Genomic DNA, 107419 nt, shown 5'->3' on the forward strand with positions numbered 1-107419 from the left:
CCGGTGCCGTTGTCGATCACACCGGAGGTCTGGGTCCAGGCGGTCGCACCGGACTCGAAGCCCGCGTTACCGAGCAGCTGCGCCGGGGTGCAGGTGCTGGTGACGTTGTTGACGGTCCAGGTGAAGCTGGCCGTGCCGGTCTTCGAGGCGCTGTCCGTCGCGGTGACGGTCACGTTCGAGGTGCCGAGCGCGGTCGGGGTACCGGTGATCAGGCCCGTGGAGCTGATCGAGAGACCGGCCGGCAGGCCCGAGGCGGTGAAGGTCCGCGGGGCGGTGCCACCGGTGGCCTGGATCTGCAGGCTGACCGCCGTGTTGATCTTGGTGGTCTGGTTGCCCGGGTTGGTGACGGTCACGGTGCCCGGGTTCGTGGGCACGGTGCCGACACTGACGCCGGCCCACGCGGTGCCGACCGCGAGCAGCTCGGCCGAGCCCGCGCCGTACAGGTCGGTCGCGGCCTTCTCGGTGGCGGTGCGGGCGGCCGCGTAGTTGGTGCTGGAGGTCATGTAGACCGTCAGCGCGCGGTACCAGATCGCCGCGGCCTTGTCCCGGCCGATGCCGGTGACCGCGATGTTGTTGGTGGTCGGGCTGTTGTAGCTGACCCCGTTGATGACCTTCGCGCCGCTGCCCTCGGACAGCAGGTAGAAGAAGTGGTTGGCCGGGCCCGAGGAGTAGTGGACGTCCACGTTGCCGATGCCCGAGTACCAGGCGTCCTTGGAGGAACCGTCCTTGGAGGGCTTGTCCATGTAACGGAGCGGCGTGCCGTCCCCGTTGATGTTGATCTCCTCGCCGATGAGGTAGTCCGGCACGTCGGCGGGGAGGTTGGCGTAGAACTCGACCATGGTGCCGAAGATGTCCGAGGTGGCCTCGTTGAGGCCGCCGGACTCGCCGGAGTAGGTGAGGTTGGCGGTGTTGGAGGTGACGCCGTGCGTCATCTCGTGGCCCGCCACGTCCAGGGCGGTCAGCGGGGCGTTGTTGCCCGAGCCGTCACCGTAGGTCATGCAGAAGCAGCTGTCGTCCCAGAAGGCGTTGACGTAGTTGCTGCCGTAGTGGACCCGGCTGAACGCGCCGACACCGTCGTTGCGGATGCCCGAGCGGTTGAAGGTGTTCTTGTAGAAGTCCCAGGTCGCGCCCGCACCGTAGTGGGCGTCGACGGCGGCCGACTCCTTGTTGCTGGCCAGGCCGTTGCCCCAGGCGTCGGTGGCCTTGGTGAACAGGGTGCCGTTGCCGGAGGTCCCGTTGTTCAGGTTGGTGGTGTACTGCCCGCCGCGGGCGGTGTCCTTCATCTGGTACGTCGAACCCGACAGCGAGGTGCCGATGTTGACGTTGCCGACGAAGACGCCCTGGCCGGTGCCCTTCTGGATACCCTCGAACTTGCTCAGCACCACGCCGGACTGAGCGTCCGTCACGATGTGGGTGCGGGCCGGGGTGCCGTCCGCCTCGACGCCCGAGACCACGGTCTCCCAGGCCAGCTTCGGCGCGTTGTCGGCAGCCCAGAGGACCAGCCGCGGCGCGGTGTCCAGGCTGGAGCCCTGGGCGGCGGCGAGCGCGGCGGCCTGCGCCTTCGGGGCGGCCAGCGCCGGAGTGGTGGAGACGCCGGCCAGCGAGGCCGTGCTGGCCCGGTCCAGACCCTTGGTGACGCCACCCGCGGTCTGGTGGACCACCAGGTCGCCGCCGAGCACCGGGAGACCGCCGTAGGTGCGCTCGTAGCGCAGGTGGCGGGAGCCGTCGGCGTCGACCACGACGTCCTTGGCGATCAGCTTCTCCTGGCTGGTCAGACCGAGCGCCGAGACCAGGCCGGCACCCTTCTGGCCCGCGTCGGACAGCAGCTGAGCCTTGCCGGCAGCCGCCTGGCTGACCGGTGCGGGGGCCTGGGGGGCCGCCTGCGCCATGGTGGGCAGTGCGGTCACCACCAGTGCGGTGGTGGCCGCGAGGGCGGCCAACGTCACCCGGGCATGGGTGTAGCGGGACATGCGGACTCCTTTTCCGACCGGTCGCGGGGTTCACGAACGGTGGAGAGAACCTGGCCGCGGGGTTGCGGCACAGCGGGGGCCCCGGGCCACTGGTGCGCGGCCCAGGTCGGTGCGTACAAAGGAGTGGTGCTTTGGTAGCGCCTTGCCTGCGCTGGAACTGCTGCAGCGGGGGGTATTGGGGCCCGGCTCGTCTGCAGCCGGGGGAATCGTGGCAGCAAACGAGTGATGAATGACAGATGCATGCCACGGTTTGGCCGATATCCGCCCCAGGCACCCGCGACCTGACGAAGTGTCGGACCGGTCGGTCGGTAGGGTCCATCTGGCGATGGTTGTCATGTTGCGGCTCGCGCTTCGCATCCGCCCCATCGGTGCTGAACAGTGCGCCGATCCACCCCCGGCCGGACGGTCGGTCGGCTGTTCGCACCCTCTCCGGACGGCTTCCGGAAACAGCGCCGCCCGGGGCTCCGGTGTCACCACCGGAAGCCGCCGGGCGACTGTTTTCGGCCAACTAGCCCTGTACGAACACCGCCACCGTACGAGCGGGAACCGTGAAGGTACCGGTGGAGGCTGTGAAGGAGGCGTTCTTCACCACCGGATCGGAGCCCTGCGCCTGCACCTGGTGCAGTGACTGACGGGTGTCCTTCAGGCCGGCCAGGATCTGCTGTGCCCGAGAGCGGGAAGGACAGCCGCTGCTGCACCTCCTTCGCGCTGCCCAGCGCGAACAGCGGCGAGGACTGCTTGATCCGCAGGAACTGCCCGAACTGCGCGCCGGTGGCCTGGATCTCGTTGCAGCCCACGGTCAGCCGGGGGTCGGCCAGCAGGGATTTGGCGGTCGGCCACAGCTCCTTGTTGTCGGCCGCCATCGGCAGGCCCCGGCCCCAGCCGTTGCCCTGGGTGCAGTCCCACTGGATCGCGTTGAACCAGTCACCCGAGTCGAACGAGTTGGCGTCCAGCGACTTGGAACGCAGCAGGTCGCTGCCCGCCTGCGCGAAGCCGGGCCCCTGGCTCAACGCGGTCAGCGAGAGCCCGAGCGCCTGCATCCGGGCCCGGTCCGCCGGGGTGGTCGTGGTCGGCAGCTTGTAGGCCAGCGCGTCGAACAGGTCGGCGTTGTCGTGCGCGTCGACGTACTCGACCGCCTCGCCGGGCTCGGCCGCGTAGCCGGTCGGGGCGCCGTTGTAGTCGACTCCCGCGCCGGTGACCGGCTTTCCGCTGCTGTCGGTGAACGCGAAACCGGCCAGGTTGCCGGTCAGGCCGATCTTGATCTGGTCCATCTGGTGCAGCAGCCGGGCCCGCTGCTCGGCCGAGGTGCCGTTCGCAGCCGACCCGTTGGGGTCGGTGTACAGACCCGAGGCGAAGCCCTGCTGGGGCGCCGAGCTCAGCATGAAGTTGCCGCCCCGGGCCGCGTCCCGCACCCGGTCGTTGAAGGTGGCGATGCCGGTACCCGCCATCTCGAGCTGACTCGCCTGCACGAAACGGGAGTTGTTGGCCACCACGCCGAAGTTCCAGCCCTCGCCGTAGAGGAAGACGTCCTTCCCCTCGACCCCGTCCCGCTCCTTGCTGAGCCCGCGCAGCGCCGACCGGACGTCCAGCATGGTCTGCTTCGGGTCCAGGCCCATCAGGTCGAACCGGAAGCCGTCGACCCGGTACTCCTTCGCCCAGGTCAGCACCGAGTCGACCACCAGCTTGTTCATCATCGCGTGCTCCGGCGCGGTGTCCGCGCAGCAGCTGTCGGTGGTCACCGCGCCCGCGTCGCTGAGCCGTTGGTAGTAGCCGGGCACCACCTTGTCGAGCACCGAGTGCTCGGCCTGGCCGGCCGCCGCGGTGTGGTTGTAGACCACGTCCAGCACCACCCGCAGGCCCGCCTCGTGCATCGCCTGCACCATCTCGCGGAACTGCACGGTCCGCGCCGTCCCGTTCGCCTCGGTGGCGTACGAGCCCTCCGGGACGGTGTAGTGCAGCGGGTCGTAGCCCCAGTTGTACGCGTCCTCGGCCTGCACCGCCGCCACGCACTCCTGCTGCTGCTCGCTGTCCGCCGCAAGGGAGTTCAGGTCGCAGGCGGGCAGCTTCTGGTCGGCCCGGTTCTCCCGGACGGTGGCGATGTCGAAGGTCGGCAGCAGGTGGATGGTGGTCACCCCGGCCTTGGCCAGTTCCCGCAGGTGCTGCATGCCGGCCGACTTCGACTCGGTGAACGCCCGGTAGGTGCCCCGCTCGGCGGCCGGCACGGTGGCGTCGGCCGAGGAGAAGTCCCGGACGTGCAGCTCCTGGATCTGCTGCCGGCTCGGCGGCACCGCCTGCGGCGACCGGTGCGCGTCCCAGCCGCGCGGCTTGGTGTCACGGTCGGTCAGATCGGCCACCAGGCTGCGCTTGGAGTCCGCCGAGAGCGCCACCGAGTACGGGTCGGTGACCAGGTTGGTGACGTTCTGCCGGACGCTCGGCGCCCAGACCTTGACCTGGTACAGGTAGTACTTGCCGTCCAGTTCGTCGGCGTCCCTGGTCAGCGACCAGACACCGGTCGCCTCGTCCCGGCGCAGCGGCACCGTCCGCGCCGTGCCCCCGGTCGCCCGGTCGAAGAGCTGCACCGAGACCTCGGTGGCGGTCGGCGCCCAGAGCGAGAGGGTCACCTCGCGGTCACCGTCCCACCAGCCCCAGCCGTCGGACTTCCGGTAGACCGGGCCGAGTTGGGCCTTCGCGGCCCTGGCCGCGTACAGGTCGTCCAGCACCCCGGGTGTCTGCACGCCGGTGGCGGCCAGCGTGGCGCCGCTCGGCAGGTGCTCGGTGAAGATCAGCTGGCTGCGCAGCGCCCTGCCGATCCGCCCGGCGTCCCGGCCGTCCACCGTGAAGGCGCGGTAACCCGCCAGGTGCGGGTACTTGGCCTTCTGGGCAGCCGTTAGGGTGCCCGGGTTGAGCCGGATCCACTGGCCCGGCTTGGTCAGCACACCCTTGTCGACGGTGAGGCCGCCGTCGGCGTCGTAGATCAGCTGGGCGCTGGTGCCGCCCGCCAACGCGCTGTCCCCCGCGCCGTAGTTGGCCGGAACCAGTACCGTCCTCGCGTCGATCCACTGGGCCCGGGCCGAGGAGAGGTCGAGCTGCGCGGAACTGCCCGCCGCCTGCGGCAGCAGGTGGCCCTCCTGGCCGCCGATGATCCAGATCTCCCGGCCGCTGGTCGCGAAGTCCAGCGACTGGTCGTTCGGCAGGTCCTTGTCGTTGCCGTTGTGCAGGATGTAGCTCAGGCTGGTCGCCCCGGCCGCCAGCGGCACCTCGAAGACCGCACCGTAGGAGTCCTTCCGGGCCGGCCGCAGCGGGTTGCCCCAGTCGGTCGGGGTGGCCGCGCCGGTCCAGTCGTGCAGGCCCCAGCCGTCGTACTTGCCGTCCGCCCGGTAGTAGTGGATCACCGCCGTGTCGGCGGGGACCGGGACGGCCGGGTCCGGGTTCTTGGTGTAGACGTTCGGGTCGCCCTCCTTGACCCAGACCTCGCCGGTGGCCCCCAGGTCGATGTGCCGGTCGGCCTCGCCGTCCTTGCTGCCGCCCTTCTCCACCACGAAGCCGACGTCGGCCGCGCCGCTCTTCAACTTCACGTAGGCGAAGGCCCCGTAGGCGTCCCGCCCGGTGAAGCCGTGCCCGTCCGGCCAGGGGGTGGACTCGCCGTCGGCCAGGTCGCCCCAGGCGTACATGTTCCAGCCGTCGTAGTCGGCGTTCTTCCGCTGGTAGTGCACGACCGCGTACGGGCGCGAGGTGGCGCTCGGCACGGGCTTGGGCGCGGGGGTACCGGTGGTGAAACTCCCGGTGGCGGAGCGGAGGTTGCCGCCGGAGTCCTTGACCACCGCCTTGTAGCGGACCACCGTGCCGGGCGCCACCCCGGCCAGGTCCTGGGTGACCTTGTACGTCCCGTTGTCGGCCGAACCGAGCTGCTGCCAGGGGCCGTTGCCGACCTGCGCGGCGAACGAGACCCGGTTGAAGCCGCCGCCCGGCACCTCGGCGCCGATCGTGACGGTGCCGGTCGAGCCGTTGTCCGGTGCATTCAGGGCGAGTTGGGGCGCGGTGGCCGGCTTGGCGAGCCTGCCGGCCGCCTGGTGCACCACCGAGGAGTACCCGGGCACCGTCACGGTGACCTTGCGGTCGGCACCGCTGGTGGCCTTCGCGCCGGCGCTCGGGTAGAGCTGCCGGAACTCCATGCCCGCCGAGAAGGTGTCCAGCGTGACGGTCTTCGGCTCGGCCGAGTTGTTGACCGCGACCAGGTACTCGACCTGCTGCCCGGCGTCGATCCGGGAGAACGCGTACACGCCCGCACCGTCCGCCGCGTACCGCTCGATCTGTGCGCCGTCGGCCAGCGCCGGGTGCGCCTTGCGGAGCGCGGCCAGGGTGCTGATCCCCTGGTACAGCGCGCCGCCCTGGCCGTACCGGTCGGCGGAGCCCTTGCTGCCGCCGATCACGGTGTCCTGGTTGTAGGAGCCGGTCTTCGAGGCGAACATGTCGTGCCGGGCGTCCTTGTCACCCCCCGCGCCGGTGAAGCCCTGCTCGTCGCCGTAGTAGACCACCGGCTGACCCCGGGTCAGGAACATCAGCTCGTTGGCGAACCGGTCCTTCTGCAGCAGCTGCTCGGCCGACGCCCCCGGGTTGTCGCTCTGCAGGAAGCTGCCGAACCGACCCATGTCGTGGTTGCCGAGAAAGGTCGGCAGCTCGTACGCGTTGGTGTCGCCGGTGGTGTAGCGGAAGTCCTGGGCGTACAGCTCGGCCAGCCCCTTGGCCGAGCCGCCCTGCGAGACGTACTTGCGGGCGCTCTCCTGGAACGCGAAGTCCAGGGTGGCCTGCAGCTTGCCCTTGGTCACGTACGGCGCGGTGACCGAGGGGTCGCCGGAGTAGACCTCGCCGAACATGAAGAAGTCCTTGTTGCCCCGCTCGGCGGCGTAGCTCTTGAGCGCGGGGGCCCACTGGGACCAGAAGGCCATGTTGACGTGCTTGACGGTGTCGATCCGGAAGCCGTCGACCCCGCTCTCCTTCACCCAGGTCCGGTAGATCTGCTGCATGCCCTCGACCACCCGGGGGTTCTGGGTGTCCAGGTCGTCCAGCCCGGAGAAGTCGCCCTCGGTGGCGGACTCGCCGACGAAGGTCGAGTTGCCCCGGTTGTGGTAGAGCGCCGGGTCGTTCAGCCAGGACGGGCTCTTGGCCTTCTTGTCCGCGTCGCTGCGGAAGGACGGCGTGTAGGGGAACGAGTCCGCGCCGATCTTCGGCCACTGGGCGGCCGCGTCGGCGACGGCGGTCTCGTCCACCGGGTTCCCGTCGGCGTCCAGCGTCGGGAAGGCACCGGCCGAGCGGTAGTCGTACTTCCCCTCGGTGAAGTCGACCACGTCCGCCGTGTGGTTGGTGATGACGTCGAAGAAGACCTTGATGCCCTTCTTGTGCGCCTTCGCGATCAGCTCCTTGAGCTGCGCGTTGGTGCCGAAGTGCGGGTCGACCTGGGTGAAGTCGGTGATCCAGTAGCCGTGGTAGCCGGCCGAGGCGTCCGCACCGGTGCCCTGCACCGGGCGGTTCTTGAACAGCGGCGCCATCCAGATCGCAGTGGTGCCCAGGCCCTGGACGTAGTCCAGCTTGTCGATCAGGCCCTGTAGGTCGCCGCCGTGATAGAAGCCCTTGTCCGCCGGGTCGAGCCCGGTCTCCAGCCGGGTACCGGTCAGACCGCCGGTGTCGTTCTTCGGGTCACCGTTGGCGAACCGGTCCGGCAGCACGAAGTAGAACTGCTCCCTGGTCAGGTCGTGCCGATCGGCCGACCCGGCCATCGCCTTGTCCGAGGGCGGCCCGGCCGGCGCCGCGGCCGTCGCCAGCGGGGCGGCCCCCAGCCCGGTCGCCAGCAGCGACGCGGCGATCAGTGCGGCCGTCCGGCCGGGACGTCGGTAGGGCGTCGTGCTCCGTGGGCGGCGGGGCTGGGCTTCGGCCACTGCGGGCTCCCTTGAGGCGGCTGGTCGTCGTTGGGTGGCTGGACGCTAGCGGCTGCAAAATGTTTCAGCAAGATGCAGAAAAGATTGCGGGCGTGGTCTTGACCGAACCGTTGCCTGCCGCCGCCGAGCCGGGGGTCGCGTCGACCGGCCGCCCCCGAACGAGTCACAATGGACCCCATGTCAGACCCCGGCACCCAGTCCAGTACCCCGGAAGGGGGACAGGCGGTGAAGAATCCACTACCGCAGGATGAGCAGACGGCCACGAGCCGTCTGGCAGACTTCTCGCCCATGGGGGAATCGACCGAGCAGTCCGCAGCCAGTGCCACCGACGGCCGGGCAGCGGCGCAGGCCGGTTCCGTCCAGGGCGAAGGCCGTACGGGCCGTCGGCCGGACGGAGCCACCCGCGCCGCCCAGTCCACCGGCGCGGCCGTGCGCGGCCGCATCCGCGAGCAGCGCCGCACCCCGGCCCGCCCCCGACTGTGGTTCGAGCTCGCCCTGATCGGGGTCAGTTACTGGCTGTACTCGCTGGTCCGCAACGCGGTGCCCGAGCAGGACGTGATCGCCCAGCGGCACGCGAGCTGGATATGGGACCTCGAACAGCACCTCGGCATCGCGGTCGAGCACGGCATCAACCACGCGGTCGACTCGGTCACCTGGCTGATCGTCGGGATGAACTACTACTACGCCACGCTGCACTTCATCGTGACCATAGGCGTGCTGGTCTGGCTCTACCGCTCCCACCCCGGCCGCTACGCGGCGGCCCGCACCGTGCTCTTCGTCACCACCGGTCTCGCCCTGGTCGGTTTCTACTTCTACCCGCTGGCCCCGCCCCGCCTGATGACCGGCGGCGGTTTCATCGACACCGTCAAGGTGCACGACACCTGGGGCTCGATGGCCTCCGGCGCGGCGGCCAACGTCTCCAACCAGTACGCGGCGATGCCCTCGATGCACATCGGCTGGTCGCTCTGGTGCGGGCTGACCATCTTCTTCCTGGCCCGCGCACCCTGGGTCCGGGTCCTGGGGCTGCTCTACCCCGCCCTCACCCTGCTGGTGATCGTCTCCACCGCCAACCACTTCTGGATGGACGCGGTCGGCGGCGCACTCTGCCTGGCCCTCGGCTTCACGGCGGCCCGCGTGGTCTACCACGTCTGGGTCTACCGGCTTCCCCGCACCCGCACCACCCCCGAACGCGACCTCACCGTCCCCGACGAGTGGTCCCTCACCAAGGTCGACCACTAGCCCTCAGGCAGGCGCTCAGCTTTTTGCGGCTCCGAGGGTGCCCTGCCCAGGGGCTGAGGGCTCTGCTGCTTGCGGCTGCGCCGCGCGGGCGAGGAGATCTGGCGCTCGGGTCACTGCGAAAGTCCCTGACCACCTACGCACGGATCACCTTGCACGAGGCCGGCGTCGCCCACGCGGCGGAGCCGCACAACAGCACAGCCCCGAGCCCCTGACTCCGTAGCGGGCTGAGCACCTGCAAAAAGGCCGGCGTCGCCCACGCGGCGGAGCCGCACAACAGCAGAGCCCCGAGCCCCCGGATGTGCACCACGTGCGCCCACGCGGCGGAGCCGCACAACAGCACAGCCCCCACGTAGGACTGGAGCACCTGCCAGAGGGTTTCAGCCGTAGAAGAGCTCCTCCACCACGGCGCGGGCCCGGCGCGTGGTGCGCCGGTACTCGTCGACCAGTTCGCCGGTGTGGCCCGAGCCGTAGCCGAGGTAGCGGGCCACCCCGGCCAGTTCGCGGGCCTCGGAGGGGAAGCTGTCCCCCGCCCGGCCCCGGACCAGCATCACCGCACTGCGCACCCGCGAGGCCAGCACCCACGCCGCGTCCAGCACCGCCGCGTCCTCCACCTCGACCAGCCCCGCCTCGACCGCCGCCGCGAGGGCGGCCCGGGTCCGGGTGGTCCGCAGGCCGGGCACCCGGTGCCCGTGCTGCAGCTGGAGCAGCTGCACCGTCCACTCCACGTCCGCCAGGCCGCCCCGGCCGATCTTGGTGTGGGTGGTCGGGTCGGCCCCCCGGGGCAGGCGCTCGGCCTCGATCCGGGCCTTGATCCGGCGGATCTCCAGCAGGTCCTGGGTGGGCACCCCGGCCCCGGGGTAGCGCAGCGGGTCGATCAGGGCCCGGAACCGCTCGCCCAGCTCGGGGTCGCCCGCCACCGGTTCGGCCCGCAGCAGCGCCTGGGACTCCCAGACGTGCGACCAGCGCCGGTAGTACGCCTCGTACGAGGCGAGCGTCCGCGCCAGCGGGCCCTGCCGGCCCTCCGGCCGGAGGTCGGCGTCGACCAGGAGCGGGGGTTCGGTGGACGGCGAGGCCAGCAGCGTCCGCAAGCGGTTGCAGACCTCGTACGCGGCTTTGGCGGCGTCGTGGTCCAGCACGCCGAGCAGCGGCTCGTGCACGAAGAGGACGTCGGCGTCCGAGCCGTAGCCCATCTCGTGCCCGCCGAACCGGCCCATCGCGATCACCGCGAGCCGGGTCGGCAGCTCGCCGTTGGCCGCCTCCCACTCGGTCACGCAGGCCAGCAGCGCGCCTTGCAGGGTGGCGGCGTTCAGGGCGGTCAGCGCCTCGGCCGCCGCGTCCACGGCGGCGCCCGGCTCCTCGCCGAACCGGCCCAGCACGTCGGCGGCGGAGGTCCGGAACAGCTCCCGGCGGCGGACCCCTCGGGCGGCCGCGACCCCGGCGGCCGCCGAGCCGGCCCGGCCGACGGCGGACCGGATCTCCTGGGTCAGCGCCACCCGTCCCCGTGGCAGCAGGCCCTGCGGGTCACCGAGCATGGCCACCGCCTCGGGGGCCCGGAGCAGCAGGTCCGGGGCCAGCCGCCCTGCCGAGAGCACCCGGGCCAGCTGTTCGGCGGCCGCGCTCTCGTCCCGCAGCAGCCGCAGGTACCAGGGGGTGCGGCCGAGCGCGTCCGAGACCTGACGGAAGTTCAGCAGGCCGGCGTCCGGGTCGGCCGAGTCGGCGAACCAGCCGAGCAGCACCGGCAGCAGGGTGCGCTGGATCGCGGCCTTCCGGCTCACCCCGGAGGCCAGAGCGGTCAGGTGGCGCAGCGCGGCCGCCGGGTCGGCGTAGCCGAGTGCCTCCAGCCGGGCCTTGGCCGCCTGGGTGGAGAGCCCGATCGCGCCGGTCGGCAGCTCGGCCACGGCGTCCAGCAGCGGGCGGTAGAACAGCTTCTCGTGCAGCCGCCGGACCTCCACGGCGTGCCGCTTCCACTCCCGCTGGAGCGCGGCGACCGGGTCGGCCCGGCCCCCTTGTCCGGACAGGCCGGTGTCGTTGATCTGGGCGCCCAGCGAACGGGCCAGCCGGCGCAGGTCGGCCGGATCGGTGGGCATCAGGTGGGTCCGGCGCAGCCGGTGCAGCTGGATGCGGTGCTCCATCGCGCGCAGGAACCGGTACGCGGCGTCCAGCGAGGCCGCGTCGGCCCGGCCGACGTAGCCGCCGGCGCTGAGCGCCGCCAGGGCGGCCAGGGTGGTGGGGCTGTGCAGCCGGGCGTCGGTCCGGCCGTGCACCAGCTGGAGCAGCTGGACCGCGAACTCGACGTCCCGCAGCCCGCCGGGCCCGAGCTTGAGCTGCCGGTCCAGCTCGGTGACGGGGATCGCGTCCACCACCCGGCGGCGCATCTGCTGGACGTCGGCGACGAAGTTGTCCCGCTCGGCGGCCTGCCAGACCAGTGCGCCGGTGGCCTCGGCGTACGCGGCGCCGAGCTCGGCGTCGCCCGCCACCGGACGGGCCTTCAGCAGGGCCTGGAACTCCCAGGTCTTGGCCCAGCGCTGGTAGTACGCCAGGTGGCTGGCCAGGGTGCGGACCAGCGGCCCGTTCCGGCCCTCCGGGCGCAGGTTGGCGTCCACCGGCCAGATGGTGCCCTCGCCGGTGGTGTCCGAGCAGAGCCGCATCATCCGGGCGGCCAACCGGGTGGCGGCCTGCACCGCCTGGAGCTCCTCGACGCCCTCGCGCGGCTCGGCGACGAAGATCACGTCCACGTCGGAGACGTAGTTGAGCTCGCGGCCGCCGCACTTGCCCATGCCGATCACCGCGAGCCGGCACCGGCCGGCCGCCTCCGGGTCCTCCTCGGCGGCGATCTCCAGCGCGGTCTGCAGGGTGGCGCCGGCCAGGTCGGCCAGTTCGGCGGCGGTCTGCGGCAGGTCGGTGGTGCCGCTCAGGTCGCGGGCGGCGATGGTCAGCAGGCAGCGCCGGTAGGCGATCCGCAGCGCGTCCGCCCGGTCGGTGCCCGCGGTGCCCATCCGACGGTGCAGTTCGCGCCGGAAGTCCTCGGTGCCGGGGTGGATGTCCCGGAGCTCGAAGGTGACCAGGGCGTGCCAGTCCCGGGGGTGCCTGGCCAGGTGGTCGCCGAGCGCGGTGGAGGCGCCGAGCACCGAGAGCAGCCGGTCCCGGAGCGGCTTGGAGCTCGTCAGGGTGTCCCGCAGGGTGTGCCGTTCGGCCGGGTCGAGGGCTTCCAGCAGCCGGCCCAGGCCGAGCAGCGCGAGGTCCGGGTCGGCGGTCGCGCCGAGTGCGTCCAGCAGCACCGGGTCGTCGGCCAGCCCGTGCAACCACGGCTCGTCGAGCAACCCCACGGCGGCCTGCGGGTCGGAGAACCCGCGCCGCACCAGGCGTATCTCCAGCCGACTGCTCCGCTCCGCCACCACGGTCGCCTCTCTGCCGCTGACAGCTGTTCGATACGAGCGTACGTGTGCGGGGGCCGGCTGCCTTGGCCGACGTCCCGTCACCCCACCGCCCGGTCACCCGTTAACCCCGGTGTGCCCACCCGACTCCCCTCCCTCACCGGGCTGCGCTTCTGGGCCGCCCTGCTCGTCGTGCTCTACCACCTGTCCCGCCAGGTGGGTGAGCTGCCGCTGCTCTCCCCCCTGGTCTGGTACGGCCGGAGCGGGGTGACCTTCTTCTTCGTGCTCTCCGGCTTCGTGCTGGCCTGGACGTACGCCGACTCCCCGGTGCCCGCCCTGGTGTTCCACCGTCGGAGGCTGGCCCGGATCTGGCCGCTGCACGTGCTGACCACCGGCCTGTCGCTGGCGGTGTACGCGGCGATCGGCGCCACCGTCCCGGTGGTGGCCGCCCTCTGGTCGTTGCCGCTGCTGCACCCGTGGCTGCACGGGATGGTGATGGGCGGCAACCCGGCCGGCTGGTCGCTCGGCGACGAGGGCTGGTTCTACCTGCTCTTCCCGCTGCTGCTGCCGGTGCTGACCCGCCGTCGGCCGGGGCCGGTGCTGGCGGGCTGCACGCTGCTCGGCGGACTGGTCTGGCTGTCCGGCGCCCTGGTGGCCGAACCCGCGCTGCGCAGCTGGCTGTTGGACTACCTGCCGCTGGGCCGCACCCCGCAGTTCGTGCTCGGCGCGGCGGCCGCGCTGGCCGTCCGGCGCGGTCTGGTCCGCCCGCTGCCGCTGCGGCCCGCCGTGCTGGCGGTGCTCGGCTTCCACGCGGCGCTGGTGCCCTGGCACCGGGCCGTACCGGACAGCCTCTGGTACGGGCCGTACTCCGCCGCCCAGTTGCTCTCCGCACCGCTGTTCGCGCTGCTGATCACCGCCGCCGCGCAGGCCGACCTGCGCGGCGGCAGCAGGTTCGGCCATCGCAGCCAAGTCCGGCTGGGCGACTGGTCGTTCGCCTGGTACCTGGTGCACGAGATCGGTCTCCGGAGCTGGCTGGCGTGCTTCGGCCGCCCGGCCCCGGGGGTCGACACCGCAGCCGTGTGGCTGCTGCTGGCGGGGGGCAGTCTGGTGCTGGCCGGAGCCCTGTTCCGTTGGGTGGAACGGCCGTTGGAGCGCCGCCTGCGCGGCGGGCCGGGCCCGGGAACGCGACTGCCGCGCCCCCGGCAGGCGGCGGAGGGTCAGCCCTCGGCCGACGTGCCGAGGTTCAGCTGGGCGCAGCGGACGCCCGGGTTGGGTCGGCCTCGGCCGGTGTCCGCCAAGTCGCCATCTGCTCCCGGAACTTCGGACACCGGACGATGTCCTCCTCGCCGCACTGGAGGGCGTGGGTGAGCAGTTGGTGGGCGTGCTCGAGGTCGATCCTGCGCTGCTCGATCTCGACCAGCTTGCCGCGGATCATCGCCTGCCGGGTGGACTGCTCCAACTGGAACGTCCGGATCTCGGCCAGCGTCAGCCCCGCCTGCTGGCACTTGCGCAGCAGCACGATCCGGCCGGCCGCCTCCGGCGGGTACCGCCGCTGGCCGCCCTGGCGTTCGGGCTCCGGCAGCAGGCCGTGGCGCTCCCAGTACCGGATCGCCGAGGCGGGCACCGCGGTGGCCCTGGCGAGCTGACCGATCGTCAACCGCATGCCCGCGCCTCCTCTGCCCCGCCCCGGTCCCTCGCTTGACTTGAACCATAGTGCAAGTTGAAGAGTGGGCCCCGCCCGGACGGCGCCGCACCGGCGGCCGCCGCCGGCCGACGTCCCGGAGCTGCCACGATGACCACCGCACCGACCGCCCACGCCCTGGTCGAGGCCGCCGAGAGCCTGTTCGCCGCCGGGGTGATGTCACACTCCGGCCACGCCAACCTGAGCGCCCGGCTCGACGGCGACCGCTTCCTGCTGACCCCGGGCTTCGTCCGTGGTCTGCGGCCCGAACAGCTCGCCACGGTCGGCCTGGACGGGCGGCTCCTCGACGGCGAGCTCCGCTCCGTCAGCACCGAGATCATCGCCATGCACAGCGCCGTCTACCGGGCCCGCCCCGGGGTCGGCACGATCATCCACACCCACTCCCCCGCCGCGACCGCCTTCGCCGTCGCCCACCGGCCGCTGCCCTGCCGCACCGAGCCGATGCTCCGGTTCGGCCAGCCCGAGGAGGTCCCGGTGGTCCCCTGGGGCCCGCGCGGCTCGGACGTGTCGGTGCGCGGAATCGCCTCGGTGCTGGCGGACCGTCCGACCACCTCGGCCGTCCTGCTCGCCAACCACGGCCTGCTGGTCTTCGGCCCCGACCCGGCCGCCACCGCCCACCTGCTGGTCGCCATCGAGGAGAGCGCCGAGGCGGAACTCGCCGCCGTCGCCCTCGGCGGCGCCGTGGACTTCCCGGCCGGCGCCCTGGCAGCCGTCCGCAGCTCGATCGCCCGGGCCGCGTCATGACCGACCCCCGCGCCGACTCCCGCATTGAGGCCGTCCGCGAGCGCTACCGGGCCACCCTCGGCGCCGTCCCGCAGGGCGTCGAGGACCGCCTCCGCTTGGCCCGGCACCTCGACCGCCTCCCCACCGAGGAGGCGCTGGCCGCCCTGCGCCACGTCGTGCTGACCGACAGTCCGCTCGGCCCGCGGGTCCAGCAACTCGTCCACTTCGGGCAGCTGCTGGCCCTCGGCCAGGCCGGCCCGGCCCGGATCCACGCCCTGGGCGCCCTGCACGCCGACGCCACCCTCACCGACCTCGCGGGCGTGGCCGAGACCGCCCTGATCACCGCAGGCGTCCCGGCCTACGCCCTCGGCACCGAGATCATCGCCGAGCTCCTCGCGGACGGCCGGACCTGACACCCGGTCACGGCGACGGCCCGGTCCCCCGTCGGCGTGGAAGCCTCCGGGAGCCGGGCCGTCGCCGACCTGGAGCGGGTCAGACCTGCGTACGGCGCCGCGCGGCGACGACCACGCCGGCACCCAGCACGACGGCCGCGCCACCGAGGCCGGCCAGCTGCGCCAGCGGGGTGGTCGTACCGGTGGAGGCCAGCCGGTCCCCGGCGTCCTGGCCGTCCGTGGTGGTGACGGGGGTGACCGGCGTGCCGGTGCTGTCGGCGGCGGGGACCACGGCGGTGTCCGGCTTGGCGCCACCGGAGCCACCCTGCGCCGCCTCGGCGGCGGCCTTCGCGGCTGCCTCGTCCTTGGCGCGGGCCGTGTACTGGCCCTCCTTCAGGAAGGCGCGGACGTCCTCGATGGTGCCGTTGAGCGCGGCGTTGCCGGCCTTCCGGACCTCGGGTCCGCCGGTATCTGCCAGCCCGGTGGCACGGATCAGGTCGTCGGACACGCGCAGCGACTCCAGCTCCGTCCTGAGGAAGTGCTCGACAGCCACCGCAGTGCCGGCCAGCGCCTTCTCGGCCGCCTCTCGAACGTGCCGTCCGGTGCTCGGGTCGTCGATGATGCGCTGCACCTCGGCGCGGTTCTCGTCCTCCGCCCGGGCGACGTACTGACCGGTCTTCAGGAACTCGAGGACGTCCTCGACGGTGCCGGACATCGCGGTGTTGGCGGCCTGCTGCACCGCCGGGCCACCGGCCGACATGATCTGGCTGAGCTTGATCCGGGCGTCGTGCTCGGCGCCGTTGCTGTAGCCCGTCGCGAGGAAGCGCTCGACGTCGGCGGCGGTACCCGCGAGCGCCTTCTCCGCACGCTCGCGGACCACCGGCCCGCTGCTCGGGTCGTCGAGGATCCGCTGCACCTTGGCTCGGTTCTCGTCCTCGGTGCGGGCCGTGTACTGACCGACGGTCAGGAAGGCGCGGAACTTCTCGATGTCCTTCGCCTCGAACGCGGCCTCAGCTGCCTTCTTGAGCACCGGGCCACCCGCGCTCATGAGCCGTATGATCGCGATCTGCGCGTCGCCCACACGGATCCGGTCCACCTCCGACGCGAGGAACCGCGCCCGGTCCTCCGGAGTACCGGCGAGGGCCGCCGCCGCGTGCTCGCGGAGGTAGTCGCTCGGTGCGGTGAGCAGGTAGTCGTTCGGGTAGACGAGCAGCTTCTCGATCGCCGCCCGGTTCTCCTCGTCCTGCTTCGTCCCGGCCTGGTCGGCCTGCTCCTGCCCCGCCGGAGCACTGTCGGCGAACGCCGGAGTGGCGGCCATGGCAGCGGGTGCGGCCGCCGTGGCCAGGAAAACGGCAGCGGCGAGCGAACGACGGATCTTCAACGGTCCCCCGAGATCAGCATGCGAATGAACCCGATCGCGACACACCAGCGATCGGTCGAACGATCGTACAGCGACGAAACCCCCTCGCCGAACACATATTCGTCACACCCCGGCCACCACAGCCGAACGGCCCGACCCCCGGCAGCGTGAAGCCGCCGGAGACCGGGCCGCACCGGGCCTGGAACGCGGTTACAGCACCTGGAGGTTCTTCCGCAGCTCGAACGGCGTGACCTCGGAGCGGTACTCCTCCCACTCCTGGCGCTTGTTGCGCAGGAACTGACGGCCCATCCGATCGGCCTGCGCCTCTACCCAGCCGCACACCCCTGACCTGGGATCAAGCCGTCGGCAACTGTCGTCGCCGGTCGCCCTCGGTTCGCCTCGCACGGCCCACAGGCGGCCCGGACCGGTTGGACAGCGAGCGCCAGATCACTCGCCCTCCAGGCGCGCAATCAGCTCACTCAGAGGCATCTTCGTGCCGTTCCCTTCTCGGGTACGGCCCTTCATCCACTCGGCCGTCGCCTTGCCAATGCGCAGGTCACCGACATGCTTGCCGCTGTTGTCTGCGATCTTCAACAGAACACCCTTGGTCCCCAGACCGATGGTGACATCATCCATCTTGACCTGGACCTTCATAACTACCTCCGGCCGTGCGGTCCGTCGCAACGTGGGCAGCAACACCAGGATGTGCGCAGAGGGCCAGTTGCGCCACGCGGGTGGTGGAGCGGTTTTGGCCGGTGTCCTGTCTGGTCTGGGTCCGAGCATGATCGGGGGGCCGTAAGCTGCTGCGACTCGGTCAGGGCTTCTGGGCCTGACCGCAATTTGGCCGAGTGGCCCCCCGGTCTTGCTCGGTGCGGGTCCCGGTCCTGACAGGTGGGTAAAACCGCGTAGCCACCCGCCCCGGCCACGGCGGGGTCTGAACCTCCACTCGGCACTTGGCCGCCAGCATGGCGCGGCCGGCGCCGCCGAAGCGGGGCGAAGACAGGAGCGACGGCGAGCGGCGGGCCAGCGCCGCGAGCGCAGCGAGCCTTGATTCAGTAGCGAAACTCATAACCACCCACCCCACACACCCTCTTGATCCCCCAACACCCACACCCAGACCCGACGGTCAGAGCTGGGCATCGGGGCGGCTGAGCTGGTTCAGATGGCCCAAGTAGAGCTTGGCGGGCTCCTCGTCGCCGTACTGCTTGTGAACGATGGTGGCCAGCTCCCGGCTGACCATGAGCAGGGAGGGCAAGGACTGCCGGTCACCGCGAAGCGCGAGTTCGCCGTAGTTGACTGCCTGGCCAAGGTCACCCTCACGTGCGGCTACGACCCCAAGGGTGATGCGGGCCTCGGCGATGCGCATCGGTGAGCGCTCGGTCCCGTCGTAGTCCGTGCTGGAGCTGATGACCTCTTCCGCGAGGGTCTGAGCGAGCCGGTTCTCGCCCAGCATCCGGTAGCAGTCCATGACGTAGAAGTCGAACTTCGCCGGGTCCACCACGAAGTGGTTGTCCAGGTTCTCGGGGTGCTCCATGCCCTCCAGCAGCCTCCGACCCCGGTCAAGAGCTACCTCTGTCTGGCGGCGGTCCCCGAGCCGGGCCCACGCCTTCGCCTCCTGGGCGGCAAGCTGTACGGCCACGCCCCGGTTGCCTGCGATCTCGCTACCGCTCTTGGCGGCTGCCAGCACTCCCCGCTGATCCCCGGTCGTCAGGGCAAACCAGGCGCGCATCTCGTGCGCCCACCCCCGAATCTCGGCATGGTCGGTCTCAAGCCCGATGGACAAGGCCGCCTTGCGGGTCGCCTCTGCTTCGTGACGAAGGCCCATGTCGTACTCGACACACCCGACCAGCAGAGCCAACCAGCCTGCCAGGGTGAGCACTTCACGGTGCTGGCTGAGCGTCAGCCGCTCGGATCGCAGACTCGCCACGCGAGAGAGCCATTCCCGTCCCTCGACGGCGAGTTGGGCGCTCGGCATGAACGCGTACTCGGAGCAGAGGCGGTCGACGGTGATCTGGAGCGCTTCGAGTGTCGCCGCGTCCACGTCGGACGCCTGCATCCGGCCGAGGATGTCCAGGGTCTCCATGCCGCTGACGGTCGCGATTTCGGCGTTCCCGTCGCGTCGGCCAGCCTTCGGGAAGATGGCGTGTGTGACGGTTCCGAAGGTGGCGGCGATGACCGGCTGGTAGAAGTCGCTGGGCTTGATCTCGCCGGACTCCCAGCGCTTCCAGGCCCGGACCAGGTTGGCCTGTTCGGGAAGTTCCTTGGTCGAGTGCGCGCGTAGGGCGTTGACCGCCTGGGCCTGCGACCATCCCCGCGCCTGGCGCTCAGCGGCAATGCGTCGTGCCCATGCGGGCCGGTCGTCGCTCATGTTGCCCCTCCCTCTGGAGTCCATGCCCTGAGTCTGGCACCGGGATGCCCTTGGACAAGGGTGGTGACAGCCGGGTGACACCAGGGCTGTCCCCGGCGTGACACCCCTCGTGTCACTCCCCGGCTGACGCTCCGTCACCCATCGTTGGAGTCCGAAGCAGAACGGGGGGCCTGCTGCTCCAACTTGGCTACCCGTTCGGCAAGTCGTCGTAGCTCTGCCGAGAGGTGGTCGATCTGCTCATGAACGCTCAGCTCCGACTCTGTCGGCTCCGGCTCCTCCAGGGAGCGCACGAAGGAGCCCCGTCCGGCGGTCGAGATGATCACGCCTTCCTCGCGCAGCACTCGGAGCGCGCTCTGAACGGTCATCTCGGCGATGCCAAACCGTTCGGCCAGCTCACGGAGCGAGGGAAGTTTCTGTCCGGGCTGGAGTGCGCGGGTCTCGATCTCGACCCGCAAGGTGTCGGCCACCTGCACGTACTTGGGGCGCTCGTCGTCAACAGAAACCGTCATGGGTCGAGCGTAGTGACCGCTCTCGACCTAGGCCACCCCATAGCGCACTAGGGCTTGCACGCTAGTCCGCACTAGTCCACACTGAACGCAAGCCGCCAAGCGAATGCAGCGGGGACGGCGCGCACATGCCGCCAAGCCGACGCGCCGTCCCCTTCGCCCCTCTTTCAAGGGAACACCATCATGCCTGCTGCCAAGCTGTCCCGTCGTCGCCTGGCCGTCTCGCCGCTGCGGATCACCGGCCACACCGTGTCCGCACCGGTCGAGACGGAACCGGAAGAGACCGTCTGGATGGTGCTCGGCCTGCCGGAGTCCTGCGAGTGCGGCGGTACCGGGTTGATCCCGCTGCCGGACCACATTCGGATGCGCGCCGAGGTGGATTTCGTGAACTGCCCCCGCCATCACCGGGGCCAGCTGGAGATCACCATCAAGCCCCGGCCGCACAGCGGCGAGCCGTTCACCGGCAAGATCGTGTCCTCCTCGGCGGTGTGCCTCCCGTGACCCCAACCACCTTGCCGCTCCGGGAGGTTGACCGGCTGGCTGTCGCCGACTTGGCCCGGCTCGCCTCCCGGGGCGACCTGTCCCGTCTTCAGGATCAGATCCGCCGCACCGGCGGCTGCTCGAACCCCGTCCATCTGACCGGCTTCCGGACCCTGGTGCACGCCCCGACCGGCGCCGTCTGGAACCGCTACTCCACCGTGCACGAGCCCGGTGGGCGGCTCAAGGTGGCGTGCGGGAACCGGCGGGCCTCCCGCTGCCCCTCCTGCGCCCGGACGTACTCCGCCGACACCTTCCACCTGATCCGCGCCGGACTCGCCGGAGACACCACCAAGGGCATCCCTGACACGGTCCGCTCACACCCCCGCGTCTTCGCCACCCTCACGGCCCCGTCGTTCGGCCCGGTCCACAACCGGCCCGGGACCGGACCCTGCCGCTGCGGCACCCAACACCCGTCTACTGACGGCAAGTTGGGGACATCACTCGACCCCGAGCGGTACGACTACGCGCACGCCGTGCTGTGGAACAACCACGCCCCCGAGCTGTGGCGGCGCTTCACCATCTACCTGCGGCGTGAGATCGCCGTCCGCGCCGGTCTCTCCCGCTCGGAGCTGGCAGACCACTGCCGCGTCTCGTACGGGAAGGTGGCGGAGTATCAGCGGCGCGGGGCCGTGCACTTCCACGCCGTCATCCGCCTCGACGGACCGGACGGTCCGGATACCCCGCCCCCGGCTTGGGCCAGCGTCGGCCTGCTCGATGACGCGATCCGGGCCGCTGCCCGATCGGCCGGTGTCCCGCTCGCTGGTGCTGGTGACGTTCCGGCCCGGGTGCTGCGGTGGGGCGAGCAGGTGGACGTGCGCCCGATCGGCGCCTTCGCAGGCGGCCAGATCTCCGAGCAGGGCGTCGCCTCCTACGTCGCCAAGTACGCCACGAAGTCGGCGGAGAGCACCGAGACCGTTGACCGGCGCATCCTGGAGCGTCATGAGCTGGAGCGGCACCAACTGCCGGACCACACCCGGCGCCTGATCGAAGCGTGCTGGGACCTTGACCCGCTGTTCCCCGGGCGGCTGCTGGCCCACTGGTCGCACATGCTCGGCTTCCGGGGCCACTTCTCTTCCAAGTCGCCCAGCTACTCGACCACCCTCGGTGCCCTCCGGCAGGTCCGTGCCGACTTCCGCGCCGAGCAGTCCCGGACCGATCTGCGGGCCAAGCTCCTGGCCGCCGGACTGCCGGACCTGGACGACCTTCCCGAGGCGGAGACCCTCGTCGTCGCCCACTGGTCCTTCGCCGGAGCAGGCAACAGCCCCGGTGAGTCCCTGCTCGCTGCCGGGGTCGCTGCCGAGCTGCACGAACGCCGCACCACCGACCGCCAAGAACTCAAGGCACAGCTCACCCGAGAAGAGGAGGAACTGTCATGGCTGTAAGGGGGGCACTTCCCGACCACTACCTCACCCCGATCGACCTAGCCTCACTGCTGGGCATCCCGGTGGAGACCGTCTACCAGTGGCGCCGCAAGCGCACCGGCCCGCCCGGATTCCGCGTCGGCCGACACCTGCGCTTCGACCCGACCAAGGTGCACGCCTGGATCGAGACCCTGAGCGGGGAGGCGAGCGTCTGATGGCCGGACACATCCAAGACCGCTGGTACAAGACCGAACCCGGCACCGACGGCAAGCCCCACCGGGTCAAGACGGACCGCCACGGCTCCGGCCTGCGCTACCGCGCCCGCTACATCGGTCCCGACGGCACCGAGAAGTCCAAGTCCTTCGCTGACCGCCAGAAGCGCCAGGCTGACCAGTGGCTGGCCCAGATCGAAGCCGACATGACTCGGGGTCAGTACATCGACCCCAAGACCGCCCGGACCACCTTCAAGCAGTACGCGGAGAAGTGGCTCGGCTCCCAAACTACCGACCCGAACACACGGGCCTCGGTCGATGCCCAGATCCGGCGACACGCGATCCCCTATCTCGGCCTGCGTCCCATCGAGTCATTCCAGCCCTCTCACATCCGTGAGTGGCTGAGCGAGTTGGAGAAGGCGGTCCCGGCATCGTCGTACCGGCGCGTCATCTTCGGGAACGTCTCCGGCATCTTCACCGCTGCCGTAGAGGACCGTCTGCGGACCACTAACCCGTGCCGCTCCCGCTCGGTCACAGCTCCAAGTCGGGCGCCTGGCCGCGTCCGGCCGTGGACCACTGAACAGGCTTCCGCCGTACGGGCCGGACTCCCGGACCGCTTCCGGGCGATGGCTGACGCGGCCAGCGGTTGCGGTCTCCGACAGGGTGAGATCTTCGGGCTGCCCATCGATGAAGTCGGCTTCGACACTGGGTGGTTGCACGTCGGCTACCAGGTAAAGGACGTAGGCGGGCACCTGGTGTTTGCTCCTCCGAAGCGTGGCAAGGTCCGGGACGTGCCTCTCCCACAGCGGGTAGCTGGCGCGCTCCAGGCACACATCACGGCCTTCCCGCCGGTCGAGGTGACGTTGCCCTGGTTGACCCCGGACGGCCCGCCGGTCACCAAGCGGCTGCTCTTCTCCCGTGAGGAGTCAGGGGCGGTGCGGCGGAGCGACTTCAACACCTATGCCTGGAAGCCTGCCCTTGTGAGTGCGGGTATCATCCCCGAGCCGGTGAAGGGCCAGCGTCACCAGTCGGCGCGCGAACACGGCATGCACGCGCTTCGGCACTTCTACGCCTCGGTTCTCCTCGACGCGGGCGAGAACGTCAAGGCACTGAGCGGCTACCTGGGGCACTCGGACCCCGGCTTCACCCTCCGCGTCTACACACACCTGATGCCGAGCAGTGACGGCCGAGCACGCCGGGCCGTGGACAAGCTCTACGAGTCGCTGGGCTGGGCCACTGCCCCTCGGCCTGACGGCCCGTAGACGGCCCAGGGGGATCAGAAAGGCCCCGGACCAACGGTAACGATCCGTTGATCCGGGGCCTTCGTCGTCTGCCCTAAGCCGCTGACCTGCGCTTACAGCACCTGGAGGTTCTTCCGCAGCTCGAACGGCGTGACCTCCGAGCGGTACTCCTCCCACTCCTGGCGCTTGTTGCGCAGGAAGAAGTCGAAGACGTGCTCGCCCAGCGTCTCGGCGACGAGTTCGCTGCGCTGCATCAGGTCGATGGCCTCGCCGAGGTTCTGCGGCATGGGCTGGATCCCCATCGCCCGCCGCTCCGCGTCGGAGAGCGCCCAGACGTCGTCGTCGGCGCCGGGCGGGAGCTCGTAGCCCTCCTCGATGCCCTTCAGGCCGGCCGCCAGGGTGACGGCGTAGGCGAGGTAGGGGTTGCAGCCGGTGTCCAGCGAGCGGACCTCGACCCGGGTGGAGCCCTGCTTGCCGGGCTTGTACATCGGGACCCGGATCAGGGCGGAGCGGTTGTTGTGGCCCCAGCAGATGTACGAGGGGGCCTCGCCGCCCGCGCCGGCCGTGCGCTGCGAGCCGCCCCAGATGCGCTTGTAGGAGTTGACCCACTGGTTGGTGACGGCGGCGGTCTCGGCGGCGTGCCGGAGCAGGCCGGCGATGAAGGAGCGGCCGACCTTGGAGAGCTGGTACTCGGCACCGGACTCGTGGAAGGCGTTGCGGTCGCCCTCGAACAGCGAGAGGTGGGTGTGCATGCCCGACCCGGGGTGGTCGGAGAACGGCTTCGGCATGAAGGTGGCGTGCACGCCCTGTTCGAGCGCGACCTCCTTCATGACCAGACGGAACGTCATGATGTTGTCGGCGGTGGAGAGTGCGTCGGCGTAGCGGAGGTCGATCTCCTGCTGGCCGGGGGCGCCCTCGTGGTGGGAGAACTCCACCGAGATGCCCATCGACTCCAGCATGGTGATGGCCTGGCGCCGGAAGTCGTGGCCGACCCCGCGCGGGGTGTGGTCGAAGTAGCCGGACTGGTCGGCGGGGATCGGCGGGGTGCCGTCACCGGGGAGGTTCTTCAGCAGGAAGAACTCGATCTCCGGGTGGGTGTAGAAGGTGAAGCCGAGCGCGGACGCCTTCTCCAGGGTGCGCTTGAGCACGAACCGGGGGTCCGCGTACGAGGGCGAGCCGTCGGGCATCAGGATGTCGCAGAACATCCGGGCGGTGCCGGGGGTCTCCGAACGCCAGGGCAGGATCTGGAACGTGGTCGGGTCCGGCTTGGCGATCATGTCGGACTCGTAGACCCGGGCGAAGCCCTCGATCGCCGAGCCGTCGAACCCGATGCCCTCCTCGAACGCCTGCTCAAGCTCGGCCGGAGCGACGGCGACCGACTTGAGGAACCCGAGCACGTCGGTGAACCACAGCCGGACGAAACGGATGTCACGCTCCTCGAGCGTACGAAGCACGAACTCCTGCTGCTTGCCCATGGGGACAGTCTCACCTCTGCTCTTTACGTTCGTGTTACGTCCCGAAGCCCGCCCGGGGCGGCCTGGCGACAACTGCCCCCATCATGTCGGATCTTCGTCCGGATGGTTAGCTCCGCACGGTGCGAAGCGCTGCGACGGCACCCCGGATCGCCCCGCGGCCGAGACATAGCGTCAGTTTGACGATTACACTGGGCCGCATGCCGAATCTCCGTGTCGCCCTGAGCCAGACCGACCCCTGGGTCGGTGACATCGCGCACAACTGCGACGAGGTGGTGCGCTGGACCGCGCGGGCCGCCGAGGCCGGTGCCCAGCTGGTCGCGTTTCCCGAGATGGCCCTGACCGGGTACCCGGTCGAGGACCTCGCGCTGCGGAGCTCGTTCGTGGAGGCGTCCCGGGCGGCGCTGGTGGAGCTCGCGGCGCGGCTGGCGGCCGAGGGCCTGGGCGAGCTGCCGGTGCTGGTCGGCTACCTGGGACGGTCCGAGCGGCGGACCGCGAACCGGCCGGCCGGCTCGCCGCAGAACTGTGCCGCCGTGCTGCACCGGGGCGCGGTGGTGAACCGTTTCGCCAAGCACTACCTGCCCAACTACGGCGTCTTCGACGAGCACCGCTACTTCGTGCCCGGCGACCAGCTCTCGGTGCTCCGGCTGCACGGCGTGGACGTGGCGCTGGCCGTCTGCGAGGACATCTGGCAGGACGGCGGCCGGGTGAGCGCGGCCCGCGAGGCCGGCGCCGGGCTGCTGCTGGTGATCAACGGTTCGCCGTACGAGCAGGACAAGGACGACGCCCGGCTGGAGCTGGTCCGGCGGCGCGCGGCCGAGGCGGGCTGCCCGCTGGCGTACCTGAACATGGTCGGGGCCCAGGACGAACTGGTCTTCGACGGCGACTCGCTGGTGGTGAGCGCCGAGGGCGAGGTGATCGCGCGGGCGCCGCAGTTCGAGCAGACCCTGCTGGTGGTCGACCTGGAGCTGGCGGCAGCCGACCCCGACCCGGCCGACCGACCACTGGTGAACGGCCTCAAGCTGGTCCGCACCGACCTGGGCGGCGAACCCGAACGGCGCGAGCAGCCCGGGTACCCGGTCGCCCCCCGGCTGGACGACGAGGCGGAGATCTACGGCGCGCTGGTCGAGGGCACCCGGGCGTACGTCCGGAAGAACGGCTTCGGCTCGGTGCTGATCGGCCTGTCCGGCGGCATCGACTCCGCGCTGGTGGCGGCGATCGCGGTGGACGCGCTCGGGGCGGCGAACGTGCACTGCGTGTCGATGCCGAGCCGGTACTCCTCCCAGCACTCCCGGGACGACGCGGCCGACCTGGCGGAACGGACCGGCCTCACCTTCCGTACGGTGTCGATCGCCCCGATGTTCGACGCCTACCAGGACACGCTCGGGCTGACCGGCCTGGCGGAGGAGAACCTGCAGTCCCGGCTGCGCGGCACGCTGCTGATGGCGATCTCCAACCAGGAGGGCCACCTGGTGCTGGCGCCGGGCAACAAGAGCGAGCTGGCGGTGGGGTACTCGACCCTCTACGGCGATTCGGTGGGCGCCTACGGGCCGATCAAGGACGTCTACAAGTCGCTGGTCTTCCGGCTGGCGAGGTGGCGCAACGCGCTGGCCGAGGAGCGCGGCGAGCGGCCGCCGATCCCGGCCAACACCATCGACAAGCCGCCGTCGGCCGAACTGAGGCCGGATCAGGTGGACACCGACTCGCTGCCGGACTACGAGCTGCTGGACGCGGTGCTCGACCTGTACGTCGAGGGCGACCAGGGCCGGGACGCGATCGTGGCGCAGGGCTACGACCCGGCCGTGGTGGACCGGATCGTCCGGCTGGTCGACACCGCCGAGTACAAGCGGCGGCAGTACCCGCCGGGGCCGAAGATCTCCCGCAAGGGCTTCGGCCGGGACCGCCGGCTCCCCGTCACCAACCGCTGGCGGCAGGGCTGACGGCCGCTCGGGCGGTGGCCCGGCTCAGTAGCGGTAGTCCGCCGCGACCGCGAGGTGGTCGCTGCCGTCGGCCGGCAGCGCCCGGGAGTCGGTGGGCTTCAGGCCGCCCTTGCTGAGGATCTGGTCGATCCGGGCCAGCGGGAAGCCGGCCGGCCAGCTGAAGCCGAAGCCGTCCCCGGCCGCGCCCTGGGCGGACCGCATCTGGGCGGTGACCGGCGCCAGCGAGCGGTCGTTCATGGTCCCGTTGAGGTCGCCGAGCAGCAGCACCTTCTTCAGCGGCTCGGCCTCGATCGCGTCGCCGAGCGCCTGCGCGCTGACGTCGCGCTGCCCGGCCGTGAAGCCGCCGTCGAACTTGACCCGGACCGACGGCAGGTGGGCGACGTAGACCGCGAGCGGGCCCTGACCGGTCGTCACGGTGGTCCGGAACGCCCGGGTCCAGCCGATCTTGATGTCCACCACCCGGGTGTCGCCGATCGGGTACTTGGACCAGAGCCCCACGGTGCCCTCCACCACGTGGTACGGGTAACCCGCGGCCAGGCCCTTGCCGTACGTGCTGACGGCGCCGCCCGCCAGCTCCTCCAGCGCGATGATCTGCGCGCCGGAGGCGTTCAGCATCCGCACCGTGCCGGCCGGGTCGGTGTTGGCCGCCGCCACGTTGTGGGTGAGCACGGTGAAGTCGCCCTTGCCGGTGCTCTTGTCGGTCAGCAGGCCGCCGAACAGGTTGAGCCAGACCACGGCGGGGAGCAGCACCGCGACCAGCGCGAGCGCCGAGCGGCGCAGCAGCGCGAGCACCAGCAGCACCGGGACGGCCAGGCCGAGCCAGGGCAGGAAGGTCTCCAGCAGGCTGCCCAGGTTGCCGACGGCGTTGGGCACCGAGGAGTGGAAGGCGAGCAGACCCGCCGTCAGCCCGGCCAGCACGGCCAGGACCCGGCCCCGGCGCCAGGTGCCGCGCCGCCAGCCGCCGGTCCGCCAGAACCGACGAGCCGCGGGCCGCCCACCTTCGGTCGGTGCCGCTGTCTCGTCCGTCTGTGCCATGAACCGATCCTCCGTGCTGTTCCGCTTCGTCGGGCTGCCACCGATTTAGTCGGATTCTCGGCTCAGCCTATGACGGGACAGACGCCACCGGAGCCGCGCCGGGTTGCGGCGCGCCCCCGGTCAGTGAGATTCGCCACCGGACGGCCGCACGCCGGCGCCGGCCAGCACCGCGTCGACCATCTGGGCGGGCAGCCGCTCGTCGTCCAGCGGACCCTCGCCCCAGAGCACGGCCCGCACCAGGATCGGGCCGATCACCATCTCGGTGAGCAGCTCGACGTCGACGTCGTCCCGGAGCACGCCCTCCGCCACCCCGCGCCGGATGATCTCCCGGGCCAGCTCGCGGCGCGGCTTGATGATCCGCTCCTTGTACAGCTGACGCAGCTCGGGCCAGGTGTCGAGCTGGCCGAGGGCGGCCTTGAGCGCCCAGCGGGAGCGCTTGGCCAGGCCCCGGCGCCGGATGTCGTCCACCATCGCGATCAGGCTCTCCCGGACGCCCGCGTCGGTGAGCACCGGCTCCGGCTGCTCCTCCAGCCGGGCCACCACGTCGACCAGCAGGGCCTCCTTGTTGGGCCAGCGCCGGTAGATGGTGGCCTTGCCGACGCCCGCCGCGGCCGCGATCCGTTCGATGGAGAGCTCGGCGAGGCCGGTGCCCTCCTCCATCAGCCGCTCGACGGCGGCCACGATCGCCTGCTCGGCCGCCTCGCTGCGCGGCCGCCCCCGGCGGGGAGCACAGAGCTCCCCGCCGGAGGTGGGCACGGTGGTTTCGGTCTGCATGGGGCCATTCTGCCCGCCCCGGCCGCCACCTTGATCATTCATGACGGCCGCTCAGACCCGCTCGACCTGCTCGGCGCCCTGCTCGGCACCGGGTTCGACGGTCGGCGCCGGGCCCGCGGCCGGGGTGGCGACCCGGCCGGGCAGCAGGAACCAGGCGAGCAGCACGCCCACCGCGGTCACCCCGGCGGAGAGCCCGGCGACCACGTGCATGGCGTGGATGAAGGACTCCTGGGCCTGGCCGACCAGGGCGGTGTCGCCCGCCCGCCCGGCGATCGCCAGGGTCGCCTCCAGCGACTCGCCGGCCTTGTCCCGCAGCGCGGGCGGCAGCTGGCCGAGCGAGTCGGAGACGCCGTCCCGGTACACGGTGGAGAGCACCGCGCCGAGCACGGCCACCCCGAGCGAGCCGCCGACCTGGCGGAAGGTGTTGTTCAGCGCGGAGCCCGCGCCGGCCTTCTCCCGGGGCAGCGAGCCCATGATCGCCACGGTGACCGGCGGCATCACGTGCGCCATGCCGGTGCCCATCAGGAAGCCGAGCACCACCAGCAGCCAGATCGGGGTGGTCTGGCCGAGCAGCAGGTAGCCGAGGAAGGCGACCGCGATCAGGGCCATGCCGGCCGCACAGGTGGCCCGGACGCCGAAGCGGTCCACCACCAGCCGGGCCCGCGGCGCGAACAGCAGCTGGGCGACCGCCAGCGGGAGCATCAGCACACCGGCCTGCAGCGGGCTGTAGCCGCGCACGCTCTGGATGTAGAAGACCCCGAAGAAGGAGACGCCCATCAGCGCGAAGAAGACCAGGCCGATCACCGTGACGGAGGCGCTGAAGACCTTGTTGCGGAACCAGCCGACGTTCATCGCGGGGTGGTCGGTGTGCTTCTCCCACAGCACGAAGCCGGCCAGCACCAGCACACCGCCGAGGGTCGGCACCCAGGCCGCCGCCGCGGTGAAGTCGGCCAGCTCGCCGCCCTTGATGATGCCGTAGATCAGCGCGACCAGGCCGACGATCGAGAGCAGCACGCCGACCGGGTCGAGCCGGCCCGGGTTCGGGTCCTTGGAGTTGGGCACCAGCAGCGCCATCGCGACCAGGGCGATCAGCACGATCGGGACGTTCACCAGGAAGACCGAGCCCCACCAGAAGTGCTCGATCAGCACGCCACCGGTGATCGGGCCGATCGCGATCGCCAGGCCGACCGCGCCGGCCCAGATGCCGATCGCCTTCGGCTGCTCGCTGCGCTCGAAGACGTTCATGATGATGGCCAGCGTGGCGGGCATCACGAAGGCGCCGCCCAGGCCCATCACCGCGCGGTAGCCGATGAGTTCACCGGGCGAGGCGGCCAGTGCGGAGAGCAGCGACCCGAGGCCGAAGACCACCATGCCGCCGAGCAGCGACCACTTGCGGCCGAGCCGGTCGCCGAGCAGCCCGGCGGTGAACAGCAGCCCGGCGAAGACCAGGGTGTACGAGTTGATGGACCATTCCAGATCGCTCTGGCTGGCCCCGAGCCCGGTGGGCGCGGGCGAGGCGATGGTCTTCATCGCCACGTTGAGGATCGAGTTGTCGAGGACGACGACGAGCAGGGCGAGCACCAGCGTGCCCAGGATCGCCCAGCGGCGGCGATGGACGGCCTCGGGAATCCGGGACGGTGCGGCGGTGGTCATGAGTTGGGTCTCCCCCGGTGAGCGGGCATTACGAGTCGGAAGCGTCTCGGAATCAGAGTATCGAGCTTTACGATACGAGACGGTCCCGTATCGTAAATTCTGGGCAAAGAACCCGGGGTGCGCCCGCCCTTTGCCAAGCGGGGCCGGCGTGCAAGCATGGGAGCAGATCCGGGGACGCCGTACGGCGCCACGAGACGACAACCTTCAGGAGCCTGTTCCATGAACGCTTCTCCGCTTCAGCCTGCCCAGGGCAAGGACAAGGGCGAGGGCCACACCCTCTACGGCGGGGTCACCAACCGCCGGGTGACCGTCCGCGACATCGCCGCCGCCAAGCAGCGCGGTGAGAAGTGGGCGATGCTCACCGCCTACGACGCGCTCACCGCCGGGGTCTTCGACGAGGCCGGCATCCCGGTGCTGCTGGTCGGCGACTCGGCCGGCAACTGCCACCTGGGCTACGAGACCACCGTCCCGGTGACGATGGATCAGATGGTGATGCTGTCGGCCGCCGTGGTGCGCGGCACCCGGCGCGCCCTGGTGATCGGCGACATGCCGTTCGGCTCGTACCAGGAGTCGCCCGCGCAGGCCATGCACAACGCGGCCCGCCTGATGAAGGAGGCGGGGGTGGGCGCGGTCAAGCTGGAGGGCGGCGAGCGCAGCGCCCGCTCGATCGAGCTGCTGGTCGAGGCCGGCGTCCCGGTGATGGCCCACATCGGGCTGACCCCGCAGTCGGTGCACGCCTTCGGCGGCTACCCGGTGCAGGGGCGCGGCGACGAGGCCGCGCACCAGCTGCTCCGGGACGCCAAGGCGGTCCAGCAGGCGGGTGCCTTCGCCGTCGTGCTGGAGGCCGTACCGGCCGAGCTGGCCGCGCAGGTCACCGAGCAGCTGGCGGTCCCGACCGTCGGCATCGGCGCGGGGGCGGGCACCGACGCCCAGGTGCTGGTGTGGACCGACATGGCCGGGATGACCGCGGGCCGGGTGCCCAAGTTCGTCAAGCAGTACGCCGACCTGCGGTCGGTGCTCGGCAACGCCGCCCGGGAGTTCGCGGCCGAGGTCGGCGCGGGCACCTTCCCGGCGCCGGAGCACACCTTCAAGTAGTCGGCACAGCAAGGAAGGGCGGTACCGGGGCCCCGGTACCGCCCTTCCGCGTCTCAGGGACGCGTCATCAGCAGGCGATCGGCAGGTCCAGCGTCACCGGGTTCGGGGACCACGGGTAGGACGCCACCGAGAACGAGGCGTGCACGGTCGAGCCGCACGGCACGGTGCCGCCGACACCGCGCACCTGGATGGTGGAGGCGGTGAAGGTGCGGTAGCCCTGCACGGTGCCGAGCGAGGCGCCGCCGACGATCTGGCCGGTCAGGTTGACGGTGAGCTCCTTCGGCTGGAGCACGGTGCCGGGGCTCGGCGGGCCCGCCAGGCCGATCTGCCCGTACAGCTGCACCTGGTCGCCGGTGACCTCGGCGCACACCTTGGTCTGCAGGCCGGACTGCAGGCCCGAGTAGCCACAGGTGACCGTGGTCGTGGTGGTGGCCGAGGCCGGGGTGGCGGCGAGTGCCAGACCGGCCGCACCGGCGGCGACGAGAAGCTTGCGGAACATTGAAGTTCCCTCCCTGTGAGCAGCGCGAGCGGCCCCACGCCGCTCGCTGCTGCAATGTGATATTTCACTATAGTCATGAATCTGAGGCGTCGTCAGGTTGAACAGTCGCAGGGTGACCGAGAACACTCCGGTGACGCCGCGTCAGCGCCCTGACAGCCGCGACAGCCGACTGACAGCGGCGTGACAGCGGCCCCCGGCAGGCTGATGCCATGAACCGAAACGACATCGCCCCGAACGACCGGGGGCTCAGCGGCACGAACGCCGTCGAGGTACGAGGCATCGTCAAGCACTACGGCGAGACCAAGGCCCTGGACGGGGTCGACCTGACCGTCCGCCAGGGCACCGTGCTCGGCGTGCTCGGCCCGAACGGCGCCGGCAAGACCACGCTGGTCCGGGTCCTCTCCACCCTGATCAAGCCGGACGCGGGCACCGCCTTCGTCGGCGGCTACGACGTGCTGCGCCAGCCCAAGCAGCTGCGCCGCACCATCGGCCTGACCGGCCAGTACGCCTCGGTCGACGAGCTGCTCTCCGGGTACGAGAACCTCTACCTGATCGGCCGGCTGCTCGACCTGTCCGCCAAGCAGGCCAAAGCCAGGGCCACCGAGCTGCTGGAGCGGTTCTCGCTCACCGAGGCGGCCGGGCGCCCGGCCAAGACCTACTCCGGCGGCATGCGCCGCCGGCTCGACCTGGCCGCCTCGATGATCGGCAGTCCCAAGGTGCTCTACCTGGACGAGCCGACCACCGGGCTCGACCCGCGCACCCGCAACGAGGTCTGGGACGAGGTGCAGCGGATGGTGACGGAGGGGGCCACCGTGCTGCTCACCACCCAGTACATGGAGGAGGCGGAGCAGCTCGCCGACGAGCTGACCGTGATCGACCGGGGCAGGGTGATCGCCAACGGCGGGGTCGCCGAACTCAAGTCCCAGGTCGGCGGCCGCACCCTGCAGGTCCGCCCGGTGCACCCGGCCGAGCTGTCGGAGATGGCCCGCTGCCTGCAGGAGAGCGGCCTGACCTCGGTCACCTTCTCCACCGACACCGACCTGCTCTCGGTCCAGCTCATCGACGACGACCAGCTCACCACCGTGATCGGCGTGCTCGGCTCGCGCGGCTTCGGCATCGCCGGGATCGACACCAAGCTGCCCAGCCTGGACGAGGTCTTCCTGACCATCACCGGCAAGTCCGCCCCCACCGACGCCGTCCCGACCCTGCAGAAGGAGGCCGTGGCATGAGCGCCGCAACCCTCACCCCCGCCGCACCCGGCCTCGCGCCGCTGACCGCCGACGACGTCCGGATCGGCCCCCGGGCCACCCTCCGGCACGTCGGCGCACTGACCCGCCGCAACCTGATGCGGATCAAGGCCGACCCGGAGTCGATGCTCGACGCCCTGCTGGTGCCGATCATCTTCACCGTGCTGTTCGTCTACGTCTTCGGCGGGGCGCTGTTCCCGACCCGCCAGGAGTACATCCAGTACATGATCCCCGGGCTGCTCGGCACCACCGGGCTGAACCTCGCGATGGCCGTCGGCACCGGACTGAACAGCGACTTCCAGACCGGTGTGATGGACCGGTTCCGCACCCTGCCGATCGGCCGGTCCGCGGTGCTGGTCTCCAAGATCGCCGCCGAGATGCTGCGCGCGCTGGTGTCCTTCACCATCCTGATCGGCTTCGCGATGATCCTCGGGCTGGAGATCAAGACCGGCTTCCTGCACCTGCTCGCCGCCGTCGGCCTGTCGCTGACGTTCGGCATGTCGATCATCTGGATCTCGATGCTGCTGGGCATGTCGCTGCGCAGCGTGCAGGCCGTCCAGGGGGTCTCGATGCTGGTCATCATGCCGCTCCAGTTCGGCAGCTCGATCTTCGCCCCGACCGGCACCATGCCGGGCTGGCTGCAGACCTTCACCACCTACAACCCGCTCTCCGCGCTGGCCGACGCCTGCCGCAGCCTGATCAACGGCGGGGCGCTCACCCACTCGGTGCTGATCGTGCTGATCTGGTCGGTGGGGGTCACCGCAGTCACCGCCCCGCTGGCCGTGGCCCGGTTCCGCAAGCGGACCTGACGCCGGCTCAGAACTGCTCCACCTCGTCCATCAGGGCGGCGGTCCCGGCCAGGTCGAGACCGCCGCCCTCGGCGTACGCGGCCAGGTACTCGGCCTCGCCGAGCAGCTCCCGGGCGGTCCGCTCGGCCTCCAGCAGCTCCCGCCGCTCGATGAAGGTGCCGCGCGGGCCGTGCAGCCGGTCGTGGGCGCCCAGCAGCACCGTGGCGAACCTGGCCATCCGCAGATCGCCCCGGATCTCGGCGACGATCAGCAGGGTGCCGGTGAACCCGGGCAGCAGCAGCACCGTCATGTGCTCGGCGAACACCCCGGCCGAGCCGTCCGCCTGCCGCATCAGCCCCCGGCCCTGCCGGAGCAGCGCCAGGGCCTGCGCCGGCTCGCCCGACCTGGCCACCACCCAGCCGCGGATGCACAGCAGCATCCCGCCGAACACCTCGGGCACCAGCGGGCCGAGCAGCTGCCGCTGCGCCATCAGGAAGTCCAGCCTGGCCAGCGCCTCGGCGTACTCGCCCCGGCGGGTGTGCACCGAGCAGAGCACCAGGTTGCCGAACAGCTGGGCCCCGTCCGCCGACTGGCTGCCCGGCTCCACCTCGGCCAGCGCGGCCCGCACCAGCCGCTCGCCGAGCACCGGATCGCTCTGCAGCACCGCCTCGCCGAGCCGGACCTTGAGCATCGGCACCTCGTGGTGCGCACCGAGCTCCTCGGCCAGCCCGATCGACTGCCGGTACGTCTCGGCGGCCCCCTCGATGTCCCCTTCGTTGCCCATCGCCTCGGCCTGCGCGGCCAGCGCCTCCGAGCGGCCCCACTTGTCGCCGATCCGGGTGAAGATCTCCAGTGCTTCCGCACTGTCCCGGACGGCCTGCGGCAGACCGCCGACCCAGTCGTTCAGCATCCTGGCCCGGATCTGCAGGACGAACGCCAGGTCGCCCGGGCGGCCGTGCACCCTGGCCCCCGCCACCGCACCGTCCAGCAGGTCCTTCATGGTGTCCATCCGGCCGGCCAGGAAGGCGGCGAACACCCGCATCAGCGCCGGGAACCGGAAGGACTGCGGCAGGTCCGGGGTGTAGACGGTCAGCACCCGCTGGGCGAGTGCGACCGCGTCGGTCTCGCGGAGCTGCTCCATGCTTCCGGTGAAGAAGGTGACCAGCTTGAACAGCTGGACCTGCCGCCGGGCCTCGTCCAGCATGTCCGCGGACATCGGCAGCGGTGCGTCCAGCGGCCCTTCGGTGAGCGGGACGGGCGGGCGGGCGTCCTCGGCGAAGGCGTCGGGGCCGAGCGCCGCGATCTCCTGATACCAGCCCTGGGCCTCGCTGCGGTAGTCCCGCAGCTGCCAGAACCAGCTCATCCCGAGCGCCAGGACCAGCGCCTCCTGCTCCTCCCGGCGGTCGATCGAACGGCGCAGCGCGGCCCGGATGTTGTCCTGCTCGCGCTCCAGCACGTCCAGCCAGTGCAGTTGCTCGGGGCCGTGCACCCGCAGCTCGGCGTTGCGCACCAGCTCGCGGTAGTACCGGACGTGACGCAGCGCCACCTCCGGCTCGTCGGCCTCGGCCAGCCGCTCCGTCGCGTACTCCAGGATGGTCTCCAGCATCCGGTAGCGCGGGTGCGCGCCGAGACCGGCCACCAGCAGCGACTTGTCGACCAGCGAGAGCAGCAGGTCGGCGACCTCCTCCCGGGGCACCCCGGCCTCGTCGGCGCAGACCTGCTCGGCGCCCTCCAGGGTGCAGCCGCCCGCGAAGACCGCGAGCCTGCGCAGCACCGCACGCTCGCGCTTGCCCAGCAGGTCCCAGCTCCAGTCCACCACCGCGCGCAGGGTCTGCTGCCGGGGCAGCAGGGTGCGCGAACCCGCCGTCAGCAGGCCGAACCGGCCGTCCAGCCGGTCGGCGATCTGACGCGGGGTCAGACCGCGCAGCCGGGCCGCGGCCAGTTCGACGGCCAGCGGCAGGCCGTCCAGCCGGCGGCAGATCTCGGCACAGGCGGCCGGGTCCTCGGCCGGGTCGAAGCCGGGCCTGGCGGCGGCGCCGCGCTCGGCGAGCAGCCGCAGCGCGACCTCGCCGGGCAGCGGTTCGACCGGCAGCAGCGCCTCGCCGGGGACGCCGAGCGGCTCCCGGCTGGTGGCCAGCACGGTCAGCCCCGGGCACTCGGCGAGCAGGTGGTCGGCCAGCTCGGCGGCGGCCTGGACCAGGTGCTCGCAGTTGTCCAGCACCAGCAGCATCCGGCGCTGCGCGCAGTGCTCGACCAGCCGCCGGACCGGATCGTGCACCCGGGCCGCCTCGCCGACCGCGCCGCCGGTGTGCAGCACGGTCTCCCGCAGGCCGAGGGCGGAGAGCACCGCGCCGGGGGTGGCGGCCGGGTCGTCCAGCGAGGCCAGCTCGACCTGCCAGACGCCGTCCGGCCAGCGGCCGGACGCCTGCTCGGCGAGCGCGGCCTCGACCGAGAGCCGGGTCTTGCCGGAGCCGCCGGGGCCGGTCAGCGTGGTCAGCCGCCCGGCGGTCAGGGCGACCCGGACCGCCGCCAGGTCCTCGCCCCGGCCGACGAAGCTGGTCAGCCTCGGGCGCAGGTTGCCGGCCGCCCTGGCCCGCTCGGGGGCCCGCACCGGGGCGGGCTCGGCGCCGTTCAGCAGGTCCCGGTGCAGGGCCCGGAGCGGCTCGCCCGGGTCGGTGCCGAGCTGGTCGGCCAGCGCCCGCCGGGTGCGCTCGTACTGCTGGAGCGCCTCGGCCGTCCGGCCGCCGTCGCGCAGCGCGCGGATCAGCAGGACGGCCAGCGGCTCGTCCAGCGGCCGCAGCTCGCAGAGCTCGGCCAGCTCGGCGGTCACCCCGGCGGCCCGGCCGAGCGCGAGCTCGGCGGTGATCCGGTCCCGGCGGACCTCGTCCCGGTCGGCCTCCAGCCGGGTGGCGGAGCCGCCCCGGTCCGGCAGGTCGGCCAGCGCAGGGCCGCGCCAGAGCGCGAGCGCGGCGGTCAGCCGCTCGGCGGCCGACGCGTGGTCGCCCTGCTCGGCGGCCCGGCGGCCGTCGGCGGCGAGCCGCTGAAAGCCGGTCAGGTCGCTGGCCGGGTCGGTCAGCCAGTACCCGGCCGGCCCGGAGCCGACCTGCTCGCGGCCGACCGTCCGGCGCAGCCGGCCGACCAGGGTCTGCAGCGCGGCGGCCGAGTCCTGCGGCGGGTCGGCGCCCCAGACCTCGTCCACCAGCAGGTCGGCCGGGACGGGCCGGCCCTGGCGCAGCACCAGCGCGGTGAGCAGCGCGCGCAGCCGGGCACCGCCGAGCGGGACCGGGGTGCCGTCGTCGTGGTGGGCGGTGGTGGTTCCGAGGATGCCGTAGTGCACCCGCCCATTCTGGGTGACGCCGGGCCCGCCCACGGACGGAACCCCGGCCCCGGACGGTCCGTTCACCTGACACGCCTTGTCCGGGGCACCGCCGACCCGGCATGATCGACCGTCGGTCCTTCCCACGCATCGGAGCCAACCCGCCATGACCTTCGCCGAAACCCAGCGCTCGCGCAGCGAGGACCGCCGGATCAGTCCGGTGTTCTGGGTACTGCTCGCGACCCTCGGCACGGCGGGCTGGGCGCTGGCCACCGGCTACGGCAGCGCCCGGTTCGGCGTCTTCCTGTTCGTGGTGGCCGGCTGGGTGGTCTCGCTCTGCCTGCACGAGTACGCGCACGCCCGCACCGCGCTGCACGGCGGCGACATCTCGATCGGCGCCAAGGGCTACCTGACCCTCAACCCGTTCAAGTACACCCACGCCCTGCTGAGCTTCGTGCTCCCGGTGATCTTCGTGATCCTGGGCGGCATCGGCCTGCCCGGCGGCGCGGTCTACATCGAGCGGCACCGCATCCAGGGCCGCTGGAAGCACAGCCTGGTCTCGGCGGCGGGCCCGCTGGTGAACCTGCTCTGCGCGGCCGTCCTGCTGATCCCGATCGGGGCCGGCTGGCTGGACGACCCCTCGGTCTTCGCCGAGATCGACGGCCACCGGCTGACGGTCTCCCCGCTGGCCGCCGCGTTCGCCTTCCTCGGCCTGCTCCAGATCAGCGCGGCCCTGCTGAACCTGCTGCCCGTCCCGGGCCTGGACGGCTACGGCATCATCGAGCCCTGGCTCTCGCTCAGGACCCGCCGCGCGGTCGAGCCGTTCGCCCCGTACGGGCTGCTCGCGGTCTTCGCGCTGCTCTGGCAGCCCGAGGTGAACCGGTGGTTCTTCGACCTGGTCTACTCGGCGGTCGAGCTCTTCGGCGTCGACCCCCGGCTCAGCGCGCTCGGCGACTTCCTGTTCCGCTTCTGGAAGAACTAGGGCCTGTCCGGCGGATCTTGGCGGATCAGCGCGCGGCGTCGGGCGCCCGTCTGGGCGTGCGCCCGAGTCGGCCTCGTACTGGACGTACTTGGGCGATTCGGGCGTGCGTCCAGGCGGGATGATCCGGCGTCGCGCGCCCGGCAAGATCCGCCGGACAGGCCCTAGCCGAGCGGGACGGCCGCCGGCCGCTCGCAGGTGCTGGGCACCTCGACCTGGCGGCCCTCGGTGGTGGCGGTGAGCAGGCACTCCATGACGTCGAGCACGTGGTGGGCCAGCTCGGCGCCCGCCCGGTGCGGGGTGCCGGTGACGAGAGAGCGGGCCAGGTCGGCCACGCCCTGGCCCCGGGCCGCGTCCCGGTAGCCCGCGCTCGGTGCCAGCGTCGACCAGCCGGCCTCGTCGGCGCCGTGCAGCCGGACCGGGCCGTCGAAGTGGTTCGGGTCGGGGACGGAGAGCGAGCCGGCCGTGCCGTACACCTCGATGTCCGGCAGCCGGGCGGCCCAGACGTCGAAGCTCATCAGCAGGGTGGTCAGCGCGCCGCCGACGTGCTCCAGGACGCCGGTGACGTGGGTGGCCACCTCGGCCTCGATCCTGGTGCCGGCCCGGGGGCCGTTGGCGACCGTGCGGACCGGGCGCGGGGTGGCGGCCAGGCCGGTCACCCGGCGGACCGGACCGAGCAGGGTGACCAGCGCGCTCAGGTGGTACGGGCCCATGTCGAACAGCGGGCCACCACCGGGGCGGTAGTAGAAGTCCGGGTCGGGGTGCCAGAGTTCGTGCCCCGGCGTGGTCATGAAGGCGGTGGCGGCCAGCGGGGTGCCGATCCGGCCCGCGTCGAGCACCGCGCGGGCGGTCTGCAGACCGGTGCCGAGCACGGTGTCGGGCGCGCAGCCGATCCGGACCCCGGCCGAGGCGGCGGCGGTCAGCAGCTCGCGGGCCTCGCCGGTGGTGGCGGCCAGCGGCTTCTCCCCGTACACGTGCTTGCCGGCGGCGATCGCGCGGTGGGCGACCTCGGCGTGCGCGGCCGGGACGGTCAGGTTGAGCACCAGGTCGACGTCGGCGGCGGTGCAGAGCTCGTCGAGCCCGGTGGCCCGGGCGTCCGGCACGGTCCGGGCGGCGGCCTCGGCCCGGCCCGGGTCCAGGTCGGCGACCGCCGTCACCCTGGTGCCGGGCAGGCGGGTGAGGGTGTCCAGGTAGACCGCGCTGATCCGCCCCGCGCCGACCACGCCGACCCGGAGCTCCGTCACCTGCTCGCCCATGTCATCCCCTGCCCGATCATCAGTTCCACCTCGGGGACGGCCAGGTCGGCCGGGGTGTGGCCGATGGTGCTGACGAACACCCGGCCCGCGCCCCACCGCCTGGTCCAGGTCACCGGCATGACGGTGCCCGCGAGTTCGGGGTGGTCCGGGTCCTCGGCGAACACGGTGCTCGCGAGCACCTCCACCGCCGGGTCGACGTGCAGGTAGTACTGCTCGGTGGTCACCTCGAACGGGCCGACCCCGGCCATCGCCGGGTGCCCGGCGGCCACCGGGTCGACCCGGTAGCGGACGAACTCGCGCGGGTGGTGGACGAACTGACCACCCGTCATCAGCTGGTAGTCCGTGCAGTCCCGGAACGCGTCGACGATCCCGCCGTGCCAGCCCGCGAGCCCGGTCCCGGCCCGGACCGCCCGGGACAGCCCGGCGGCCTGGTCGTCGGCGATCCGGCCCATCGTCCAGCACTGCACCACCAGGTCGGTGGCGGCCAGCAGCCCGTCGTCCAGGTAGCTGTCCAGGGTGTCGGAGACCAGCACCCGGAAACCGTCCCGTTCCAGCAGCCGCACACACCACTCGGCGGCCTCGACTGGCGCGTGTCCCGCCCAGCCGCCGCGCACCACCAGAGCCGTACCTGACATCGCGTCATCCCCCCATCGACCGACAGTGAAATGTTACATGGTACGGCCGGTCCGGCTAGCCCTGCGGCGGAACCGCCTTCGCCTGGCGGGCCCGGCGCAGGTGGTACCAGGCGATGTTGCTGAAGACGCCGGCCATCAGGATCCAGATCAGCCCCAGCCAGCGGCCCTGGACCAGCGAGACCACGGCGGCGACCAGTGCGAGGACACAGATGATCGAGGCGAAGAGGGCGTTGCGGGGCATGGCGCGGGACTCCTAGGGCCGGGAACGGTCGGCCCCCATTCTCGCCGACCGCTCCGCCCGCTCCCGACGGGGTCAGACGTCGGTGATCCGCAGGCCCGCGTGCGCCTTGTACCGGCGGTTCACCGAGATCAGGTTGGCGACCAGCGACTCGACCTGGTGGGCGTTCCGCAGCCGGCCCGCGAAGATGCCGCGCATGCCCGGGATCCGGTCGGCCAGCGCCTGGACCAGGTCGGTGGCCTCCCGGTCCTCGCCGAGCACCAGCACGTCGGTGTCGATCCGGTCGATCGACGCGTCCTGCAGCAGCACCGCCGAGAGGTGGTGGAAGGCGGCGGTCACCCGGGAGTCCGGCAGCAGGGCGGCGGCCTGCTGGGCGGCGCTGCCCTCCTCCGGCTTGAGCGCGTAGGCGCCCTGCTTGTCGAAGCCGAGCGGGTTGACGCAGTCCACCACGATCTTCCCGGCCAGCTCCTCGCGCAGCCCGGACAGCGTGGCGGCGTGGCCGTCCCACGGCACCGCGACGATCACCAGGTCGCTCTGCCGGGCACACTCCGCGTTGTCGGCGCCCCGCACGCCGAAGCCGATCTCGGCCGCCGCGGCCGCCGCGCGCTCGGCGGTCCGGGAGCCGATCACCACCTGCTGGCCGGCCTGGGCCAGCCGGAAGGCCAGCCCACGCCCCTGGTCGCCGGTGCCGCCGAGGACACCGACCACCAGACCGGAGACGTCGGGGAGGTCGGGGGTGGTCACTGAATCGTGGGTAGTCATGCCGAAGATCCTGCCAAAGCCCCCGGGCCTGCTCCATCCTCTTGCTCCATGGACCCGGTGAGAGTTTCAGCACTACGCGAACGGCTGGCCGGTACCGGCTGGCCCGAGTCCGCCCTGCTCCTCGGCGGGGCGCTGCGCCGCTCGGTGGGCCGCCGCACCGCCCGTGGCCTGCTGCTGGTCGGCACCGAGGCGTACGAACCCTGGCACCTGGCCGCCCATCTGGACGAGGAGGCCACCCGCTCGGGGGTCACCCGGCTGGCCCCGGTCCTGTTGCGCCACCGGGTCGAGTCCGGCGCGCCGGCCCATCTCTCGTACGGGCTGCGCGGTCTGACGGAGGCTCGGCGCGGCGCGACCGTACTGCTGGTGGCACCCGCCGCGGCGGAGGCCGGGCTGCTGGAGCGGGTGCGGGACGCCCGGCGCGGCGGGGCGACGGTGCTCGCGGTGGACACCGGCGACCCGGAGCTGGCCGGTCTGGTGCACGAGCGGCTGACCGTGCCGGATGCCGGGCCCGAGCCGTTCGACCTGGTCCAACACCTGGTCAGCTCGGCCGCCGGGGCCCCCGCGTCCCGGCTGGCCAGGCTCGCCGAGCGGCTCACCGGCTCGCCCGTCGCGCACTGGTAATTCGGTTGCGGCCGTCCGACCGGCCGCCGCAGGATGGCTCCCCGTGACCACCCCACCCTCCCGCTGGCAGCGGATCCGGCCCGACCTCACCCCGTGGCGGTCCTCCCGGGACTTCCGGCTGCTCTGGAGCTCGGGCTGCGTCTCCTCCTTCGGCAGCTTCCTGACGTACGTCGCGGTGCCGCTGCAGATCAAGCACCTGACCAACTCCTCCTTCGCGGTCGGCCTGATCGGCGCGGTCGAACTCGTCCCGCTGATCGTCTTCGGCCTCTGGGGCGGCGCGCTCGCCGACGCGCTGGACCGGCGCAAGCTGGTGCTCTGCGCCGAGGCCGGGCTGCTGCTGCTCTCCTCGCTGCTGCTGCTGAACGCGCTGCTGCCGAACCCGGTGCTCTGGCCGATCTACCTGGTGGCCGGGCTGGTCGCCGCGGTGGACGGGCTCCAGCGCCCGGCGCTGGACTCGCTCACCCCGCGGATCGTCGCGCACGACCAGCTGACCGCCGCCTTCGCGCTCAACTCGCTCTACCGGAACGCCGCTTCGGTGGCGGGCCCGGCCGTGGCCGGCGTGATCGTCGCGGTGGCGGGGGTGCAGACCGCGTACGCGATGGACGTGCTCACCTTCGGGGTCTCGCTGCTGCTGCTGGCCCGGATGCGGGCCGTCCCGCCGTCGACCGGCGCCGACAAGCCCTCGCTGGGCGCGATCGTCACCGGCGTCAAGTACGCCTGGGGCCGCCGCGACCTGCTGAGCACGTACGTCATCGACACCTGCGCGATGCTGTTCGCCTACCCGGTGGCGATCTACGCCTTCTGGGCCTCCGACCTGCGCGCCGACTGGGCGCTCGGCCTGATGTACGGCGCCACCGCCGCCGGTGCGCTGGTGGTCTCGGCGACCAGCGGGTGGACCTCGGGGATCCACCGGCACGGCCGGATGCTGGTGCTGGCCGCGCTCGGCTGGGGCGTCTCGATCACGCTGGCCGGGCTGGTCGGCGACATCTGGCTGGTGCTGCTCTGCCTGGCCGCCGCCGGTGGCGCGGACCAGATCAGCGGGGTGGCCAGGTCGACCGTCTGGAACCAGTCCATCCCCGACCAACTGCGCGGGCGGCTGGCCGGGGTGGAGCTGCTCAGCTACTCGGTCGGCCCGCAGCTCGGCCAGGTCAGGGCCGGTGGGATGGCCGGACTGGTCGGCGTCCGCGGCTCGGTCTGGGCCGGCGGCCTGGCCTGTGTGGTCGGCGTGCTCGGGCTGGTCGCGGCGGTGCCGCAGCTGCTGCGCTACGACGACCGGACGGACCCGAACGTCGCGCTGGTCCGGGCCCGGCACGAGGCCGAGGCGGCCACCCGGGAGGCGGCCGCCGCCTGACCCCCGGTCAGCTCTCCGGCCTGCCCCCGTCGCCGTCGTTCCAGCGCGGGTCCTGGCGCCACTCCTGGTTGCGCTCGGCGGCGGTCTCCAGCGCGTGGGCCGCCTCCTCCCGGCTGGCGTACGGACCGAGCCGGTCCTTGGCCGGGCACTCCGGGCCCTCCTCGACCTTGGCGTGCTTGATGCACCAGAACCACTCGCCGGGCTTGCCGGTCGGCTTGCTCCTGCCGAACACCATCGACTGCTCCCTCCGTCGTCCTGTGACGATCATGCCCCGCCCCGGGCTTCGCACGCACGGCCGGGTGCTCCGCGACCCGGCCGATAGACTCGCGACCATGGCTCTCGTACCCGGCATCCAGTCCCCCATCCGCAAGGTCCCCGCGCACATCCCGCGCCCGGAGTACGTCGGCAAGCCCAAGCCGACCCCGTACACCGGCCCCGAGGTGCAGACCGCGGAGACGGTCGAGAAGATGCGGATCGCCGGCCGGATCGCGGCCCGGGCGATGGCGGAGGCCGCCAAGCTGATCGCCCCCGGGGTGACCACGGACGAGCTCGACGCGGTCGCCCACGAGTACATGTGCGACCACGACGCCTACCCGTCCGACCTCGGTTACCGGGGCTTCCCCAAGTCGGTCTGCACCTCGATCAACGAGGTGATCTGCCACGGCATCCCGGACTCGACCGTGCTGCAGGACGGCGACATCGTCAACATCGACGCCACCGCCTACATCCACGGCGTGCACGGCGACCTGAACGCCACCTACCTCTGCGGCGAGGTGGACGAGGAGTCCCGGCTGCTGGTCGAGCGCACCCGGGAGTCCCTGGACCGGGCGATCAAGGCGGTCAGGCCGGGCCGGCAGATCAACGTGATCGGCCGGGTGATCGAGTCCTACGCCAAGCGCTTCGACTACGGCGTGGTCCGCGACTTCACCGGCCACGGGATCAACACCTCGTTCCACTCCGGCCTGATCATCCCGCACTACGACAGCGAGCGGGCCACCGAGGTGATCAAGCCCGGGATGACCTTCACCATCGAGCCGATGCTCACCCTGGGCACGTACGACTACGAGATCTGGGCCGACGGCTGGACGGTGGTCACCAAGGACCGCAAGCGCACCGCCCAGTTCGAGCACACCCTGCTGGTCACCGCCGACGGCGCCGAGATCCTGACGCTCCCTTAGGCCGGGCGGGCCCGGGGCGCGGTCAGCCGATCAGCCACTGCTCCTCGGCGACCGCGCCCACCTCGGTGCAGGCGTCGGTCAGCACGTCGAGCACCCGGAGCGCGTCCGGCAGGGCGTACTCCGGGCCGCGCAGCCAGCGCACCTCGGAGCCGTCCGGCAGCGAGGCCGGCGGCAGCAGCGTGTAGGAGCCCCGGCAGTGCCAGCGCAGGCCGGGGTGCTCGGACATGGTGTCGGGCGTGCTGTCCAGCACGCTCGGCCACCACTCGTCCTCGTCCACCGGGGTGCCCCGGGTGGCGGTGAAGAACAGGTAGCGGTCCTCGCCGACCGCGGCCACCGGGCCGTGCACGCCGAGCGCGTCGAGCCGCTCCAGCGCCAGCCGCCCGGCCTCGGCCGGGACGTCCAGCACGTCGTGGGCGCGGCCGGTGGCGGTGATGAAGTTGGCCTGCGGGTCACGGGACAGCCAGCGGGCCAGCTGCTCGGGATCGACGGTGGCCTGGGACTGCCAGGCGAACGAGACGGGGTGCTGGGCCGGCGCCGGACAGCCGACCCGGTCGCACGAACAACGGTGCCCCGCCGGGTGCGCGGCCGGCGCCAGCGGGAAGCCCGCCCGCACCGCACCGAGCAGCAGATCCAGTCGACCTGCCGCGTCCACCCCGGTCGCGGCGGTGGCACGCTCGCGCTCTCGTCGCTGCCACCAACTGGTCCACCTGCTGCTGCTGGCTTCCATCGGGCCCCTTCCGCACCTGCTGTAGTTGCCGTGCCTGGTGTGACACAGCGACCGACGCAACATCCGACGCAACGCCGGAGCCCGCCCCGTTACTCCCGGGGACGCGGTTGATCCGGCAGCTTCGCCGAAGGCCGGAGCCGGGGTTGCCGGACGGCCGAACGCCCGGGGGCACGGTACGGACACGAGAGTTGAGGCTCGGCGGGCGGGCGCGCCGTGCGCACCTCACCCGGCCCGTACGAGGGCCCGCCGACCCGGGAAACCCCGGGGGCGTACAGAGCAGGATAAGGGTGCCGGGGGGGCCGTTCCGACCGGGGGCGGTGCTGCGCCGGTCACACCGGCTCCCGATCTCCTTCACACCGCCGCCCCGGCGCCCCCGTAGGGTGGAACCGTGAGAAGCACGGACACCGAATTCCACGGCGGCCCGCTGGACGGGCGGGTTCTCCCCATCGCGCTGACCCCGTTCAACAACGTCCCGAAGACCTACCGCGTCCCGGTCCCGGCCCACGGTGAGACCCCCGCCACCACGCTGGTCTACCACCGGGCCAAGGAGCACGACCCCAAGGGACGCTGGCGCTGGCGCTACGAGTACGACCCCGAAGGCTGACGTCCCCTCAGCCCCGGGCGGCCCGGAGAAGTTTTTTCCCGGTCCGGTCACACTCGCCTCCCCCACCGGGTCAATGCGGTGAGGCGTACCGGAGCGGACCCGCTCCGGGCGCCGCCCACCGAGGAGACCGCCATGCAGATCGCCCACCTCGTCGTCACCGTCCTGGCCGCCGCCATGTCGGGCTTCTCCGCCTACTCGCTGCTGTCCCGGGCCGACTGGGTGGTCCAGGCGATGGTCGAGTACCGGGTGCCGCGGACCTGGTGGACCCCGCTCGGCCTGGCCAAGGCCGCGGGTGCGCTCGGTCTGCTGGCCGGTCTCGTCCTCCCGGTGGTCGGCCTCGCCGCCACCGTCGGACTGGCCCTCTACTACCTCGGCGCCGTCGTCACCGTGATCCGGGCCCGCTCGTACGCCCACGTCCCGTTCCCGCTGGTGTACCTGGCCCCGGCGGTGGTCGCCTACGGCCTGGGCCTCGCGGCCTGACCCGGGGCGACGGGTACCGTACGAGGCAACCGAGCCGAGCGGAGCACCCTCCATGCAGCAGTCCCTGACCTTCGCCGACGTCGAGCAGGCCGAGCGGCGGATCGCCGGCCGGACCAGGCCGGTGGCGGTGGCGCCGTACGACTCCGGCGAGGTCTGGGTCGCGACCGAGTTCATGCAGCACACCGGCTCGTTCAAGGCCCGGGGAGCCGTCAACTTCCTGGCCGCGCACCGCGAGGCGGGCACCCTGCCGACGGCCGGGGTCACCATCGCCTCCGGTGGCAACGCCGGTCTGGCCTGTGCCTGGGCCGCCCGGGAGCAGGGGGTGCGGGCCACCGTCTTCGTCCCGGCCACCGCGCCCCGCTTCAAGGTCGACAAGCTGCGCGGCCTGGACGCGGACGTCCGCCTGGTCGGCACCGAGTACGCCGAGGCGCTGGCCGCCTGCGAGGACTTCGCCCGCTCCGCCGGCGCGCTGGCCTCGCACGCGTACGACCACCCGCTGATCGCCGCCGGCGCCGGCACCCTGGTGGCGGAACTCCTGGCCCTGCTGCCCGGGTTGGACACCGTTGTGGTCGCCGTCGGCGGCGGCGGGCTGTTCGCCGGGGTGGCCACCGCCGCCCGGCGGCACGGCCTGCGCACGGTGGCGGTCGAGCCGTCGGACTGCCGGGCGCTGAACGCCGCGCTGGCGGCGGGCCGGGTGGTGGACGTCCCGGTCTCCTCCGTCGCGGCCGACTCGCTCGGCGCCCGCCGCGCCTCCGAGATGGCCCTGCACGCCGCCCGCCAGGACGGCGTGGTCTCGGTCACCGTGCCGGACGGCGAGATCGTGAAGGCCCGTCAACTCCTCTGGGACCAGCGCCGGGTGGTGGTCGAGCACGGCGCGGCCACCGCGCTGGCCGCGCTCACCGCACCGGGCGGCTACCGCCCCGACCCGGGCGAGCGGGTCGCCGTCGTGCTCTGCGGTGCCAACACCGACCCCTCGGACCTGGTCGGCTGATCGGCGGTGCGCGCGGCGTCGTAGCCCGGGTCGACGGTGCCGAACAGCCGGTCCCAGGCCGTGGTGTAGAAGCCCAGGTTGACGCCGGGGTCGGCGTGGTGCCCGGCGTGGAACGTCGGCAGCGCCACCCAGCGGAACAGCCGCCACCGCCGGACCCGGGCCGGGAACGGCTCCACCCCGAGGTGGCCGAGGAGCCCGAAGACCAGGTTGACGACGACGTACCCGCCGACGGCGGTGACCGACATCCCCCACAGGCAGAGCACCGCCAGCCACGTCCCGCCGAAGCCCAGCGCCTCCAACGGGTGCAGCACGAACAGCGTGGCGGGCCCCGGCTCCGGGAACCGGTGGTGCGTCTCGTGCACCAACCGGTACAGCCGGCGCCGGTGCGCCAGCCAGTGCCCGCCGTACATCAGCGCGTCCATCAGCAGGGTGAGCAGCAGCAGTTCGGCCAGCGCCCAGGGCCCGGAGTCGGTCGACAGCCGGATCCACCCGGCCCGCCAGAGCAGCCAACCGGCCACCCCGACACCGGCGTTCAGGACCACGGCGGTCGCCATCAGCACCCGCTCCAGCGGACTGACCGGACCGGGCGGCGGCGTCACCCGCCGCTGCCCGAACCGGCGCACCAGCCACCCGCCCACCAGCACCGAGACCAGGAACAGCCCCACGTTCACCGCCAGCGCCCCGGCCGCCACTTCGGCCACCGACCGCCGGGCACCCCACTCCGACAACCAGTCCACGTCGCCCCCGCCCCTGTCCGTACCGGCCGGGGCAGCGTACCGGCGCGGACCCACCGGGGCCGATCGGGCCTGACCGGGTCGCACGGGGCCGGTCGCCGGACTGACGGGGAGTCACCTCGGCGTGCCAGGCTGTCGCCCGCAGGGGGAGCTTCGGAAGGGGTGGCCGGATGGGAACGGCAGCGCTGATCAGGGAGGCCGGGGAGGCCGGGACGACCACCGCCCGGCTGCGTGAACTGGCAGCCGGGGAGCCGGAGGTGGCCCGGGCGGTGGCGGCCAGGACCGGGCTGACCAGCGCGCTGGCCGAGGAGCTCGCGGTGCGCTGGGCCGGGGACGTGGCGGGGGTCGGGGTGCTGCGCGCGCTGGCCGCCCAGCCCGCCACCGGCCCGGAGTGGCTGGCGCTGCTGGCGGTGCACCCCGACGAGTTGGTCCGGCGGGCCGTCGCCGCGCACCGGTCGACCCCCAGGCCGACCGTCCGGGCCCTCGCGGCGGACAGTGCGCCGGGCGTCCGCCGCGCCGTCGCGGCCAGGGAGCCGGACGGGGCGGGCTGATCCGTGTCGCCCGCCGCACGGCCCACCCGCACCGGCTACCGTGGCAGCCATGGCCGGTGAGAGTGATCTGCGGAAGCTGCTGAGCGGGATGCGCCCCGAGCTCAACCCCGGGCGGTACGTGTACTGCACGCTGTCGGCCCGGGTGCCGGTCGGACTCCAGCCGATCGTCACGGTGGCCGAACCCGAGGGCCCCACCGTGGTGGTGGCCCAGGAGGAGGCGGACGCACTCGGGCTGCCGTACGAGTACGTGGCCGCCTGGATCACGCTCCGGATCCACTCCGCCCTGGAGGCCGTCGGCCTCACCGCGGCGGTGGCCACCCGACTGGCCGAGGAGAACATCAGCTGCAACGTGGTGGCGGGCTTCCACCACGACCACCTGTTCGTGGCCGCCGCCGACGCCGAACGCGCCGTCGCCACCCTGGAACGGCTGGCCGCCTCGCAGTCCCGAGACGAGGGAGCTCCCGCGCGCTGACCGGGTGTCGGTGGCAGGTCCCGGTGCCCTCGTCCGTGGAGGTCTGCCCGCCTCGGGCACGGACACCCGGTCGTGCGTGCGTAGGCTGACGGACCGTCAGTCCTGCTGCCGGTGGCACGGTCCAATCGCCCGGCCGCTCTTGACAGGTGTAGACCACTGCGGTTGAGTCCCCTCACACAGTCCCGTACCGGCCCCGCTTCCCGGCGGGCCCCCCACACCGGACGCATCTGTAGTCGATCGTGCGGCCCCCACCGCACGTAGGGGTGATGAAGTGTCGATAAAACGACTCCTGGCCCTGCTCACCGCGATGGCCGTCGCGGTCGGCCTGGCCCTCCTGATGCCCGCCGCCGCCTCGGCCGCGAGCTGTACCACCGCCTGGAACTCCTCCGCCGTCTACGTGGGCGGCACCACCGCCTCGTACAACGGGCACAACTGGTCCGCCAAGTGGTGGACCCAGGGCGAGGCCCCGAGCACCGGCGGCTCGGGCGTCTGGGCCGACCAGGGTGCCTGCGGCGGAGGCGGCGGCACGCCGACCCCGACGCCGACCGGCGGCACCTGCAACTACCCCGCCTGGGTGGCCGGTCAGACCTACACCACCGGCACCGTGGTCCGGTACACCGACGGCAAGTACTACGTCGCCGAGCACGACAACCCGGGCTACGACCCGGTGATCAGCACCTGGTACTGGGACCCGTACACCTGCGGCGGCGGCTCGACCCCCACCCCGACGCCCACCGCCAACCCCGGCGGATTCCCGGTCAGCGAGGCCCAGTTCAACCAGATGTTCCCGAGCCGGAACTCCTTCTACACCTACAGCGGGCTGACCGCCGCACTCAGCGCCTACCCGGGCTTCGCCGCCACCGGGAGCGACACCGTCCGCAGGCAGGAGGCCGCCGCCTTCCTGGCCAACGTCAACCACGAGACCGGCGGACTGGTCTACGTGGTCGAGCAGAACACCGCCAACTACCCGCACTACTGCGACACTTCGCAGTCGTACGGCTGCCCGGCCGGACAGGCCGCGTACTACGGGCGCGGTCCGATCCAGCTCAGCTGGAACTTCAACTACAAGGCGGCCGGGGACGCGCTCGGCATCAACCTGCTGAACAACCCCAACCTGGTGCAGACCGACGCGGCCGTGGCCTGGAAGACCGCGCTCTGGTACTGGAACACCCAGAGCGGCCCCGGCACCATGACCCCGCACAACGCGATGGTCAACGGCTACGGCTTCGGTGAGACGATCCGCAGCATCAACGGCTCGCTGGAGTGCAACGGCGGCAACCCCGCCCAGGTGCAGAGCCGGATCAACGCGTACCAGAACTTCGTCCAGATCCTCGGCACGGTGGCCGGCTCGAACCTGAGCTGCTGACCCGGTGGGGCGGGTGCGCACCCCCGTCGGACGCACCCGCCCCAGTCCTCAGCCGAGCTTCACGCCCGGAGCGGCCGCTGCGGCCGGGGTGCCCGGACCGCAGGCCATCGTCGCGGTCAGCGCCCCGACGACCCGTCCGGTCTCCGCCGTGCCGTCCAGCGGGTTGACCGAGGAGCTGATCTGCCGGCGGCCGGTCGCATCACCCATCAGCAGGGTGGAGTACCCGGGGATGCCGCCGTCGTGCCCCCAGAAGTCACCGCACGGCAGGGTGGACCGGTAGAGCCCGAGACCGTACGCCAGCCCGGCCGCCAGCGCCTGCGGCGAAGGCGTCTTCATCTCCGTCAGCTCGGCCGGGCGGAGCAGCCGGCCGCCGAGCAGCGCCGCGTTGAACCTGGCCAGGTCGGCGGTGGTGGAGATCCCCGCGCCCGCCGCGCCCGCCATCGACGGGTTCAACCGGGTCACGTCGGCCCGGGTGTCGCCGAGCCTGAGGTAGCCCTTGGCGTGCGGCCCGGGGACCGCCGTCGAGGTCTCCGGCATCGTGGTGTCCCGCAGGCCCAGCGGCCGGATGACCCGCCGCTCCACCTCCTGCTGCCAGCTGCGGCCGGTGATCTTCTCGATCAGCAGCCCGACCACGATGTAGTTGGTGTTCGAGTAGGACCAGGCGGTGCCCGGCGGGAACTCCGGCGGGTGCTCGTTGGCGATCGTCAGCAGCTCCTGCGGGCGGTAGCTGGTCCACCGCCCGGTGGCCACCCACTGCGGCAGTGCCTCCTCGCTCAGGCCGAGCCTCGGGTCACCGGTGTAGTTGTACAGGCCACTGGTGTGGTTGAGGAGCTGACGCACCGTGATGTTGCCGCCGTTCGGCACCGCACCCGGCAGGTAGCGCTCGATCGGCGCGTCCAGCTGCACCCTCCGCTCGGCGACCAGTTGCAGCGCCACCGTGGCGACGAAGGTCTTGGTGGTGCTGCCGATCCGGAACCGGCCGTCCGCCCGGGCCGCCGCACCGCTGTCCAGATCGGCCTTCCCGGCCCCGCCCTGCCAGACCGTCCGGCCGTCCTGCACCACCCGGCCGAGCGCGGCACTGGCTCCGCCGACGGCGACCACGTCGCCCAGCGCCCGGTCGAGCGCCGCGCGGTCGGTCCGCGCGGTCGCCACCGCCCCGGCCGGCGCCGCCCCGTCGGCGCCGGCCGCCCCCGCGACCGGCGCCGGCACGCCCACCACCGTGGCGGCGGCCAGCGCCACCGCCGCCGCCCGAAGACCCGTCCGGGTCCGTCCGTTGAGCATCACTCAGTTCCCCTCGGTAGCACGCCCGGAGTCCCTTCCGGCTGCTCCACTCTCACAGCCGGGCCCCTCGTGCGCGTCCGCCCCAGGTCCACCCGCTCTCCTCCCGGAGACCGAACCGCCTCTCCCCCTGCCGGGGGGCGGCACCCCTACCCCGTCTTGGGGTGGTGGCCGAAAACCGCTCAGGGACGCCGACGGCCCGCACCCCGGGGAGGGAGTGCGGGCCGCGGCCGATCGGGGTCAGTTCAGGCTGGTGGACATCGCGTTCAGCAGGCTGCCCGCGTTGTCGTCGTTCTCCAGGGCGAAGGCGAACATTCCGGCCAGCCCCTTGGACTTGGCGTACGCGCCGCGGGCCTGGACGGCCTGCGGGGTGTCACCGGTCCAGAAGTTGGTGCCGTCGTAGATCCAGGAGCTCTCGGTCACCGGGTCCCAGTGCGTGGTGGCCGCGGTCGGAGTGAGCTCCCGCCAGGCGGCCAGACCGGCCTCCTGGCTGAGCGGCTTGGCCGGGGTCGGGCCGGTCGCGGTCTGGTAGAGACCGAAGTCGGCACCGGCCGGCACACCGGTCCAGCCCCGCCAGTAGAACGGGATGCCGAGCACCAGCTTGCCGGCCGGGAAGCCGCCCGGGATGCCGTACTCCGGCAGGCCGGTGGTGTAGGCGGTGAGCGCGGTGTCCACGTTGTACTTGCGGCTGCCCGGGGTGATCGGCGTGGCCGGGTCGGCCGGGCTGTCGTGCAGCGGGTCCTGGTGGTTGGTCGGGCCCTTGGCGTCCCAGGCGCCGTGCATGTCGTAGGTCATCACGTCGGCGTAGTCCAGGTAGGCGCCGATCTTGTCGGTCTCCAGGTACTGGATCTTGTCCTGCCCGGCCGGCAGCGCGGCGGTGAGCAGGAAGCGCTTGCCGAGCGGGGCGCCGTACGCGTCCAGCTGCTCGCGGAACTCCTTGAGCAGCAGGGTGAAGTTCTGCTTGTCGGCGGCCGAGGTGTGGTTGCCCGTGTGGCCGCCGGCCGAGGCCGGGTACTCCCAGTCCAGGTCGACCCCGTCGAACAGACCGGCCACCGCCGCCACGCCGCCGGACGGGTCGCCCGCGACGTTCTTCGGCAGGTCGCCCTTGAGGAACATGGTCAGACAGGAGGAGACGAAGGCCTTCCGCTTGGCGTCCGTGGAGGCCGCGTCGGAGAAGTACTTCGAGTAGGTCCAGCCGCCGATCGAGATGGTCAGCCGCAGGTTCGGGTACTTGGCCTTGAGCTGGCGGAGCTGGTTGAAGTTGCCCTTGACCGGCTGCTCGTAGACGTCGGTGGTGCCGTCCACGCTGGTCGCCGAGGTGTAGTCCATCTGGTAGTCGGCGTACGCGTCGCCCGCGCCGTCACCCGCGTTGGGGTTGTCCTCGTGGCCCGCGTCGGACGCCTTGACGGCCTCGAAGCAGGTGTGCGAGGTGGGGTGGATGTTGGCGAACGCGTAGGTGATCACGTCCAGCTTGGCGGCCGAGCCGGTGGTGTCGACGTTCTTCGCGAAATAGGTGTTCTCGTACACGCCCCACTGGTCGAAGTAGGCCGAGCGGTAGGGGCCAGCCGCCGGGGCCGCCGCCGTGGTCGCGGTGACCGGCACGGACTGGCCGGAGGCGTGGCCCGCCGCGTCGTAGCCCTGCACGCTGAAGCTCGCGGTGGTGCCGGGCAGCAGCGAGCTGACGGTGACCCTGGTGCCCATCGAGGTGGCCACCAACTGTCCCTGGCGGTAGACCTTGTAGGCCGGGACGTTGTCGGTCTGGTCGGTGGACGGCTGCCAGGACAGCACCACCGCGTTGTGCGTGGTCCGCTCCACCTTGAGGCCGGTGGGCGTGCTCACCTTGCCGTCGCCGACCGGGCCGGTCGGGCTGCTCGACGGGCTGGGGCTGCCGCTCGGGCTCGAACTCGGACTGGCACTGCCGCTCGGGCTGCCGCTCGGGCTCGAACTCGGACTGGGGCTGGTGCTGTTGGACGGCGAGACGCTGACGCTCGGCGACGGGCTGGCGCCACCCGGGCCGGTCAGCGTCAGGTCGTCGGCCCGGTAGGTGCCCTGGCCGTACCAGCCGTGGGTGAAGACGGTCACCGAGGTGGTACCCGCCCCGGTCTTGAAGCTGGTGGAGAGCTGGCTCCAGCCGGTGGCGGCGGGGGTCCAGGTCTGCGCGTTCACCCCGGTGCCGGTGGCACCCAGGTAGACGTAGCTGCCCTGCACCCAACCTGCCAGCGTGTACGTGGTGTTGGGCTGGACGGTGACGGTCTGCTGGCACTGCGCGGTGGCACTGGCGGTGGCCGCCGCGCTCAGCGCGTACGAGCCGCCGTGCACGGGGTTGCCGATCACCGACCCGCTGCCGCCCGCGCAGCTCCAGCCGGTCAGCGAACCGGCCTCGAAGTCGGCGTTGGACAGCAGATTGACCGTGGCGGCGGAGGCCGAGTCGAGTGACGCGACCACCGCGACGCTGCCGGTGGAGAGCGCGGCAGCGAGCGCGAGCGCGCCCGCTCTGCGCCGTGAGGTGGCCCGGGGTGCGACAGGGCGCCCGGGCAGGGCTCGTTCGAGCATGGGTGACGTTCCTCCGGATGAGTGGGGTTTCCGGCGGTGCAGCGACCCGACTCGGGGAGACGGGCCACCCGGTGGGGGATGGGGAGCCCTCGGGGTCGTACCTGGGTACGACAGATGCCAGATTGGACTGGACCAATGGGGCCGTCAAGAGCTCCTGCCGTCACTGATCGGCAGTCAGCAGCCGCTCTTTACCCGATCGATGGGCTGTTCCACCTGGTCAGCCGGGTGGCCGCCGCGAAAGGTAAAGAAAGTTTCCATCCTTTCGCGGCGACCCACCCCGGCAGGTCGGCGTCAGCGACCGGACGCACCCCGGCGCCCGAACGGGCGCGGATCACCCGTCGGGCCCTCCAACCGGCCCGCCGCGAAGCCGAGTCGGCCGACCTCGGCCAGCTCCCGCCGCGCCGCCGACGCCTCGTCCGGCCGCCCCAGGGCCTCCAGTAGACGGCCCTGCTCGCGCAACGCGTCGACGAGCAGCTGGTCCCGGTGCGGCTCCACCGCCGCCAGCCGCCTGGCCACGTCGGCCGCCTCCAGCGCGACGGCGAGCTGCGCCTCCGGTCGGCCGGCGAGCTGCTCCTGACCGAACGTCAGCAGTGCCCGGGCCAGCCGGGCAAGGTAGGTCAGCGGACTGATCTCCGCAAGTGTCCGGTACGCCGCGATCTCCTGGTGGATTCCGATGCCGGACCCGAGCAGCAGCACCTGTGCTCGGAGAACCGCATCCCGGTCGACGTTCCCGTAGTGATTCATGACGGCGAGTCTGCGGGTCACCGGGCAGCCCGGACAAGATCGTTGAGCTGTGCCCTTGGTCCTACGAAAAGGCCGCCTGAGCTGTCATGATGGACATGTCGTCACCCCCGGCCGGGCCAGGACCGGCCGTCAGACGGCGCCGGTGCGCTCCACCCGCCGGTGCGGGGCGAGCGGGATCGTGGACCGGCGCGAGCGCGGCCGCCGGTGGGCGCCCGGGGCCTTGCGGGGGACGATCCGCAGCAGGTGGTACGCGGCGAGCCGGGTGAGCGCCCCGACGGCCATCGCCGGCCAGCCGTGACACAGGTACCCGCACGTCTTCTCTTCCCCCGAAACCTCGTCAACGCGCCTCTGACGAGGGCACGTTCACCAGAGATATCGGTGGCGGGCGAGAGCCGCCCAGGGACGAAAGTACAAGATCGAAAGTGCTGGTCAGGGCCGGACTTGGCGATCCGTGGCCGACCCGGTGCCGCCCCCAACCCCTCGGGGTCAGCCCGGCCGGCGGAACAGGCCCCCCGGCAGGTACGGCGAGCTGACCGGCACCGGCCAGCCCATCCGGTGCACCAGGCAGGCCAGTGCCAGGACGTCCAGGTCGACCAGGGCGTCCGGTTCGGCAGGCAGCTCGCCGACCGTGTAGTGCTCGCGGTGCGCCTCCAGCGCGTCGGCCAGCGCCAGCGCGAAGCCCGCCCGGTCACCCTCCACCAGCTGCGACAGCAGCTTGACCGGCGGGGCGAGGTAGAGCCCGCGCTCGTGCTCCGCACAGACCGCGAACGCCTTGGTCACCGCGGGCACCGGGTCCACCCCGCGCAGATAGTCGTGCAGCGCCGCGCCGTACGCGTCGACCGGCCCGAAGTAGCAGCCCACGGTGAAGAGTTCGGGGGTCACCAGCACACAGTCCGCCAACTGCCGCCGCTCCCCCGTGATCAGCGCCAGCGCCACCGCCTGCTTCCAGTGCCCGGCCCCCGGCCCGTACGAGCCGGTGCAGGCCGGCAGCCGCCGGGTGGTGCCGGCCACCGTCACCTCGTACGCGCTGCCGGGCACCCCGCGCGCCAGCCGGAACGCGGCCCCGCCCGCCTCGGCACCGATCCGCAGCATCTCCCACTGCCGGGGATCCCGCCCGTCCGGGTCCAGCACGGACCGCTCCAGGAAGCCCAGCACCTGCCCACGCATCAGCCCCGTCAGCGCCCGCATCACGTGCTGCGGCTTCTGTTCCGGGTCCCCGAACTTCGCCAACTCGCGCCGGGCACAGCCTTCCTGGATCAGCCGACCGGCCTCCTCGGCGTACGGGTGCGCGGGCCGGTGCACCACCAGCGGCCCGGCCGCCAGGGCTGCCAGCGCATCGGCCCGCTTCCGCCGCCCGAACCCGAGCACGCGCGGCGCGGGCTGCCGGAAACCCCCCACCAGCGCGGCCGGCAGGTAGTCCGACTCGACCTCGACCGGCCACCTGTTCCACCGTTCGGCCATCGCGGCCAAGGCGATCGCGTCGAACGGGAGCAGCGTACGCGGCGCCGGATCGTCCCCCGCCGGGCCCGCGTACCGCTGCCGGTGGCACTCCAACTGCCGGGCCAGCGCCTGCTGGAAGCCCGCCCGGTCACCGGCCGCGACCGCCCGCAGGGTGCGCAGTGCGGCCCGGTGGCCCGGCCGGTCGATGCCCTCGCCCAGCTCCTCGACCAGCCCGTCGATCACCGCCACCCGGTCGTCCGAGGACAGCTCGTCCGACGGCTCGCCCCCGCCGTAGACGTACGCCAGCAGCGCGTGCACCAGCACTACGTCGGCCCGCTGCTCCCGACCGCGCAGCGGCGGGGCCGCCGCGACGAACAACTCGTCGTGCTCGTCCGACAGTCTGGCCACGAAGGCGAGGAAGAACGGCGCCAGCCAGGCGGGCGCGGTCACCTCGCCGGACTCCTCGGCCTTCCGGTCCTCGCCGTAGGGGACCCCGGTGCCGGTGTACTCGATGAACACGTGCGGCGGTCCGGCCCGGCCGACGCCCAGCGCCAGCGCTCCCACCGCCGCGGCCGCCGCCGACTCGCAGGCGATCCTGGCGTCCTTGCCGGTCAGCTCAGGACTGTCGACCGACCGCGCACCGAGGTAGTCCAGGAACGAGTCCGCCACCAGCTCCCAGCCCCAGGCCGGGGATTCGTCGTGCTGCATCCGGTGCACCTCGCCCCCGATCCGCTCGGCGAAGTTCTCCACCGCGCTGCTCACCGCAGCCTCGCCAACCCGGTGACGCTCGATCCGCACCGTCCCACCCCCATGCCGCGCACCCCGCCCCGTTCGGGCAGCTCCAGGATAGGCAGACGAACTGACTGAGAGTCAGCCAGCCCCCGTCGGTCCCGATCTGAGGCGCCTCTGAGCTGATCACATGTCAACTCGGGTCCTGGCCAGGAGGATTCGATCCAGCGCGGGACTCCGGAGCATCGCGCTCCGTAGTTACCATCCGCCATGATCCCTGTGCGGCTGCTGACCTTCGTCGTGGGCCTGACCGTGGCCGTCTTCCCGCTCGGCATCATGGTCGGCCGGAGCTGGGGAGACGAACCGAACCTGAGCGTCAGCCACCTCCAGCCCTCCGCCGGCCCCGGCAGCCGCCCGCTGTGGAGCCCGTCCCCCACGGCGTCCTTGCGGTACGCCCCCACCTTCGGACCCCACCTTCGGACCCGCCGCGACCCTGGCCTTCCCGTCGCACCCGCCCTGGCGGGGCGGCGGCCGACGGGGGCGGTGGGCAGTGGCCTGCGGATTCAGGCGAGGGCGGTGACCAGCAGGGTGAAGGCGGCGATCAGGACGGCGACGCGGGCGTAGTGGTAGCGGTCCCAGCGGTCGCTCTGCTCCCGCCAGTCCGCGGGCCGGTTCTCGGGGGTCCACGACTTGCTCCGGTTGTTGATCGGGACGAGCAGCAGGATCGACATGACCACGCTCAGGACCAGCAGCCCGGCGCCGGTGACGACCAGGCCGGTACCGGCCTGGTGCCACCGCCCGGCGGCCCAGACGACGGCGAGGACGAGCGAGCCGATGTACCAGAACGGCATCAGGGCGCCGAGCATCCGGCCCCCGTGGGCACGGCCGAGCTGGTAGCTGTCCTCGGGGAGCGCGCGGAGGATCCGGTTGATGATGAAGGCGACCGAGAACTCCACCCCCACCAGCAGCCCGACGACCACGGTGGTGAATACCTCAAGTGCGTTGAGCATGGTGACCCCTCCTGGGATCTAGCGCCGCTAGATGACGTGGCCACGGTAGTACTGCTGCCGCTCCCTTGTCTAGCAGTGCTAGGATCGGGTCATGTCGGTACAGGAACGCAAGGAACGCGAACGGGCAGCCCGCGAGCACCTCATCGTGGCGACGGCCCGCGAACTCGCCGAGCGGCAGGGCTGGGACGCGGTCACCACCCGCAGGCTCGCCGAGCGCATCGAGTACAGCCAGCCCGTCCTCTACAGCCACTTCCGCGGCAAACGCGAGATCATCGGCGCCGTCGCCCTCCAGGGCGCCACCGAGATGGCCGCCGCACTGCGCGCCGCGACCGCCGCCGCGGACAGCCCCCACGCCCGGGTCACCGCCCTCGCCCGCGCCTACCTCGACTACGCCGAACACCACCCGGCGGTCTACGACGCCATGTTCCAGCTCGACGGCGGCCTGGCCTTCGCGCACCAGGACACCCCCGCGCCGCTCAAGGACGCCTTCGCCGCCCTGCTGGAGACCCTCGCCGCAGTCGCCGGACCGGGCGTCCACCCGGGACTGTTCACCGAGACCTTCTGGGCCGCCCTACACGGACTGGCCACCCTCACCCGGGCCGGACGGCTCCCACCTGCCGAAGCCGAGCAGCGGGTGGAACTGCTGGTGCGCCGACTCGCCATCACCTGACAGACCGTTCGGTCCCGATGCCGCGCACCCGGTCGATCGGGCTCTTCGCCGGCACAGGCAGGCAAACTGAGACCACGTCAGCCGGCCCCGGGCCACCGCCACTGCCGTGTGCGGCGCCCCGGGGCGTCCGGGCCAGGGACGGCGCTACACCGCGGCAGGCACTGCCGCCGCTGCTGCCGCCCCCCGGCCACGGGCCCGGGCGCGCTTGGCGTACAGCAGGGTCCAGGCGATCAGCGCGCCCGTGACCGCATAGGAGAGAACGGAGTTGAGCGTCACCATGGCGCCGGTGCTGAGCTCGTACGACAGCGCGACCCGGACCGCCGCCTCGGCGACGTAGACGACACCCCACCCGATGGTCAGATTGCGCTGGACCTTGCGGAAGCCGGGCAGCGCCCAGAGCCCGTTCCAGCGCTCGATCCCCTCCGCCGTCCCGTCCGTGCCGAACTTCCGGCCGAAGTAGAACATCAGCGGCCGGGGCGCGGCGAGCGTCGCGAGGCAGACCACCCCGAACAGCCCGGTGACCAACGACTCCTTCACCAGCAGCAGTTGCGCCGACTGCGGCCCGGCCACGGCCACCAGCGCGGTCAGCCCGAGGAAGATCAGCGACAGCGCGGCGAACTCGTCGATCCGCCGGTGCCAGGCCAGGTATATCGCCATGTCGACAACCGGCCACAGCGCCGACACCAGCACGGCGGACACCTCGCTGTGGCCGTGCTCGACCAGCTGGTTGTACGTGATGACCGGCGCGACGATGTTGCACCCGATCGTCAACGCCCAACCGGCCGCCGCCGACCCGCCCTTCCGAACCGGAACCTGCTCCGCCATGATCTCCCCCAAATGATCTTTCCGATGTGCCGGAGGGGACCCTAGTTGACCAGTCGCCGACCACGCCAGCCTCTTGCACCCCACGGCTACCGCACAAGATCGTCCGGGCCGCCCGCAGCCTGCTCCCCAACCCCAGGACGCAGCTCCTCGGTTCGCCATGTTCGATCCGGGCAGCAGAAGGGCCCCTGACCTGTAACCATGCAGGCCGGGGGCCCAACTTCAGCTGGACGACGGACGAGTCGGCCTGTACGCCGGGTTCTGTCTCCCTGAGTGCGCCGAGCTGGGAAGACGTCCAGCCAGGGGCTCGGATCGCCGCTCAATCGCCACACCCCGCGGGACGACACCGGCGCTGACGCGCCCGGCTACCCGGGCGGCCTTCGTCTACACCCCCGGCAAGGGCGCCGGTCTACAGCCCGAGCGTCAAGCCCCGGCAGGCCCGCATGCGGGCCAGTGACTTGGGACATCGCGGTGGATGGCTTCTACGGCCCAAGTCCGCCGCCGTGGCACGGCAGTTCCAGGCCGAAAAGGGTCTCCGTCCCGTGGATGCCCGGGGGCCCGGTCACCTGGCGCGCGGCCTGGACCGCGCCCATCACCTGAGCCAACCCGGCCTCACTTACGCTTCTCCTCGGGTTGCCACCGCTCGGGCAGCTCGTGTACGGCGGTCAGTTCAGGTTCGCCAGGGCCCTGGCGAGTTCGAGGGCGGTCGGACGGTCTCCAGCCGAAGACAGCAGCACCGGCCGAAGAACAGCCAGGAGTTCGGGCCAGACATCCGGCGAGGCCAGCGGCACCATGCTGGTGGCGATGACCTTCCGAAGCTCCAGCGGGTCAACGGCGCGCCGCTCGGTACCCACCCCTGCGTAATCGAGCGGCCAGTCACCCGTGGCGCAGGCCCAGAGGGTTGCCGCGAGGGTGTAGACCTCAGCAGGCCGGTGCGTTCGGGCCGGCTGCTCTCCGGCCTCGATCCCGGCAGCCAGCTCGGGCGCCATGAGATGGAACATGGCCCCGTTGAACTCGCTCCACGTCGGTTCCAGCCGCCACTGCCACGACCACGCGAAGTCGATGAGCCGAACCCCGTGTTCGGTGTGAATGCCATGCGTCGGTTGCAGATCCCCGTGCACCCATCCCGAGAGGTGGAAGTCGGAGACGGCTTGGCACAGATCGACCGCCCCTCGCAGTGCGGCCTCTCGCCCGTCCGGCCCCCTTCGGGCCGGCGCGAAGACCTTCCACGTCGAAGGGCCGTCCTCCCAGGGACTGACCATCCACACGCCGCCCTCGAACGCCTCGGCCCAGACCCGGTACTCCCGGAGCTGGTCCAGGACTGCGGCCTCACGAACGGTGCTCTCGTACGCCTCACCGTCGCCAACCTTGATGGCCACAGCGCCCATCGGCCCGGATGCCTTCCACACGGAGGCGCCCCGACGGCTGGACACCTCCTTGAGGTCGAGAGGGCCACAAAGGCTCTCGGCACGCCTCAGTGCTGCTGCGGCTGCGGCAACGAACTCGCCCATGCTTTTACTGCCTCCCACTCACAAGGGATCTCACGGAACACATCGCGCCCGTCGTCGTCGGCTTCCGCGAGCGAGGACGCCAGGAGCGGGGTCGCTCTCAGGAAGCCGGGATCGAGACGCCTCACCGACGCTCGCACCGTCAGGAACGTGAACGGCGGCGAAGGGATACACCTGCCGAACCTGTCGGTTTCCACGACCCCCTTGGCGAACTTGCCGAACATGACGCCAACTTCGGAGTAAAGGTTCTTCAGCCCCCAGTGCGGCCACGCGAGCAGTTCCTGGTGCGAGTTGTCGACTACGTCGCCCAGGAGCACGAGGTTCTCGCAACGGAGCTGGCCGTGTCGCAAGCCCATCAGCGGCCGAAGCCGCTCCGCGGCCTGCACGCCCGCGTAGAAGAGCTCAGCCTCAACGGCGTAGCGGTTGGCACCGCTGGCGATGCGGTAGACCGTCCACCCGGTCAGGCCGCGGCTACGCGAGCCGTCCAGGAACGGGCAGTGCTCGCCCACAGCGCCGAGGTACGCCCCGACGCTGACGCTCTCCGGGATTTCCGACCTGCTCTCGATGAGGCGGAGCGCCCCGGCGGTCGGCCGGGACGCCCCGTCGGTCATGCTGCTGATCACCGCTCGGTCTTCTCCGGCACCACGTCGCCGTCGGCCGGCCCGCACGACCACGACGCGACCACGGTCCCGGTCTCCCGGTACACCGCGAGGGCCCTGGTGTCGGTGACGCCGCTCGCGTCGGTGAACCACAGCTCGGGCAGCGGCCCGTACGCCTCCTCGTACGCGCTCACCCAGGTGATCACGCCGTGACCGGCCGACTCCACGTGGACCAGCTCCCGGTCCGCGTGCTCCAGGCTGAACTTGCGGTGCGCCTCGGAGTCCGCCGCGAGGTTGTGCCACGCCGCGTCGATCGCGGTCGAGAACATCTCGGGGGCGGCCTCACCGGCCGCGAACCGCCGCGCAGCGACCTCGAAGAACTTGCCCAGTTCGGCCAGCTCGGCGTTGGGGTTGATGGTGGTGGTACTCATTCACGTTCCTCCAACTGGAAGTTCGTACCGCTCGGTCGGCACCGAACGGTCGTACGTGGTGCGTGTGCTGACCCGCTCTGGCCATGGCGAGGGGAGCCTCTGTCGGTGACAGCGGCCAGAGCGGGCGGTCTGTGGGGTAGCTGTCCTCTGCTACCGGTGAGCAGTCAGCAGCCAGGCGAGCGCTGCGAACACCAGAACGGCAGCGGCAGCGCAGGACCAGGTCTCGGCTCCGCTGGTGCTGCGGCGGAGACTGCGCTCCTGGCCATCGCGGTACTCGTTCATCATCTGGTCCGCCCTCACCTCCCTCAGGGAGGCGGGGTCACCCAGCTCGTCGGGCTCCGTCACGAAGCCTGCTTCTCGACCGGGTCCCGCCCCGCCTTGCCGGGACGATGCTGCGGACAACCACGGGCAGGCCGGACGCTCGAAGTGGGAGCGATCAAGCTGCCCGAATCGGACTGCTCGACCTGCGTTCGGCTGCCGTCAGGCCGCACACGGTAGACCGGGATCGTCAGCCGGGGCCTGCCACCGCTGTACGTCGTCAACCGGACCTCCCAAGGTCTGCACGGGGTAGCCGAAGAGCTCCTGATCGTTGTGCCGGTACGGCTCGACCTCTTCGGACGACCGAACGAGTTCCCGGCACTCGGAACCCGACCAAAGCTCCAAGTTGCAGCTGTACAAGCCGACTTCGACCACCAGGAGCGGCGTACGGAGCGGCGTGGGGCCCCGAAGGTCCGCCACCAGGTCCCCCACGGCCGGCCGCCACGGCAGGAGATCGACCTCGGGAACCGATTCGCGGGTGGGGGTCGGAACAAAGGGCGCTGTCAGCCAAGCAGGGACCGGGCTGGGCATTGGGACCTCCGGGAGGATGGCTGGCCGGGGTACGGGGCCGTGCGAGCGGCCCCCGACTTGAAACGGAGCATGACCAGTGAACAGCGATCAGTTACGGTCTCCCAGAGCAGAGTTGAAGCGTCCGTCAGGCGTTTTCCGAGCGTCAGGGCGCTGACCTTGGATGATGTCTCTTACTGAGCGGAGCGGTATGACGTCCAAGCGGGATGGGCTTGCCGGGAGGCGGGCAGCGCTGGGCTACAGTCAGGAAGGGCTCGCTGACCGTCTCGGGATCGCCACGTCTACGGTCGTGCGTTGGGAAAACAACCGGGCAACTCCACAGCCCCACCAACGGCCGAAGATCGCCATGCTGCTGAAGGTCACTGCATCGGAGCTGGACGCACTTCTCACATCACAGCCGACAGCGACTACTGACCCGGCCCTCTCCGAATCTCATCTCGACACTGGTGATGTTGACGATATGAAACGCCGCGATGTCCTTGGCCTACTCGCCATAACCGGTGCGCTGATCACGCTGCCGCGTGCTGAAGCGGCTGCGGGAACAAGTTCCACACAGCCTCCTGCTGGCCCAGCCGAGGCAATGAACTCCCATCTGTGGCTGCTCTTCGCTCTCTCAGCGTCCAAACAGTCCGTGTATCCGTTGGTCAGACACCAGCTGGGCGTCCTCGCCAAGGAGTTGGGGGACGCCCGGACCGAGGGAGAGCGTCGGCAGCTCTGCGCGCTCACTGGCGATCTCTACCAGCTCGCCGGAGAGATCTTCTTCGACGGCAACCGGTACACCGATGCGGCGCACTGCTACGCGCTCGCTGCCAGCGCCGCCAAGGAGGCCGAAAACTTCGACCTGTGGGCCTGCGCGATGACGCGCCATGCGTTCATCGAGCTGTACGAGCGCCGGTTCACAGTGGCAGCGCCGATCCTGTCAGCGGCTTCCAGGATCGCCCAACGGGGAGATGGGGCGCTGTCGACCCGATACTGGGTGGCCGCAGTACAAGCGGAGGCGTACGCGGGCCTTGGCGACTTGGCGGCGTGCGATCGCGCCCTGGACACAGCCGAACAGGTGCACTCCCTTGGCGGTCGGATTCACAACGGTGGCTGGCTGCGCTTCGATGGCTCTCGGCTCGCCGAGGAGCGAGGCACCTGCTATCTCGAACTCGGCCGGCCAGACCTCGCCCAGCAGTCCCTGACCGCAGCCCTGAGTCAGAAGCTCTCCCTTCGCCGCCGCGGCGCAGTGCTTGCCGAACTTGCTGCGCTGGGTGCTCAGCAGCGTGACGTGGATCAGGTACTCCACTACAGCCGAGCCGCGATAGAGCTGGCCGGCCAGACGGGGTCCGGCTTCATCGGAAAGAAGCTGCAGGGACTCCAGTTACGCCTTGCCCCCCTCATGGCCGATGGCAGAGTCTCAGACCTGCACCACCAGATCTCGGCGCTCTCCCGCGCTGCCTAACGACAAGGACGACTGCATGACGACCGACGGCCGCATCTTCCGAGAGGCGTGGATCGCAGGGGTGGCCAAGCACTACCCGGGCGAACCGAAGGCGGGCTACATCGCGCCTTGGGACGCTACCCCGACCTGGGAACGCGAGTGTGCCGCCGCTGTCTTTGGCCAGGTTCGCGACCTGATTCACGCAAGTGCTGGCAACGCGGCCAAGCTCAGCCGGGAGCAGAAGGGACGCTTCGTAGCGATCTGCTGGATCACCCAGATTCACAAGCACATCGCCGACCCCAAGCCCGGCTACATCGCGGACTGGGACGACCTGCCCGACTGGCAGCAGGAGACCGACTCGGACATCTTCGAGGCCATCGAGCGCGCGGTCTGACCTCGCCTGAGCTGCGTCGCCATCGCCACTCAAACGCCACACAGCAGCGAGGAACAGGCCCGAATGGACACGGAGAGTGATCATTCCGCTACATTCATGCCTCTCCGCAGAAAGACCCTGACCTGCGATGATGCAGGTCAGGGGCGCTTCCTCAGCTGGACGACGGACGAGTCGGCCTGTACGCCGGGTTCTGTCTCCCGGGGTGCTTGCGCGGCCCGGGGAGGCGGTCATCCATCTAGGGCTGCCGTTGCCGACAGCCTCGTGCGGTCTACCCGCGGACTCGGGCGAGCAGCCCTCGTGCATCCGCGCACGGTGCCCGAAGGCACCGATCTTGACCTTGCTCCGGGTGGGGTTTACCGAGCCGGCCGAGTCACCTCGGTCGCTGGTGGTCTCTTACACCACCGTTTCACCCTTACCTCCGGCCGAAGCCGGGGGCGGTCTGTTCTCTGTGGCACTGTCCCGCGGGTCACCCCGGGTGGGTGTTACCCACCACCCTGCTCTGTGGAGCCCGGACGTTCCTCGGCGAGCCCCCGAAGGGACCCGACGCGACCGCCCGGCCGGCTCGTCCGCCGTACTGGTCATCGTAGCCGGTCGGGGACCGCGCCCCGGACAGGCCGTGGCTAGGGACGCGGCCGGGACGGCTCCTGCGGCCGCGACGGGTCGAGCCCGGCGGCGACCCGGTGTGCGGTGCCGACCGCCCACGGGGTGGTGGTGACCCAGCCGAGCAGCAGGACGGTCAGACCCAGACCGGTGATGATCCACCAGCCCGCGTGGCTGGCGGCCGGGAGCCCGACCGTGGCGGTGACGGCGCTGGTCACCACGGTGCCGATCACCGCGACGCCGAGCGACTGCCCGATCTGACGGCTCGTCGAGGCGACCGCGGCGGCCACCCCCGCCTGGGCCAGCGGCATGCCGGAGACCGCTGCGTTGGTGATCGGGGCGTTCACCAGCCCGAAGCCCAGCCCGAACAGGGCGTACGCGAGCAGGAGCAGCGAAGCGGACGAGTCGGCCGCCAGCCGGGTGAGCAGCAGCCCGCTGGCGGCCAGCGCCGCGCCGGCCCCGAGCAGCGGGTACCGGGGCCCGTACCGGCCGACGATCCGGCCGGAGAACGGGGCGGCGACCAGGGTCAGCCCGGCCATCGGGAGGGTCCAGAGGCCGGCCTCGACCGGGCCGTAGCCCCGGACCTCCTGCAGGTAGAGGGTGTTGACGAAGAGGAAGCCGCCGAGCGCGGCGAACGCGCAGACCGCCGTGACGGTGGCGCCGGTGAACGGGGCGCTGCGGAAGAACCGCAGGTCGATCAGCGGCTCGGGCACCCGCCGCTCCCACCAGGGCAGCACCAGCAGCGAGACGAGCGCGACCGCCGCCAGGGTGAGGATCAGCGGCGAGGTCCAGCCCTGCCCCGGGCCCTCGATGATCACGGCGGTGCCGGCGCCGAGCAGCAGCACCATCAGCAGCTGCCCGACCGGGTCGAGCCGCCGGGGCCGGGGCGCCCGGGACTCGGGGACGTGACGGAAGGTCAGCAGACAGGCGGCCAGCCCGATCGGGACGTTGATCAGGAAGATCGACGGCCAGCCCGCGCTGTCCACCAGGAAGCCGCCGATCAGCGGCCCGAGCGCCATGCTGATGCCGACCACGCCGCCCCAGACCCCGATCGCCCTGGCCCGCTCGCCCGGGTCGGTGAAGGTGTTGGTGATGATCGACATGGCCACCGGGTTGAGCATCGAGCCGCCCACCGCTTGGACCGCGCGGAACGCCACCAGCCACTCCAGCGAGGGCGCCAGGCTGCACAGCAGTGAGCCGAGCACGAAGAGCAGCAGCCCGGCCCGGAACACCCGGCGGCGGCCGATCCGGTCGGCGACCGAGCCGGCCAGCATCAGCAGCGAGGCGAGCACCAGGGTGTACGCGTCGATGATCCACTGGAGGCCGGAGGCGGGCGCGTCGAACTCGCGCCGGATGGCGGGCAGCGCGATGTTCACCACCGTGTTGTCCAGCCCGACGATGAACAGGCTCAGGCAGCAGATGCCCAACACCAGCAGCCGCCCACGGCGGTCCAGCTCCCCCGGGGAGTCCATCAGGCGGGCGCGAAGCGGACGGTCCGGGTGACCGGGTCGGCCAGCGTGAGCCGGACCTTGATCCGTTCGCCGAGCGGCAGCCGGGTGCCCTCGTCCGCCTCGCAGCGGGCCACCACGGCGGGCTCCCGGAGCTGGACGGTGCCGCTGGCGGGCCGCCGTTCGTCGATGTCGACCACCACCGCGTCGAACCGTTCGCCCTCCCGGCCGCGCAGCAGCTCGGCCTCGACCAGGTCGACGCAGGCCCGTTCCACCTCGTGGGCCCGGCGGTCGCCGGCCGCCATCAGGGCCGGGACGCCGAGCAGCTGCTCGCTCACCCAGTGCGGGATGTCGGTGCCCCCGGCCACCGCCGCGCAGATCTCCTGGGCGTACCGGTCGGCCAGCCGCCGCAGCGGCGCGGTGCAGTGCGCGTACGGGGCGGCCAGCGCGGCGTGCCCCGGGTCGGCCGGCGGCGCGACGCCCTGGGCGGTGTCGAAGGCCTGGTACCCGGCGCCGCGCAGCAGCCCGGCGCACTCCTTCAGGAATGCGGCGTGGTTCGACCGGCCCGGGTCCAGCGAGCGGATCAGCACGGGGTACGGGGTGCCCTCCGGCCAGTCCACCTCCAGCGCCTTGGCGATCCGCCCGAGCCGGGCGTACGCGCTCTCCGGGGCGGCGGGCAGGGTGCGCAGCAGGCCGACCCCGGCGTCCAGCATCAGCTCGGCGGCGGCCATGCCGGTGAGCAGCGAGATCTGCGCGTTCCAGCCGTCGGCGGGAAGCGGGGCCCGGTACGCCAGCCGGTAGCCGCCGTCCGCCGGCTCCACCTCCTGCTCGGGGATCGGCAGGCTGACGCCGCCGCGGTCCGCCTCCCCGGCCTCCCGCAGCCGGCCGATCTCGGCCAGCAGCCGGAGCTGGTCGTCGGCCGCGCCGGAGTCGATCGCGCCCTGCACGCCCGCGTAGTCCAGCCGGCGGCGGGAGCGGACCAGTGCTCGGCGGACGTCGGCCAGCAGCACCAGGCCGTCGGCGTCCAGGTCGAGCTGCCAGAGCAGCGCGGGCCGCAGCTCACCGGGCAGCAGGCTGGCGGCGGCCTCGGAGAGCCGGGGCGGGTGCAGCGGGATCCGGGTGTCGGGGAAGTAGAGGGTCTGCACCCGGCGCCTGGCCTCGGTGTCGATCGCGCCCTCGGGCTGGACGAAGGCGGCCACGTCGGCGATCGCGTAGTGCACCCGGTAGCCGCTCCCCCGGCGGCTCAGGCCCATCGCCTGGTCCAGGTCCATCGAGCCGGGCGGGTCCAGGGTGAACAGGGCCAGGTCGGTGGCGTCGAACTCCGGCAGCCGAGGCACCCCGGCCACCCGGTCCGCCTCGGCCAGCACCTCGGTGGGCCATTCGGTCCGCAGCCCGAGCCCCTCCCGCAGCTCCGTCAGCTCGCGGTTGATCCGAGCGGTGTCGGCGGCCCTGATCCTCAGCTGTTGACGCGGCATGCTGGCAGCGTACGGCCGCCGGGAGCTGACGGCCTGTCGGACCGGGCGGCACGTACAGTGGGAGCGTTCGTTGCCACAGAGTGTTGAAGGGGTGTCGCCGTGCTGGTGCTGTTGCCGCCGTCGGAGGGGAAGGCTGCTGCGGAGGCCGGGGTGCCGTTGGCGCTGGCGGAGCTGTCGCTGCCCGGGCTGACGGCGGGGCGGCGGGCGGTGTTCGAGGCGCTGGTCGGGCTGTGCGAGGGCGATCCGGAGACGGCGCGGGGGGTGCTCGGGCTGAGCGAGGGGCTGCGCGGCGAGGTGGCGAAGAACGCCGGGCTGCGGGCGGCCGGGGCGCTGCCCGCGGGCGAGGTGTACACCGGGGTGCTGTTCGACGCGCTGGGGCTGGCGAAGCTGGACGAGGCGGCGTACGCGCTGGCCGAGCGCTCGCTGCTGGTGTTCTCCGGGCTGTGGGGCGCGGTGCGGGTCGGCGACCGGATTCCGCCGTACCGGTGCTCGATGGGGGTGAAACTTCCTCCGCTGGGGGCGCTCGGAGCGTACTGGCGGCGCGAGATGGCCGAGGTGCTGCCCGAGGTGGCGGGCCGGGGCCTGGTGCTGGACCTGCGGAGCGCGGCGTACGCCGCGGCCTGGAAGCCGGCCGGGGAGACCGCGGCCCGGACGGCGACCGTGCGGGTGCTCCAGGAGCGCGAGGTGGACGGGGAGTTGAAGCGCTCGGTGGTGAGCCACTTCAACAAGGCCACCAAGGGCCGGCTGGTCCGCGACCTACTGAACGCCGGGCTCGAGCCGGCCTCGCCGGGCGAGCTGGTGGACGCGCTGGCCGGGCTCGGCTACCGGGTCGAGGTCTCCGCCGAGGGGTCCGCGCGCAAGGCGTGGCAGCTCGATGTGGTGGTCACCGAGATCCACTGAGTCCACCGCTCGGGACAACCCCGGGCCGGCTCGCACCGGGATGAGCAGAGCAGGACCGAACCGTCCAGGGGGCTGACGGCCGGTCAGTTGCGGACCAGGGCCGTGCCGCCGTCGGCGATCTCACTGCTCGGGCTGGTCCGGCACCTGGCGGACGTCGAGCGCGGCTGGTTCCTCGACGTGGTCGCCGACCAGGGCGGGCGGGCTGATCGTCGGCAGCACCGGGGAGTGACCGTTCCGGAGGGGCGGCGGACCGCCCCTCCGGCGGGTCAGCGCAGGTGCGAGGTGTCGTTCAGCAGGCGGACCGAGGCGTTGCCGTCGGCGTAGTACTGCACCGCGCAGAACGAGGCCGCCGAGAGCTCCATCCGGTACAGCGAGTCCGGCGGGGCTCCGAGGGCCAGCCGGACCAGCGTCTTGATCGGGCTGACGTGCGAGACCACCAGCACCGTCTTGCCCGCGTAGCGGGCCAGCACCTTGTCCCGGGCCACCCCGGCCCGGTGGGTCAGCGTGGTGAAGCTCTCGGTGCTGCCGGTCGGCTTCGCCTTGGCCGAGCCGAGCCAGGCGGCCAGGTCCTCGGGGTGGCGCTCCTGCACCTCGGCGAAGGTCAGCCCCTCCCAGTCCCCGAAGTCCAGCTCGCGCAGGCCGTCCTCGTACCGGACCTCCAGGCCCAGCCGGGTGGCCACCGCCTCGGCGGTCTGCCGGGTGCGCTGCATCGGCGAGCTGACGACGGCCTGGACGGTGCCCCGGGCGGCCAGCGACTCGGCGGCCCGGGCGGCCTGCCAGAGGCCCTTCTCGGAGAGCGCCGGGTCGGAGCCGCCGCTGCCGGAGAACCGCTTCTCCGGGGTGAGGTGGGTCTCGCCGTGCCGGAGCAGCACGAAGGTGGTCGGCGTGCCGAGGTCGGCCGGGCCGGCCCAGCCCGCCTTCGGCGCGGCGGGCGCGGGCAGCGGCTCGTCCACCGGGGCGACCGGCGCGGCCGGGCGGGCCTTGGGCTCCCACTGCCGGCCGGCCTTGCCCGCGTCCATCGCCTCGTTGGCCAGCCGGTCCGCGTCCTTGTTCTTCTCGCGCGGGATCCAGCTGTACTTCACCTGGGAGCGCGGCAGCACGGTGGCGGCCTCGGCGGCCAGCGGCTGCATGTCGGGGTGCTTGATCTTCCAGCGGCCCGACATCTGCTCGACCACCAGCTTGGAGTCCATCCGGACGTCCACCCTGGCTTCCGGGTCCAGCTCGTGCGCCGCCCGCAGGCCCGCGATCAGGCCCTTGTACTCGGCCACGTTGTTGGTCGCGCGCCCGATGTACTCGGCCGCCTCGGCGATGATCTGGCCGGTGTCCCCGTCCCGGACCACCGCGCCGTAGCCGGCCGGGCCGGGGTTGCCCCGGGACCCGCCGTCCGCCTCGACGATGAACCTGCGCCCGGCCATCGGATCAGACGCCCGACTCGGCGGTGCGGACCAGGATCCGGCCGCAGTTGTCGCAGCGGACCACGGCGTCCTTGGCCTCGGCCTTGATGCTGTTCAGGTCGGCGGCGGCGAACTCGACCCGGCAGCCCTCGCAGCGGCGCTGGAACAGCCGGGCCGCACCGACGCCGCCCTGCTGCTCGCGCAGCCGGGTGTAGAGCTTGATCAGGTCGGCCGGCAGCACCACGGCCACCGCCTCGCGGTCCCGGGTGACCTTCTCGGCGTCGGCGTCGATCTCGGCGAAGGCGGCGTCCCGGCGCTCCTCGGCCTCCTTGAGCACCACGGTGGAGTGGTCCAGGCGGGCGGACAGCTCGGTCACCCGGGTCTGCGCGGACTCCAGCCGCTCCATGACCTCCAGGACGACGTCCTCCAGGTCGGACTGACGCTTCGCCAGCGAGCCGACCTCGTGCTGGAGGTTCTCCAGGTCACGCGGGGAGCCGACCGCGCCGGAGTCCAGCCGCTGCTGGTTGCGGGCGGTCCTGGCCCGGACCTGCTCCACGTCGCCCTCGGCCTTGGTCAGCTCGCGCTCGGTGTCGCCGAGCTGGGCCTGGGCGGCGATCACCAGGTCCTTGAGGGCGGTGTGGTCGGCGGTGGCCTTGTCGATCTCGGCGTGCTCGGGCAGGCTGCGGCGCCGGTGGGCCAGCTGGTCGAGCCGGGAGTCGAGGGCCTGGAGGTCGAGCAGGCGGATCTGGTCGGCGGGCGCGGCGTTCAAGGCTGGGGGCTCCTGTTTTTTTGTCTGTCAGCAAGTCGGTCGGCGGGTAGCGCCAGGGGCGCGGCAGGCTTCGGGCGACGAAGCCGGACGCTAGGGGTTCATCGGGGCGTGCGCGGTCCACGGGTCGGTGACCCGGTGCGAGACCTTGGTCTCCAGCTGCCAGCCGTGTGCGGCGGCCGCCTCGGTCAGGCCGCGCTCGGCCAGCCGCAGCCAGGGCCACTCGGTGGCCCAGTGCGCGGCGTCCACCAAGGCGACCGGGGAGGCTTCGGTGGCCTCCGAGACCGGGTGGTGCCGCAGGTCGGCGGTGACGTAGGCGTCCACCCCGGCGGCCCGGACCTCGGCGAGGAAGCTGTCGCCCGAGCCACCGCAGACCGCGACCCGGGTGATCACCCGGTCGCCGTCCCCGGCGACCCGGACCCCGGTGGCCGTGGCGGGCAGCCCGGCGGCCACCCGGGCGGCGAAGGCGGTGAGGGTGAGCGGCGGTTCGAGCAGGCCGATCCGGCCGGAACCCCGGCGGCCCGCCGGATCGGTCGGGTCGGCGACCAGCGGCCCGAGCACCCGCAGGCCGACGGCCTCGGCCAGGGCGTCGGAGACACCCGGGTCGGCGTGGTCGGCGTTGGTGTGCGCGACGTGCAGCCCGATCCCGGCCCGGATCAGCTCGTGCACCACCCGGCCCTTGAAGCCGGTGGCGGCGACGCTGGTGACCCCGCGCAGATAGAGGGGGTGGTGGGTGACCACCAGGTCCGCACCCCACTCGACGGCCTCGTCCACCACGGTCTGCACCGGGTCGACGGCGAACAGCACCCGGGCGACCTCGGCCTCGGGATCGCCGCACACCAGGCCCACGGCGTCCCAGGACTCGGCCCACCTCGGTGGGTACAGCTCTTCGAGCGCGTTGATGACGTCGGACAGTTTCGGCACCTGTCGAGACTACCGCGCGCGGGCGGCTCCCCCGGCCCCGGGCGCCGCCGGGGGAGCCGCCCGCCGCCCGCCGGGCACCGCCGTCCGGACCGCGCCGCCGTCCGTCAACCGGCCCGCGGGGGCAGGGCGAGGTGAACGGGAGCGGAACGGGCCGCCTGCACCGGGCGGGTACTGGTCACACCGCCCCGGTCGCACGCATTCGAAAACGATTCGAGATCACCCTTACGAGTGAAGTGACCCGATCCACGTTGAGTCGGTCGGCCACCGAAAGTAACTTCGGTGTTGCGAACGGGAGTTACCCCGACCGGGGGGTCTTTTGGGCGCACCGCCGAAATTGTCCGGCGGTGCGGCCGGGGTGAATTTTCCGGACGTTCGTGAAAACCGATGCAGCGACAGAGAAGTGGGGTGCGGAGCAGATGGGGGCGGCCACACCACTGCGCACGGCCGGGGGGACGACGTCGGTCGACGTCGGGTCGGCCGTCGACGGCTCGCTGACGGAGGCGGCCCGGGCCGCCATGGCCGGCACCGGGCGCCGGGGAGGCGGCGGCGACTGGGAGTTCACCGCCGAGGCGCTCTGGTGCACGGCCCGGCCGGCCGGGGTCGACACACCCGAACAGGGCTGGAAGCTGCACGTCAGTGCCGCGACCGAGGCCGCGGTGGCCGTACTCGCCGCCGTGGCCGGGGTGATCGCCGCAGATCCCTGCGTGTTCAAGTTCGCCGCCGATCAGGAAAAGCTCCACCAGGTCAATTCGCGGAACAGCGAGCGCGGCTCGGCCGGGAAATTCGTCACGGTCTATCCGGTGGACGAGGAGCAGTTCCGGCGGTTGGCCGCCGAATTACACCTGGCCACCGCGGAATTCCCCGGCCCCTCGGTGCTCTCCGACCGTCCGTACGCCCCCGGCAGCCGGGTGCACTACCGGTACGGGGTCTTCACCCGCCGCGCCGAGCTGGGCAACGACGGTGCGTACCGCTCGATGCTGCACGCACCGGACGGCACCCGGGTCGAGGACGTCCGGGCCGCGAGCTACCGATGTCCGTCCTGGCTGGTCGACCCCTTCGAGGGGAGGGGGTCGACGGCCGCGCCCGTCGCCGCACGGAAGGCCGGGGGCGTCCTGCTGGGGGGCAGGTACGCGCTGACGGCGGCCGTCCGGCACGGCACCAAGGGCGGCGTCTTCCTCGGCCGGGACACCGGGGCAGACCGCGAGGTGGTGGTGAAGCAGGCCCGGGCCCACATCGAGGTGGACCGGTCCGGTACGGACGCCCGGGCGGCGCTGCGGCACGAGGCCGAGCTGCTCGGCCGGCTGGCGGGAGCGGAGCTGGCGCCCGGGGTGATCGACCTGATCGAGCAGGGGGACGCGGTCTACCTGGTGCAGGAGCGGGTGCCCGGGGTGGCGCTCGGGGCCTGGGTGGCGGGGCAGCTGCGGCGGGACGGGAGCCCGGACGTGCCGTGGGCCGAGGCGCGGGGGGTCGCGCTCGGGCTGGTCTCGCTGGTGGCGCAGGTCCATGCCAGGGGGCTGGTGCTGCGGGACTTGTCGCCGGGGAACGTGATGGTGCGGCCGGACGGTTCGTTGCGGCTGGTCGACCTCGAGCTGGCGGCGGCGGTCGGGGCGACGGTGGGCACGGCGGGGACGCCGGGGTACCGGGCGCCCGAGCAGGAGCCGGCGGTGTGCCGGGCCGGGTTCGCGGCGGATCTGTACGCGCTGGGTGGGTTGCTGTTCCTGTTGGCGACGGGGCACGATCCGCTGCTGCCGCCGGGGGAAGGCTCGTTGGAGGCGTGGCTGGTGGCCGCGGGGCGGGCCGGGGAGACGGCTCGACGGCTGGGGGCGGTGATCCTCGGGCTTCGCTCGGAGGATCCCGAGCTCAGGCGGCTTCCGTCCACCGCACCGTTCCTGACCGATTCTCCTGGTGCGACGCACCCGGCGCCGGCGTCGCCGCGCGGCGACGCCGCGCGGCAGCAGGACCTCGATCCGCTGATCGCGGACGGCGTGGCTCAGTTGATCGCCACCGCGACGCCCGAGCGGGCCGACCGGCTGTGGGCGACGGTGCCCGGGGGGCAGTTGACCGATCCGTGCAACGTGCAGCACGGGGCCGCCGGGGTGCTGGCCCTGCTGGCCCGGGCGACGGTGGCCGGGCTGCCTGCGGGCGGGGCGGCGGCGATGGCGGCCGACTGGATCGAGCGCCGGGTGGCGGCCGAGCCGACCGTGCTGCCCGGGTTGCACTTCGGGCGGTCCGGCACCGCCTGGGCGCTGCTGGACGCCGCCGAGGCGCTGGGCGACCGGGAGCGGGCCGGACGGGCCGTCAGGTCGGCCCGCGAGGTGCCCTTCCGCTGGCCCAACCCCGATGTCTGCCACGGTGCGGCCGGGGCCGGCTTCCTCCAGCTGCGGCTGTACCGGGCGACCGGCGACGACGGCTACCTGGACCGGGCGGCCGACTGCGCCGCCACCCTGCTGGCCTCGGCCGAGCGGGAGCCGTACGGACTCACCTGGCCGGTGCCGAAGGGCTTCGACTCGGTCTTCGCCGGGGCGGGCCAACTCGGCTACGCCCACGGCGTAGCCGGGGTGGGGGCCTTCCTGCTGGCCGCCGGCCTGGCCGCCGAGGACCGGCGGGCGCTGGACGGAGCGGCCGAGGCGGTCCGGACGCTGGCCGCGACGGTCCGTCAGGACGGCGCAGCCGGCTGGTGGCCGCAGGGCGCGGGCGACCCGCCGCACGTTCGGCTGGCGCACTGGTGCAGCGGGTCCTCCGGGGTCGGCAGCTTCCTGGTCCGGTACTGGCGGGCCACCGGGGACGAGACCGCCCTCCGGCTGGCACTGGCCGCCGGGCAGGCGGTGCTGGACGCCCGCTGGCACGGCGGGGTGAGTGCCTGTCACGGCCTGGCGGGGAACGGCGAGTACCTGCTCGATCTGGCCGAGGCCACCGGCGAGCAGCGGTTCCGCACCGGCGCCGAGGAGTTGGCCGGGCTGATCGCGGCCCGCGCGGTGCGCCGGGACGGGCGGCTGGTGCTGCCCGACGAGACCGGACTGAGCTCCACCCCCGCGTACGGGACGGGCACTTCGGGCCCGCTCGCCTTCCTGCTCCGGCTCCGGTACGGCGGCCCCCGGCTCTGGCTCGACCCGCTGCCGCTCGCCGACCGGCCCTGAACCGGCCCCGACCGACCGACCTCGACCGACCCCCGACCGACCACCCGAGGAGGTGAGCCCGGATGAACACCGCCACCCGCACCACCGCCCAGGCGCTGCGCCGGCTGAGCTTCACCTTCGCCCTCGACGGCTCGCACGCGGCCTGCCTGGCCGCCGGAGCGGACGGCGGCTGGTACGCCGAGAGCTGGCGGCTGCCCGCCGAGGGGCCGGCCGAGCCGACCGCCCTCCCGCTGCCGGGGAACCGCTCGGAGAGCCTGCACTCCCAGCTGGTCAGCCTGCCGAACGGCCAGGTGCTGGTCTGCCGACACGACGGGGACCGCCACACGCTGCTGTTGCTCTCCGCGCCCACCGCCGAACGCCCCACCATAGAGCAGGAGTTGACCACCCTCCGACGCCCCGGTCTGCGGCTGCTGGCGATGCCCGGCGGCCCCCGTCCGCCCGGCGCCCCGGTCGCGGTCGCGCTCGGCACCGACACCCGGCCGGTCACCACGGTCTGGCTGGTCCCGGCCGACGGCAGCGCGCCGATGGAGGTGGCCGAGCTGCCCGGCCTGCACGGCGGCGGGGTCTGGCTGGACCACACCGGTCGGCTGCTGGCCCTGGACCGGGTGCACCGGGGGAAGGTCCGCACCGTGCTGCTGGATCTCGAACTCGGCCAGGTCACCCCGCTGTTGGAGATCAGCGAGCAGAGCAACGACCGGCTGGCGCTGTACGACCCGGACACCCGCTTCGCCATGGTGCGCAGCGACGCCACCGGCACCGACCGGCTCGGCTGGGGCCTGCTCGGCGGCCGGGAGCCGCTGCGGTTCCCCGAGACCCTGCACGTCCCCGGCGTCTTCCTGCGACCGATCGCGCTCGACCGGCAGTCCGCGCCGGACGGCCGGCGGGTGGTGCTGCAGGTCGACCACGGCGCCTCCTCCGCCCTCACCCTCTGGCAGCCGGAGCTGAACCGGCTCACCGCGCTGCCGGTGCCGCCCGGGCGGCTCGGTGCGATCGGTCACTGGTCGGCGGCCGGCCTGCGGATGCCGTACTCGGCCCCCGACCACCCCGCCGCGCTGGCCACCATGGACGTGGACGCCCTGGTGGAGCGCGGGCAGCCGGCCCAGGCCGCAGCCGTACCGCTGCCGCTCCGGCTGGCCCCGCTCGGCAGTGGCAGCGACCGTTCGGTGCAGCCGGGCCGGGGCTCAGCCGGCCCGGTGGGCTGGCAGCTGGACGGCAGTGCGGGCCCCGGTGACGGCGGTCGCTGGCACCCGGCCCTGAGTCTCCAACTGGCCGGTCCGGCCGGGCCGATCGAGGCGGTGGTCTACGGCGGCGACGCCTGGCTCGGCTCGCCGCACCTGGTGCTGGCCCTGCACGGCGGGCCGGCCGACGCCTGGCGGCTGGAGTTCGACCCCGCGCTGCAGCGGATGGCGGCCGAGGGCCTGGCGGTGCTGGCACCCAATCAGCGCGGCTCCACCGGCTACGGGACGGAGCACGCGATGGCCATCCGGGGCGCCTGGGGCGGTCCCGACCTGGCCGACGTGCTGCACCTGCTGGAGGGCGTGGCGGGCCAGCGGGCGGCGCTCGGGCTGGAACCGCCCGCGCTGTTCGGGGTCAGCTACGGGGCGTTCCTGGCCCTGCTGGCCACCGCCCACGCGCCGCCCGGGCAGGTCGCCCGGTGCGCGGTGGTGGCCCCGTTCCTGTCCGGCGCCCGGCTGCTGGCCGAGGCGGCCGCCCCGGTCCGGGCGCTCACCACCCGGCTGGGCGGCGGCGATCCGATCGACGACCGGCGCGGCCCCCGGGACGTGCTCCAGCTGGCGCACCGGATCGGCACTCCGCTGCTGATCCTGCACGGGGACCGGGACGAGGTGGTGCCGGTCAGTCAGTCCCGGGCGCTCCGGCACGAGTTGCTGCGACTGGGCCGGGCCGAGGGATCGGACTTCCGCTACGTCGAGGCCGCCGGGGCCGGGCACGAGGTGCTCGCCGAGGAGGGCGCGGCCGTGCTGCACGAGCTGCTGGCCGCCTTCCTGCGCACCGGCCGGCCCACCTAGTGCCTTCGCGGCACCCACAGACTTCCCCGGCCGGTCCGGCCGGGGACGACGTCACCCGTACCTGCGGATGACGGACCATCAAGGGGAGGACCCATCATGGAGAACTTCGAGACCGACCTGGCCGCTCTGCAGGACCTGCCGGAGACCGAGGCCGTGGAGCTGGGCGGCCACGGTGGCGGCTGCCAGTTCACCTGTCTCATCCTGACCTGTCTGATCTTCACCGTCAGCTAGTAGGTCGGCAGTTCGCACCGGGCCGTGCCCGCTCCCTCCCGGGGGGAGCGGGCACGGCTCCCGCCGGGGGGGGGGGGGGGGGGGGGCGGGGGGGGCGGGGGGGGGGCGCCCCGCCCCCCCCCCCCCCCCCCCGCCCGCCGGCCCCCCCCCCCCCCCCCCCCCCCCCCCCCCCCCGGCACACTCCGCACACGTCCCGGCAGACCCTTCAGGAGGTGGCAGCGCCATGCGCGGCTGGGTGATCGTGCTCTCGGCGGCCGTGCCGGTCGAGGCGGCCGCGACCCTCGCGCTGCCCGGCACGGTGGGCGGCGCGATCGACGGCGGGTCGGCGCTGCCGCTCGCCGGGGTGCTGCTGGTCGGCGCCCTGGCCGGGTCGGTCGCCACCCTGGCCGGGCCGGCGGTGGCCGCCGACACCACGGTCGGCCTGCGGCAGCGCCTGCTCCGCCGGGTGCTGGCCCGGGGCCCCGTCCCGGGCGGACCGGCCACCGGTGACCTGACCGCCCGGTTGGTCGGCTCGGCCGCCGACGCGGGGGGCGCGCTGCCGTCCCGGATCACCGCCGCCACCGCGCTGCTCACCTCGCTCGGGGCCGTGCTCGGCCTGGCGCTGCTCTCGCCCTGGCTGGCCGCCGCGTTCTTCGCCGGGGTGCTGCCCGGCGTGCTGCTGATCCGGCTGTTCCTGCGCGACGCGGCCCAGGCGTTCACCCGCTACCAGCAGGTCCAGGCCGAGCTGGCGGCCCGGCTGACCGGCGCGCTGGCCGGGCTGCGCAGCATCCACGCCGCCGGGGCCCGGGAGGGCGAGACGGCCCGGGTGCTGGCACCGCTCCCCCGGCTGGCCGAGGCCGGGCACGCGCTCTGGGGGACCCAGCGGCGGACGGTCTGGCAGGCCACCCTGCTGGTCGCACTGGTCGAACTCAGCGTGCTGGGCACCGCCGGCCTGCAACTCTCGGACGGGACACTGCGGCCCGGCGAACTGGCCGCCGCGGCCGGCTGGGCCGCGCTCGGCCTGGGCTTCTTCGAACAGGTCGAGGCGCTGGCCGGGGTGGCCCACGCCCGGGCCGGGCGGGACCGGGTGGCCGAGCTGCTCGACGCCCCGACACCACCCCCCGGCACTCGCGATCTCCCGGACGGACCGGGAGAGTTGACCCTGATCGGGGTGAGCGTCGAGGGACTGCTCGGCCCGATCGACCTCACCGTCCCGGGCGGCCGGACGGTCGCCCTGGTCGGCCGGTCGGGCTCCGGCAAGTCGCTGCTCGCCGCGGTGGCAGGCGGCCTGCGCGCCCCCGATACCGGTCTGGTGCTGATCGACGGCGTCCCGCTCGCCGAGCTCACCCCCGGGCAGCGGCGCGCGGCCGTCGGGTACGCCTTCGAGCGCCCGGTGCTGGTCGGCGCCACCGTGGGCGAGGCCCTGGAGGGTGCGGGCGGCGCGGAGACCCGGGCCGCCCGGGCCGACGGCTTCCTGGCCGGACTGCCGCTCGGCGACGCCACCCCGACCTCCGAACTGCGGCTGTCCGGCGGCGAGTTGCAGCGGCTCGGGCTGGCCAGGCTGCTCGCCCAGCGCCCCCGGGTGATGATCCTGGACGACGCCACCTCCAGCCTGGACCTGGCCACCGAGCACCAGGTGACCGAGGCGCTGAGCCGGGCCACCTCGGGCCGGACCAGGCTGGTGGTCGCGCACCGCCCGGGCGCCGCCGCCCGGGCCGACCTGGTCGCCTGGCTGGACGGCGGCAGGCTGCGCGCACTGGCCCCGCACAGCACCCTGATCAAGCAGCCGGACTACCGCGCCGCCCTGGCGGCCGTCCCCGCCCCGAGGAGCGCGCCGTGAACCGCTCACCCGGCTGGACCTGGCTGCGGAGCCAACTCGCCACCACCAGGCCGGCCCTGGTCCGGGTACTGATCTGGTCGGCGGTGGAGGCGCTGCCCTCGCTGCTATCCGGGCTGCTGATCGCGGCCGCCGCCGACCGGGGCTTCCTGGCCGGCCGCCCCGCCGTCGGCTTCGCCTGGCTGGCCGCCTTCGCGGCCGCCGTCGGGGTCCGCGCGTACGCGGCCCGGGCCGCCTTCCCGTACGTGGCGGCCGTGGTGGAACCGCTCCGGGACGCCCTGGTCCACCGGGTGGTACGGAGCGCCCTGGGCCGGGCCGAGCCGACCGGCGACGGCCCCGCCGAGGTGGCCCGGCTGACCGAACAGGTCGAGTCCGCACGGCAGTTGACCGCCACCCTGCTGCGCACGCTGCGCAGCGTGGGCATCACCGTGCCGGCCGCCGTGCTCGGCCTGGCCGTGCTCGCCCCGGTGACCCTGCCGCTGGTGCTGCCGCCGCTGGTGATCGGCGGTCTGCTGTTCGCCCGGCTGCTCGGCTCGCTGGTGGCCCGTCAGCGGGCCGTGGTGCTGGCCGACGAACGGGTCGCCGCGGAGGCGGGGCTGGCCTTCGCCGGGATCCGGGACATCACCGCGTGCGGCGCACAGGACCGGGTGGAGCGTTCGGTGGGTGCCGCCGTGCTGGCCCAGGGCGCGGCGGTCCGCGCGCTCGGCCGGGCCGCCGCACTCCGCACCCTCACGGTCGCGGTCGGCGGGCGGCTGCCGCTGCTGCTGGTGGTCGCGGCCGCACCCTGGCTGGTCGATCACCGACAGCTGACCACCGGCGAACTCCTGGGCGTCTCGGCCTACTTGCTGCAGCAGCTCGAACCGGCCGTGCGCAGCCTGGCGGGTATGGTCGGCAGCTGGCTGCTGGAGCTGGCGGTGGTGCTCGACCGGCTGGCCACGCTGCCCGATCCGCCCGCCTGGCCGAGCGCGGAGCCGACGCCGACACCGACACCGGGGCTTGAGCCGGAGCCGGCGCCCGCCGTCCTGGTGCGCGGCCTGCACCACACCCACGGAGCGGCCGCCGAGCCCGTGCTGAGCGGGCTCGACCTGACCCTGGTGCCCGGCGAGCACCTCGCGGTGGTCGGCCCGAGCGGCGCGGGCAAGTCCACCCTGGCCGCCCTGCTGGCCGGCCTGGCGCCACCCCAGCAGGGCGCGGTGACCGTCGGCGGCGCCGCCCCGCACACCCTGCCGGACCGGGCCAGGGCCCGCCTGGTCGCGCTGCTGCCGCAGGAGGCGTACCTGTTCACCGGCACCGTCGGGGAGAACCTGCGCTGGCTCCGGCCGGACGCCACGGATCGGCAACTCACCGAGACCGCACAGCTGTTGGGTGCGGCGGAGCTGCTGGAACGGCTCGGCGGCCCGGCGGCCGAGCTGCCCGACCCGGCCGCCCTCTCGGCCGGCGAACGCCAACTTCTCGCCCTGGTCAGGACCTACCTCTCACCCGCAGCCGTGGTGGTGCTGGACGAGGCGACCTGCCATCTGGGCGCCCCCGCCGAGGCGGTGGCCGAGGCCGCGTTCGCCGCCCGGCCCGGCACTCTGGTGGTGGTCGCGCACCGGATCGGCTCCGCCCTGCGCGCCGACCGGGTGCTCCTGCTCGACGGGGGCCGGGGGCTGATCGCCCGTCACGGCGACCTCCAGGTGCTTTCGCCGCTCTACCGCGAGCTGGTCGGCCACTGGCTCGGCTCGACACTGCCGCAACCGGACGGGCTGGCAATCGTGCCCGGGCCGTGATCGTGTCAAGGGGTGGCCGCCCGAATCGCTGGATATGGTGACTCGGGTATCCCTTGCAGCACAGAACCGCACCCTCGCACGGAGAAGTAACGACATGTCCGAGACCCGAAGCGACACCACCCAGCACGACGGCACCGGGGCCGGCTCCGACACGGACCGGTCCGAGAGTGCCGTGCACGGCCGCCACCGGGGCGGCACCGCCCCGGACGACCGGCCCGACGCGGACTCGCACGGCCGTCACCGCCGCTGAACGGTTCGTCGGCTGACGGCCTGCCACCGCACGGGCAGTGCGGTGGCAGGCCGTCAGCCGTCAGCCCAGCGTGATCACGGTGCGCAGCGCCTCGCCGCTGCGCATCTGGGCGATCGCCTCGTTCACCCCGGCCAGCTCCACCCGGTGCGTGATCATGCCCACCAGGTCGAGCCGCCCGGCCCGCCAGAGCTCGATCGCCCGCGCGGTGGTGCGCCGGATGTCGCCGCCGCCGTACATCGAGGGCAGCAGGCGCTTCTCGTTGAAGAACAGCTCCCCCATGCTGAACTGCACCAGGTCCCCCTGGGCGCCCGCGCCGATCACCACCACCGCACCGCCGCGCCGGGCCGCGTCGTACGCCGCCCGTACGGTGGCCGACCGGCCGACCGCCTCGAAGACGTAGTCGTAGCCGCCTCCCGCCACGCCCTTGGCGGTGGCCTTCAGCTCCTCCGGACCGATCGCGTCGGTGGCGCCGAAGCCGAGCGCGCGCTTGCGCCGGGACTCCACCGGGTCGACCACGGTGATCCGGGCCGCGCCGCAGATCCTGGCCCCCTGGACGGCCGCGATGCCGACCCCGCCCGCGCCGATCACCGCGACCGAGCTGCCGGGCTCGACCCGCGCGGTGTTCACGGCGGCGCCGAGACCGGTGGTCACCCCGCAGCCGATCAGCGCGGCGAGCTCGTACGGCAGGTCGGCGGGCAGCACGATGACGCTCTCGGCGGGCACCACCAGCTCCTCGGCGAAGGTGCCGGTGCTGTAGAAGCCGAAGACCTCGGTGCCGCCCTGCCGGAAACCGGCCGAGCCGAGCCGGCGCAGGCTGGCCACGCAGAGCTGGCCCTGGCCCCGGAGGCAGTGCGGGCAGCTGCCGCAGGGCGGCATCCAGCAGAGCACCACCCGGTCACCCACCGCGACCCCGGTGACGCCCTCACCGGTCTCGATCACGTCCCCGGCACCCTCGTGGCCGGGCACGAACGGCGCGGGCTGCGGCAGCACGCCGCTCATCGCGGACAGGTCCGAGTGGCACAGGCTGGCGGCCCGGAGCCGGACCCGGACCTTCCCCGGGCCGAAGCCGACCGCCTCGACGTCGTCGCGGACCTCCAGTGTGTCCTGGCCGATCTCGTGCAGGATCGCTGCGCGCATGGGGCTTGCTCCCGGGTTCGCCGATGGGTCGGAGCAGCGTACTCAACGGCTCCGCGGGGCTTCCTGTAGAACGGGTTCCAGAAACGCGTCCAGATATACCCCATCCCCCGGCCTGCGGGAACCCCTCCTACCGTCCAGTAGGGTCCAGTCAGAGACCGGCCACCACCCCCGCCCCGCGAACAGGAGCAGCACGATGACGGACGCCCGCCCGGCCCCCGAGGTGCTCGCGGCCTTCGAGTCGGCGACCGGCTTCATGCCGGTGGACGAGGGTCTCGCCCTGTACGCCGCCGCGCACCGGGCCGCCGGGGCGACCGGCCTGCCGCTGCTGGAGATCGGCAGCTACTGCGGGCGGTCGGCGATCCTGCTGGCCGACGCCGCCCGGGCCACCGGGACGGTCGCCCTGACGGTGGACCACCACCGCGGCTCCGAGGAGCAGCAGCCCGGCTGGGAGTACCACGACCCGGAGCTGGTCGACCCGGCGGTCGGGCTGATGGACACCCTGCCGACCTTCCGCCGCACCCTGTTCCGGGCCGGCCTGGAGGACCACGTGGTCGCCCTGGTCGGCCGTTCCCCGCAGATCGCCGCGGTCTGGGGCGGGAAGCTGGCGCTGGTCTTCATCGACGGCGGCCACACCGACGAGCACGCCACCGGCGACTACCTGGGCTGGGCCCCGCACCTGGCCGAGCAGGGACTGCTGGTGATCCACGACGTCTTCCCGGACCCCGCCGACGGCGGCCAGGCCCCCTACCGGGTCCACCTCCGCGCGCTGGCGGAGGGCTTCGAGGAGGTCTCGGTCACCGGCTCGCTCCGGGTGCTGCGCCGCCGCTGACCCGCGCACCGACCGGGCGACACCCGAAGATCGTCGTGGTCCTGCGGGCACCTTCCGCGATGCTCTAACGTCATCCCACATGCCGGGCCGACCGGGTGGCCGCCGTTGGTGCGCCCGGAAACTGCCGGTACGGTGTCGCCGGACGACCGGACGACGTGAACCCAGGACGCACCACAGCGGGGGCGAGGCCAGGCATGACCGAGCAGGACAACACCGCACCCGCGGTGTGGGACCCGACCGCGCGCGGCGGCGCCGGTGGCTGGGTCCGCCCGGCGGCCACCCGGGCGGCCACACCCCCGCCGCAGCCGCCCGCCCCGCAGCCGGCCGACGACCACCAGCAGACCGAGACCTTCCCGCTCGCCCCGCCGCAACCGCCCCGGCCGGCGTACCAGGCACCGTCCCAGCCCGGCGCGGTCGGCGACCACGGCCCGCCGCTCGGCGCCCGCCCGTACCTGCCGCAGCCGGGACCGGCCGCGCCGCCGCCACCGCCGTTCGGCGGACCCGCGCCGCCCCCGGGCGGGTACGGTTTCCCGCCGCCCGCACCCGCCGGTGGCTTCCCGGGGGTCCAGCCGCCCGGGGCGTTCCCCGGCCCGCAGCCCACCGGCTCCTTCCCCGGCCACGCGCCGGGCCAGGCACCCGGCCACGCACCGCCGCCCGGCGCGTTCCCCGGCTACCAGCAGTCCGCCGCACCGCGCCCCTCGTACCCCGAGTACGAGGAGCTTCCCGAGCACCGGCCGCGCCGCCGGGTCCCGCTGCTGGTCGCGATCGGCGTGGTGCTGCTCGTGGTGGTCGGCGTCGGGGTGGCCTGGGCGGTCCGCAACGGTGACGAACCGTCACACGGGGCGGCGCCGGCCGTCTCCTCCCCCGCCGCCCCGCAGCCCGCACCGGCCCAGAGCACCCCGGCCGGCCAGCCCTCCGCCGACAACTCGCCCTCCCCCTCGGCCGGTTCGGCCAACGGACCGCAGGCGGCCGCCCAGGCCAAGGCGCTGGACGAACTGCTCACCCGGGGCGAGGGCGCCAAGGCGCCGATCGGCAACGCGGTCGCCAAGGTGAACAGCTGCCCCGGCAAGGCCGAGATCGCCGGCGCCGTCGAGGTGTTCGAGACCGGGGCGACCCAGCGCGACCAGCTGGTGGCCGACCTGGCCAAGCTGGACTTCGGCGACCTGCCCGCCGGGGTGGAGGCGGTCGCGCTGCTGAAGACCGCCTGGCAGACCTCCGGCGACATCGACCGGGCGTACGCGGCCTGGGCCCGTACCGTGGGCAGCCAGGGCTGCGTCGGCGGCGCCGCCCCCGGCGGTGCCGACCTGAAGCGGGCCAACGAGCTCAACCCGCAAGCGACCCAGGCGAAGAAGGACTTCGTGGCCAAGTGGAACTCGCTGGCCAACACCTTCGGCCTGACGCCCCGTACCTGGGACAGGATCTGAACCACTCGTGACCGGCACCACCGGCGCCCCGCGTCGCTCCCCACTGCTCCGGCTTTCCGCCCTGCTCTGCGCCGTCCTGCCGCTCTGCGCGGCGGGCTGCGCGGGGCCGTCCGGCTCCGCCGACGCCGCGCGCCCGGCCACCGCCTCCCCGGCCGAGGAGCTGCCGGTGCTGCCGACCTTCTGGCCCACCGCCGGTGCCACGCCCGCCCCGGCCGCCACGCCCTCGGCCGGTCCCGGCAACGCGGCCGCCGCCGGGACCACCGCCGACCGTCCGCTGACGGGTCGTACGGTGCTGCTGGACGCCGGCCACAACACCGGCAACGCCAAGTACACCCGCGAGATCAACCGGCAGGTGGACATCGGCAACAGCCGCAAGGAGTGCGACACCACCGGCACCTCGACCGACGCGGGCTACAGCGAGGCCGAGTACACGCTCGACGTCTCCCGCCGGGCCCGCACCCTGCTGGCGGAGCGCGGCGCGAAGGTGCTGTTCACCCAGGACGGGGACCGCCCGTGGGGGCCGTGCATCGACGAGCGGGCCAGGATCGGCAACGAGGGCAAGGCGGACGCCGCGGTCTCGGTGCACGCCGACGGGGCGCCGGCCGCCGGCCAGGGTTTCCACGTGATCATGCCCGCCAAGGTGAAGGCCGGGAAGGCCGACACCGAGGCGATCGTGGCGTCCTCCCGCCGGCTCGGGCTGCTGCTGCGCGAGCAGTTCAAGGCGGCCACCGGCGAGCCGTACGCCGACTACATCGGCGAACAGGGCCTGGACACCCGCAGCGACCTCGGCGGGCTCAACCTCTCGAAGGTGCCGAAGGTGTTCATCGAGTGCGGCAACATGCGAAACTCGGGCGATGCCAAGCGGATGACGGACCCTCAGTGGCGCCAGCAGGCCGCCCAGGGCATCGCCGACGCGCTGACCGCCTACCTCACCACACCGGCGGGCTGACCGGGGGCCGATCGCGGGTGATTTGCCACGACACCCCCCGATTCGGCAGCCCGCCGTGCACTCCCGAACGGCTTGGCCCTAGGCTTTTGCCCCGTCCGAACCACACTGCCGTCCACGACATACACCGACGAGGGGAACGTTAGTGAATCTGCGCGCTCTCACCAGGGGAGACGCCGCCGTCGCAGGTGCGGCCGTCCTGCTGTTCATCTCTTCCTTCCTGCCGTACTTCAGCGTCGACAGCTGCGTGCTGAAGGTCTGCTCCTCCTACTCGCAGAACGCCTGGTCCTCGGACCTCTTCCCGGTGCTGCCCTCGGTCTACCTGCTCGGCCTGATCGCCGCGGCCCTGATCCTGCTGCACCGCTTCCAGGGCGAGGCCGTCGCCGGTCGCCAGGTGCTCGGCCTGCGGCTCGACCAGTGGGGCGTCGCGCTGGCCGTGGCCGCCCTCTGGTCCGGCGTCTGGGCGCTGGCCGGTGGCGGCGGCATCAGCCACGGCTTCGGTGCCTGGCTCGGCGTGCTCGCGCTGCTGGTGCTCGCCGGTGCCGCGGCCGCCGGTCCGCTGGTGCCCGCGCTCCAGGGTCCGCTGCTGACCGACAAGCCCCCGGTCACCCAGGCCCCGTACTCCGGTGCCCAGGCCGGCGGCTTCCAGCCCGCGCCCGGCCAGCCCGGCCAGTACGGCTACCCGGCGCAGGACCAGGGCCTGGCCCAGGGCCAGCCCGGCCAGGGCGGTCTGCCCGGCTACACCTCCCAGCCGGAGCAGCAGCAGGGCTACGGCTACCCGACGCCGGGTCAGGCCGCACCGCAGCCCGCCCCCGCGCACCAGGAGCCGACCCAGGTCCAGCCCGCCGTCCCGGTGCCCACCCCGGCCGCCCCGGCCGCGGACTTCGCACCGTTCTGGTTCGCCGTCCCGGCGCCGCGTCAGCTCGCGCCGAAGGACAACCCGGTCGGCCCGCCGGTCGGCGAGCTGGTGCCCGGCACCTGGTACCTGGCGATCGAGCAGCGCGGCAACTCGCTGGTCGCCCAGCTCCAGGACGGCTCGCACGGCCTGCTGAACGACGCCTCCGGCATCCAGCGCGGCTGATCCGGTCCGGTACGTGCAGAGGGGCGGGGGGGGGGCGCGGCCCCCCGCCCCCCCCCCGGGCGGGGGGGGGGGGGGGGCGCCCCAGAGGGCGGCCCGGCGCGGGGGGCCGCCCCCGAACCCCCCCCGCGCCGGGGGGGCCCGCCCCCCCGCGCGGGGGCCGCCGCCGGCGCCCCGCCCCCCCCCCCCCGCGGGGGGGGGGGGGCCCCCGCCCGGCGGCCGCCCCCCCCCCCCCCCCCCCCCCCCCCCCCCCCCCCGCCCCTCTGCCGTCGGGTCAGCAGCAGTCGCCGACGACGAGTCCGGCCGGCAGCTGGTCCCCGCCGAAGACCGCCACCGTCGCGTGGTCGCCGCCGAGCGCCGCCACCGCGAGCAGCAGCGCCCCGGCCGTCCAGGTGGTGCGCTCCTCCGGCCAGATCGCGTCGTCCTCGAAGACGTACCCGGTCCAGTAGGAGCCGTCCTGGTGCCGCAGGTGCTGGATCCAGCGCAGGATCTCCACAGCGCGGTCGGACTGGCCCACCGCCCAGAGCGCGAGCGCGAGTTCGGCGCTCTCCCCGCCGGTCACCCAGGGCCGGTCGCTGACGCAGCGGACCCCGAGGCCGGGCACCACGAAGCGCTCCCAGTCCCGTTCGATCCGGGCCACCGCCGCCGGGCCGCGCAGCGCGGTGCCGAGCACGGGGTAGTACCAGTCCATCGAGTAGCGGTCCTTGTCGAGGAACCGCTCCGGGTGGTGGGTGATCGCGTGCCGGAGCCGTCCGGCCGCCAACTCCCAGTCCGGCTGCGGCTCTTCGAGGTAGTCCGCGATGGCGAGACCGCACCGCAGGGCGTGCAGGATGCTGGACGAGCCGGTCAGCAGCGCCTCCTGCGGCGCGCTGCCGTCCTCGTCCTGCCGCCAGGCGATCGGGCCGCCCGGCAGCCGCAGCCCGACCGTGAAGTCCAGTGCCCGGCGGACAGTGGGCCAGATCCAGTCCAGGAAGGCGTCGTCACCCGAGGAGAGGTGGTGGTGCCAGACGCCGACCGCCAGGTAGGCGCAGAAGTTGGTCTCCTTGGCCCGGTTGGTCACCTCGCCGTCCACGTACGCCGCGTACCAGGAGCCGTCGGCGTTCTGCCGGGCCGCCAGCCAGCGGTACGCCGCCTCGGCGGCGGCGTGTTCGCCCGCCGTGTCCAGCGCCATCGCGGCCTCGGTGTGGTCCCACGGGTCCAGGTGGCCGCCGCCGAACCACGGGATGGCGCCGTCGGGCTGCTGGTCGGCCAGGATCGAGCGCACCGTGTCGGCGGCCTGACGGGCGTCCAGCACCCCGTCCAGCAGCAGCGCCTCCGGGATGGCGGCGGTCACGAGCCGGCCCGTCGCGGCTTGCCGGCGTACACCACGAAGCTCTTGCCGAGCACCGGGTTGAGCGCCTTCTCGGCCGCCTTGGTGATCTTCGAGATCACCGGGGTGCCGATGATGTCCCAGACCAGCAGCTGGTGGTAGGCCCGGACCGGCAGCGCCTTGTCGTTGTTGACGCCGACGGCGCACTTGATCCACCAGTACGGCGAGTGCAGCGCGTGCGCGTGGTGCTCGCCGTACGGCTCCAGGCCGGACTCCCGCACCTTCTCGACCAGCTCGTCGCCCTTGTAGATCCGGATGTGCCCGCCCTCGACCTCGTGGTACTCGTCGGAGAGCGCCCAGCAGATCTTCTCCGGCAGGTAGCGCGGCACGGTGACGGCCAGCAGGCCGCCCGGCTTGAGCACCCGGACCATCTCGGCCAGCACGCCCTTGTCGTCCGGGATGTGCTCCATCACCTCGGAGATGATGATCTTGTCGAAGGTGTCGTCGTCGAACGGCAGGTTGAGCGCGTCGCCCTCGATCGCCACCGCCGAGGCCCCGGCCGGCGCCTCCCCGGCCTGCTCCATCGCGGCGAACCACTTCTGCACCTCGGCGATCTCCTCGCCGTTCCGGTCCAGGGCCACCACGTTCGCGCCGCGCCGGTAGCACTCGAAGGCGTGCCGGCCCCCGCCACAGCCCAGGTCGAGCACCCGGTCGCCGGGGGCGAGCGGGAAGCGGGAGAAATCGACGGTCAGCACTGCGGGGCTCCCATTCGTTGGTACTCGGCAAAAAAGTGATCGGCCGTCAGGCGGGCCGGTCAGGCGACGTAGCGCCAGCCCGCGCCGGCCCTGGCGCGCTGCCCGGCCCCGGTGGCGATCGCCGCGCGGTAGCGGTCGGCGGTCAGTTCGGCGGCCCGCTGCCAGGTGAACCCGGCCAGCACCCGCTCCCGCCCGGCCGCGCCGAGCTCGGACCGCAGCTCGGGGTCGTCCAGCAGCCGGCCGAGCGCGGCGGCCAGCGCACCGGCGTCGCCGGGCGGCACCGCCAGGCAGGTCTCGCCGTCCGGGCCCGCCACCTCGGGGATCGCGCCGCCGGTGGTGGCGACCAGCGGGGTGCCGGTGGCCATCGCCTCGGCGGCGGGCAGCGAGAAGCCCTCGTACAGCGAGGGCACGCAGGCCACCTCGGCCGAGCGGTACAGGTCGACCAGCTCCTGGTCGGTGAGCCCGGTGCGGAACTCGATCTGCCGCTCCAGGCCGAACCGGCGGACCGCCTCGGCCACCGGGCCCTCGCCGCGCTGCGGCTTGCCGACCACCACCAGGTGCGCGTCCCGCTCGGTGCGCAGCTTGGCCAGCGCCTCGACCAGGTACACCAGGCCCTTCAGCGGGACGTCCGCGCTGGAGGTGGTGACGATCCGTCCGGGCACCCGGGCGATCGCGTCCGAGGGCGACCAGAGCCGGGTGTCGGCGCCGATCGGGACCACCGCGATGTTGCCGGGCGGGGTGCCGAGCTGCTCGGCGATCTCGGCCTTCGAGCTGCCGGAGACGGTGATCACGTGCTCCAGCCGGGCGGCCACCCGGCGCTGCATCCGGGTGAAGGCGTACCAGCGGCGCAGCGACAGCCGCTTCAGCCGGGTCGGCGCGGCGGCCAGCTCCAGCCGGCGGTCCACGGTGATCGGGTGGTGCACGGTGGTGACCAGCGGGAAGCCGTGCCTGGCCAGCCCGAGCAGGCCGTAGCCGAGGGTCTGGTTGTCGTGCACCACGTCGTAGCGGCCCTTGTGCGCGGCCAGGTACTGCCGGGCCCGGAGCGAGAAGGTGAGCGGCTCGGGGAAGCCGCCGGTCCGCATCCCGGCCACCTCCAGCAGGTCGACCAGGCCCCGGTACTCGGTCAGCGCGGGGGTGCGGAACGGGTCGTCGGCGCGGTACAGGTCCAGGCTGGGCAGCTCCACCAGCCGGACGCTGCCGGACCCCTCGACCGGGTCGAGCACCGGGAAGGGCTGGGCCCCGACCACGTCCACGTGGTGCCCGAGCCTGGCCAGCTCGCGGGACAGGTGCCGGACGTAGACGCCCTGGCCGCCGCAGTACGGGTCGCCCCGGTAGGACAGCAGGGCGATCCGCAGCGGTCGCGGCGGCAGCGCGGTCATCCGGGGCTCCTGTCCCCTACTCCCCGGCCTGCGCGGCGGCGGGAAAGTAGATCACGTTTCATGATGGTGGAGCTCGTCATTGGGCTGATCGAACAATGAGAGACCCTGACGATACCGGCCCGCACCCGAGGGCGGCAGATCGCCCCCGCAGAGTGCTACTCACGAGTACGCCGGTACCGGAGGGCTCCATTCTGACCCGTCCGCGGAGCCCGCCCACCCGGCGTTCACTGTGACATAACTCTCGGAGCACCCTCTCGCTGACGTGTCCTCATTTCCCACCCCGTGGTTGAATCGCCTCGATCCGGTCACCCACGCGCGCGCTCAGGGAGCCCCCTTGACCACCACCGCCGCCCTCGGAACCGGGCTCACCCCCCGGCAGGCCGAACGCCGCCGCCGGATCCTGCGGGCCGCCACCGCGCTGGCCGCCCGGGGCGGTTACGAGGCGGTCCAGATGCGCGAGGTGGCGGAGACCGCCGAGGTCGCGCTCGGCACCCTCTACCGCTACTTCCCGTCCAAGGTGCACCTGTTGGTGGCGGTGATGCAGGAGCAGCTCCAGCACCTGCACGAGCAGGTCCGCCGCCACCCGCCGACCGGCGAGGACCCGGCCGGCCGGGTGGCCGAGACGCTCACCCAGGCGTTCCACGCGCTCCAGCGCGAACCCCGCCTCGCCGAGGCGATGGTCCGCGCGCTGTCCTTCGCCGACCGCTCGGTCGGTGCCGAGGTGGACGCCGTCTCGGCCGTCACCTCGGCCATCGTGCTGGACGCCGCGCAGCTCGGCCCCACCCCGTCGCCGGCCCAGCAGGCCGCGCTGCGGGTGATCGCGCACACCTGGCACGCCACCCTGCTGGCCTGGCTCTCCGGCCGCGCCTCGCTCGCCGAGGTCCGCGGTGACCTGCACACCGCCGCCCGGCTGCTGGTGCTCTGACGCCCGGCCGGTACCGGAGCGCGTCCGTCCCGTTCCGGCCGGAAGAACTGGTACCGGTTCCGGTCCCCGGAGCCCCCGGACCGTGTCCGGCCGGGGGGAGTCCGGTCGGACGGTTAGAGTCTTGGACGCAGGATCAACAACTTCATCCGCTCCTCGTGCGGGGGAAGCCGGTGCGACTCCGGCGCTGACCACGCAACCGTCACAGTCGGGATGCCCGCCGGGGAGCGAGCGGCAGTGCCGGGCACCCGGCTCCGTCGAGGTCTACGGGCGGCCCGCCTCGGGCCGCTGCTCCGCTCACCGAAAGGCACGTCGACCCTCATGCTCACCACCGCCCGCACGGGCGCAGCCGCGCTGGCCGCCGCCCTGCTGACCGGCGCCGCCGCCGTCCCCGCCTTCGCGGACACCCCCACCCCCACGCCCGCCGCCGCCCCGGCCGCGCTCTACGGCAAGGGTGACCCGACGTACGACGGCGTCTTTCGGCAGTCGCTGGCCCTCACCGCGCTCGGCTCGGTCAAGGTCGTCCCGTCCGACGCGGCCGTGGTCTGGCTGACGGGTCAGCAGTGCGCGGACGGCGGCTGGGCGCCGTTCCGGTCCGACCCCTCGGTGGCCTGCGACCCCAAGGCCGAGGACAGCAACGCCACCGCGATGGCGATCCAGGCGCTCCAGCAGCTCGGCGGGCACCGGGACGAGGTGACCCGCGGCTCCGACTGGCTGAAGGCCGTGCAGAACGCGGACGGCAGCTGGCCGCTCAACCCCGGCACCCCGGGCGACGCCAACTCCACCGGGCTCGCCGTCAACGCGCTGCTGGCCGCCAACATCGACCCGGCCGCGGTGACCAGGAACGGCAAGAACGCCTACGACGGCCTGGCGCTGTTCCAGCTCGGCTGCGCCGCACCCGCCGAGCAGCGCGGGGCGTTCGCCTACCAGCCGTCCCCGGACGGCTCGCTCAAGGCCAACGACCTGGCCGGCTCGCAGGCGCTGCTGGCCGCGGCCGGCGGCAAGCTGCCGGTCACCAACACCAACCGGGTGGACACCCCGCCCAAGCCGCTGGACTGCGCCACCGCCACGGTCACCGTGCCGCACGCGGACTCCGCCGAGGCGGCGGGCTCGTACCTGGCCGCCCAGCTGGATGCGAACGGGCAGCACCTGATGCAGACCATGCCCGGCGCCGCCGCGACCCCCGACTACACCGCGACCGCCTGGACCGTGCTCGGCCTGGTCCAGTCCGGGCGCCCGGCCACGGCCGCGCCCGCCGCCGAATGGCTGGCCGGCAACGGCCACGACTGGGCCGCCAAGGGCAAGTCCGGCACCGACGCCTCGGCCGCCGCGCTGATGCTGCTGACCGCCGAGGCCGTCCAGCTCGACCCGTACCACTTCGGCGGCACCAACACGGTCCAGCTGCTGATCGACGCGGGCCCGGCGCCGAAGTCCGTCCCGGCCGCCGCGGCCGCGACCGACGCCCGGAACGACAGCGGGGCCACCCGGGCGGACGACGACAACGGCATCTCGCCGGTCTGGCTGGTCGGCATCGGCCTGCTGGTCGGCATCGGCGGCGGCCTGCTGCTCAGCCTCCGGCGCAAGCGCGCGGGCCGGCCCGCCGGTGGCCCGAACAAGACCGACGGCGGCAAGTCCGAGGGCGACGAGCAGAAGTGACCCTCCCGCTCCCCCGGGCGGCGGTGGCCCCGGCCGTCGCCGCCGTGCTGGCCCTGCTGCTCCCGTTCCTGCTCGCCGCACCCGCGCAGGCCACCGGCTACCGCTACTGGTCGTTCTGGAAGTGGTCCGAGAGCGCCTGGGCCTACCAGCAGCAGGGCCCGGTGGTGTACGTGCCGCCGGACGGCGCGGTGGACGGCTGGCGGTTCGCGGTCAGCCCCGACGGTGGGCAGGGCGCCGCCCGGCCGACCGCGGCGGGCGACTTCGGCGCGGTCTGCGCGGACGTGCCGGCCCAGGCCGGGAAGAAGCGGATCGCCGTGGTGCTGGACTTCGGCACCGCCGCCGACGCACCGGCCGGTGAGGCCCCGCCGGCCGCCCGGACGACCTGCGCGGCGGTCCCCACCGCCGCCAGCTCCGCCGAGGTGCTGGCCGCCGTCGCCCCGCCGCTGCGCTACGACTCCGGCGGCATCCTGTGCGCGATCGCCGGCTACCCGCGCGCCGGCTGCGGCGACACCGTCGGGGCCGGGGCCGACTCCGGTGCCAAGGGCGGGAGTCCGGGCCCGTCGGTCGGCCTGCTGGCAGGCGGTGCGGTGATCGTGGTCCTCGCCGCCGGCGCGGTCTGGCAGGCTCGGCGCCGTCGCGACTCCTGAGGTGTCACCCGTGCCCACCACCGGCCGGCTGCGGCCCGCCCGCCCCGTCCGCTCGACCCGCTCCGCGATCGGCCCGCGCCACCTGCACCCCGGTGCCTGGTGGCTCTGGGCGATCGGGCTCGGCGCGGCGGCCTCCCGCACCACCAACCCGCTGCTGCTCCTGCTGATCGTGGCGGTCTCCGGCTACGTGGTCGCGGCCCGCCGCAGCACCGAGCCCTGGGCCCGCTCGTACGCCGCCTTCGTCCGGCTGGCGCTGGTGGTGCTCGGCGTCCGGCTGCTCTTCACGGTCTTCCTCGGCTCCGGGGTCGGCGGCACCCACGTGCTCTTCACGCTGCCCCAACTCCCGCTGCCGGACTGGGCGCAGGGGGTGCGGATCGGTGGCGCGGTCACCCTGGAGGGGCTGCTCTTCTCGCTCTACCAGAGCCTGCGGCTGGCCACCCTGCTGATCTGCGTCGGCGCCGCCAACGCGCTGGCCAACCCGGCCCGGCTGCTGCGCGCCCTGCCCGGCGCGCTGTACGAGGCCGGGGTGGCCGCCGTGGTGGCGCTCACCTTCACCCCCAACCTGGTCGCGGACGTCCGGCGGATCAGGTCGGCCCGCCGGCTGCGCGGCCGCTCCGACCGGGGCCTGCGCTCGCTGCTCAGCGTCGGGCTGCCGGTGCTGGAGTCCGCCCTCGAACGGTCCGTCAGCCTGGCCGCCACCATGGACAGCCGGGGCTTCGGCCGCACCGCCGACCTGCCGCGCCGGGTCACCCGCTCGATCGGCGCGCTCACCCTGGCCGGGCTGGCGGCGGTCTGCGTGGCCTGCTACGGCCTGCTCACCGAGGGCACCGCGCGCTGGGCGCTGCCGGTCCTGCTCGCCGGGCTGGCCGCGCTCGGCGGCGGGCTGCTGCTCGGCGGCCGACGGTCGGTCAGGACCCGCTACCGGCCCGACCCGTGGGCCTGGCGGGAGTGGCTGGTGGCGGGCTCCGGGCTGGCCGTCGCGGCGCTGCTGATCTGGCTCGCCGGCCGCGACCCCGGCGCGTTCAACCCACCGGCCGTACCGCCCACCGCGCCCGAACTCCCGCTGCTGCCCGCGCTCGCCGTGCTGCTCGGCCTGCTGCCCGCCTTCGTCGCCCCCGCCCCGCCCCGTCCCGGAGAACGCCCGTGATCGTCTTCGAACAGGTGTCGGTCCAGTACCACGACGCCGCCGCGCCGGTGCTCGGCGGCCTCGAACTGACCGTCCCCGAGGGGGAGCTCTGCCTGGTGGTCGGCCCGTCCGGGGTCGGCAAGTCCACCCTGCTGGGCGCGGTCAACGGCCTGGTGCCGCACTTCACCGGCGGCGTGCTGCACGGCCGGGTCACCGTCGACGGCCGGGACACCCGCGCGCACCGCCCGCGCGAACTCGCCGACCTGGTCGGCATGGTGGGCCAGGACCCGGTGGCGCACTTCGTCACCGACAACGTCGAGGACGAACTCGCCTACGGCATGGAGTCGTTGGGCATCGCCCCGGAGGTGATGCGGCGCCGGGTGGAGGACACCCTGGACCTGCTCGGCCTGGCCGAGCTGCGCGACCGGGCGCTCTCCACCCTCTCCGGCGGCCAGCAACAGCGGGTCGCCATCGGCTCGGTGCTCACCAGCCACCCCAAGGTGCTGGTGCTGGACGAACCCACCTCCGCGCTCGACCCCGGCGCCGCCGAGGAGGTGCTCGCGGTGCTGCAACGGCTGGTGCACGACCTCGGCACCACCGTGCTGATGACCGAGCACCGGCTGGAGCGGGTGGTCCAGTACGCCGACCAGGTGCTGCTGCTCACCCCGGACGGGCCGGCCCGGTTCGGCGACCCGGCCGAGCTGATGGCGGTCTCCCCGGTCTACCCGCCGGTGGTCGGGCTCGGCCGGGCGGCCGGCTGGTCCCCGCTCCCGCTGTCGGTCCGGGACGCCCGCCGCCGGGCCGCCCCGCTGCGGGCCGCGCTGGACGGCCGCACCCCGCCGGTGGTGCCGCCGGTCACCACCGCACCGATCGCCGTGGTCTCCCGGCTGACCCTGAAGCGCGGGCCGAACCCGGTGCTGCGCGGGGTCGAACTCGCCGTCCGCCCGGGCGAGATCACCGCCCTGATGGGCCGCAACGGCGCGGGCAAGTCCACCCTGCTCGGTGCCCTGGCCGGCCTGTACAAGCCGGACTCCGGCACGGTCGACGCGGCCGGGCTGACCCCGCACCGGTCCAGGCCCAAGGAGCTGATCCGCCGGGTCGGCCTGGTCCCGCAGGAGCCGCGCGACCTGCTGTACGCCGAGACGGTGACCGCCGAGTGCGCGGGCGCGGACCAGGACTCCGGTTCGGTGCCCGGCAGTTGCCGCGCCCTGGTGGCCCGGCTGCTGCCCGGCATCGACGACGCGCTGCACCCGCGCGACCTCTCCGAGGGCCAACGCCTCACCCTGGCACTGGCCGTGGTGCTCACCGCCCGCCCCGACCTGATCCTGCTGGACGAGCCGACCCGGGGCCTGGACTACGCCGCCAAGGCCCGGCTGGTCACCGTGCTGCGCGAACTCGCCGCCGAGGGCCACGCCGTCCTGCTGGCCACCCACGACGTCGAACTCGCCGCCGAACTCGCCCACCGCACCGTGATCCTGGCCGAGGGCGAGATCGTCGCGGACGGCCCGAGCGCCGACGTGGTGGTCTCCTCCCCGGTGTTCGCCCCGCAGGTGGCCAAGGTGCTCGCCCCGCTGCCCTGGCTGACTGTCTCCCAGGTCGCCACCGCCCTGCAGGACCCGGCGTGAAGGCGCTCACGCGGCCGGTGCCGCTCGGCGGCCGCTCGATCGTCCTGCTGTTGCTGATCACCGCGATCGGCGCGGTCGCCTTCGGCTGGCCACTTCTCGCCGACCCCTCCTCGGCGCTGGCCGGGCACTCCACCGACGCACCGTGGCTGTTCGCCCTGCTGATGCCGCTGCTGCTGGGCGTGGTGATCGCCCAGATCTCCGAGGGCCGTTCGGACGGCGGCTCCGGGCTGGACGCCAAGTCGGTGGCCCTGCTCGGCGTGCTGGCCGCCGCCGGGGCGGCGCTGCGCCCGCTCGGCGCGGGGACGGCCGGTCTCGAGCCGATGTTCTTCCTGATGGTGCTCGCCGGGCGGGTGCTCGGCCCGGGCTTCGGCTTCGTGCTCGGCTCGGTCACCATGTTCGCCTCCGCCCTGCTGACCGGCGGGATCGGGCCCTGGCTGCCGTTCCAGATGCTCGGCATGGGCTGGGTCTGCCTCGGCGCCGGTCTGCTGCCCGGTCCCGCCCGGCTGCGCGGCCGGGCCGAACTCCTGCTGCTGGCGGGCTACGGCGCCGTCGCCGCGGTCGCCTACGGCACCGTGATGAACCTTCAGTTCTGGCCCTACCTAGGCGTCGGCCTGCCCCCGGCGCTGTCCTTCGACCCGGCCGCCGACCTCGGCACCAACCTGGGCCACTTCCTGGCCTACTGCCTGGCCACCTCGCTCGGCTGGGACCTCCCCCGGGCGGTGCTGACCGCCGTCCTCTGCCTCACCGTCGGCGGCCCGATCGTCCGCGCCCTGCGCCGCTCGGTCCGCCGCGCGGCCTTCGACGCCCCGGTCGGCTTCGAGGACGCCTGACCCCCGGTCGGGGGCCGGGCGTCCCCGACCGGGATCAGCCCTGCTTCGGGCCGGTGGACTGCACCACCTCGAAGGACCACAGCGTCGAACCGGAGGCGGCCTGCTTCGGCTGCCCGCCCTCGGCGCTCGGCGGGCCCTGGCGGTGGGCCGCCTGCATCGGGCCCTCCATCCACGCCTTGAAGTGCTCCTCGCTGGCCCAACGGGTGTACACCAGATACTGGTCGGTCCCCTCCACCGGGCGGAGCAGCTCGAACCACTCGAAGCCGTCCGAGCCCTCCACCGACCCGGCCCGGGAGGCGAACCGCTGCTCCAGGGTCTCCCGCATCTCGGTGGGCACCGTCAACACGTTGATCTTCACCACGCTGGCCATCTGACACCTCTTCATCAGGACACGCACGTCACGGGGACGACTCCGAACCACCGCCCGGGGCCCAGCGTAAACGGCCTGTGCCCCGACGGTGAGTCGGCCTATGGTGACCGGATGAACGCGATGGTCGTGGTGGAACAGAGCAGGTGGCGGGACGGCTTCGAGCAGCGGGCCCTCGCCAGGTACCGGGCGGCGGGGTGCTCCGAGCCGCTGGCCCAGGCGCTGCTGGAGCGGGCAATGAAGGGGTCCGAGGACTGGACGGTGGCCACCGACGGCACCGGGTGGATCGCGGTCGGGGTACGGGACGACGACGGGACGCCCGTCGGCCGGATCCACGAGCTGACGGTGGAGCAGGGGCGGGCCTGGGCCGAGCGCTGGTGCGCGGAGCAGGGCGCCCGGCAGGTGGAGGTCCGGCTCACCGACGGCCCGGGACAGTTCGCCGACTACCCCGTCCGGGGCCAGACCCGGATGCGGGCCGCCGCCGAGCACCCCGAGCTCCCGCCCGGCCTGACGGTCCGCCGGCTCACCGAGCAGGAGTACCCGGCCTGGTACGCCGCCGAGACGGCCGCGTACGTCGCGGACATCGTCCGGGCCGGCGCCCTCACCCCGGAGCAGGCCCGGCAGAAGTCCGACCGGGACTTCGAGCGCTACCTCCCGCAGGGGTACCTGACCCCGGGTCACGCCATCTACGCCTTCGAGGCCGGCGGCGAGGTGGTCGGCACCGGCTGGGTGAACCACGCCTTCCTGCCGGGCGTCACCTTCGGGTTCTCCCTGGAGGTGCACCCCGAGCACCGCGGCAAGGGCCACGGCCGGGCCGCGATGGCGGTCGGCGAGTGGGCCACCCGGCAGGGCGGGGACGACGTGATGATGTTCAACGTCTTCGGCGGCAACGAGGTGGCGATGAAGCTGTACGACGCCACCGGCTTCGCCGTGCTGGACGAGCTCCGCTCGATCGACCTGCCCTGACCCACCTTCGCCGGGGTCAGGCCCGGGAGCCGTACACGTGGTCGACCGTCATCGTCATCAGCACCCGCCGGTCGGCCACCATCGCGGCCCGGTACTCGTCCCAGTCCGGGTGCTCGCCGGCGGCCAGCCGGTAGTAGCGCACCAACTCCTCCACCTCGGGACCGTACGGGTCCGTCCCGGGCCCGGTCAGGGTCGCGACGCCTTCGGCGGTGGCCCAGCTCCAGCCGTCCGGGGCGGTGACCTCCAGGGTGGCCCGCGGGTCCCGCCGGAGGTTCGCGGTCTTGGCGCGGCCCTCGGTCATCGACACGTACAGGACCTCGGCCTGCCGGTCGTAGAACGGCATGACGGGGGAGAGCTGCGGGCGGCCGTCGGTCTTGATGGTGGCGAGGACGGCGAGCCGGCTCTCCGCCAGCAGGGTGCGCGGGTCGGGCGGGGTGGTGGTCATGTCGGTTGCCAACTCTCCTCCGGCAGCGGATTGTTCCCGGCCCTGACGCCCGCTCAGTAGGTGCGGCCCTCCCCCGCCTGCCGGTGTTCGGGGCCGGCCCGGTCCGGGCGGTCGCCGCCCAGCTGGGAGCTGAGGCGGGTGAGCAGGTCGGCCAGTTCGCCGAACTGCTTCTCGTCGTAGTCGCCGAGCAGCCGGGCGAGCTGGGCCCGCCGGGCGGCGACCAGCCGGACGGCCACCTCGGCGCCGGGCTCGGTGAGCCGCAGCGGCAGCCCGTTGCGGACTGCCAGGCCCCGGCTCTCCACCTCGCGGACGGCCGCCTCGATCACCGCGATCGGCACGATCCGGTGCTCGGCCAGTTCGGCGGGCTCGACCGAGCCGTGCCGCTGCATCTGCAGGATCAGCCAGCTGGAGGCGGGCAGCAGGTCGAGCCCGGCTTCGACGGTGATCCGGCGGAACAGGTCGCGGCGGGCGTCCCGGGTGCCGAGCACCGCGAGCGCCCGGGCGATCTCGTCCAGCGAGGAGCGCTCCACCGGGTTGAGGCCGATCGACTCGCTGAGGTCGGGGGCGGTGACGGTGGAGCGGAGCTGCTGCTCGCGCAGGAAGAGCGAGAGCACGAAGGCGACCACCACGATCGGCACCGCGTACAGGAACACCTGGGTGATCGACTCCGCGTACGCGTGGTAGATCCCGGCCTGGGCGGAGCCCGGTAGGGCGCCGATCGCCCGGGGGTCCTGGGCGATGCTGTCCGCCCGGAAGCCGGGCGGCAGGTCGGCCCCCACCAGGTCCTCGGCGAGCCGGTGGTTGAGCCCGCTCGCGAAGATGGTGCCGAAGATCGAGACGCCGAAGGAGGCGCCGATCGAGCGGAAGAAGGTGGCGCCGGCGGTGGCCACGCCGAGGTCCTGGTACCCGACCGAGTTCTGCACGATCAGCACCAGCACCTGCATCACCAGCCCGAGCCCGAGGCCGAAGACCAGGAAGTAGAGGCTCATCTCGGTGGTGGAGCTGTGCTCGGTGAGCCGGGACAGCAGCAGCAGACCGACGGCGGTCACGGCGGTGCCCGCGATCGGGAAGACCCGGTAGTGGCCGGTCCGGGCGACGATCTGGCCGGAGCCGATCGAGGTGAACAGCATGCCGAGCACCATCGGCAGCATGTGGATGCCGGACATGGTCGGCGAGACCTGCATGACCACCTGGAGGAAGGTCGGCAGGTAGGTCAGCGCGCCGAACATCGCGAAGCCGACCACGAAGGAGATCACCGCGACCAGGCTGAAGGTCCTGGACCGGAACAGCTTGAGCGGCAGCACCGGCTCGACCGCCCTGCGCTCCACCGCGACGAAGAAGCCGAGCAGCACCACCCCCAGCGCCCCGAGGCCGACGACCTGCCAGGAGCCCCACGGCCAGGTCACCCCGCCGAGCGAGGTCATCAGCACCAGGCAGGTGGCCACCGAGGCGATCAGGGCGGTGCCCAGGTAGTCGATGGTGTGCTCGCGCTTGACCTCGGTGCCATGCAGCACCGTCGCGATCACCGCCAGGGCGACGATCCCGATCGGCAGGTTGATGTAGAACACCCACCGCCAGCTCAGGTTGTCCACGAAGACGCCGCCGAGCAGCGGCCCGAGCACACTGGTGACCCCGAAGACGGCGCCGAACAGGCCCTGGTACTTGCCCCGTTCCCGGGGTGCCACCAGGTCGCCGACGATCGCCTGCGAGAGCACCATCAGGCCGCCGCCACCGAGCCCCTGGAGCGCCCGGAAGGCGATCAACTCGCCCATGTTCTGCGAGAGTCCGCAGAGCGCCGAGCCGATCAGGAAGATCACGATGGAGGTCTGGAACAGCCGCTTGCGGCCGTACATGTCGCCGAGCTTGCCCCACAGCGGGGTGGCCGCCGTGGAGGCCAGCAGGTACGCGGTGACCACCCAGGACAGGTGCTCCAGGCCACCGAGGTCGCTCACGATGGTGGGCAGTGCGGTGGAGACGATGGTCTGGTCGAGCGCGGCCAGCAGCATCGCCAGCAGCAGGGCGCCGATCGGGACCCAGAGGTTGTGGACCGTCACCTCTGGGGGCTGCTGCTCCTGGACACCCTCCGGCGCGGCGGCCTCCGCCATTCCTGCTCCTCGGTGGGAAGACGGGCCTGACCAGCACCCGGGCTGATGATCCTTCAGTCTCACCATAAGTCAGCTATGTCCGATTTGCCGTCAGCCGGCTGCGCCATCCGTACCGTCGGCGGTCATCCACCCTTCACATCTCCGGTATCACCACCAACCGGGACAAGCCTCTCCACCCGCCTGTCCACCCACCGGAACCTGCTGCATAATCAGGTCCCATTCGTCACCGTCACCGAGGAGGACCGGCCCATGTCGGGAGCGCGCTGCCCCGTCTGCGGCACCGTCGGGGGCGCCGACGGCTGTCCCTCCTGTGCCCCCTCGGACGACACCACCGTCCTGCCCGCGCTCGACACACCCGAGCTGGTCCGGCCGTACGTGGGTGCCCCGGCGCCCGCCGACCCGTTCGCCACCCAGGTGGTGCCCGCACCGAACGACGCCTTCGCCACCCGGCTGATGCCGCCCGTCCCGCCGGCGCCGCCCGCCGGACCGCCGGTCGGACCGCCGGTCGCGCCGCCGCAGACCCCGCCCAGCCTGCAGCTGATACCGACCCCGCCCCAGTGGACGCCCGAGCCCGCCCCCACCCAGGACCTCGGCGTCTTCGGCTTCCGCCCCGACCCCGGTGAGCCCGCTCCGGGCGGCCGGGCCGAGCGGCGGCTCAGCCGGCAGGTCTCGGCCGGGCGCCGACGGACCGTCGTCATCGCGGCCGGGGTCGGCGTCGCCGCGATCGGCGCGGGCCTGGCCCTGGTGCTCACCCCCGGTGACACCAAGGTGAACCACGACCAGGCGCTGCCCGTTCCGGTCGGCAGCCACCAGCCCACCGTGTCCCCGCCCGCCGTGGCCGCCGTCGAGTCCCCGTCCCCCTCGGACACCCCGACCCCTTCCGCGAGCCGCAGCAGCGCCAAGCCGAAGCCCAGCCCCTCGGCCACCCCGACCCCCACGCCGAGCCCGAGCCCGACGCCCACCCCGACACCGTCGGCGACCCCGACGCCCCCCGCGCCGGTCCCCACCGGCCCCCGCACCCTCACGCTGAAAATGCAGGGCGCCGACGTCAAGGACATGCAGAGCCGGATCGCCGACGTGCTGTGGTGGAAGTACGGCTCCTCGCTCGCCACCGGCGACTTCGACCCGAAGACCGAGAAGGCCGTCCGCGACTTCCAGGCCTACTACGGCCCCTCCAGGCTCGACGACCCGCCGGGCGTCTACGGCCCCGCCACCCGGCAGGCCCTCGAGAGCGTGACGGACTGACGCCCCGGTGACCGCACCCACCGCCCGCCTCGCCGCCCACCACCGGGTGGCCGGCCGGCTCGCCGGGCTGGCCGACCACGAGCTGGCCGGACTGCTCGACGCGGCGGCCCCGCTCGGCACCGGGATCGGCGGCGTGACCTCGCTGCTGGAGGTCGAGGGCGCGCAGGTCTTCGTCAAACGCGTCCCGCTGACCGCGCTGGAGCTGCGCCCCGAGCACCTGCACTCCACCGCCAACCTGTTCGACCTGCCCGGGTACTACCAGTACGGCGTCGGCTCGGCCGGGTTCGGGGCCTGGCGCGAGCTGGCCGTGCACGAGCTGACCACCGGATGGGTGCTGGACGGCAGCCGGCCGGACTTCCCGCTGCTCCACCACGCCCGGGTGCTCCCCGCCGATCCGCCGCCCGCCGAGGCCCTGGTCGGCTTCCTCGGCGGGCTGGACGGCGCGGTGGCGTACTGGGGCGGCTCCCCCGCCGTCCGGGCCCGGCTCACCGGGCTGCTCGGCGCCGAGGCGGCCGTGGTGCTCTTCCTGGAGTACGTCCCGCACACCCTGGGCAGCTGGCTGGCCGGGCAGGACGCCGCCGCGTACCCGTGGGTGGCGCAGCGACTGGCCGACACCACGGCGTTCCTGCGGGAGCGCGGCCTGATCCACTTCGACGCGCACTTCCGCAACGTGCTGACGGACGGTCACCTGCTCTACCTGACCGACTTCGGCCTCGCCCTCGGCGAGACCTTCGAACTCTCCCGCACCGAGCGGGAGTTCCTCGACCGCCACCGGGGCTACGACGCGGCGTACACGGTGGCCCACCTGCTCAACCACCACCTCCCGGAGGGGTTGGCAGCCGCCTGGGCCGACGGACGGCGGCCGGCCGGCACCGCGCCGGAGCTGGCCGCGCTGCTGGACCGGCACGCCGGGACCGCCGTCCGGATGCGCGGCTTCCTCGACGGGCTGCGGGCCGACAAGTCGACCCGCTACCCGCTCGGCTGAGCCCCGGCGCCCGGCCCGAGGCCGGCCGGGCTCAGCCGGTGATCGCCTTGAACAGGCTGATGCTCGCCATCAGCAGCATGATCCCGGCCGCCACCCGCACGATCACCTTCATCGGCACGTACTGCAGCAGCTTCTGCCCGCCCAGGATGGCGATCCCGCTCACCGCGCAGAGCGCCAGCCAGGCACCGATCCCGACCGAGAGCGGGTCGGCGTACTTGGCCGCCAGGTTGGCCGTCATGATCTGGGTCAGGTCGCCGAACTCGGCCACCGCGACCACCAGGAAGCTGGCGCCGGCCACCTTCCAGAAGTTGGTCGAGGACGGCTCCTTGGCCTCGCCGTCCTCGTCCTCGTCGCCCTTGGGCCAGAGCAGCATCACCGCGCCCGCCAGGAACAGCACGCCGGTCACCCCCTCCACCCAGCGCTGCGGCAGCAGCGCCAGCAGGCTGCCCGCCGCCAGCGCCAGGCCGACCTGGAGGGCGAAGGCGGCCGCGATCCCGGCGAAGACGTAGCTCGCCCGGTAGCGGGTGCCGAGCACCAGGCTGGCCAGCGCGGTCTTGTCCGGAAGTTCGGCCAGGAAGACGATGCCGAAGGTGATCGCGGCAATGGTCAGACTCATCGGAGAGAAAGCCCTTCATCGGGTCGGGCTGCCCGGCCGATGATGGCCCGTCAGGGGACACTCCGGCCCGACAGCACTGGTAAATGATCACAGCACTGCGGCCGAAGGTCTCGCCAACACCCGCAAGCAAACGGATGTCCCGGGCACCGGGCCTCCGCGCGAGTCGCAGGCCAGTATGTCGACGCTCCGGTGGAGGGCTACTCCCCTTCAACAACCGCCCACCCTACCCGGTGACCGCACCACGGCCAACCAGCTCCAGCACCAGCAGGACCGCCACCGCCTCCACCAGCAGCAGCGCGACCAGCACGAACAGCTGCACCGAACCGGCCTCGACCGGGCTGGCCCCGCCCAGCAGCATGCCGACGAACGCGCCGGGCAGCGTGACCAGCCCGACCGTCCGGGTCTGGTCCAGCGCGGGCACCAGCGAGGTGGCGGCGGCCGTCCGGCAGATCTCCAACCGGGCGTCCCGGTCCTCGAAACCCAGCGCGAGCGCGGCCTCCACCTCGCCCCGGCGCTGGCGCAGCTCGTCCAGCGCCCGCCGCCCGGCCAGCGAGGTGGCGGTCAGCGCCCCGCCGATCAGGATGCCCGCCACCGGGATCACCGACAGCCCCCGCCAGGGCAGCAGCCCGGAGCCGAGCAGCAGCGCCAGCACCGGCAGCACCCCGGCCCCGATCGGCAGCACCGCCCACCACCAGCCGGGCCCCTCGGTCATCCGCCGCCCGGCCGTCCGCACCGCGACCACGAACATCACCAGGACGAACAGCGCGGAGGTCCACATCGAACCGACCACCCAGGCGATCACCAGCGCGACCACCGCCAGCTGGACGGCCGCCCGGGCCCCCGCCCGCAGCACCGCCCGGCCGTGGCCGAGCAGCCCCCACCCGGCCACCGCCGCACCGGCCGTCAGCAGCAGCGCGGTGGCCGCCCAGAGCGCCGGGCCGACCGGCAGCAGCTGCTGGGCGGCCGACTGAGCGGCCGTCAGATCCAACTGACGAACCACATCCGGTCCTGCCAGGACGTCATCGGGATCACCTCGGCGGTGTACAGCGGGTAGAAGAACGCGAAGCAGCCGACGATCGCCAGCACGAGCAGGCCCGCAGCCGCCGCCCCCCACCGCCGCCGCTCGGCCGAGCAGCCGGGCGGGCCGAGCACCCCCCCCAGCAGCTGGGCCACCGCCAGGCAGAGGAACGGCACCAGCACCACCATGTAGAACGAGAAGGTGGTCCGGTCCTGGAACAGGAACCACGGCAGGTAGATCCCGGCCACCGCGCAGAGCACCGCACCCGAGCGCCAGTCCCGCCGGAAGAACCACCGCCAGAGCACGTACAGCAGCGCGAAGCAGGCGGTCCACCAGAGCAGCGGCGTACCGAGCGCGAGGATCTGCGAGGCGCAGCCGCCCGGCGCGGTGCAGCCCTGCTGACCCTCCGGCACCTGCTGCCAGTACATGCTGACCGGGCGGGCCTGGACCAGCCAGCTCCAGGCTCCGGACTGGTAGGTGTGCGGGGTGCTGAGGCCGGTGTTGAACTCCCGCATCTGGTCCTGGTAGTGCCACCAGCTGCGCACCGACGCGGGGATCCAGCTCACCACGCTCGACCGGTCGTCGGCCCACTGCCGGTCGTAGCCGCCGTCGGTGAGGAACCAGCCGGCCCAGGACAGCGGGTAGACCACGACCGCGACGCCGACCAGGGAGAGGAAGGCCGGCAGCGCGTCCCGGCGCAGCATGCTCCGCCAGGGGCGGTGGGCGCCGGCCCAGCGGCGCCCGGCCTGGTCCCAGAGCACGGTCAGCAGGCCGAAGGCCGCCAGCACCGGCAGACCGTTCCACTTGGTGGCGCAGGCCAGGCCGAGCAGCAGCCCGGCGGCCAGGCGCCAGGGGCGCAGGCCGAGCCGTACGTCGTCACCGGCCCGGCCGCCCTCCGCCCGGGCGGCCGCCAGCAGGCCCCGGGCGTGGTCCCGGTCCCCCAGCAGGCAGCCGAAGGCGGCCAGCACGAAGAACATCAGCACGCCGTCGAGCAGCCCGACCCGGCTCATCACGAACTGCAGCCCGTCCACGGCCAGCAGCAGGGCCGCCACGCAGCCCAGCAGCGTCGAGCCGAGCAGCCGCCGCCCGATCCTGGCCAGCATCAGCACCGTCAGGGTGCCCAGCAGCGCGACCGCCACCCGCCAGCCGAACGGGTGCAGCCCGTACGCCCACTCGCCCAGCGAGATGACCCACTTGCCGACCGGCGGGTGCGCCACGAACTCCGGGGCCGGGCCGAGCGGGACCACCTGCGGGACGGCCAGGATCTGCTCGTTGGCGTTGTCCGGCCAGGTCCCCTCGTAGCCCTGCCGGAGCAGCGACCAGGCGTCCTTCGGGTAGTACGTCTCGTCGAACACGAAGGCGTTCGGCGAGCCCAGGTCCCAGAACCGCAGCAGGCCGGCGAACAGCGCCACCGCCAGCGGGCCCAGCCAGTCGGCCCGCCGGAGCACCCATGACCGGGCCCTCACCTCCGGTGCTGCCGCCTCCTCGACGACGGTCCCGCCCACCACCGCTTGCGTCATGACCTCGCCGATTCATCGCCTGATTGCCCGACAGCTTTGTCGTCTTTGTCGGGAATCCTAGCCGTGACGCGCCCTCAGACCGGGACGATGTTGTGGTTCAGGTGGAAGACGTTCTCCGGATCGTAGGCGGACTTGACCGCCGCAAGCCGCCGGGCGTTGCCGGTGCCAAGACCGGCCGCGACCCGCTCGGCGCCCTCGTCGCCGATGAAGTTCAGGTACACCGCGCCGATCGACCAGGGCTGGAGGTCCGCGCAGACGTCGTGCGCCCACTGCCGTCCCCGGGCGTCGTCGGCCGGGTCCTCCCAGACGCCGAACGGGTGCACCGCCCAGGGTGCGGCCCGCCAGGGCACCGGGTGGTCGCCGCCCCGGGCCACCGCGCCGCCCTGCGGGAAGACCGCGTTCAGCGAGGCGGAGGGCACCACCATCTCGGCGGCCCGGCCGCAGAACAGGTCGGCGGCCGCCCCGGGGAAGCTGTCCAGGTACTCGGCGGACCAGTAGTTCCGCCCGCCGGGCGGGTCGTCCAGCATGCACTGGAAGTCCGCGTACGGGAGCTCGGCGATCAGCTCGCCCGCGTGCCCGTGGCCCAGCATCGGCCGGAACACCTCCCGGCCCGCCTGCTCGCCGCCCGCGTAGGTGAGCAGCAGCGCCGCCGTGAGCCGCCCGACCAGCCCGGACGGGACGAACTCCTCCGGCGGTCCGGTGAAGTGGACGAAGGCTCCGCCGACCTCGTCGGGCGCGGTCGCCATGTAGTCCACGTAGTGCCGCAGCACGGTCGGCCCGGCCTCCGGCTGCCAGAGCAGCATGGCGATCGTGACGGTCGGCAACTCGTGCAGCCGGAAGGTGAGTTCGGTGGCCACGCCGAAGTTCCCACCGCCGCCGTGCAGGGCCCAGAACAGCTCGGGGTGCCGGTCCTCGTCCGCCGCCAGCAGCTCGCCGTCGGCGGTCACCAGCTTCGCCGCGAGCAGGTTGTCGCAGGCCAGTCCGTACTTCCGCTCCAGCCAGCCGGAGCCGCCGCCCAGGGTGAGGCCGGCCACGCCGGTGCTGGAGTCGCGCCCGCCGGTGACGGCCAGTCCGTACGGCTGGGTGGCCCGGTCGAGGTCGCTCATGGTGGCGCCGCCGGCGACCCGGGCCACCCCGGCCTCCGGGTCCACCACGACCGAGTTCATCCGCCGCAGGTCGACCACCAGGCCGTCGTTGACCGAGACCCCCGAGACGGCGTGGCCGCCGGACCGGACCGCGATCTCCAGGCCCTGCTCCCGGCCGAAGGCGATCGCCGCCGCCACGTCCGCCGGGTTCGCGCACTGGGCGATCAGCTGGGGATGTCGGTCGATCATCGCGTTGAAGACCACCCGCGCGCTGTCGTACTCACCGTCCCCCGGCGTGAGCAGCTCCCCGGCGAAGCCGGATCGCAGGTCGGTCAGCAGCTTGGGGTGCAGTGCGGCAGCCATGGTGTCCGCCCTTCTCAGGGCCGCTCCGGCGCGCTTCGCGCTTTTCTGAGCGTATCCCCGGCCCCCCGCCCCCCCCCCCCCGCCCCGGGGCGGGGGCGGGGGCGGGGGGGGGGCCCCCCCCCCCCCCCCCCCCCCCACCCCGCACAGCCCGCCCCCCGGGTTAAAACGCCAC

At 73.0% G+C, this 107419-nt stretch carries 91 protein-coding genes, 1 other RNA gene, 4 pseudogenes and 1 riboswitch; of the genes and pseudogenes, 46 read left to right on the top strand and 50 right to left on the bottom strand.

What is annotated here, in order from left to right:
• Window positions 1-1970, bottom strand: a 1970-nt coding sequence (locus ACIRPK_RS04260; RefSeq protein WP_403032783.1) for a M4 family metallopeptidase, incomplete at its 3' end; no start/stop codon positions are given.
• Between the two features lie 508 nt (window positions 1971-2478).
• Window positions 2479-7903 (bottom strand): annotated as a pseudogene (gene pulA, locus ACIRPK_RS04265) (pullulanase-type alpha-1,6-glucosidase).
• A gap of 288 nt (window positions 7904-8191) precedes the next feature.
• Here pulA and ACIRPK_RS04270 point away from each other — a divergent pair.
• On the top strand, window positions 8192-9142 hold the full coding sequence (locus ACIRPK_RS04270) for a phosphatase PAP2 family protein (RefSeq protein WP_403032786.1): 951 nt from the start codon (window positions 8192-8194) through the stop codon (window positions 9140-9142).
• A 377-nt stretch (window positions 9143-9519) separates the two neighbouring features.
• On the opposite strand, the gene ACIRPK_RS04275 is transcribed toward ACIRPK_RS04270, so the two are convergent.
• A complete protein-coding gene (locus ACIRPK_RS04275; protein ID WP_403032789.1) occupies window positions 9520-12540 on the bottom strand; it encodes a bifunctional [glutamine synthetase] adenylyltransferase/[glutamine synthetase]-adenylyl-L-tyrosine phosphorylase in 3021 nt (1006 codons plus the stop codon).
• A 111-nt stretch (window positions 12541-12651) separates the two neighbouring features.
• Here ACIRPK_RS04275 and ACIRPK_RS04280 point away from each other — a divergent pair.
• Window positions 12652-13629 (top strand): annotated as a pseudogene (locus tag ACIRPK_RS04280) (acyltransferase family protein); the annotation flags it as partial.
• A 130-nt stretch (window positions 13630-13759) separates the two neighbouring features.
• On the opposite strand, the gene ACIRPK_RS04285 reads toward ACIRPK_RS04280, so the two are convergent.
• Complete coding sequence (locus ACIRPK_RS04285; RefSeq protein ID WP_403032791.1) at window positions 13760-14179, bottom strand: MerR family transcriptional regulator; 420 nt, start codon at window positions 14177-14179, stop codon at window positions 13760-13762.
• 129 nt (window positions 14180-14308) lie between these two features.
• Here ACIRPK_RS04285 and ACIRPK_RS04290 point away from each other — a divergent pair, with 129 nt between their 5' ends.
• Window positions 14309-14962: a class II aldolase/adducin family protein gene (locus tag ACIRPK_RS04290; protein WP_403032793.1), complete on the top strand. Its 654-nt coding sequence runs from the start codon at window positions 14309-14311 to the stop codon at window positions 14960-14962.
• On the top strand, window positions 14959-15354 hold the full coding sequence (locus ACIRPK_RS04295) for a carboxymuconolactone decarboxylase family protein (RefSeq protein ID WP_403032796.1): 396 nt from the start codon (window positions 14959-14961) through the stop codon (window positions 15352-15354). Before ACIRPK_RS04290 ends, ACIRPK_RS04295 begins: the two co-directional genes overlap by 4 nt.
• Window positions 15355-15433: 79 nt before the next feature.
• Here the strand turns inward: ACIRPK_RS04295 and ACIRPK_RS04300 are convergent, their stop codons facing one another.
• From ACIRPK_RS04300 to ACIRPK_RS04320, 5 genes and pseudogenes are all read right to left on the bottom strand, one after another.
• On the bottom strand, window positions 15434-16714 hold the full coding sequence (locus ACIRPK_RS04300; RefSeq protein WP_403032798.1) for an ALF repeat-containing protein: 1281 nt from the start codon (window positions 16712-16714) through the stop codon (window positions 15434-15436).
• Between the two features lie 189 nt (window positions 16715-16903).
• Window positions 16904-16990, bottom strand: a pseudogene (locus ACIRPK_RS04305) (glutamine synthetase); the annotation flags it as partial.
• A 150-nt stretch (window positions 16991-17140) separates the two neighbouring features.
• Complete coding sequence (locus tag ACIRPK_RS04310) at window positions 17141-17347, bottom strand: hypothetical protein (protein WP_403032801.1); 207 nt, start codon at window positions 17345-17347, stop codon at window positions 17141-17143.
• Between the two features lie 472 nt (window positions 17348-17819).
• Window positions 17820-19061: a multiprotein-bridging factor 1 family protein gene (locus tag ACIRPK_RS04315; protein ID WP_403032804.1), complete on the bottom strand. Its 1242-nt coding sequence runs from the start codon at window positions 19059-19061 to the stop codon at window positions 17820-17822.
• Window positions 19062-19195: 134 nt separating this feature from the next.
• Window positions 19196-19570 (bottom strand): GntR family transcriptional regulator, encoded by a 375-nt coding sequence (locus tag ACIRPK_RS04320; protein ID WP_403032806.1) that lies wholly within the window; start codon window positions 19568-19570, stop codon window positions 19196-19198.
• Window positions 19571-19750: 180 nt separating this feature from the next.
• On the opposite strand from ACIRPK_RS04320, the gene ACIRPK_RS04325 reads away from it, so the two are divergent.
• From ACIRPK_RS04325 to ACIRPK_RS04340, 4 genes are read left to right on the top strand one after another with little or no spacing between them, the layout of a single operon-like run.
• Complete coding sequence (locus ACIRPK_RS04325; protein WP_403032809.1) at window positions 19751-20068, top strand: hypothetical protein; 318 nt, start codon at window positions 19751-19753, stop codon at window positions 20066-20068.
• Window positions 20065-21489, top strand: a complete 1425-nt coding sequence (gene repSA / locus ACIRPK_RS04330) for a replication initiator protein RepSA (RefSeq protein WP_403032811.1) — start codon at window positions 20065-20067, stop codon at window positions 21487-21489. The genes ACIRPK_RS04325 and repSA overlap by 4 nt, the downstream gene beginning before the upstream one ends.
• Window positions 21480-21683, top strand: coding sequence for a helix-turn-helix domain-containing protein (locus ACIRPK_RS04335; protein ID WP_403032814.1), 204 nt, complete (start codon window positions 21480-21482; stop codon window positions 21681-21683). Before repSA ends, ACIRPK_RS04335 begins: the two co-directional genes overlap by 10 nt.
• Window positions 21683-22942: a tyrosine-type recombinase/integrase gene (locus ACIRPK_RS04340; RefSeq protein ID WP_403032816.1), complete on the top strand. Its 1260-nt coding sequence runs from the start codon at window positions 21683-21685 to the stop codon at window positions 22940-22942. The genes ACIRPK_RS04335 and ACIRPK_RS04340 overlap by 1 nt, the downstream gene beginning before the upstream one ends.
• 92 nt (window positions 22943-23034) lie before the next feature.
• Here the strand turns inward: ACIRPK_RS04340 and glnA are convergent, their stop codons facing one another.
• Complete coding sequence (gene glnA / locus ACIRPK_RS04345) at window positions 23035-24396, bottom strand: type I glutamate--ammonia ligase (RefSeq protein WP_057239125.1); 1362 nt, start codon at window positions 24394-24396, stop codon at window positions 23035-23037.
• Window positions 24397-24593: 197 nt separating this feature from the next.
• Here glnA and ACIRPK_RS04350 point away from each other — a divergent pair, with 197 nt between their 5' ends.
• A complete protein-coding gene (locus ACIRPK_RS04350; protein ID WP_403032819.1) occupies window positions 24594-26333 on the top strand; it encodes an NAD+ synthase in 1740 nt (579 codons plus the stop codon).
• A gap of 24 nt (window positions 26334-26357) precedes the next feature.
• On the opposite strand, the gene ACIRPK_RS04355 is transcribed toward ACIRPK_RS04350, so the two are convergent.
• The 3 genes from ACIRPK_RS04355 to ACIRPK_RS04365 form a co-directional block, all read right to left on the bottom strand.
• Entirely contained in the window at window positions 26358-27368 is a 1011-nt protein-coding gene (locus ACIRPK_RS04355; RefSeq protein ID WP_403032821.1) for an endonuclease/exonuclease/phosphatase family protein, read from the bottom strand.
• 120 nt (window positions 27369-27488) lie between these two features.
• Complete coding sequence (locus ACIRPK_RS04360; RefSeq protein WP_403032824.1) at window positions 27489-28142, bottom strand: TetR/AcrR family transcriptional regulator; 654 nt, start codon at window positions 28140-28142, stop codon at window positions 27489-27491.
• A 51-nt stretch (window positions 28143-28193) separates the two neighbouring features.
• Window positions 28194-29795 carry an MFS transporter gene (locus tag ACIRPK_RS04365; RefSeq protein ID WP_403032827.1) on the bottom strand — a complete coding sequence of 534 codons (1602 nt, stop codon included), beginning with the start codon at window positions 29793-29795 and terminating at the stop codon, window positions 28194-28196.
• Between the two features lie 219 nt (window positions 29796-30014).
• Between ACIRPK_RS04365 and panB the strand changes: the two genes are divergently transcribed.
• Complete coding sequence (gene panB / locus ACIRPK_RS04370; protein ID WP_403032830.1) at window positions 30015-30890, top strand: 3-methyl-2-oxobutanoate hydroxymethyltransferase; 876 nt, start codon at window positions 30015-30017, stop codon at window positions 30888-30890.
• Between the two features lie 67 nt (window positions 30891-30957).
• Here the strand turns inward: panB and ACIRPK_RS04375 are convergent, their stop codons facing one another.
• On the bottom strand, window positions 30958-31389 hold the full coding sequence (locus ACIRPK_RS04375; protein ID WP_403032833.1) for a hypothetical protein: 432 nt from the start codon (window positions 31387-31389) through the stop codon (window positions 30958-30960).
• A 209-nt stretch (window positions 31390-31598) separates the two neighbouring features.
• Between ACIRPK_RS04375 and ACIRPK_RS04380 the strand changes: the two genes are divergently transcribed.
• Entirely contained in the window at window positions 31599-32618 is a 1020-nt protein-coding gene (locus ACIRPK_RS04380; protein ID WP_403032836.1) for an ATP-binding cassette domain-containing protein, read from the top strand.
• On the top strand, window positions 32615-33445 hold the full coding sequence (locus tag ACIRPK_RS04385; protein WP_403032839.1) for an ABC transporter permease: 831 nt from the start codon (window positions 32615-32617) through the stop codon (window positions 33443-33445). Before ACIRPK_RS04380 ends, ACIRPK_RS04385 begins: the two co-directional genes overlap by 4 nt.
• A 7-nt stretch (window positions 33446-33452) precedes the next feature.
• On the opposite strand, the gene ACIRPK_RS04390 is transcribed toward ACIRPK_RS04385, so the two are convergent.
• A complete protein-coding gene (locus tag ACIRPK_RS04390) occupies window positions 33453-36761 on the bottom strand; it encodes a BTAD domain-containing putative transcriptional regulator (RefSeq protein ID WP_403032841.1) in 3309 nt (1102 codons plus the stop codon).
• A 145-nt stretch (window positions 36762-36906) separates the two neighbouring features.
• Between ACIRPK_RS04390 and ACIRPK_RS04395 the strand changes: the two genes are divergently transcribed.
• On the top strand, window positions 36907-37722 hold the full coding sequence (locus tag ACIRPK_RS04395) for a site-2 protease family protein (RefSeq protein WP_403032843.1): 816 nt from the start codon (window positions 36907-36909) through the stop codon (window positions 37720-37722).
• Between the two features lie 161 nt (window positions 37723-37883).
• Here ACIRPK_RS04395 and ACIRPK_RS04400 read toward each other — a convergent pair whose 3' ends face one another.
• The 4 genes from ACIRPK_RS04400 to npdG form a co-directional block, all read right to left on the bottom strand.
• Complete coding sequence (locus ACIRPK_RS04400) at window positions 37884-38975, bottom strand: Gfo/Idh/MocA family protein (protein ID WP_403032846.1); 1092 nt, start codon at window positions 38973-38975, stop codon at window positions 37884-37886.
• Window positions 38960-39610: a ThuA domain-containing protein gene (locus tag ACIRPK_RS04405; RefSeq protein WP_403032849.1), complete on the bottom strand. Its 651-nt coding sequence runs from the start codon at window positions 39608-39610 to the stop codon at window positions 38960-38962. Before ACIRPK_RS04405 ends, ACIRPK_RS04400 begins: the two co-directional genes overlap by 16 nt.
• A 55-nt stretch (window positions 39611-39665) precedes the next feature.
• Entirely contained in the window at window positions 39666-39851 is a 186-nt protein-coding gene (locus ACIRPK_RS04410; protein ID WP_403032851.1) for a hypothetical protein, read from the bottom strand.
• A gap of 72 nt (window positions 39852-39923) precedes the next feature.
• Window positions 39924-40610: an NADPH-dependent F420 reductase gene (gene npdG / locus ACIRPK_RS04415; protein WP_403032853.1), complete on the bottom strand. Its 687-nt coding sequence runs from the start codon at window positions 40608-40610 to the stop codon at window positions 39924-39926.
• 48 nt (window positions 40611-40658) lie between these two features.
• Here npdG and ACIRPK_RS04420 point away from each other — a divergent pair, with 48 nt between their 5' ends.
• Together ACIRPK_RS04420 and ACIRPK_RS04425 are read left to right on the top strand one after the other, a co-directional pair.
• Window positions 40659-41231, top strand: coding sequence for a hypothetical protein (locus ACIRPK_RS04420; protein WP_403032856.1), 573 nt, complete (start codon window positions 40659-40661; stop codon window positions 41229-41231).
• 43 nt (window positions 41232-41274) lie between these two features.
• The gene (locus tag ACIRPK_RS04425; RefSeq protein WP_403032859.1) at window positions 41275-42582 is read left to right on the top strand and encodes an MFS transporter; all 1308 of its coding nucleotides are present in this window, start codon (window positions 41275-41277) and stop codon (window positions 42580-42582) included.
• Between the two features lie 7 nt (window positions 42583-42589).
• On the opposite strand, the gene ACIRPK_RS04430 is transcribed toward ACIRPK_RS04425, so the two are convergent.
• Window positions 42590-42817, bottom strand: coding sequence for a hypothetical protein (locus tag ACIRPK_RS04430; RefSeq protein WP_403032862.1), 228 nt, complete (start codon window positions 42815-42817; stop codon window positions 42590-42592).
• A gap of 97 nt (window positions 42818-42914) precedes the next feature.
• Between ACIRPK_RS04430 and map the strand changes: the two genes are divergently transcribed.
• A complete protein-coding gene (gene map / locus ACIRPK_RS04435) occupies window positions 42915-43760 on the top strand; it encodes a type I methionyl aminopeptidase (RefSeq protein WP_403032865.1) in 846 nt (281 codons plus the stop codon).
• 22 nt (window positions 43761-43782) lie between these two features.
• On the opposite strand, the gene ACIRPK_RS04440 is transcribed toward map, so the two are convergent.
• Window positions 43783-44487, bottom strand: coding sequence for a bifunctional DNA primase/polymerase (locus ACIRPK_RS04440; protein WP_403032868.1), 705 nt, complete (start codon window positions 44485-44487; stop codon window positions 43783-43785).
• Between the two features lie 388 nt (window positions 44488-44875).
• Between ACIRPK_RS04440 and ACIRPK_RS04445 the strand changes: the two genes are divergently transcribed.
• The 3 genes from ACIRPK_RS04445 to ACIRPK_RS04455 all read left to right on the top strand — a co-directional run bounded on the left by ACIRPK_RS04445 (window position 44876) and on the right by ACIRPK_RS04455 (window position 46562).
• Window positions 44876-45091, top strand: coding sequence for a hypothetical protein (locus ACIRPK_RS04445; RefSeq protein WP_403032870.1), 216 nt, complete (start codon window positions 44876-44878; stop codon window positions 45089-45091).
• 132 nt (window positions 45092-45223) lie between these two features.
• Entirely contained in the window at window positions 45224-45571 is a 348-nt protein-coding gene (locus tag ACIRPK_RS04450) for a DoxX family protein (protein ID WP_403032872.1), read from the top strand.
• A gap of 52 nt (window positions 45572-45623) precedes the next feature.
• Window positions 45624-46562 (top strand): serine/threonine dehydratase, encoded by a 939-nt coding sequence (locus ACIRPK_RS04455; RefSeq protein ID WP_403032875.1) that lies wholly within the window; start codon window positions 45624-45626, stop codon window positions 46560-46562.
• On the opposite strand, the gene ACIRPK_RS04460 is transcribed toward ACIRPK_RS04455, so the two are convergent.
• The gene (locus ACIRPK_RS04460) at window positions 46484-47299 is read right to left on the bottom strand and encodes a sterol desaturase family protein (protein ID WP_403032877.1); all 816 of its coding nucleotides are present in this window, start codon (window positions 47297-47299) and stop codon (window positions 46484-46486) included. The two genes, ACIRPK_RS04455 and ACIRPK_RS04460, sit on opposite strands and share 79 nt — an antisense overlap.
• 167 nt (window positions 47300-47466) lie before the next feature.
• Between ACIRPK_RS04460 and ACIRPK_RS04465 the strand changes: the two genes are divergently transcribed.
• From ACIRPK_RS04465 to ACIRPK_RS04475, 3 genes are all read left to right on the top strand, one after another.
• On the top strand, window positions 47467-47847 hold the full coding sequence (locus ACIRPK_RS04465) for a hypothetical protein (protein ID WP_403032880.1): 381 nt from the start codon (window positions 47467-47469) through the stop codon (window positions 47845-47847).
• Between the two features lie 49 nt (window positions 47848-47896).
• Window positions 47897-48319 carry an ACT domain-containing protein gene (locus ACIRPK_RS04470; protein WP_403032883.1) on the top strand — a complete coding sequence of 141 codons (423 nt, stop codon included), beginning with the start codon at window positions 47897-47899 and terminating at the stop codon, window positions 48317-48319.
• Between the two features lie 271 nt (window positions 48320-48590).
• On the top strand, window positions 48591-49685 hold the full coding sequence (locus ACIRPK_RS04475) for a glycoside hydrolase family 19 protein (protein ID WP_403032885.1): 1095 nt from the start codon (window positions 48591-48593) through the stop codon (window positions 49683-49685).
• A 48-nt stretch (window positions 49686-49733) separates the two neighbouring features.
• Here ACIRPK_RS04475 and ACIRPK_RS04480 read toward each other — a convergent pair whose 3' ends face one another.
• The 6 genes from ACIRPK_RS04480 to ACIRPK_RS04505 all read right to left on the bottom strand — a co-directional run bounded on the left by ACIRPK_RS04480 (window position 49734) and on the right by ACIRPK_RS04505 (window position 57439).
• Complete coding sequence (locus ACIRPK_RS04480; RefSeq protein ID WP_403032887.1) at window positions 49734-50966, bottom strand: serine hydrolase domain-containing protein; 1233 nt, start codon at window positions 50964-50966, stop codon at window positions 49734-49736.
• Between the two features lie 237 nt (window positions 50967-51203).
• Window positions 51204-53516, bottom strand: a complete 2313-nt coding sequence (locus tag ACIRPK_RS04485) for a glycosyl hydrolase family 18 protein (protein ID WP_403032890.1) — start codon at window positions 53514-53516, stop codon at window positions 51204-51206.
• A gap of 291 nt (window positions 53517-53807) precedes the next feature.
• Complete coding sequence (locus ACIRPK_RS04490) at window positions 53808-54260, bottom strand: hypothetical protein (protein ID WP_403032892.1); 453 nt, start codon at window positions 54258-54260, stop codon at window positions 53808-53810.
• 129 nt (window positions 54261-54389) lie between these two features.
• Window positions 54390-54542, bottom strand: coding sequence for a hypothetical protein (locus ACIRPK_RS04495; protein ID WP_403032895.1), 153 nt, complete (start codon window positions 54540-54542; stop codon window positions 54390-54392).
• A 204-nt stretch (window positions 54543-54746) separates the two neighbouring features.
• On the bottom strand, window positions 54747-56498 hold the full coding sequence (locus ACIRPK_RS04500) for an immunity 49 family protein (protein WP_403032897.1): 1752 nt from the start codon (window positions 56496-56498) through the stop codon (window positions 54747-54749).
• Window positions 56499-56992: 494 nt separating this feature from the next.
• On the bottom strand, window positions 56993-57439 hold the full coding sequence (locus ACIRPK_RS04505; RefSeq protein WP_403032900.1) for an anthrone oxygenase family protein: 447 nt from the start codon (window positions 57437-57439) through the stop codon (window positions 56993-56995).
• Between the two features lie 91 nt (window positions 57440-57530).
• On the opposite strand from ACIRPK_RS04505, the gene ACIRPK_RS04510 reads away from it, so the two are divergent.
• A complete protein-coding gene (locus ACIRPK_RS04510; protein ID WP_403032903.1) occupies window positions 57531-58109 on the top strand; it encodes a TetR/AcrR family transcriptional regulator in 579 nt (192 codons plus the stop codon).
• Window positions 58110-58253: 144 nt separating this feature from the next.
• Here the strand turns inward: ACIRPK_RS04510 and ACIRPK_RS04515 are convergent, their stop codons facing one another.
• The 5 genes from ACIRPK_RS04515 to ACIRPK_RS04535 form a co-directional block, all read right to left on the bottom strand.
• The gene (locus ACIRPK_RS04515) at window positions 58254-58934 is read right to left on the bottom strand and encodes a VC0807 family protein (RefSeq protein WP_403032906.1); all 681 of its coding nucleotides are present in this window, start codon (window positions 58932-58934) and stop codon (window positions 58254-58256) included.
• Between the two features lie 662 nt (window positions 58935-59596).
• Window positions 59597-60319 (bottom strand): hypothetical protein, encoded by a 723-nt coding sequence (locus ACIRPK_RS04520; RefSeq protein WP_403033725.1) that lies wholly within the window; start codon window positions 60317-60319, stop codon window positions 59597-59599.
• Window positions 60320-60405: 86 nt separating this feature from the next.
• Entirely contained in the window at window positions 60406-61062 is a 657-nt protein-coding gene (locus tag ACIRPK_RS04525) for a hypothetical protein (protein WP_403032909.1), read from the bottom strand.
• Window positions 61059-61469: a hypothetical protein gene (locus tag ACIRPK_RS04530; protein WP_403032912.1), complete on the bottom strand. Its 411-nt coding sequence runs from the start codon at window positions 61467-61469 to the stop codon at window positions 61059-61061. Before ACIRPK_RS04530 ends, ACIRPK_RS04525 begins: the two co-directional genes overlap by 4 nt.
• 150 nt (window positions 61470-61619) lie before the next feature.
• Window positions 61620-61814 carry a hypothetical protein gene (locus tag ACIRPK_RS04535; protein WP_403032914.1) on the bottom strand — a complete coding sequence of 65 codons (195 nt, stop codon included), beginning with the start codon at window positions 61812-61814 and terminating at the stop codon, window positions 61620-61622.
• A gap of 691 nt (window positions 61815-62505) precedes the next feature.
• Between ACIRPK_RS04535 and ACIRPK_RS04540 the strand changes: the two genes are divergently transcribed.
• Together ACIRPK_RS04540 and ACIRPK_RS04545 are read left to right on the top strand one after the other, a co-directional pair.
• The gene (locus tag ACIRPK_RS04540; protein WP_403032916.1) at window positions 62506-63759 is read left to right on the top strand and encodes a helix-turn-helix transcriptional regulator; all 1254 of its coding nucleotides are present in this window, start codon (window positions 62506-62508) and stop codon (window positions 63757-63759) included.
• Between the two features lie 16 nt (window positions 63760-63775).
• On the top strand, window positions 63776-64132 hold the full coding sequence (locus ACIRPK_RS04545; protein WP_403032919.1) for a hypothetical protein: 357 nt from the start codon (window positions 63776-63778) through the stop codon (window positions 64130-64132).
• A gap of 163 nt (window positions 64133-64295) precedes the next feature.
• Here ACIRPK_RS04545 and rnpB read toward each other — a convergent pair.
• From rnpB to ACIRPK_RS04560, 3 genes are all read right to left on the bottom strand, one after another.
• Window positions 64296-64697, bottom strand: an RNA gene (rnpB, locus tag ACIRPK_RS04550) — RNase P RNA component class A.
• A gap of 55 nt (window positions 64698-64752) precedes the next feature.
• Window positions 64753-66204 (bottom strand): MFS transporter, encoded by a 1452-nt coding sequence (locus ACIRPK_RS04555; RefSeq protein WP_403032922.1) that lies wholly within the window; start codon window positions 66202-66204, stop codon window positions 64753-64755.
• On the bottom strand, window positions 66204-67655 hold the full coding sequence (locus tag ACIRPK_RS04560) for an RNB domain-containing ribonuclease (RefSeq protein WP_403032924.1): 1452 nt from the start codon (window positions 67653-67655) through the stop codon (window positions 66204-66206). The genes ACIRPK_RS04555 and ACIRPK_RS04560 overlap by 1 nt, the downstream gene beginning before the upstream one ends.
• 99 nt (window positions 67656-67754) lie before the next feature.
• Between ACIRPK_RS04560 and yaaA the strand changes: the two genes are divergently transcribed.
• Together yaaA and ACIRPK_RS04570 are read left to right on the top strand one after the other, a co-directional pair.
• Complete coding sequence (gene yaaA / locus ACIRPK_RS04565) at window positions 67755-68555, top strand: peroxide stress protein YaaA (protein ID WP_403032927.1); 801 nt, start codon at window positions 67755-67757, stop codon at window positions 68553-68555.
• A gap of 69 nt (window positions 68556-68624) precedes the next feature.
• Window positions 68625-68744 (top strand): annotated as a pseudogene (locus ACIRPK_RS04570) (DUF664 domain-containing protein); the annotation flags it as partial.
• 77 nt (window positions 68745-68821) lie between these two features.
• Here ACIRPK_RS04570 and ACIRPK_RS04575 read toward each other — a convergent pair.
• From ACIRPK_RS04575 to ACIRPK_RS04585, 3 genes are all read right to left on the bottom strand, one after another.
• Window positions 68822-69970 carry a bifunctional RNase H/acid phosphatase gene (locus ACIRPK_RS04575; protein WP_403032930.1) on the bottom strand — a complete coding sequence of 383 codons (1149 nt, stop codon included), beginning with the start codon at window positions 69968-69970 and terminating at the stop codon, window positions 68822-68824.
• Window positions 69971-69974: 4 nt separating this feature from the next.
• A complete protein-coding gene (locus ACIRPK_RS04580; RefSeq protein WP_403032933.1) occupies window positions 69975-70718 on the bottom strand; it encodes a zinc ribbon domain-containing protein in 744 nt (247 codons plus the stop codon).
• Window positions 70719-70808: 90 nt separating this feature from the next.
• Window positions 70809-71639: a Nif3-like dinuclear metal center hexameric protein gene (locus tag ACIRPK_RS04585; RefSeq protein ID WP_403032935.1), complete on the bottom strand. Its 831-nt coding sequence runs from the start codon at window positions 71637-71639 to the stop codon at window positions 70809-70811.
• A gap of 416 nt (window positions 71640-72055) precedes the next feature.
• Here ACIRPK_RS04585 and lanL point away from each other — a divergent pair, with 416 nt between their 5' ends.
• The 6 genes from lanL to ACIRPK_RS04615 all read left to right on the top strand — a co-directional run bounded on the left by lanL (window position 72056) and on the right by ACIRPK_RS04615 (window position 80869).
• A complete protein-coding gene (gene lanL / locus ACIRPK_RS04590; protein ID WP_403032938.1) occupies window positions 72056-74776 on the top strand; it encodes a class IV lanthionine synthetase LanL in 2721 nt (906 codons plus the stop codon).
• 62 nt (window positions 74777-74838) lie between these two features.
• On the top strand, window positions 74839-76803 hold the full coding sequence (locus tag ACIRPK_RS04595; RefSeq protein WP_403032940.1) for an alpha/beta hydrolase family protein: 1965 nt from the start codon (window positions 74839-74841) through the stop codon (window positions 76801-76803).
• Window positions 76804-76899: 96 nt separating this feature from the next.
• Window positions 76900-77034, top strand: a complete 135-nt coding sequence (locus ACIRPK_RS04600) for a VenA family class IV lanthipeptide (RefSeq protein WP_350667585.1) — start codon at window positions 76900-76902, stop codon at window positions 77032-77034.
• Between the two features lie 223 nt (window positions 77035-77257).
• Entirely contained in the window at window positions 77258-78853 is a 1596-nt protein-coding gene (locus ACIRPK_RS04605; protein WP_403032943.1) for an ATP-binding cassette domain-containing protein, read from the top strand.
• Window positions 78850-80619, top strand: a complete 1770-nt coding sequence (locus ACIRPK_RS04610) for an ATP-binding cassette domain-containing protein (RefSeq protein ID WP_403032946.1) — start codon at window positions 78850-78852, stop codon at window positions 80617-80619. Before ACIRPK_RS04605 ends, ACIRPK_RS04610 begins: the two co-directional genes overlap by 4 nt.
• 94 nt (window positions 80620-80713) lie before the next feature.
• On the top strand, window positions 80714-80869 hold the full coding sequence (locus tag ACIRPK_RS04615) for a hypothetical protein (protein WP_403032949.1): 156 nt from the start codon (window positions 80714-80716) through the stop codon (window positions 80867-80869).
• Window positions 80870-80929: 60 nt separating this feature from the next.
• Here the strand turns inward: ACIRPK_RS04615 and ACIRPK_RS04620 are convergent, their stop codons facing one another.
• Window positions 80930-82006 carry a Zn-dependent alcohol dehydrogenase gene (locus ACIRPK_RS04620; protein WP_403032951.1) on the bottom strand — a complete coding sequence of 359 codons (1077 nt, stop codon included), beginning with the start codon at window positions 82004-82006 and terminating at the stop codon, window positions 80930-80932.
• Window positions 82007-82199: 193 nt separating this feature from the next.
• Here ACIRPK_RS04620 and ACIRPK_RS04625 point away from each other — a divergent pair, with 193 nt between their 5' ends.
• From ACIRPK_RS04625 to ACIRPK_RS04640, 4 genes are all read left to right on the top strand, one after another.
• Window positions 82200-82835, top strand: coding sequence for a class I SAM-dependent methyltransferase (locus ACIRPK_RS04625; RefSeq protein WP_403032954.1), 636 nt, complete (start codon window positions 82200-82202; stop codon window positions 82833-82835).
• A 194-nt stretch (window positions 82836-83029) separates the two neighbouring features.
• The gene (locus tag ACIRPK_RS04630) at window positions 83030-84259 is read left to right on the top strand and encodes a hypothetical protein (RefSeq protein WP_403032957.1); all 1230 of its coding nucleotides are present in this window, start codon (window positions 83030-83032) and stop codon (window positions 84257-84259) included.
• 7 nt (window positions 84260-84266) lie between these two features.
• Window positions 84267-85208: an N-acetylmuramoyl-L-alanine amidase gene (locus tag ACIRPK_RS04635; protein WP_403032959.1), complete on the top strand. Its 942-nt coding sequence runs from the start codon at window positions 84267-84269 to the stop codon at window positions 85206-85208.
• Between the two features lie 142 nt (window positions 85209-85350).
• On the top strand, window positions 85351-86286 hold the full coding sequence (locus tag ACIRPK_RS04640; RefSeq protein ID WP_403032962.1) for a hypothetical protein: 936 nt from the start codon (window positions 85351-85353) through the stop codon (window positions 86284-86286).
• Window positions 86287-86557: 271 nt separating this feature from the next.
• Here ACIRPK_RS04640 and ACIRPK_RS04645 read toward each other — a convergent pair whose 3' ends face one another.
• The 3 genes from ACIRPK_RS04645 to ACIRPK_RS04655 are packed head-to-tail and all read right to left on the bottom strand — an operon-like array spanning window position 86558 to window position 89726.
• Window positions 86558-87616, bottom strand: a complete 1059-nt coding sequence (locus ACIRPK_RS04645; protein WP_403032965.1) for a prenyltransferase — start codon at window positions 87614-87616, stop codon at window positions 86558-86560.
• On the bottom strand, window positions 87613-88347 hold the full coding sequence (locus tag ACIRPK_RS04650; protein ID WP_403032967.1) for a class I SAM-dependent methyltransferase: 735 nt from the start codon (window positions 88345-88347) through the stop codon (window positions 87613-87615). Before ACIRPK_RS04650 ends, ACIRPK_RS04645 begins: the two co-directional genes overlap by 4 nt.
• A 59-nt stretch (window positions 88348-88406) precedes the next feature.
• The gene (locus ACIRPK_RS04655) at window positions 88407-89726 is read right to left on the bottom strand and encodes a glycosyltransferase family 4 protein (RefSeq protein ID WP_403032970.1); all 1320 of its coding nucleotides are present in this window, start codon (window positions 89724-89726) and stop codon (window positions 88407-88409) included.
• Between the two features lie 334 nt (window positions 89727-90060).
• Between ACIRPK_RS04655 and ACIRPK_RS04660 the strand changes: the two genes are divergently transcribed.
• The 6 genes from ACIRPK_RS04660 (at window position 90061) to ACIRPK_RS04685 (ending at window position 96532) form a co-directional block, all read left to right on the top strand.
• Complete coding sequence (locus tag ACIRPK_RS04660; RefSeq protein WP_403032973.1) at window positions 90061-90651, top strand: TetR family transcriptional regulator; 591 nt, start codon at window positions 90061-90063, stop codon at window positions 90649-90651.
• Window positions 90652-90756: 105 nt separating this feature from the next.
• Window positions 90757-90888, top strand: a riboswitch (cobalamin riboswitch).
• An 81-nt stretch (window positions 90889-90969) separates the two neighbouring features.
• Window positions 90970-92304, top strand: coding sequence for a prenyltransferase/squalene oxidase repeat-containing protein (locus ACIRPK_RS04665; RefSeq protein WP_403032976.1), 1335 nt, complete (start codon window positions 90970-90972; stop codon window positions 92302-92304).
• Window positions 92301-92951, top strand: a complete 651-nt coding sequence (locus ACIRPK_RS04670; RefSeq protein WP_403032979.1) for an SCO2322 family protein — start codon at window positions 92301-92303, stop codon at window positions 92949-92951. The genes ACIRPK_RS04665 and ACIRPK_RS04670 overlap by 4 nt, the downstream gene beginning before the upstream one ends.
• 1 nt (window position 92952) lies before the next feature.
• Complete coding sequence (locus ACIRPK_RS04675; RefSeq protein ID WP_403032982.1) at window positions 92953-94098, top strand: energy-coupling factor transporter transmembrane component T; 1146 nt, start codon at window positions 92953-92955, stop codon at window positions 94096-94098.
• Window positions 94095-95702: an ABC transporter ATP-binding protein gene (locus ACIRPK_RS04680; protein ID WP_403032985.1), complete on the top strand. Its 1608-nt coding sequence runs from the start codon at window positions 94095-94097 to the stop codon at window positions 95700-95702. The genes ACIRPK_RS04675 and ACIRPK_RS04680 overlap by 4 nt, the downstream gene beginning before the upstream one ends.
• Window positions 95654-96532, top strand: a complete 879-nt coding sequence (locus ACIRPK_RS04685; RefSeq protein WP_403033728.1) for an ECF transporter S component — start codon at window positions 95654-95656, stop codon at window positions 96530-96532. The genes ACIRPK_RS04680 and ACIRPK_RS04685 overlap by 49 nt, the downstream gene beginning before the upstream one ends.
• Window positions 96533-96566: 34 nt before the next feature.
• On the opposite strand, the gene ACIRPK_RS04690 is transcribed toward ACIRPK_RS04685, so the two are convergent.
• On the bottom strand, window positions 96567-96902 hold the full coding sequence (locus ACIRPK_RS04690) for an antibiotic biosynthesis monooxygenase family protein (RefSeq protein WP_403032988.1): 336 nt from the start codon (window positions 96900-96902) through the stop codon (window positions 96567-96569).
• 111 nt (window positions 96903-97013) lie between these two features.
• On the opposite strand from ACIRPK_RS04690, the gene ACIRPK_RS04695 reads away from it, so the two are divergent.
• The gene (locus ACIRPK_RS04695; RefSeq protein WP_403032991.1) at window positions 97014-97865 is read left to right on the top strand and encodes a GNAT family N-acetyltransferase; all 852 of its coding nucleotides are present in this window, start codon (window positions 97014-97016) and stop codon (window positions 97863-97865) included.
• Between the two features lie 16 nt (window positions 97866-97881).
• Here the strand turns inward: ACIRPK_RS04695 and ACIRPK_RS04700 are convergent, their stop codons facing one another.
• A complete protein-coding gene (locus tag ACIRPK_RS04700) occupies window positions 97882-98310 on the bottom strand; it encodes a PPOX class F420-dependent oxidoreductase (RefSeq protein ID WP_403032994.1) in 429 nt (142 codons plus the stop codon).
• A gap of 53 nt (window positions 98311-98363) precedes the next feature.
• Window positions 98364-100415 (bottom strand): DHA2 family efflux MFS transporter permease subunit, encoded by a 2052-nt coding sequence (locus ACIRPK_RS04705; protein ID WP_403032997.1) that lies wholly within the window; start codon window positions 100413-100415, stop codon window positions 98364-98366.
• 249 nt (window positions 100416-100664) lie between these two features.
• Between ACIRPK_RS04705 and ACIRPK_RS04710 the strand changes: the two genes are divergently transcribed.
• The gene (locus ACIRPK_RS04710) at window positions 100665-101660 is read left to right on the top strand and encodes a peptidoglycan-binding protein (RefSeq protein WP_403033000.1); all 996 of its coding nucleotides are present in this window, start codon (window positions 100665-100667) and stop codon (window positions 101658-101660) included.
• A 7-nt stretch (window positions 101661-101667) separates the two neighbouring features.
• A complete protein-coding gene (locus tag ACIRPK_RS04715) occupies window positions 101668-102645 on the top strand; it encodes a protein kinase family protein (protein WP_403033003.1) in 978 nt (325 codons plus the stop codon).
• Between the two features lie 31 nt (window positions 102646-102676).
• On the opposite strand, the gene ACIRPK_RS04720 is transcribed toward ACIRPK_RS04715, so the two are convergent.
• The 4 genes from ACIRPK_RS04720 to ACIRPK_RS04735 form a co-directional block, all read right to left on the bottom strand.
• Window positions 102677-103261: a TMEM165/GDT1 family protein gene (locus tag ACIRPK_RS04720; RefSeq protein ID WP_403033006.1), complete on the bottom strand. Its 585-nt coding sequence runs from the start codon at window positions 103259-103261 to the stop codon at window positions 102677-102679.
• Between the two features lie 223 nt (window positions 103262-103484).
• On the bottom strand, window positions 103485-104261 hold the full coding sequence (locus ACIRPK_RS04725; RefSeq protein WP_403033008.1) for an ABC transporter permease: 777 nt from the start codon (window positions 104259-104261) through the stop codon (window positions 103485-103487).
• On the bottom strand, window positions 104240-105799 hold the full coding sequence (locus tag ACIRPK_RS04730) for a dolichyl-phosphate-mannose--protein mannosyltransferase (protein WP_403033010.1): 1560 nt from the start codon (window positions 105797-105799) through the stop codon (window positions 104240-104242). The genes ACIRPK_RS04725 and ACIRPK_RS04730 overlap by 22 nt, the downstream gene beginning before the upstream one ends.
• A gap of 74 nt (window positions 105800-105873) precedes the next feature.
• Window positions 105874-107247 (bottom strand): FAD-binding oxidoreductase, encoded by a 1374-nt coding sequence (locus ACIRPK_RS04735; RefSeq protein ID WP_403033013.1) that lies wholly within the window; start codon window positions 107245-107247, stop codon window positions 105874-105876.
• Between the last annotated feature and the right edge of the window lie 172 nt (window positions 107248-107419).

This window comes from Kitasatospora sp. NPDC101801 (assembly GCF_044766665.1).
In the GTDB taxonomy this organism is placed as follows: Bacteria; Actinomycetota; Actinomycetes; order Streptomycetales; family Streptomycetaceae; genus Kitasatospora.

Excerpts from the sequence above, each read along its gene's own strand:
- ACIRPK_RS04270 (WP_403032786.1), top strand. The coding sequence starts at position 8,192 with ATGGGGGAATCGACCGAGCAGTCCGCAGCCAGTGCCACCGACGGCCGG.
- ACIRPK_RS04285 (WP_403032791.1), bottom strand. The coding sequence starts at position 14,179 with ATGCGGTTGACGATCGGTCAGCTCGCCAGGGCCACCGCGGTGCCCGCC.
- ACIRPK_RS04290 (WP_403032793.1), top strand. The coding sequence starts at position 14,309 with ATGACCACCGCACCGACCGCCCACGCCCTGGTCGAGGCCGCCGAGAGC.
- ACIRPK_RS04295 (WP_403032796.1), top strand. The coding sequence starts at position 14,959 with ATGACCGACCCCCGCGCCGACTCCCGCATTGAGGCCGTCCGCGAGCGC.
- ACIRPK_RS04310 (WP_403032801.1), bottom strand. The coding sequence starts at position 17,347 with ATGAAGGTCCAGGTCAAGATGGATGATGTCACCATCGGTCTGGGGACC.
- ACIRPK_RS04315 (WP_403032804.1), bottom strand. The coding sequence starts at position 19,061 with ATGAGCGACGACCGGCCCGCATGGGCACGACGCATTGCCGCTGAGCGC.
- ACIRPK_RS04320 (WP_403032806.1), bottom strand. The coding sequence starts at position 19,570 with ATGACGGTTTCTGTTGACGACGAGCGCCCCAAGTACGTGCAGGTGGCC.
- ACIRPK_RS04325 (WP_403032809.1), top strand. The coding sequence starts at position 19,751 with ATGCCTGCTGCCAAGCTGTCCCGTCGTCGCCTGGCCGTCTCGCCGCTG.
- ACIRPK_RS04335 (WP_403032814.1), top strand. The coding sequence starts at position 21,480 with ATGGCTGTAAGGGGGGCACTTCCCGACCACTACCTCACCCCGATCGAC.
- ACIRPK_RS04340 (WP_403032816.1), top strand. The coding sequence starts at position 21,683 with ATGGCCGGACACATCCAAGACCGCTGGTACAAGACCGAACCCGGCACC.
- glnA (WP_057239125.1), bottom strand. The coding sequence starts at position 24,396 with ATGGGCAAGCAGCAGGAGTTCGTGCTTCGTACGCTCGAGGAGCGTGAC.
- ACIRPK_RS04350 (WP_403032819.1), top strand. The coding sequence starts at position 24,594 with ATGCCGAATCTCCGTGTCGCCCTGAGCCAGACCGACCCCTGGGTCGGT.
- ACIRPK_RS04355 (WP_403032821.1), bottom strand. The coding sequence starts at position 27,368 with ATGGCACAGACGGACGAGACAGCGGCACCGACCGAAGGTGGGCGGCCC.
- ACIRPK_RS04360 (WP_403032824.1), bottom strand. The coding sequence starts at position 28,142 with ATGCAGACCGAAACCACCGTGCCCACCTCCGGCGGGGAGCTCTGTGCT.
- ACIRPK_RS04365 (WP_403032827.1), bottom strand. The coding sequence starts at position 29,795 with ATGACCACCGCCGCACCGTCCCGGATTCCCGAGGCCGTCCATCGCCGC.
- panB (WP_403032830.1), top strand. The coding sequence starts at position 30,015 with ATGAACGCTTCTCCGCTTCAGCCTGCCCAGGGCAAGGACAAGGGCGAG.
- ACIRPK_RS04375 (WP_403032833.1), bottom strand. The coding sequence starts at position 31,389 with ATGTTCCGCAAGCTTCTCGTCGCCGCCGGTGCGGCCGGTCTGGCACTC.
- ACIRPK_RS04380 (WP_403032836.1), top strand. The coding sequence starts at position 31,599 with ATGAACCGAAACGACATCGCCCCGAACGACCGGGGGCTCAGCGGCACG.
- ACIRPK_RS04385 (WP_403032839.1), top strand. The coding sequence starts at position 32,615 with ATGAGCGCCGCAACCCTCACCCCCGCCGCACCCGGCCTCGCGCCGCTG.
- ACIRPK_RS04395 (WP_403032843.1), top strand. The coding sequence starts at position 36,907 with ATGACCTTCGCCGAAACCCAGCGCTCGCGCAGCGAGGACCGCCGGATC.
- ACIRPK_RS04400 (WP_403032846.1), bottom strand. The coding sequence starts at position 38,975 with ATGGGCGAGCAGGTGACGGAGCTCCGGGTCGGCGTGGTCGGCGCGGGG.
- ACIRPK_RS04405 (WP_403032849.1), bottom strand. The coding sequence starts at position 39,610 with ATGTCAGGTACGGCTCTGGTGGTGCGCGGCGGCTGGGCGGGACACGCG.
- ACIRPK_RS04410 (WP_403032851.1), bottom strand. The coding sequence starts at position 39,851 with ATGCCCCGCAACGCCCTCTTCGCCTCGATCATCTGTGTCCTCGCACTG.
- npdG (WP_403032853.1), bottom strand. The coding sequence starts at position 40,610 with ATGACTACCCACGATTCAGTGACCACCCCCGACCTCCCCGACGTCTCC.
- ACIRPK_RS04420 (WP_403032856.1), top strand. The coding sequence starts at position 40,659 with ATGGACCCGGTGAGAGTTTCAGCACTACGCGAACGGCTGGCCGGTACC.
- ACIRPK_RS04430 (WP_403032862.1), bottom strand. The coding sequence starts at position 42,817 with ATGGTGTTCGGCAGGAGCAAGCCGACCGGCAAGCCCGGCGAGTGGTTC.
- map (WP_403032865.1), top strand. The coding sequence starts at position 42,915 with ATGGCTCTCGTACCCGGCATCCAGTCCCCCATCCGCAAGGTCCCCGCG.
- ACIRPK_RS04440 (WP_403032868.1), bottom strand. The coding sequence starts at position 44,487 with ATGGAAGCCAGCAGCAGCAGGTGGACCAGTTGGTGGCAGCGACGAGAG.
- ACIRPK_RS04450 (WP_403032872.1), top strand. The coding sequence starts at position 45,224 with ATGCAGATCGCCCACCTCGTCGTCACCGTCCTGGCCGCCGCCATGTCG.
- ACIRPK_RS04455 (WP_403032875.1), top strand. The coding sequence starts at position 45,624 with ATGCAGCAGTCCCTGACCTTCGCCGACGTCGAGCAGGCCGAGCGGCGG.
- ACIRPK_RS04465 (WP_403032880.1), top strand. The coding sequence starts at position 47,467 with ATGGGAACGGCAGCGCTGATCAGGGAGGCCGGGGAGGCCGGGACGACC.
- ACIRPK_RS04470 (WP_403032883.1), top strand. The coding sequence starts at position 47,897 with ATGGCCGGTGAGAGTGATCTGCGGAAGCTGCTGAGCGGGATGCGCCCC.
- ACIRPK_RS04480 (WP_403032887.1), bottom strand. The coding sequence starts at position 50,966 with ATGCTCAACGGACGGACCCGGACGGGTCTTCGGGCGGCGGCGGTGGCG.
- ACIRPK_RS04485 (WP_403032890.1), bottom strand. The coding sequence starts at position 53,516 with ATGCTCGAACGAGCCCTGCCCGGGCGCCCTGTCGCACCCCGGGCCACC.
- ACIRPK_RS04490 (WP_403032892.1), bottom strand. The coding sequence starts at position 54,260 with ATGAATCACTACGGGAACGTCGACCGGGATGCGGTTCTCCGAGCACAG.
- ACIRPK_RS04495 (WP_403032895.1), bottom strand. The coding sequence starts at position 54,542 with ATGGCCGTCGGGGCGCTCACCCGGCTCGCCGCGTACCACCTGCTGCGG.
- ACIRPK_RS04505 (WP_403032900.1), bottom strand. The coding sequence starts at position 57,439 with ATGCTCAACGCACTTGAGGTATTCACCACCGTGGTCGTCGGGCTGCTG.
- ACIRPK_RS04510 (WP_403032903.1), top strand. The coding sequence starts at position 57,531 with ATGTCGGTACAGGAACGCAAGGAACGCGAACGGGCAGCCCGCGAGCAC.
- ACIRPK_RS04515 (WP_403032906.1), bottom strand. The coding sequence starts at position 58,934 with ATGGCGGAGCAGGTTCCGGTTCGGAAGGGCGGGTCGGCGGCGGCCGGT.
- ACIRPK_RS04520 (WP_403033725.1), bottom strand. The coding sequence starts at position 60,319 with ATGGGCGCTGTGGCCATCAAGGTTGGCGACGGTGAGGCGTACGAGAGC.
- ACIRPK_RS04530 (WP_403032912.1), bottom strand. The coding sequence starts at position 61,469 with ATGAGTACCACCACCATCAACCCCAACGCCGAGCTGGCCGAACTGGGC.
- ACIRPK_RS04540 (WP_403032916.1), top strand. The coding sequence starts at position 62,506 with ATGACGTCCAAGCGGGATGGGCTTGCCGGGAGGCGGGCAGCGCTGGGC.
- ACIRPK_RS04545 (WP_403032919.1), top strand. The coding sequence starts at position 63,776 with ATGACGACCGACGGCCGCATCTTCCGAGAGGCGTGGATCGCAGGGGTG.
- ACIRPK_RS04555 (WP_403032922.1), bottom strand. The coding sequence starts at position 66,204 with ATGGACTCCCCGGGGGAGCTGGACCGCCGTGGGCGGCTGCTGGTGTTG.
- ACIRPK_RS04560 (WP_403032924.1), bottom strand. The coding sequence starts at position 67,655 with ATGCCGCGTCAACAGCTGAGGATCAGGGCCGCCGACACCGCTCGGATC.
- ACIRPK_RS04575 (WP_403032930.1), bottom strand. The coding sequence starts at position 69,970 with ATGGCCGGGCGCAGGTTCATCGTCGAGGCGGACGGCGGGTCCCGGGGC.
- lanL (WP_403032938.1), top strand. The coding sequence starts at position 72,056 with ATGGGGGCGGCCACACCACTGCGCACGGCCGGGGGGACGACGTCGGTC.
- ACIRPK_RS04595 (WP_403032940.1), top strand. The coding sequence starts at position 74,839 with ATGAACACCGCCACCCGCACCACCGCCCAGGCGCTGCGCCGGCTGAGC.
- ACIRPK_RS04600 (WP_350667585.1), top strand. The coding sequence starts at position 76,900 with ATGGAGAACTTCGAGACCGACCTGGCCGCTCTGCAGGACCTGCCGGAG.
- ACIRPK_RS04605 (WP_403032943.1), top strand. The coding sequence starts at position 77,258 with ATGCGCGGCTGGGTGATCGTGCTCTCGGCGGCCGTGCCGGTCGAGGCG.
- ACIRPK_RS04615 (WP_403032949.1), top strand. The coding sequence starts at position 80,714 with ATGTCCGAGACCCGAAGCGACACCACCCAGCACGACGGCACCGGGGCC.
- ACIRPK_RS04620 (WP_403032951.1), bottom strand. The coding sequence starts at position 82,006 with ATGCGCGCAGCGATCCTGCACGAGATCGGCCAGGACACACTGGAGGTC.
- ACIRPK_RS04625 (WP_403032954.1), top strand. The coding sequence starts at position 82,200 with ATGACGGACGCCCGCCCGGCCCCCGAGGTGCTCGCGGCCTTCGAGTCG.
- ACIRPK_RS04630 (WP_403032957.1), top strand. The coding sequence starts at position 83,030 with ATGACCGAGCAGGACAACACCGCACCCGCGGTGTGGGACCCGACCGCG.
- ACIRPK_RS04655 (WP_403032970.1), bottom strand. The coding sequence starts at position 89,726 with ATGACCGCGCTGCCGCCGCGACCGCTGCGGATCGCCCTGCTGTCCTAC.
- ACIRPK_RS04665 (WP_403032976.1), top strand. The coding sequence starts at position 90,970 with ATGCTCACCACCGCCCGCACGGGCGCAGCCGCGCTGGCCGCCGCCCTG.
- ACIRPK_RS04690 (WP_403032988.1), bottom strand. The coding sequence starts at position 96,902 with ATGGCCAGCGTGGTGAAGATCAACGTGTTGACGGTGCCCACCGAGATG.
- ACIRPK_RS04695 (WP_403032991.1), top strand. The coding sequence starts at position 97,014 with ATGAACGCGATGGTCGTGGTGGAACAGAGCAGGTGGCGGGACGGCTTC.
- ACIRPK_RS04700 (WP_403032994.1), bottom strand. The coding sequence starts at position 98,310 with ATGACCACCACCCCGCCCGACCCGCGCACCCTGCTGGCGGAGAGCCGG.
- ACIRPK_RS04705 (WP_403032997.1), bottom strand. The coding sequence starts at position 100,415 with ATGGCGGAGGCCGCCGCGCCGGAGGGTGTCCAGGAGCAGCAGCCCCCA.
- ACIRPK_RS04710 (WP_403033000.1), top strand. The coding sequence starts at position 100,665 with ATGTCGGGAGCGCGCTGCCCCGTCTGCGGCACCGTCGGGGGCGCCGAC.
- ACIRPK_RS04720 (WP_403033006.1), bottom strand. The coding sequence starts at position 103,261 with ATGAGTCTGACCATTGCCGCGATCACCTTCGGCATCGTCTTCCTGGCC.
- ACIRPK_RS04730 (WP_403033010.1), bottom strand. The coding sequence starts at position 105,799 with ATGACGCAAGCGGTGGTGGGCGGGACCGTCGTCGAGGAGGCGGCAGCA.
- ACIRPK_RS04735 (WP_403033013.1), bottom strand. The coding sequence starts at position 107,247 with ATGGCTGCCGCACTGCACCCCAAGCTGCTGACCGACCTGCGATCCGGC.